Below are 115,343 nucleotides of genomic sequence, written 5' to 3'. Positions count from 1 at the left end.
GGCCACTGTTTGGATATCCATGCCGCGGAAAGGCTCGGCGGCGTTGGCAAACCACATCAGCTCTTCGATCTGCTCTTCGCGGCTCAGGGTTGAGTTTTGGAAGTGCTCGTCGACCAAGCGTTCAGCGATGGCTCGAGTATCCTGCTCCTGCGCTGACAGCGTACCCGATGCCAGCAGCAAGCTGGCAGCGAGGGTTGTCAGTTTGAACTTAGTCAGTGTGGATTTAGTCAGTTTGGATTTATTGTAGCGCTTTTGCATGTTGACCTCGTTTTGTTGTGTTCTTCCTTGATGGCTTGGCCGTCCTTGATACCGATTAAACGCTGGTGGCTGATCTCAAGGGCTATTCCCAAGGGCTATTCCCAAGAGCTGACCCCAAGGGCTAGCCCCAGCGCATTAAAACCAGCAGCCATATGGCTGATACTGCTAGTGCTATCCAAATGGACAGTGAGGTGAAGCCAATCACGCCCAGATGGATAAATGCGGCAGAGAGCAGGCCGATAAACAGCCGATCCCCGCGAGTGGTGGCAATGGGTAAGAACCCTTTGCGCTCGATAGTGGGCGACAAAATCTCCCATACCGTCATACCTGCCAGCATGGCCGCAATTGATGAAAAGAATATGGCGGTGGGCACTGTCCATACCATCCAAGACATAGTGGGATCTCCTCAGGTACGGCCCAGGGCGAAGCCCTTGGCGATATGGTTGCGAACGAAGTAGACCACCAGTATGCCGGGAATAATGGTGAGTACCCCCGCAGCGGCCAGGGTGCCCCAGTCAATCCCCGAGGCTGTGGACGTACGTGTCATGATCATGCCGATGGGTTGCGCATCAGTGGCGGTCAACGTTCGTGCCAGCAGTAGTTCCACCCAGGAGAACATAAACAGGAAGAACAGCGTGACGCCGATACCGGAACGGATCATGGGGATAAAAATCTTGACGAAAAAACGCGGAAAGCTGTAGCCGTCGATATAGGCGGTTTCATCGATTTCTTTAGGTACGCTGCTCATAAAGCCTTCCAGAATCCAGATAGCCAGGGGGATATTGAATAGGCAGTGAGCCAACGCGACGGCAATGTGGGTATCAAACAAGCCCACCGAATAGTAGAGCTGGAAGTAGGGCAGCAGGAATACCGCCGGTGGCGCCATTAGGTTGGTCAGCAGCCAGAAAAACAGATGCTTATCGCCAATAAAGGTGTAGCGGCTAAAGGCATAGGCCGCCGGTAACGCGACGCAAATGGTGATGAGCATATTCATCGCCACGTAGAGCATCGAGTTAACGTAGCCCATGTACCAGCTTGAGTTGGTGAAGATGCCGATATAGTTATCAAAGGTCAGGTTCTGGGGCCACAGGGTCATGGAGCCAAGAATTTCGCTATTGGTCTGGAGCGACATATTGATTAGCCAGTAAATGGGCAGAATCATCAGCGCCAGATACAGGCCAAGCAAGATGCGCGAGCGCCAGTGGGCACGGGCGGTGCGGTTACGCCGCTTGGCCGGTGACACCTTACTAAAAATCGTGTTGTACTTTTCACCGCGCTGGGTGTTTTCGAGTTGATAGCTCATGTTAAGCACCTCCATGCGGCGGTTTGTCTTTCTGCATATTCATAATGGTGGTGTAGAACACCCAGCTCACCAGCAGAATGACCAGGAAGTAGATCAGCGAGAACGCTGCAGAAGGGCCTAAATCCTGCTGGCCGACCGCCATGGTGGTCAGGGATTGGCTTAAGAAGGTGGTGGCGCTACCCGGCCCGCCACCCGTTAGTACAAAGGGCTCGGCATAGATCATAAAGGAGTGCATAAAGCGCAACAGTACGGCGATCACCAGTACGTTGGTCAGCTTAGGCAGCTGGATATAGCGGAACACCGCCCATTTCGAGGCCCGGTCGATACGCGCTGCCTGGTAGTAAGCTTCGGGAATTGAGCGCAGGCCGCTGTAGCACAGCATGGCCACCAGAGGGGTCCAGTGCCACACGTCCATTAAAATGATCGTTACCCAGGCATCGCCCGCATTACGGGTAATATTGTATTCGACACCTAGCTGGCGCAGGCCCCAGCCCATTAAGCCGATATCGCCGCGGGTAAAGATTTGCCAAATACTGCCCACCACGTTCCAAGGGATTAGCAGCGGCAGGGTAATCAGGATCAGCACCGCCGAGGCCTGCCAGCCACGTTTAGGCATAATCAGCGCGATGCCGATCCCCAGCGGAATCTGAATAGCGAGAATAATCAGTGAAAACGATATTTGGCGCAGAAACGCTGCCTGCAGGGCGTCGTCATTGAGCATGCTTTGAAACCACTCGGTGCCGGTAAAGAAGCGTGCGTTGGGGCCGAGCACGTCCTGCACCGAGTAGTTGACTACGGTCATTAGCGGAATGATGGCGGAGAATGCCACCAACACCAGCATGGGTAGCACCAGTAGCCAGGCTCTGTTATTGGGTACTTTGTTATTCATGGCCAGCCTCCACCAGGTATTCATCGATATACAGCGCCACATGAGCAGCGTCGAAGTGCGCAAACGCCGTTTCTCCTACCGGCGGATGGCCTTCGGGCAGACGGGCTTTAAAGGTTTGCTCGTTGAGCTTGAAGGTCAGCAGGGAGTAAGTGCCGAGATCCTGAACGCTGGTCACTAGAATGGGCACGTTATCAGCCGTCTGGCTTGAAGAAATCACCGTAAACTCGGGACGGATACCCAACTTGATATTGGCCGAGCGAGCATTGGCGACTGCGTGCTTCATCTGTCCACTAACCGGCAGTGGCTGCGAGCCGAACATGACTTGATCGTCCCTAAATTCGACGGCCATAAAGTTCATCCCGGGGCTACTAATAAAGTAACCCACAAAGGTATGCGCCGGGCGCTCGAACAGCTCTCGGGGCGTGCCGAATTGCACCACCTGACCTTCATACATCACGGCAATTTTATCGGCGAAGGTGGAAGCTTCTAGCTGATCGTGGGTCACGTAGATCATGGTGATGTTAAAGCGCTCGTGAATCTCTTTGAGCTTGCGGCGTAGCTTCCACTTAAGCTGTGGGTCGATAACGGTGAGCGGTTCATCAAACAAAATGGCCGTGACGTCATCGCGAACCAAACCGCGGCCCATAGAGACTTTCTGCTTCTCATCGGCGGTCAGGTTTTTGGCTTTGCGATCCAATAGCGGGGTTAGCTCAAGAATATCGGCGACTTCGAGCACCTTGGGTTTCACCCGGTACTCGGGGGTATTCATATTGCGCAGGGGAAAGGCGAGATTGTCGAATACCGTCATGGTGTCGTAGATCACCGGGAACTGAAACACCTGGGCAATATTGCGCTCTTCAGGGGGCAGCTCATTGACTCGCTGACCATCAAACAGCACGTCACCTTCTGAGGGCTCAAGCAGCCCAGAAATAATGTTCAGCAGGGTCGATTTACCGCATCCAGAAGGGCCCAACAGGGCATAGGCGCCCCCTTGATGCCATACGTGATCCATCTGTCTGATGGCGTAATCCGCCGCACCCTTGGGCGTTTTTTCGTAGGAGTGGGCCAGGCCCTTTAGAGTAATCTCAGCCATGGGCAGCTCCTCCCTGACGTGCGGGAATATGTACCGTATGGCCCTGCTTGTCGAAGGCGTAAAGTTGGTGCGTAGGGAAGTACACTTTCAGGGGTTGATTAACACTAAACTGGTGAATGCCCGCTAAGTGCAGAACGAGAGGAAAGCGTTCGTGATGAACATGCAGGAAGGTTTCTGAACCACTGATTTCTGCCACATCTACATGCACATCCAGCGCCAGGTCATCGGTCTGCTGGGGCTGCAGCGTAAGGTGCGACGCCCGCACGCCAAAGTCGTAATCCCCGGGTTTAAGGCGCTTGAGGCCATCATCGCAGGGAAAATGCAGCGATTGGTCGAAGGTGATTTCGTTTTCGGTAAGCTGACCGGGAACAATATTGATCGGCGGCTCGGAAAACATTTCAGCGCTAAAGCGGCCATTCGGTTCGCGATAGACCTGCTCAGTAGGGCCGTATTGAAGAAGCTTGCCCTCATGCAGCACCGCTGTGTTGCCGCCCAGCGCTAACGCTTCATTGGGTTCGGTGGTGGCATATACCGCAATGCAGTTGCGCGCTTTGAATAGGTCACGCAATTCATCGCGTAGCTCTTCACGCAGTTTGTAATCCAGGTTGACCAGCGGCTCATCAAACAGTATTAACTCAGCATCCTTCACCAGTGCCCGGCCCATGGCGGTACGTTGCTGCTGGCCGCCGGAAAGCTCCTGGGGGTAACGATTGAGCAGCTGCTCGATATGCAGCATTTCAGCGATTTCGCAGACCCGCTTATCGATTTCGCTTTTAGGCTGTTTGGCTAGTTTGAGTGGCGAAGCAATGTTGTCGTACACGGTGAGACTGGGGTAGTTGATAAACTGCTGGTACACCATGGATACATTGCGTTTACGTACTGAGACGTTAGTGACGTCCTTGCCATCCATCATCACTTTGCCGCGGGTAGGTGGCTCAAGCCCCGCCATTAAGCGCATCAAGGTGGTTTTTCCGGCCAGCGTTCGACCCAACAGTACGTTGAAGGAGCCCGGCTCAAGGGCTAGGTCTATTCCGCTGATATGCGGCACACCGTTAACGATGTGATCGATATTTTGCAAATGTAAGGACATGCCGATCTCGCTAGCGTCGTTGTTATTGGATTATCGAAGAGTCTAGATTGTTTTCGTTTACGAAAGGCTAGTTGATCGTTTGCGAACTTGCAACGCGTTTTTGGCCCATTGGACTACGCATTTAGGCGTAGAAAGTGAAAATTTAGATTGTGAACACAAAAAAGCCAACTCCTGGGCAAAAGAGTCGGCTTTCTTTACAGATAACGCCTTGAAAAATAAGTATTACTTAACGTTTTCTTGTTCCTGCTTAGGCGCTGGCGCTGGCGCTGGCGTCGCGTTGTGATTGATCAGTGTGGATTTGTTCTTGGCAAAGGCATCGTAGGCGAAATCGTCCACGGTGAGCATTTCTAGCACTTCAGCCTCGAAGGTGCGCATAAACTCGGCTTCCTCAGCACTGATCAAGCCTTTTTCCAAGCCAGCCTCAACGCGTGCTTCAGGGTGTAGTGCCGTCTGCGGTAACTCGCCTTTGGCATAGGCCTTGTTGACGGTGCGATAGATTTTCTCGGCGCGGTCATAATCCACCAGCAGGGCGTTGTAGCGCGCCAGCGGGTTGCGCTGTTCACCGTCGTCCTTGTCCCAAGTGTTTTCCAACAGCTTGGTGCGCAGGGCGCTGTGAGTAGAAACACGCTGGGCGATATCGCGGGCCAGGTCGTCGTGGGGTTTGTTCCAGCGGCGGCCAGTAGGCATCACGACAGCGTTGAGCGTTTTGCCCAGCGCACGGTTGGGTAGATTATCGAAAATCTCTACAAACGCTTGCTCGGCACGCTGGAGCAAGTAGCGACAGCTGTAGTGCAGCAGCGCTTCTTCGCCTTCTACCTTGCTGCCTGCTTGCCACTGCTTGAGCACCATCGAAGTGAGGTAGAGGTTAGATAGCACATCCCCCAGCCGCGCAGAGATCATTTCGCGTTTCTTGAGTGCTGAGCCCAGGCTAGCCATGGCGGCGTCGGCACACAGGCCAAAGCCAGCGGAAAGGCGGGCAATGTCCTGAGCATAGATGGCGGCAGGGCCATCAAAGGGCACGCTGGCTTTACCGATGCCAAAGCCCAGAGTAAAGGCCCGCGCGGCGTTGCCAAAGATTAACCCTGCGTGACCGAAGAAGGCTTTATCGAACGCCTTCATATCGTTGGCGTCTTTGGCGGCCAGTTCTTCAAGCACGTAAGGGTGGCAGCGGATCGCGCCTTGACCGAAGATCATCAGGTTGCGGGTCATGATGTTGGCACCTTCCACGGTGATCGCCACCGGGTTGGCGCTATAGCCGATACCGAGGTAGTTACGCGGGCCAAGGGTAACCGCCTTGCCGCCGTGTACGTCCATGGCATCGCTAAGCAGTACGCGCTGGAACTCGGTTAGCTGGCTTTTCAGGATGGCCGAGGGCACCGCCGGCTTTTCGCCGTGGTCGATCATGTTGGCAGTTTGATACACGGTGGCCTGGGAGATATACGCAAGCGCCGCCATGCGAGCGAGGGGCTCTTGCACACCTTCCATTTCGGCCACCGGCACATTGAACTGACGACGAACGCGGGTGAAGCCGCCGCTCCAGCCTAGGGCATAGCGTGCGGTGCCAGTAGCGCCTGATGGCAGCGTGATGCAGCGGCCGATCGAGAGGCACTCCACCAGCATCCGCCAGCCTTGGCCGATCATGTCTGGGCCACCGATGATGGTATCCAGCGGTACAAAGACATCTTTACCAATGATCGGGCCGTTCATAAACGGGCTGCCGATGGGGTGGTGACGGCGGCCGATTTCCATGCCGTCGGTATCGCGGGGAATTAACGCCAGGGTAATACCGCGATCTTCTTCGTCACCGAGCAGTTTTTCCGGGTCAAACAGACGAAAGGCAAGGCCGACCACGGTGGCAATGGGCGCCAGAGTGATCCAGCGTTTTTCGAAGTTAAGGCGCAGGCCAAGCACTTCTTCGCCATTAATAGTCTGTTTGCAGACCACGCCAGTATCAGGCAGTGAGGTAGCATCAGACCCTGCGCGGGGGCCAGTGAGGCCAAAGCAGGGGATTTCACGGCCATCGGATAGGCGCGGCAGGTAGTGATCTTTTTGCTCTTGGGTGCCGTATTTAAGCAGTAGCTCACCAGGGCCGAGGGAATTGGGCACACCTACGGTGACCATCAGGGTTTCATTGGCGGAAAGCTTCTGCAGCACCATGGACTGCGCTTTGGCTGAGAAGCCAAGTCCGCCGTACTCCTTCGGAATAATCATGCCGAAGAAGCCTTCTGCTTTCAGGAAGTCCCACAGCTGCTGGGGCAGGTCGGCGCGCTCTTGGGCGATATCCCAGGCATTGCACATGCCAGCGGCTTTGGCGCACTGATTGGCCAAGAAGGCTTTTTCATCGTCGCGCAGGCCGTCGTCTTTAAAGGCGAGCAGCTTTTCCCACTGGGGCTTGCCTGAAAATAGCTCGCCGTCCCAAGAAACGCTGCCTGCTTCCAGAGCCGTTCGCTCGGTGGCGGAAACCTTGGGAGCAACTTTTTTAAAGGTGGCGAACAGGCGCGGCGTGAGCCACTTGCGACGAAATGCGGGCAGGCCAGCCACTGCCACGGCAGCTGCGCCAATCAGCAGCAGGACACCAATCACTTCCGCGTCAAACAGCAGGCCAACAAGGCCCAATACGCCAAGCACCGCTAGTGCCGCGGGGGCACCTGCTTCGCGACGCATTACGACGAGCAAGCCAGCAATGGCGAGCACGATAAGGAGTAGGGTGAGCATAGAGTCTCTCTCTGTTGTTGGCCTTTACTGCTGGCCAGCTGTTGTTAGATAAAGCTGATTCGGGAGCGGCAATAAAACCGTTAATCGAACACTTGTTTGAATATTGGCAGATGGAAGCCGCCTCGTGCAAGTATTTAGCCATGTTTAACGCTGCAAATGCGCTGTGCTCATAAAAAAAACGCCATGGCGGCAAGCCATGGCGTTTGGAGTGGTAAACGGAGTAAATGTTCAGGCGCGTTTGGCCGGTGCTCCGTTAGCTACATAGTAGTCAACGCTGGCGCGGGGCAGTGGTTCGTGACCTTTGATGCGGTCGGCGATTTTCTCGGCCAGCATAATGGTGGGGGCATTCAGGTTGCCGGTGGGAATTACCGGGAAGAGTGAGGCATCGACCACACGCAGGCCTTCAATCCCATGGACGCGGCCCTGGCCATCGGTGACGGCCATATCGTCGTTGCCCATCCGGCAGCTGCCGCAGGGGTGGTAGGCGGTTTCGGCGTGCTGTTTGACGAAGGCGTCGAGTTCGGCATCCGACTGCACGTCGGGGCCTGGCGCTATCTCGCGACCGCGGTATTTATCGAACGCTGGCTGGGCGATGATATCGCGGGTGAGGCGAATGGCGTCGCGGAACTCCTGCCAGTCTTTCTCTTTGGCCATGTAGTTGAACAGGATGCTTGGCGCGGCGTGTGGGTCTTTCGAGGTTACGCGAATACGGCCGCGGCTTTCCGAGCGCATAGAGCCAACATGGGCCTGGAAGCCGTGGGCTTGTACCGCGCTTTTGCCATTGTAGCTGATGGCGATGGGCAGAAAGTGGTACTGCAGATTGGGCCACTCTTCTTCATCGCGGCTGCGGATAAAACCACAGGATTCAAACTGGTTGCTGGCGCCCACGCCGGTGCCGTTGAACAGCCACTCGGCGCCAATTTTGGGCTGGTTGTACCACTTCAGCGCCGGGTAGAGCGAAATCGGCTCTTTGCACTCGTACTGTATGTACATCTCCAGGTGATCCTGGAGGTTTTCACCTACACCGGGAAGGGCGTGAACCGTTTCGATACCGAACTCTTTGAGCAGTTCCGGATTACCGATGCCTGAGCGCTGAAGAATCTGTGGGGAAGCAATAGCGCCACCGCACAGCAGCACTTCACGACGGGCGTAGGCCTGCTGTTTTTCGCCTTTCTGTTCATAGCGAACACCCACTGCACGCTTGCCTTCAAACTCAATAACATCGGTGACGGCATGGGTTTCAATAGTGAGGTTGTGACGCTGTTTGGCGGTATCCAGGTAGCCCCGAGCCGTTGAGGCGCGGCGGCCTTTGGGCGTGACGAAGCGATCCATGGGGCCGAAGCCTTCTTGCTGGTAGCCGTTAACGTCTTCGGTTTCCGGGTAGCCAGCCTGTTTGCCCGCCTCAATAAAGATGCGATAAAGCGGGTTATTAGTGTCTTTAGGTGTGGTCACGCTGACCGGGCCGTCGCCACCGTGGTAGCTGTTGACTCCGATGTCGCGGGTTTCGCACTTTTTGAAGTAGGGCAGGCAGCTCAGGTAGTCCCAATCTTCAAGGCCGGGCTGCTTGGCCCAGTTGTCGTAATCGAGTGCATTGCCGCGGATATAGCACATGCCGTTAATCAACGAGGAGCCACCCAGGCCTTTGCCACGGCCACACTCCATACGGCGGCCGTCCATATGCGGTTCGGGGTCGGTTTCAAATGCCCAGTTGTAGCGCTTGCCCTGTAGCGGGAACGCTAAGGCGGCGGGCATTTGAGTCCGAAAATCAAGGCGATAGTCAGGGCCGCCCGCTTCTAACAGTAGCACGCTGACACTGCTGTCTTCGGTTAGGCGTGTTGCAAGCACATTGCCGGCCGAGCCTGCACCGATAATGATGTAATCAAATTCGCGTGGTTGGGACATAAAAACTCCTTAAAACACTGACTCAAACGGGCCCATTTCAATCTGTACGGATTTGGTTTGGGTATAGTGATTAAGCGTCTCGATGCCGTTTTCACGACCAATACCAGACTCTTTATAGCCACCTACCGGCATCTCAGACGGTGACTCGCCCCAGGTATTAATCCAGCAGATTCCCGCTTCCAACTGATGAATTACGCGGTGGGCACGGTTGAGGCTTTCGCTGAAGACACCGGCGGCCAAGCCATAGGTGGTGTCATTGGCGCGACGAATGACTTCTGCCTCGTCGTCAAAGGCGAGTACCGACATCACCGGGCCGAAGATCTCTTCGCGCACGATACGCATATCGTCGGTGCAGTCGGTGAATACAGTAGGAGCCGCCCAGGCGCCATTGGCAAAGCTGCCAGTGTTCCAGTCGTCACCTCCCACTAACAAGCGAGCGCCTTGCTCTTTGCCCAGGGCAATATAAGAGAGCACTTTTTCCTGGTGCTCAAAGCTGACCAACGGGCCAAAGTTAACGCTTGGATCCATGGGGTCGCCTGCTTTGATACGCTTAACGCGCTCTACCAGCTTGGCTTCAAAGGCCTCTTTAACGCTACGCTCAACAAACACCCGCGTGCCGTTGGTGCAGATTTGGCCGCTGGAGTAGAAGTTGGCCATCATGGCGGCATCGGCCGCGCGGTCCAGATCCGCATCTGCAAACACGATCAAAGGTGATTTGCCGCCCAGTTCCATGGTGACGTCTTTTAATGTGGAACTCGCAGCGGCAGCCATGACCTTTTTACCGGTGCCTGCTTCGCCGGTGAATGATACTTTGGCGATGCCGGGGTGCCCGGTTAGCATTGCGCCCACGCGACCATCGCCCTGCACCACGTTAAAGACGCCGTTGGGCAGGCCTGCCTCGGTGAAGATTTCCGCCAGTTTCATCACGGTGAGCGGAGTGACTTCGCTAGGTTTGAAAACAATCGCATTACCCGCAGCCAGCGCTGGGGCAGCTTTCCAGCAGGCAATTTGAATCGGGTAGTTCCAGGCACCAATCGCGCCGATCACACCCAGCGGTTCGCGGCGGGTATACACAAAGGAGCTATCGCGCAGGGGAATTTGGCTGCCCTCAATAGCGGGGGCTAAACCAGCGTAATACTCCAACGCATCCGCGCCGGTGACGATATCGACGCTAGCGGTCTCGCTGATTGGCTTGCCGGTGTTGCGGGTTTCCAGTTCGGCAAGTTCGTCGTTGCGTTCTCTTAATAGCGCAACGGCGCGCAGCATAATGCGCGAACGCTCCATGCCGGTCATCGCGGCCCACTCGCGCTGGCCACGTTGGGCGGCGGCAACGGCTGAATCAACATCGGCTTGGCTGGCTTGGCCGATAGTAGCCAACAGGCTGCCATCAAAAGGGTTAGTAACGGTAAACGTGTCGCTTGAAGTGGCGTCTACCTGGCGACCATCAATATAGAGTGGCTGTACGTCTTGAGCGGCCATGTAGGACTCCTTTAATAAGATAAAAAATTTACGGTAAATGTTGGATGTGAGTTATTGGCATCCATAGTGAGCAAAAAGCTGGTCGAGATAGGCGTGGGCAAGAAAACGCGCTTCTTCAGCATCAAGGCCTTCTGGTGTCAGTGCACCGCGCAGCCACAGCCCATCAATCATGGCGGCCAAACCTCGGGCGGCGTTACGGGCCTCTAAGCGGGGCATTACACGCCGGAACTGGTGGCATAAATTGCTATAAAGACGGCGGTCGTTGACGTTTTGCAACCGCTGCAGCATCGGTTTGTGCATGCTGCTGGCCCAGAACGCTAACCAAGTCTTGGCGGCGGGGCCGGTGACCTGCGTGCGATCAAAGTTGCCTTCAATAATGGCACCGATATGGGCGCGGGGAGAGTTGTCTTCTAATGCATGGCGGCGCACCGCAACAGCCGTGGTTAGGTCGGTCAGGATTTGCCGCATGGTCGCTTCCAACAGGCCATCTTTACCGCCAAAGTAGTGGCTGATAATGCCTGCTGAAACGCCTGCATGACGCGCAATGCGCATCACAGTGGTCTCGGCTAGGCCGACTTCATCAATGGCTGCCATGGTCGCGTTAATTAGCTGCTGGCGGCGTATCGGTTCCATTCCCACCTTTGGCACGACGTTCTCCTAAAGAGATTCTCCTAATTCGTTGAATGCCTGACAGGGGGCGATGCTTGAAACCCCGGCGTAGACATGATTACCTAACCATGATGGCATTTTTTTATTGAACGTTCAATCAATAAAAAGGCGCCGACAATATTTATTGTTTCAAGGGGACAACGATGATGAGCAGAATTTCTTCACGCTACGCGGGTGCTTTATTACTGGCGGCGGGTTTGCCAACGGCAGCTTACGCCAATGAATGCAGCAGCGTGCGTTTTGCCGAAGTGGGCTGGACAGATATTACCGCCACTACTGCGCTCGCCAGCGAAGTCCTTGAGGGGCTGGGGTATGAGCCGACAGTGGATACAGTTTCCGTACCGATTGCCTACGCAGGTATGCGCAACAATGATTTCGATGTATTCCTAGGTAATTGGATGCCCTCCATGGCCTCCATTAGCGATCCTTACATCGAGCGCGGTGAAGTCGAACGTCTGGCAACTAACCTGGAAGGGGCCAAATACACACTGGCGGTTCCTCAATACGTTTATGATGCGGGCGTGACGTCGGTTAACGATTTAGCAGAGCACGCAGACCAGTTTGACAGCAGCATGCACGGTATCGAAGCAGGGAACGACGGCAACGAGCTAATCGAGCAGATGATCGATGACGACGCCTATGGGTTGGGCGATTGGCAGGTGATCGATTCCAGTGAAGCGGGAATGCTAGCAGAACTGCGCGCCCGGGTGCCCAACGAGCAGTGGATGGTGTTCCTGGGCTGGGAGCCGCACCCCATGAACTCTAACTTCGACATGGCCTATCTTTCTGATGCCGATGATTACTTTGGTCCAGATTTAGGCGGTGCAACGGTGCACACCAATACTCGTGCAGGTTTTGTGGATGAGTGCCCCAATGTAGGAGCGTTATTACGCAATATGACGTTTACCTTGGAAATGGAAAACCAATTGATGAGCGCGATAATGGACGATGGCGTAGACCCTCGTGATGCCGCGCGTGACTACTTGAAAGCCAATGATGGCGTGCTGGATGAGTGGTTAGACGGTGTGACAACCCGCGACGGCGAGCCTGGAGCAGAGGCCGTGCGCGCCGCTATCCAGTAAGGCGATTTCGATACGCTTTATTGACGACCAGGGCAAGCCGGAATCCGGCTTGCCTTTCGCCATTAAGGTAGGCATAATCTGCACCCGTTGATGAGGAAAAGGCTACGTAGCTCAGCTGGTTAGAGCACATCACTCATAATGATGGGGTCCCCTGTTCAAATCAGGGCGTAGCCACCACATCGACCTCAGCACACTCACTATTGCTGTAAAGCAGTATGTTACATCACAGAGTGTGCCGTTATGGTGGCCCCTTAGGTCCTCCCGCAACGCTAAACTGCGAACCCCGCCAGGCCCGGAAGGGAGCAACGGTAGTGGTGGCTGCGTGTGCCGGGATGTGGCTTTTGGGGCCGCCTCCATTTCAGGCAACTTCTTCGGGCAACAACTTCTTCAGGCAACTTCCCCGCGTTACCCTTTGTACAATTACTACCTGCTCGTGACAGCGTTCGCTGACTTTCGTATAAACCTTAGTCTGTAGCAAAAGTGTCTCCTTTTGAATCAGATCCTCTTTCGCAGCATAACCACCCGTTTTTTTACAATTACACCCATGCTTATCTCGCAGCATAAAAAAATGCCGTTCAGGATTTTACACATTATCTCATCTGGACTGGTTTTTTCGACTGAAATAAACGTAGTGATTCGATGGGGTTTACTACGGATATCCATTAAAAATAGTATTCGTTGTATTGTTTTTTAAGTAAAACGACTAACGAAAAATACTGCTGATTATTTTTTATTTAATTTTTACATATTACGGCTAGTAAAATAGTCTGATTGGTTATTTAAAAAATAATTAGATTAACCGTTATGGCTATATAAGCACGCAGTTTATATACTGCTCACCGAGTGCGCTAATCTTTAATTACTTAAACTGGTTAGAAATAAAGCGCATGGTTGTTGTGGTATAAAATTTACCAATTACTTGTTTTATAAGGTAATACTTGTTAATTAACCCTGCGAGCCTTGATATCATGACTAAAATACTACGTTTCTTAGATATCTTTTTTGCCGCCACGGGCCTAATGATTGGTCTGCCATTATTATTGATACTAACCATAATTGGCTACTGGGATACGGGGTCACCTCTGTTTTTGCAAGAGCGGGTGGGATATCGTGGTCAGCCCTTTGTACTGGTCAAGTTTCGTACTATGAAGCTTGATACGGCCTGGGTTGCTTCGCATCTTGCAGATTCTTCCTCAATTACCAAATTCGGTCTTTTCTTACGCCGCACCAAGCTGGATGAGTTACCCCAGCTATGGAATGTATTGAAGGGGGATATGAGCCTTGTGGGGCCTCGTCCATGCTTATTCACACAACATGAGTTGATCAAAGAGCGTTCCGAGCGTGGGGTATACAATGTTCGACCGGGTATTACCGGACTGGCGCAAATTAACGACATTGATATGTCTACGCCTCAGTTACTAGCAGAAACGGATCAAAAAATGTTGTCGGCTATGGCGGTGCCAACGTATTTCCGTTACCTGGTGCTAACGGTGATGGGCAGAGGAAGCGGAGATCGGGTGAGGCAATAAAAGCATAAGCACTTCCGTGACCTACAAGGCAAACATTGCATGCAAGCTTTAGCAATCACCGTGCTACCGCTATTGGCCCCCTTTGGCTATTGGTTAGGGTTGGGGGTTGCCATCATATGTGCGATTGTTGCCAGGAATAAACGACACGGTCATGGCTTGTTAAAAAAATCAATGGGGCGTGGTGATAGCCTTCTTTTGGCATTGCTATTAGGCGTAGGCGTAGTCGAATTAGCGGTTGGCGTTTGGCATTCAAGCTTAAATAAAGCCATGCCGTTGGCGAGTGCCGCCTGGCTTGCGGCATTGGCCTTTGTGATAATTCGCTCTGTACCGCCAAGGCCTTCCGCGTGGTGGTTTGGTTTAGCGTTGAGTGGATTGGGTACAGGGGGGTGGGCAGCCTGGCAAAAATGGGTAGTTGGTTTAACCCGTGCCACAGGGCACCCGCCGTTACATTCGATCTTTTTCGGCAATCTTTCGCTGTTGGTGGCGTTTTTATGTTTGGCCGGGCTGGGCTGGGCCTGGCAACAGCGATCAGCACGTTTTTTTTGGGTAGCGCTTTTGCTGAGTGGCGCAATGGGAGGCGGGCTAGCCTCGGCACTATCTGGCACTCGGGGCGGATGGTTGGCATTGCCGCTAGTGATATGGGTATTTTATTGCGGTTATGCGCGTCGCTGGCGAGCGATATGGCGATGGCTGGCACTGATTGCTTTAATAGCGGTGATGATAGGGGCATATGCGACGCCCTATAGCGGTGTAGAAAAACGGGTGGATAAGGCGGTGGCCGAGGTGCATCGCTATACAGAAAGCACCGACTATGGCTCCGTCGGGGCTCGCCTGGAAATGTATCGCGGTGCAATCAGGCTAATTTATGAGCGTCCTTTTGTGGGTTACGGACATCAGGGTTATTTACCCGCCATGCAAAGACTTGAGGCGCAAGGCGTGCTAAGCCCTGAGTTAGGCAATTACTGGCATGCACATAACGACCTCCTGGACGCCTGGGTGCGAAGAGGTCTGCCAGGTTTGCTTATGGTCGTGAGTCTTTACCTCATTCCCCTGTGGCTTTTTTTTCCAGGTTTGCGCTCTGAAAGCTCCCTCCAGCGTTCTTATGCAGTAGCTGGCATGTTGCTGCCAATTGCTTTTATGAGTTTCGGTTTAAGCTATTCTTTCTTTGCATATCCGGCAGGCGTAGCAGTATATGCTAGCTGGCTGATTTTTCTTTGGATTCACGTTTCCGATCAAGTCCCGCAAAATGGTTGCCATGTATACACTAATGAAAAGCCTGACGGCGATACTGCTGATGCCAATGTCACTGATGGCAGTCACTTTTACAATTGGGTGGTCAATTCGAAAGCTGGGTCGGCATCGCCTTGGTGGCAGCATAATGACGTTGGCAATGCTCTTGCTACTGCTGGCGGCCTGGGCACCCGTGGCAGATAATTTGCTGAGGCCTTTTGAGTCGAAGTATGCCGCTTGGGAGCAATGGCCTGAGGTGCAGGACATAGAAGCAGTAGTAGTCCTCGGGGGTGGTTGGCAGCCTGATCGCCCTTGGTCAATAACCGGTAGATTCAGCGAAGGTTCGGGGTTGCGCCTTATGGAAGGTCTGCGCTTGTGGCATCAGCGCCCAGACCTGCTATTGGTAGTGTCAGGTGGAGGGAAAGACTCAAAAATGACGATGGCTCATGGCTATGCCGAAGCTGCAGAGGCATTGGGGGTGCCCTCAAAGAGTATTATTACGCTTGTGTCCCCCAACGATACGGCTGAAGAGGCCAAGGCGGTGCAGGCGCTGTTTGGCGAAGGTGCTCAAGTCTTGGTGGTGACATCAGCGTCGCATATGCCGCGCGCGATGCGTCATTTCGAGGCGGCAGGCCTAGCCCCAGTCGCTGCACCTACCCATTATTTGGCTGATCGAGCTGAGGGCTTAGGGCTAGCTTATTGGCTGCCCTCTGCGCGAGAGCTACGTAAGACCGAAAGGGCTATCTATGAAACCCTTGGGTTACTTGCCATTCAGTGGGAGCATTGAATATGTCGAATTTGAAAACGTGTTTCTCTGCTTACCTAGGAGATAAGTAAGACATGTTCGAGCGTATTTTAGTGGTGTGTACCGGTAATATTTGTCGAAGTCCCGTCGCTGAGGCATTGCTTAGACAGCGGCTACCCGAGCGTCATATCAGTTCCGCAGGCTTAGGCGCCTTGGAAGGCGAGCCTGTATCGCCGTTTGCACGTCAATTGGCCGAGGCCGATGGCTTGGATGTTGCTAATCACAAGGCACGTCAGTTAACCGTGACAATGATACAGGAAGCCGATCTCATTCTGGTGATGTCAGAGGGCCAGCGTCGAGCTGTTGGGCAGCAGGTACCCCAAGCCTTAGGCAAGACGCTACTGCTAGGTCGTTGGCTAGACAGTAGCAAAGGACGCAATATTCCCGATCCGTACCGTAAATCCATGGAAGTTTTTGAGCATATACATTCGTTACTCAAAGACGCTACCCTCACATGGGCTGAGAAACTCTAGAGACATCGTCTGCGCTTCTTTTTCCTTCCTATTTTATCTTTTGGGTCTTTCTTTGACATGGCTGATGGGCATGTCAAAGAGGAGTTTATTTGCCGTTAAAAATATTTTAAGATAATCTTTCTAATTTTTTTAAATATAAATTATTAGTGATTAGTGTTTTTATTTTTTGTTTATACGATTTTTTCATGAATTTTTGTTGTTCTCTAGAGTAGTGTTTTATGAGGATTTTATTAAGCTATCATTTGGATGTCACTGTTTTGTCACTGAATGGGAGTTCTATTAAAGGATAGTTATATAAAGGCTATGCTAAATGACTTTCCATGTTGTGTTAGTCAAGCTTAATAAAGGGTGAGGTTAGGCAATGAATTATAAATCCTATGGTGATTTAAGTGATGACATCGCTGCGTCCTTGTTCAAAGTTCACGGAAAGGGTTACGACCTGGTGGTGGGTATTCCCCGTAGCGGGATAATCCCGGCCAGCATGATTGCGTTGGGCTTACATATCGATGTAGTAGGGCTCCCAGAGTTCATTGCCAATCAACCGCTAAAAACCCGCTTGCGCAGAAAGGCTCAAAGTGAACTGGCCTCTGCGTGGGAAGCGAAAAAAGTACTGCTAGTTGATGATAGTGTCATAACCGGGAGGACGGTGCAGGAAGCACAGGATGCTATCCCCGGCAGTTGCCCGTGTTTAATTGATACTTTGGCGATCTATGCAGATCCCGCTGGTGAGCAATATGTCGACATTCATTTTTACACTCTCGAATCACCCCAGGCTTTCCAGTGGAATCTTTTCACTCCTGCCATGCTTTCCCGAGCGTGTGTCGATATCGATGGTGTGCTGTGCGTCGACCCTACCGCCCATCAGAACGATGATGGAGAGGAGTACATTGCATTCTTGGATAACGCTGAGCTTCTTTACCTGCCTGCAGGTCGAATTGGCTGCTTGGTAACCAACCGGCTCGAGAAGTACCGTAGCCATACAGAGATGTGGCTTAAGCAGCAGGGCATTGAGTATGAGCGCTTGGTCATGCTGGATTTGCCTTCGAAGGAGGAGCGCCAGCGCCAGGGCGTTCACTCTACGCATAAGGGCTTGTTCTACAAGAACTCCGATTACACACTCTTTATTGAAAGTAGTGCCAGCCAGGCTTCAAGTATTGCAAAAATAGCCGGAAAAGCCGTTTATTGCTGCGAAGGTAACCAAGTCTATACAGCGACCAGCAGCACTTCACCCAAAAAGGGACAACATCGCTACACTAAACGCCTTCTTCGCGCCGCCAAGAGAAGACTCCTATCTGGCCTTCCACGTCCCCTCAAGACGGCGCTGAAGGAGCGGTGGAAACCTAACAAGACGTGAACTAATTCAAAGACCGACTGGTGGCCGTCCCTTGAGGGCAGCCTTTTTCCTGTGTGTCCACTGTCACTAAGTCATCCCGTAAATCTGGGAATATTACAATTGTTCTGCGATTGTAACTTGCGATTGCTTCTTATGTTATTTTTTACAACTTCTTATTTTTTAAAAATAAAATTTTTATTGGTATTAAGAAATTAATGTTACTTACCCGCTAGGCATGATGTTGTTTCCTCCTTTCCATAACGCCAATCTCATTTCTGCACCTCTAAATAGCGTTAGCTATCTCACCCTCTGCAATGAAGTAAATCAACGTATCTGTTTTGTTTTTTTATGTAACCTTATATATGTCTGCCGTACTGGCATTCATGTCTTATGGCGGTTCGAAGTCAGAGCCACTAAGACGAGTTTCCAAATAAGGCTCAGGGAAATGCCGTTAACAATCCCCGGGCGGTAGCGTGGTAAGACACAAAACAAAGGGAACAAAAAATGACTAATTTCAAAGCAATAGCAGGTATAAAAACCAGAAAAAAACCAGTGCGGTGGGTTCACTATCTGACGTTTATCCTGCTTCTAGTGGCCTTAAGTGGCTGCGCCATGGCCCCTGGTGGACATATTGACGATAGCAAGCTCGAACAATCGCTGGACGGTCGAGTGGACGTACAACCCATTACGCCTGAGTTTGTAGATACATTGTATGTTCCGCAAGCACCTACCACGCAAGCAACATCTCAGGCATTGAATCAAGAAGTACAAAGTTATGAATATCGGGTAGGGCCTGGGGATATTTTAAGCGTGATTGTCTACGACCATCCCGAATTGACTATTCCGGCAGGTGCAGAGCGCTCCGCTGCGGAAACCGGTAATCGGATACGACCCAATGGCACGATGTTCTACCCCTACGTGGGGCGTGTGAGGGTCGAGGGTATGACGCTTGACGAGGTGCGCGAGTTAATCGCACGGCGACTGTCCGAAGTGATCAATGAGCCCCAAGTAGAGGTAGGTATTGCGGCGTTTAACTCTCAGAAAGTATATATCAGCGGCGCCGTGGAAACCCCCGGGACTCTGCCATTAACCATCGTGCCGATGACGGTACTTGATGCTATTAGTGCAGTAGGTGGCGCGCGTGATAATGCGGATTGGCGCAATGTCAAACTAAGCCGCAATGGTGGCGAAGAGGTGATATCGCTTTACGCCATGATGCGTCAAGGGGACATGACGCAGAATCGATTACTTCGCAATGGCGACCTACTGCACATTCCCACTATGGAAAATCAAAACGTTATCGTTCTAGGGCAAGTCAGCCGTCCCGGTGCCATTGCCCTGGGTAATGAACGCATTACGTTGACGGATGCATTGGGAAGAGCCGGTGGTGTCAATGAAAACCGTGCTGAGCCGTCGGGCATTTTCGTAGTGCGAGGAAATCCCCCTGGAAGCGAGAAGATCGCTACCGTCTATCAGTTGGATATTCAGGATGCCACGCGCTTGTTGCTGGGAACACGTTTTCCTCTTCAACCGCAGGACGTGGTTTACGTGACGTCAGCGCCGCTGGCTCGCTGGAACTCTGTGATCTCACTACTACTGCCATCAGTCAGTTTGCCGGGTGATGTTGCGACGTCTGCTATTGATGCTGGCGAGCTGTAAGTATCAATTTTGCACTATATCTTCAGAGTGATGAGGCATCACCATGACTAATTTCCCTTCACCACCTTCGTCGCCAGCACCCCAAGAGAGCGATGACCTCAATCTGCGTAAGTTGGTAGATACGCTTTCCGATCATCGCTGGTTTATTGTGTCTGTGACGGGATTTTTTCTGCTGGCTGGCTACTTTAATGCCAGTTCTCAGCCGAGAATATATCAGGCTGATGCCTTGGTTCAGATAGAGACGAGAGGGTCGAACTTGGCGTTTATGGAGTCATTGGGAGAGCCCCAACAAGGTAATCCCACCTCTGCTGAGCTCGAAATTCTGCAGTCACGTATGGTGCTGGGGGAAACCGCACAGCGTCTTGACCTTGCTATCCAGGTTGAGCCGCGCCGGTTGCCGTTGGTAGGAGACTTTCTGGTTCATCATGGGGTGAACCAAGCGTGGTTCGAGAGCCTTACGCCGACATTCATTATTGAGTGGTTGGCAGACTCTTCGGAAGATGCTTGGAATAATCCTTATGTATGGGCCGGGGAGTCGCTTCGAGTCGCCCGTTTTGATGTTCCGGATGAAAATGTTGGGAGTGAGCATGTGTTGCGGCTTCTCGAAGGGGGGGCGTTCGAGTTGCTTCTGGAAGAACAAACACTGCTGACTGGTAACGTCGGGGAAACGGTACAGAATGATGAATTGGGGTATCGCCTTTTTGTCAGTCAGGCAGAAGCGCACCCCGGAGCTGAATTCACGCTAGTGCGCACGTCTGAGCTTAATGCCATAGGGGAGCTCAAAAAACGCTTTGAAATCATCCCGCGTGGATTAGAGTCGGGTGTTTATGAACTGACGTTGAACGGTTCGGATCAAGAGCAGATACAACCAACGTTAGATACATTGACCAGCGTCTTTTTGACCCAGAATGTTCAGCGTCATTCGGAAGAAGCAGAAAACCAGATCGCTTTTCTTGATGAGCAAATCCCCCAGGTTAGCAATCAATTGTCAGATGCCGAAGGGATGTTGAATGACTACCGAGCACAACGCGACTCTGTGGATCTGACGTTCGAGACACAGAATCTGCTTACCCGGGTAGTTGATGTGGAAAACCAGCTTGGTCAACTAGCAATGCGAGAAGCGGATCTGGCTGAAAGGTATCGTCCCACGCATCCCAACTACCAAACGCTATTGAGACAACGTGGTCAGCTAGAAGCCGAACGTGACCGACTCAATGCCCTGGTGGGTGAATTACCTGAGACCCAGCAGGAAGTGCTGCGCCTTACCCGGGATACTCAGGTCAATCAGCAAGTGTATGTGCAGTTGCTCAACCAGCTTCAAGAAATGCGTTTGGTGAAGGCCGGCACGGTGGGCAACGTACGTATCCTGGATGCGGCCATGCTCAGTCCTGGCACCATCGCACCGCGTATTGCGCTAATAACCGCTGTTAGTGGCTTGATTGGCGCATTGTTGGCAGTACTATTACTGATTGTCCGTATGTTGCTCAGTCGAGCGATTAAGACTCCCGAACAGCTTGAAGAACTGGGTCTGCCTGTCTATGCCACGTTGCCGAATTCAGGTGAGCAGGCGGGGCTTACCGAGCGGATTCGACCGCGCCGTTCCAAAAAAGCCCAAGACGTTTTTCGCGGCTTGTTGGCTATCAAGAAACCCGCCGAAATCGCAGTGGAAGCATTACGTGGGCTGCGTACCAGTCTCTATTTTGCCATGCTTGAATCCGATAATAATCGGTTAATGATTACTGGTGCTAGCCCAGGAGTAGGTAAGAGCTTTATAGCCGCTAACTTAGCGGCGGTATGTGCCCAGGCCGGACAAAAAGTGTTGTTAATCGATGCCGACATGCGCCGTGGACATTTGCACCATGCTTTTCATGGCAAGGGCATAAAGGGGCTCTCAGAGTTATTGGCACGACGTATCAGCATGGAAGAAGCCATTCGCCATAGTGATCTAGATGGGCTTGATTATGTGGCAAGAGGAAGTATCCCGCCTAATCCATCCGAGCTTTTGATGCAGCAGAGTTTTCACGACTTTTTAGACACAGTGAGCAAACACTATGATCTGGTCATCGTGGATACGCCACCGATTCTGGCGGTAACTGATGCCTCGGTAATAGGCAAGTTAGTCGGCACCAGTTTAATGGTGGTGCGTTTTGACACTAACCCTCCTGGCGAAATCAAAGCCGCTAAGCGTCGTCTTGAGAGTGCTGGTGTGAGGCTCAAAGGAGGGATTCTAAATGGCGTGAAGAAACCGACCAGCAGCCGCCATGGATACTACGGCAGCTACCTTTACGCTTACCGGTGAACCAATATGCTTAATCAATTGCGCGAATTTTATTCATTGTTAACGCAACAACAGCGACGTCGATTACTAGGGCTCCAGGTATTAATCATCATTATGGCGCTAGCGCAAATCGCCAGTGTAATCGCCATAGGGCCTTTCATGGCGGTGGTTGGTGACATGAGTAAGCTCCAGGGTGATGGCTGGTTAGCCTGGGCGTATACCTATAGCGGGGCGCAAAGCCACAAGTCCTTTTTAAGTCTACTGGGCGGTTTGGTGCTTGGGGTTCTGCTAATGGCGGCACTTATTTCCATGTATACCACTTGGCGGCTGTCGCTCTATAGTGAGCAAGTGGGGGCTGAACTCTCTAGTCGCCTATATCGCTATTACCTGCATCAGCCTTGGTTATTTCATTCCAACCAAAACACCAGCAACCTGATCAGCAAGGTCTCGGTTGAAGTCCAGCGCGTGACCACTAAAGTGATCAATCCCGCGATGGAACTCAACGCTAAAACGGTCATGGTGACCTTGATGAGCCTGGCTATCTTTATTTACAACCCCGTTGTCGCGATATCCGGGTTGGTGATATTCCTCGCCACTTATTTGTTGCTTTATCAGACGGTGCGTCGCTTTCTTAGCATTAATGGCAAGCGTATATCTGAGGCTCAATCGAAACGCTTCAAACTGATGACCGAGGGATTCGGGGGAATTAAGGATCTCCTTTTATTGCATCGTCAAGCGAGTTTTACCTCGCGTTTTGAGAAGGCCAGCAATCGTATAGCGCGGGGCCAAGGCGTCACGCAAGGACTCAGTGAGGCCCCTCGGTACGCTATAGAGCTGGTGGCCTTCGGCTCGGTAATCCTGCTGGTTCTTTATCTGCTTAACCTTTACGAAGGCAACTTGGGTGCCATTCTGCCGGCACTTTCAATCTACGCCCTGGCCGGCTTCAAGATGTTACCGGGCTTCCAGAAAATCTATACCTCGATTACGAAAATACGCGGCAATCTAGCAGCTTATGATGCGATCCGAGCAGACTTAATGGCTAGCCGTGGTGAAACTAAAGAGTTAAAGACCGTCAGTGAATCTCAGCCTAATGCTCAGCCAACACCATGGGTGCCCCAGCGAGAGATAACAATACAGGAGGTTGCCTTCGACTACCCAGGAACACGGGCATTGGCTTTGGATGGGCTGACATTGACCATTCCGGCCAACAAAATGGTCGGTTTAGTCGGCGCTTCAGGCAGTGGAAAGAGCACCGCTGTGGACTTGTTGCTGGGTCTGATTGAGCCCCAGGCAGGCCAAATACTTATTGATGGTGTGGCGCTAACGCAGGAAAACATGCGGAATTGGCATGCGGGGGTGGGGTTCGTGCCGCAACAGATATTCCTTTCCGATGCCACCATTCTTGAAAACGTTGCCTTTGCCATTGAACGCGAAAATATTGATGTTGAGAGGGTTAAGGAAGCTTTGCATATGGCGCAACTCGATGAGCTGCTTGAGCGATTTCCCGAAGGCCTTGAAACCCGGATCGGGGAGCGAGGAGTTCAGATATCAGGGGGACAGCGCCAACGTCTGGGTATCGCACGTGCCCTTTATCAACAAGCCAGAGTATTGGTCTTTGATGAAGCCACCAGCGCTCTGGATGGGATTACCGAGCGGCGTGTAATGGAGGATATCCAGCGCTTTGCAGGCCAGATGACAGTGGTGCTTATTGCCCACCGCCTGGCAACGGTTAAAGAGTGCGACATCATTTATATGCTTGAAGACGGACGAGTGAGTGATGCTGGTACTTATGATGATTTAGCCAGCCGCAATCATACCTTTCAAATGATGGCTAACCTCTAGCCACAGAAGAAAAAAGGTATCGCCATGAACCTGATCGGTGCGTTGTTGCTGTTTGTGGGCCTTGCGTTAAGCAGCCTTTATTTGTTTCCCAGCGGTGGGCCACAGCTGGCTGATTTTGTGTTGATCGTTTTTGCTGGCGTGATGCTTTTGATGTCACTAGGAGATAAACACCTGAAAGTTTCTTCCTTCGCAATGTGTTGGGGGTTAATGGTGCTATGGGTGGTTATGGTATGTCTTTGTTGGACGTTAGTGATGGAAACGACAGACTTTTTTATGCCTGCCCTGTTCTTTTTGTTCAATTTTTTAATTGGTATGGGATTGCTGCGTTTTCTGAGTGTTTATGGTGAACGTGCCACTAGTCTGATTCGCAATAGCGTGTCTATTGCGCTATTGGTCGCCGGTGGCTTTGTGTTAGTGCAACTGGCCTTGGGGATTAACCGCACCACTGGAAGTTTTAATAACCCCAACCAGCTGGCCTATTTTTCGCTATGCGGCGTGGTGGTGTTGTTAATGCTTGATGATTTTCACCCGAAAATGAGGCCTTTGGCATTAGCCGGGCTGGCTAGCGGCGTACTAGGGATTTTATCTGCGTCTTCATTAGCCGCTATGGGGGGAGGCGTCATGGTATTGGTCGGTTGGGCAATGGCAAATGCGAAGCAAGTAAAATACTTTGCTCGTCTGTTGTTGGTGGTGCCACTGTTATTGGGAGGCATTGTAATAGCCAACATTAGTTCGGAGGGGCAAGTATTGCGCAACCTCGAGGCGCGAATGGATCGGGCGCCAAGCAAAGTGGATAGTGTTTATGAGGAGCGCAAGTTTGACCGGCTAACGAACTTTCCCGCCTACGCGATATTGGGGGCGGGAGAAGCTAAACGAGAGCGCTTTGCTCCTTACGACGGAGCCGAAATTCATTCTTCCTACATTAATATGTTGTTTGCCTATGGCTTACCGGGGCTAGCACTTTTTCTATCGATGATAGTCATCGTATTGCGGCGAGCACCTTTATATATTTGGGCTGGAGTAGCCGGGCCATTGATCTATTCCACTACCCATAACGGCCTACGCTCGACGCTATTCTGGATACTACTTGTCATCTGTTGGCATCTCTACCGACAAGGCTCGATAGCCGCTTCCCGTCGACGCTTCGTTTTTAACTCCCCCTCTGAAATGACGTGATTGCTAGCGCTGCGATCTGATAACCCGCGAGAATGGATAGAGATAACTATGGCCAGTTTAATGAAGTCGCTATCGATGACGCCGCGTTGCATAAAGCGCAGGGTGCTTGTGGCCATTGATGGTTTTATTGTCGCGGGTAGTCTGCAGCTTGCAACAGTGATTCATCTGGAAAGCCTACAATCGCTAAGCAGTGTTGGTTTGTGGATGACCATCGGCCTGCTGGTTCCCATAAGTCTCTTATTTTTCCGCTGGCTAGGGCTTTATCGCGTTGTCATTCGCTACATGAGCCATGCCACTGTATCGACTATCGTTATTGCTGTGTTGGCATCGACTTTGTCAGTTGCACCGACCAGTTACATGGCTGCCTCACCCATTGGAATATCGATAATTGTTATCTATGCGCTGTTCTTGTTATTGGGTATCGGTAGCCTACGTTTTGTGTTGCGCGAATTGTATCGCCATAGTCAGCTCCGTCAACGCAAGCCGGTGGTGATCTATGGGGCAGGGGCCGCGGGTTGCGAGCTGGTAGCCGCGCTGCGAAACGGAGAAGAGTACCAACCGGTGGCCTTCGTTGACGACTGGCGTGGGTTGGAAGGAGCCATGGTAGAGGGGCTGCGGGTACATCAGCCGGTCGCACTGGCGGCCCTAATTCAAGAACATCAGGCCGCTATGGTGCTGCTCGCCATTCCTAGTGCTCCACGTTGGCGGCGACGCGAGATATTGCATTGGCTTTCGGGACTTTCCGTACCTCTCAAGACAATTCCTGGAAGCGCCGATGTGATCGCTGGAAGGGCCAAAATCAGCGAACTACGCGATGTGGCGCTTGAAGACTTATTAGGTAGGGAGTCGGTGCCTGCTTTCCCCGAACTACTGGAGGCCAATATCCGTGATAAAGCGGTCATGGTGACAGGGGCGGGAGGCTCGATAGGTAGCGAGCTGTGTCGTCAGATACTTAATCAAAATCCTGCCCGGCTACTTTTGGTAGACAACTGTGAATTCGCGCTGTACGCCATTGAGCAAGAGCTGAAGCAATATATTGAAAGTACGGCGTCCCGGTGCGAGCTAACACCTTTGCTTATCTCAGTGCAGCATTCGGGCAGTCTTAAGGCCGTATTCGAATGCTTCGAGGTGCATACCGTCTACCATGCTGCCGCATATAAGCATGTGCCGATGGTGGAGTTCAATCTCGTCCAAGGGGTAAGCAATAACGTCTTAGGCACCTTGAATCTGGCCAAGGCGGCAATGTCGGCGGATGTGGAAACCTTTGTTGTGGTATCCACCGATAAAGCGGTTCGCCCCACCAATGCCATGGGGGCATCCAAGCGTTTAACTGAGCTTATCTGCCAAGCCTTTGCCCATGCCCAGTCCAATACACGATTCTGCATGGTGCGTTTTGGCAATGTTTTAGGCTCAAGCGGCTCTGTTGTCCCTGTGTTTCGTCAGCAGATTGAGCAGGGCGGCCCCATTAAGGTGACACACCCAGATATCACCCGCTATTTCATGACGATTCCCGAAGCTGCGCAGTTGGTTATCCAGGCCGGGGCCATGGGTGAGGGTGGGGAGGTTTTCGTGCTCGATATGGGCGAGCCAGTGCGTATTCATGATCTGGCCATGAATATGATTCGCCTTTCGGGGCTGGAAGTAAAAGACGCTGCACATCCCGATGGAGATATCGAAATCATCTATTCCGGCTTGCGGCCTGGTGAAAAGCTGTACGAGGAACTGTTGATAGGTCATGACGTCAGCAAGACGCGGCATGATCGTATCATGACGTCAAAAGAGCGATTTTGGGAATGGCCGAGGCTAGAAGCCTTTCTACAGCAACTGGAGCAGGCGTTTATCGCTACTGATCATCTGCGTATCCGTCAGCTGCTGCAGTCGGCACCCTTGGACTACACCCCGTTGGACGAAATAGCCGATCTGGTATGGAAAGCACGCCAGGCAATGCCTTTAGATACGCAACGTCAATCCATTGATACAACAAGCTCCGCTTTAAGGTCAGTCGCCCGGCTAGGCCCTATATTAAGCCCGATATCCAAGGAAGGCTGAGCGGCCGAGTAACCCCCCTGAAATTTATCTCTATCCAGCCATAACCTGCATTACGGTGCTTATGTGATAGGTGCTTATGCCATAGGGGCTGAGCTGTTCAATCCACGCCCTGATCACCATCTTTTCCTGCTTGAGTGATGCGAAAAGCATTATCGAGCATGTCACCAATGCTGATTCAAAAAGAAGTGATCTCTTTAGCACAAGGAGGCAAGTCATGACGAACAAACAATCTAATGACGAACAACAAGAGTGGCTATCTGGGATTACCGTTTTTCTGATCAGAGATTGTGAGTTGGCGTATTTGGATACCTTCCGCAATTTGCTTGATCACTATGGATTTAATGTGCTGTGTGGCGTGCCTATCGAAGGCGGGCAACAACAGGCGCTTGCTCAGTGGCTGATTGATGATGAACAGGAGCCAGGAAAATACTCCAGCAGTGGATCCCTGCCTGTTTTTCTCCTAGTGGTTCAGGATGTCCATCCAGTAACGGAGAAGCGGACTTCAAGTAACGTACCTGAACAGGCCAATAATCTACGGGTACTTATTGTCAAAGCAGCTTTCAAATCCACAGTTTATCGGGGGGAGGGCAAAGAGGAACCGCTAAGTCCAATACATTGTTCCTGCTATGCAAGCCAAGCGCTTGAGTATCTCAGCACGTTGATCCCTGAACTGATCGGTAAAATACGTGCAGCAGCCCTAAGCAACAATGCCGCCTTTCGCACACCTTACCCAGTTCTGGCTGACCTAAGTAAAGAGGTTTGCCGAGCCAAGGTAGAGCTGGTGGATTTTCATGGCACTGAGGCGATTTGCAAGACATTTCGACCTGGGCGCGAGCGTTATCTAGAGCGTGAAGTAAAGGCGCGCGAACTTGGCGCGCCCTTACCAGAAGTATCTCATTTGCTAGAAATTGGGCCGCATTATCTAGTGTTTGAGCGCTATGCCAATTGCATGGAACATATTTTATCGCCTCGTGCGCCTTTTTCTCGTCATGGTTTGCTGCCTATCTGGACCATTGAGCGCGTGAGAGCAGTGATTTTGCACTATCGCAGTCTTGGCTACGAATGTATCGACCTTAATCCGCAAGACCTTATCTATGATCCTTGCCAAGGGTTAAAGATTATTGATTTCGAATTTCTCCAGCCCGGTCCCAATGAAATAAAAACGTTGAAAGGCAACTATGCCTGGTATGCGGTGCCTTCGCTTTTTAGCGGCGACTTGCCGCTCTCAGCCCGTCAAAGCTCTTATCGACATCGTTGGTTTCCCTATACCGGGTTGCCGCGAACCTTATGCCTGAGTGAACTTCCGCGTCCATTACTTGCCATGGTGCGTTCAGTGGCCTTGGTGCCCTTGACGTTGGATGGCTTAAGGCGAGTGAGCTGGCGCCATATTCAGCGCTTTGTACGCAACTGAGATTAGCGCTGTTATTTGTCCCACTCCCGTCTAATGCCCTCTACTCCCACGTCATGGAGTCATCACATGAAGATCCTTGTTACCGGCCATGCCGGATTCATCGGCTTTCACACTGCTAAGCGGTTGTTGGAGCGCGGTGATAGTGTCGTCGGCTTTGATAGTGTCAATGATTATTATGATCCCGCTATTAAGGAGGCGCGTCTGAAAATTCTTGATCAGACGGCATCAGAAGCGAGGGGCGATTATCTTTCAATTCGCGCTAATCTAGCCAACCAACAAGCAGTGGCAGAGTGCTTTAATGAACATCACTTTGACCGAGTTATTCATCTAGCTGCCCAAGCAGGGGTGCGTTATTCGCTAGAAAATCCACTTAGTTATGTGGAAAGCAACTTAATTGGCTTTACTAATGTGTTGGAGGCATGTCGCCACTCCAATATTGCGCACCTGACTTACGCCAGTACCAGTAGTGTTTATGGCGCTAATACGCTAATGCCATTTTCTGAGCATGAAGGCGCTAATCACCCACTTCAATTTTATGCCGCCACTAAGAAAGCCAACGAAATGATGGCTCACAGCTATAGTCATTTGTTTGGATTGCCGACCACTGGTCTGAGGTTTTTCACCGTCTATGGCCCCTGGGGCCGACCCGATATGGCACTTTTTAAGTTCACCAAAAATATTTTGGCCAATGAGCCTATTCAGGTTTTTAATTATGGCTGTCATACGCGTGACTTCACCTATGTGGATGACATTGTGGAAGGTGTTGTTCGCGCCAGTGATGATATAGCCGCTCCTGCTTTTGAGTGGAATAGTAATAACCCGGATCCTGCTACTAGCAATGCACCTTTTCGTATCTTCAATATCGGCAATAATGATCCTGTTACGGTCAATGTCTATATCGAAGCCATTGAAAAAGCGCTAGGTAGAAAAGCCATTAAGGACCTGTTGCCTTTACAGCCTGGCGATGTCCCAGACACCTATGCTGATTCAGGTGAGTTAGAAAAAATGGTTGGCTATAAACCCACCACTCCAGTTGTTCAAGGTGTTTCAAACTTTGTCGAATGGTACCGCAATTACTACTCATTAAATGAACCAGACACCACTTTGAATGAAGCGCATAGCGCGTCTAGGTGAAAATTTTTCTAGTTCTTCCATTTATTCTACTCTCCAGTTAGGAAATCTAATGAACGTTACAGTTTTTGGAACGGGTTACGTTGGCCTAGTTCAAGGCACTATTCTGGCTGAAGTTGGCCATCACGTTGTTTGTGTTGATCTGGATGATAATAAGGTCGAAAAACTTAAACAGGGCAACATCCCTATTTATGAACCTGGTCTAGAGTCTTTGGTAAAAGAAAACCATGCTGCTGGGCGGCTTGAATTTACCACTGATGCGATAGCGGGAGTCAAACATGGCCAAGTACAGTTTATTGCTGTGGGAACTCCTCCGGACGAAGATGGTAGCGCTGATCTCAAGTATGTTCTGACGGTGGCTGCCACCATTGCCGAACATATGGAGCAGAGCCAAATTATCATCAACAAGTCTACCGTACCTGTCGGGAGTGCTGACAGAGTACGAGCTGAGGTAGAAAAAGTTTTGGTAAGACGCGGCCGTGATAATATTGCATTTGACGTGGTATCTAATCCTGAGTTTCTAAAAGAAGGTAGTGCGGTCGCTGACTGCCAAAAACCTGATCGTATAATTATTGGTACCGAGTGCGATGCCACTATTGAAGTAATGCGCGAGTTATACGCTCCCTTCAATCGTAATCACGACAAGATCATCGTGATGGATGTAAAAAGTGCCGAATTAACCAAATACGCAGCTAACTGCATGTTGGCTACCAAAATAAGCTTTATGAACGAAATGGCAAACCTGGCTGAGCGCCTGGGTGCTGATATTGAAGCTGTGCGCAAAGGAATAGGCTCAGATCCACGCATAGGTTACGATTTCATTTATCCCGGCGTGGGGTATGGTGGTTCTTGCTTTCCTAAAGATCTCCAGGCACTTATTCATGTTTCGAATACAATCGACTTTGACGCCAAATTACTTAAAGCGGTGGAGTCACGTAATAAAGAGCAAAAAAACACGTTATTTAATAAAGTAAGTCAGCACTTTAATGCAGAACTTAAGACAAAAACCTTCGCCATTTGGGGACTTTCATTTAAGCCCAATACTGATGATATGCGCGATGCCCCGAGCAGGGTGCTTATGGAAGCACTTTGGGCCGCCGGTGCCAAGGTGCAGGCGTATGACCCGGAAGCCATGGAAGAAGCCCAGCGAATCTATGGGAGCAATGATCACTTGGTTCTTTGTGGTACTAAAGAGGCTGCACTGAAGAAAGCTGACGCCTTGATTATTGTCACTGAGTGGCAAAACTTTCGGGCCCCTGATTTTGATCTTATTAAATCGCAACTGACTGAACCCACTATCTTTGATGGGCGTAATATTTATGAGCCGCGTCGTATGGAGTCGAAAGGGTTTACTTATTACTCAGTAGGCAGACCAAGTCCTTTACTATCTTCATCCATCACCATTAAAAGCGCGAAAGTCTGACTTAATTTTAATGCTATTCAGTATAAGCATATTGCTTTGATACCAGTCTAAAGGGCAAGGCTATTATGCTGTCTGGTATCTTGTTGAGGAGTTACTATGAACGCTAAGGCTGCTAAACCGAATCGTCGCTTTTTGCTCGTGTCGGGCTCAAGTTATTCCTTGATTAATTTTCGTGGGCCGCTAGTGCGCAGCCTGATTAAAGCAGGGTTAGAAGTTCACGCGGCATCTCCAGGGCTTAATGATGATCCTATAACATGTCGACAGCTTGAATCCTGGGGTGTGATTATTCATGACATCCCTATGCAACGAACAGGACTGAATCCTTGGCACGATTTTCTTACTCTGAAGTCGCTTTATCGCTTAATGAATGATATTCGTCCCGATGCTGTTCTGGGGTATACCATCAAGCCCGTGGTGTATGGGATGCTGGCGGCTTGGCTAGCGAAGGTTCCACGGCGCTACGCATTGATCACTGGCTTGGGGTATGCCTTTGCCGGAGAGGCCCGCGGTAAACGTGCGCTAGTTTTTCATTTGGTGCGCAGGCTCTATGCGGTAGCTTTGAATAAGGTAGATAGGGTGTTTTTTCAGAACCCTGATGATGAAACGTTATTTCGTGATTTGGAGATACTCCATACTCACGTTCCTTCACAGGTGCTCAATGGGTCAGGGGTAGATATGGCTCATTTTGCAGCAGCTCCTTTACCTGAAGGATCACCACGGTTTTTATTGGTTGCTCGTTTGTTGGCCGATAAGGGCGTGCGTCAGTACGCAGAAGCAGCTAGGAAAATCAAACAGCAGCATCCTGAAGTCGTGTTTCAACTAGCCGGTGATATCGATAGCAATCCCGATACAATTACGCAACAAGAATTGGCTACCTGGGTAGGGGAAGGTTTTCTTGAACATTTAGGTTGGCTGAGTGATGTGCGGCCGGCACTTACTGAGAGCAGCGTTTTTGTACTGCCTAGCTATTACCGGGAAGGCACACCGCGTTCAATCTTGGAAGCTATGTCTATGGGGCGAGCGGTGATCACCACCGATGCACCTGGCTGTCGAGAAACCGTAATTGATGGCGAAAACGGCTACTTGGTACCCGTAAAAGATGTTGACGCATTGGTTAACGCCATGCAGCACTTTATTGACCGACCCGCATTAATGCAAACCATGGGGCGACGCTCCTACGAAATTGCTAAAGATAAATACGATGTGCATAAAGTGAATGCCATTATGCTTGAAGCAATGGGTATAGGGAAACCTGAGCTTCAGAATATGGCGGAAAAACCATTTGATACTATTGCTGCTAAATAAAAATTAATTAATCGTTGTTTATATTATATCCTCAGAAAGCATTAACAGCCTCGATGCTCATATCCTAAGTGTATCTTTTTAGAGTATCTGTTCTCTGATGCAATAGGTTTTTATCAGTGGTCTCCATGTTCCTATATGTATCAGTTAAATGTGTGATAGATAGCTGTTGCTGAATATATTGAGCGAGTTATCGGAGAAAACTTAATGCAGATACAGTTCAAGTCATATGGTGATCTCGGTAGGGATATTACAAAGAATTTTGGAAAATTTTCCGGTGAGTGGGACTTAGTCGTTGGGGTTCCCAGAAGTGGTATGGTACCTGCTTATATGATTGCACTTGCTCTGAATGTGAACTGCACGGATATCTCATCTTGGGTGAACAACTATCCATTGAAAAGAGGGCTTACCCGTGGAGTAAGAAAAGAATTGAGCTCTCCTTGGGAGGCAAAAAAGGTTCTCATTGTGGATGACAGCATAATGAGTGGAAAGTCAATAAGAAGCGAAATTGAAGCGGTTCCTGAGTGGTTAGCTTCCCGTGCAACGACTCTGGCCGTTTATTCAGGGAAACCAATCAGGAGTGATGTAGATATTATTCTTGAATTCCTTCCTCATCCTAGGGCTTTCGAATGGAACATATTTCATCACAATGTCATGAATAGATCGTGTATTTGTCTCGAGGGTATGATTGCCGAAGGCGAGTCTGTCAGTGACAAGCCCACAGCTCGCTTTCGATATATACCATCAAGAGATATTAATACGATCGTATCTAGCCAGAAAGAATCAAGCCGCAATGAGGTAGAAATCTTACTAAAGAGCAACGGGATTACATATCGAAACCTCGTTTTGGCTAACAACGATACTGATGTTATGGCGATGGACTCACTTGTTAGGTTCAAAGTGAAGACGTTCATCACGTCAGCGACAGATTTATTCGTTGAAGAAAACTCTGATCAAGCAAAACTTATTTGTCGGGAAGCAAGGAAGCCTGTTTTCTGTTCTAGTGATAACTGTATATATAATCCAGGAGATGAACTTGGAACCCGATTTGTTAAGAATAAGATAAAGTTGTTGATGTGGAAGATTGTAAATAGCAAGGCATGGTAGAAAGTATATTTTAAGATGTATTTTTTCAAAAGGACATACAAGTTTATCAAAATAATGAATTGAGTCGCCAGAAGCTAATAATTAATTTTATTTGTATGCCTGGTGCTTATAAAAAATTTTATCTGACGCCATGGAGGTGAATGATGGATCAGATTAATATCTCTGTTATTATGACGGTTAAGAATGGTTCTAAATACTTGGAATCTTGTCTTTCTTCTGTTTTTTCTCAGACTTATCCGCCTAAAGAAATCGTTGTGGTCAATGATGGATCAGACGACGACACCTGGGAAGTGCTTAAGAGATTACGCCATACGGCTCCGATACAGGTTCAGTTAGTGAATACACAAGGTATTGGGCGTTCGCAGGCGCTTAATCTTGCTGTCTGCCATACGCGTTATCCTTGGCTGGCTAATATCGACGCTGACGACAAATGGCTACCCGAGAAATTGGCGCATCAGGTCGCTACTGTGGGTCTGTTTCCAGACGTAGAACTTGTCGTCACAACTAGCCAAATCGTCTATGGAGATGGAGACGGAGAGTCGTTAGTCGGGGGTGGATTTTCAGTAACACCAATGGGCTGCGACAGTTTTTATATTAATAATCCAATAAATCATAGCTCTATACTTTTCTCTCGACGATTTTTTGATCAGGTTGGCGGGTACGATGAAAAATTATTTAGGCAGGTCGATATTGATCTTTGGATACGCGCTCTTAGAAAAGGTTTTATGTTTTACCAAGTGAATTTGCCGCTAACAATTAAACGACTTCATGACGGTCAGAGCTTTGAAGTTGGAAATCGATTAGGTTATACATTTAATTCATTAAAAATTAGCTTAAAAAAATTATGGCAACTTAAAGCTCCGTTTTATTACTTCCCAATTGCTTTTTTAAAGTTTTTTTATAATAACATTCCAAGAGTAATCCGGCGCCGTTTGAAAAGAGTGAATCATTAGGTTGATAGTTATTGTGCAAGTATTCATGTTTTATGGTTAGCACTTCAAAAAAAGTATCTGTAATTATAATTAACATGATTGTTTTTATAAAACCTATCTTTTTTTATAGTAATATATTTGAATTTTCTTTATCGTCAATAACAACATTTACCATTCCAAGGTGGTAAGTAATGTCAGAAGCTGCCGTATTAAACGTATGAATACGTTAGCTAATAATTAAACGCCGCATTGATTTCTAAGGGCATGATTTGGCAGGGGACACTATGAGCAAGGTGATCGCAGTGATACTCACCTACAATCGACAGGATTTGCTGCAGCTATGCTTAGCTTCCATTTATTCACAAACACGCATTTGTGACCAGGTGATTGTAGTTGATAATGCTAGTAATGATAATACACAAAAAATACTAAGTGAATTGGACTATCCGAATCTAAAAATTTATTTACTCTCGCAGAATATAGGTGCTGCGGGTGGATTCAATGCTGGGTTTCGTCTTGCATATCAGGAGGGGGCTGATTTTATTTGGATGATGGATGATGATGTCATTCCAGAACCGTCTGCCTTGCAATGTTTGATTGAAGCTGATAATACACTCGATAAAAATGGAATTGATAGGGCGTATTTAATCTCTACTGCTTTTACTGAAAATGGTTACGTAACTAATTCACCCTCTATTAACAAAAAAATGAATCATATTGGTTATAAAGATTGGCCAAAGTTCGCTCAATATGGTGTTGTTTCCGTTGATAGGGCAACTTTTGTATCTATTCTAGTCCCTCGCAGTACCCTTGAGAGGTATGGTTTGCCAATTTCCTCAATGTTTATATGGGGTGAGGATACGGAATATACGTTAAGAATAACGAAAGATATCCCTGGGTTTGTAGTTGGTGCTAGCAAGGTTATGCATTTACGTCAGGAGAAAGGTGTTTTGAACATAATTTCTGAAAATAGTGAAGTCCGTCTAAAATATTATAAATACTTAATAAGAAATAGAATATTTGTCACTAAGAAATATCGCTCAATTCGTGTAGTAGTTAAAATTATGTGTTTAGATTTTTATATGATATTAAAATTATTGCGAAGATGGCAATTAAAAAAAGCTAAAATTGTAACAATCGGGTTGGTGGAAGGCTTTCTTTTTTCACCTGAAATTGAATACATTGATTCTCCGGTTAAGAGTCAATGTCTCCCTTTGAGAGTTCATAGATGTCAAAATTTATAATTTTTTAATTAAAGTATGTTAATGTCTTGCAGTGAGGTGAGTTTATGTGTAAGTTTTCTGTCATAGTACCTGTGCATAACAAGGCTTCAACGTTATTGGACTCCCTTACTTGCCTTTATAATCAGACTTTTAAGAATTTTGAAATTATTGTCGTTGATGATGCATCTACGGATGGATCTCTCCAGATTTTAATACAAGAGGAGCGCAAGGGTAAGCTGCGATTGTTCCAGCGAGATGAGCCTGGACCAGGTGGATACGCAGCGCGCAATTATGGAGCACAGCAGGCAACATCTCAGTGGTTGGTTTTTTTTGATGCAGACGATCTGCTTGTGTATGACCATCTATCGATATTTGCTAATGCTATTTCGGAAAATCCATCTATTAATTTTTTCGTAAATGCTTTCCGGAAAATGGAAGGAAATATAGTAGTTCCTCGAAGTGAATCCTTGCAAAATGGAGTTTTGAGTCGGCAGGCGTCCTTAGCGGCGTTCTCACGTTCTGATTTCATTCACATGAACGGGGCTTGCATACGTAAAAGTACATTCATGGCCCTTGGTGGATTTCCTGTTGGTCGCTATCGGCGTGCTGGGGATGTTTATTTTTGGTTAAAAGTAATATGTAGCCTCAAAATGGTTCACTATGATCCCACCGTTACGAGCATGTGGTTGCTTCATAATAGCGGTGTGGTAAGCGATAAAAGTAATATGACTCAAACTCATCCCTGCTTAGATTTAAAGAGTGAACTTAAAGTTGGCCTCTCTTGGATTGAAAAGCATTATTTAAATGCCTCCATAAACCGTAAGATATTGTCTTGGGCAGTCGAGAAAAAGATAGCTGGAAGATCGGTTGAGACAGATATACGTTCACTAATATTATTTGGTATGCGTCCCCGACAGTGGATGACTTTAGCAACGCTTATAATACCTCAGCCTTATTATGGTAGATTGCGGGAGCGGGTGTTAAGTGAATAAAAATTATTCTTATTTTAATTCCAACGTAAGTTTCTTAAATTAAAGTAACAAAGAGATTAAGTTGTCATGAATAATGAAAAACTTCTTGAATATTTTACAGCTATAATTTTACAACTATATCTAACCCACTAATGCACATAAGTTCAGTTTTATTAAATCGAAAATAAAAAAATATCAGTTTTTTAGAAATTTAGGAACGCCGTAGTTAATGCTTAGTGCTGAAGATGGTTGTCTGGCGACCACGAAATGTATTAGATTGATCAATAAAAAAATAAATAAATGATATTTATTTTAAATAGTTGATTAATTTTTTTTGCATCAGACTTATCAGATATTATCCATCGACAAAGTAATATTGTTAGCGATCTTTTTAATAATATCTTTGCTTGAAATTTTAGTTATTATTTAAGGTGTTAGAAGTCGCTGTGACTAGATATGTTGAATGTTTTACTATTTATCAAGGAGGATAGAAGTGAACAAAACTTTTGATGTTTATACTTCCGATAACAAATATCGTGAGGATATTCAAGGTGTTCGTGCCATAGGTGCGATGCTCGTACTTGTTTTTCATATCTGGTTTCAGAAGGTATCCGGAGGGGTCGATGTATTTTTCGTTGTATCTGGGTTCCTAATGACAGGCATGTTGATTCGCCAGTATGCAAAGGAAAGAAATATAAAGACTTTTCATTTTTGGGGAGGGATTATTAAGCGTGTAGCTCCATCTGCTTACGTTGTGCTATTAATTACTTTTATTCTCAGTTATTTTTTCGTACCACCTGTATATTGGGTGGCTACAATACATGAATTTATTTTCAGCGCAGGACATCTAGAAAACATTTTGCTGATAAGAAGAGAAGTTGACTACTTACAGGCTGGAGATCCGGCCAGTCCTTTTCAACAGTACTGGGCTCTCTCAATACAAGTGCAATTCTATGCTTTCTTTCCTTTCTTGATTGGGCCTTTGTTATATATCTCGAATAGAATTAAGTCATTGATCCCTTTAATGTTGGGTGTTTCTGCAGTTGTTGTTTTTTCTTTTTTATATTCTCTCATTTCCACGCATTATAATCCGAATACCGCCTATTTTAACCCTATAGGAAGATTGTGGGAGTTTTTAATAGGGGCACTTGTTGCTATATTTATACCTTACATAAAACTCAGTAAACAAATGGCATCGATGCTCTCCTTTCTAGGAGTATTATTGCTTTTTAGTGTCGGTATTTTCTTTCCTAGAGAATGGAATTTTCCGGGGTATGCTTCGCTATTTCCTGTTATCGCGGCTGTTTTTCTTATCATTTCAGGAAAAGATGCTAAACATAAAACATTTGTGAAAAGTATTTTGACAAATCGCTATCTTGTAATGATGGGAGCTATGTCGTTTACTATCTATCTGTGGCATTGGCCTATACTTGTTTTTTTTCAGCATTATTATGAAACCACAAACCTAGGCATTATAAAGGGAATGATGATTGTTATATTAGGAATTTTGTCAGCTTTTATAACGACCTGGTTGGTTGAAAAGCCTTTTAGGAAAATGCCAAAGTCTAGAGTATGGATTTCTTATATAGCCGGATTTTTGTTTTTTTTTCCTTCCGTCACAATCGGTATTGGAGCGAAATACTACATTGAAAATCGAGATGATGTAAATGTTGTCTTTAAGACATCTTCTTTCGATGGTTCGAAGATTTCTATACAAAATAATGCTTCAGATTTAAACTATCGCTATGTTACTTCGATATCTAATGATTTAGGCGAAGCCATGGATTCTGACAACGGTTGTGCTACGACAATTTCAGAGTCTGAGATTTCAGCCTGTGAGTTTGGAGATGCTTCATCTGGTAACGTTGTTGCATTAGTAGGTGGATCACATATTGGTCAATGGGAACCTTTTTTTTCAAAGTTAGCAGAAGAGTATGGTTATAAGGTGGTAAGTATAATAAAACATTCCTGTTCACTTGGTTATGAAATTGTGGAGGATAATGATACTTGTAAACTATGGAATGATAACATTATTGACTATTTGATTGAGCTTTCTCCCAATATAGTTATAACAAACTCGACAAGGTCTAATCGCCCTCGTGACAACAGGCTAGTAGTAGGCGACCCCGTTGAGTTTGTACCTGATGGTCATGTGGAAAAATGGAAGGAAATAACTGCCTTGGGTATTCCAGTATTGGGCATAAGGGATAATCCTTGGTTTGAAAGTGATCCTAGCTATTGCGTATGGAAAAATCGTGACGAGGCGAGTCTGTGTGCTCGGCCGATTGAAGAAGTACTGCTAAAAGACAACCCTGCAGATGAATATGCAGCTATAATTCCTCTGTTCACCTCTATAGATTTTACCCCATTAATATGTGTTGATGGATTATGTCCAGCATATTTTGATGAAAGGCTAATGTGGTCTGATACCCACCACCTTACACGAAATTATTTGGAATACATTACCCCAAGTCTGAAAGAATCACTTGAGCATCAGACGTCTATTTTTCAGACTTTAAATAACCACGGGGAGATAGATTAAATGTCTTTTTATAAACTTGAAATTGAGGTGGAATGTAAAAGTGCTCAAGAGAATGCAGGAGGGGTTATGAAGATTAGCAGCCCAAGAGCTTCCGTTATTGTGCCTACCTATTATGATTGGGCACGATTAAGGCTCTGTGTTATTGCCTTGCAAAATCAAACTTTTCCAAAGGATGATTTCGAAGTCATCATTGTAAATAATGCACCAGAAGATATACCTCCTATTGATTTTTATTTGCCGAATAATTTTACTATAATTACCGAGGGAAAGCCGGGGTCATATGCAGCAAGAAATGCTGCTTTAAAATTAGCTAAAGGTGAAATTATTGCTTTTACTGATTCTGATTGTATTCCTGATCCTTACTGGCTGGAAGCTGCTGTTAAACGTTTTGATAAAGGTGTTGAACGAATAGCTGGCAAGATAGAGCTTTTTTTTAAGTCTGACAACCTCACTCTTGTCGAAATTTATGAAAAAGCGTTTGCTTTCGATCAGGAGAAATATGCAAAGGCAGGAGGGGCAGCAACTGCCAATATGATTACACTAGCTAAAAATTTTAAAACAGTTGGTTTTTTTAACGATGCATTAATGTCTGGAGGTGACAATGAGTGGGGCTGGAGAGCGATGGATAAAGGTATATCTATTGAATATGCTCCAGAAGTTATTGTCAACCACCCAGCTCGAGCTGATATTAAGGCTATGCTTAAAAAACGTAAAAGAGTGCTAGGAGGTGAAGTAAGTAAAGAAAATGAAAATATTAAAAAAAGTTTTATTTTGACGCTTCTTAAAGGCTACTTCCCACCGCGGAGGCAATTGAATCTTTTTTTTAAAAAAGGACTGCCTTTTTCTAAAAAGCTTTTAGCTTATTTGTTATGTTATTATTTTAAAATCTATTCAACTACCTATAAGTTAGCCTTGCTAGTAGGTATTGCTAAGCCTGAGAGATCCTAATTTTCAACAAGTTTTTATAGAGTTCCACTACTGTAAATTTGCAATTCGTATTGATTTAGAATCAATAAACCCTCCTGAAATTTTGTGGAGGGTTTTTTTTTGGTGAAAATATTTCTTATATTTCATGTGTCGATTAGAACAAATTTTACCCGCTGTTATCAACGCTCCAGGTGAACCCATAATGCCGTTGAAGCCTGTGCTTGCACCAAGTCAGCTATCGCGGTAATAAACAGATAACTTTCAGTTACGGATGATACGATGAGAATGCTACTGCGTTGGCTGCTTTTTCTAGTGGCGCTTTTGACGCTACTACTGGCGGGGCCTGTTTGGATTTTGGCGAGTAATCAAGTAGTGACTGATGGTCATTGGTCATCACTGGATCGTTCATCCGCGGGTATAGCGCCTGACCCCATGGTGAGTTTTGAAGCCGTGGTTCAGGTCTATTCCGCCCGTGCTTATAACTGGCGTGGTGCGTTTGGCGAACATATCTGGATTGCGACCAAGGCGGAAAGTGCCGATAGCTACCGACTCCATCAAGTGCTGAGCTGGCGCCGTCCCACAGTGGTATCTTCAATCGATACGCCTGATCGAGCCTGGTTTGGCAATCCACCCACACTATTAGCGGACTACCGCGGCGATGCGGCTACGCAGTTAATACCGCAGATAGAGGCTGCCGTCGCTGAGTACCCTCAAGCTGAGCTGTATCGAGTGTGGCCTGGCCCGAACAGCAACAGCTTTATTGCTTGGGTAATACGTGAAGTGCCGGATTTTGAAGTGGCGCTCCCGGTAACGGCTATTGGCAAGGACTATATGTTCAATAGCGTGTTTGCGGCTGCGCCGAGTGGCACCGGTTATCAGCTCTCATTGGGCGGGGTGGTGGGCGTGATGCTGGCGCTGGAGGAGGGCATTGAACTCAACCTCCTCGGCTTAAGCTTTGGTGTCGACGTGATGCGACCTGCTCTGAAACTGCCAGGCGTCGGGCGGCTGGGGATGCCCGCTAAAGTAGTGGGAAGCTCATCATGACAGTAAAAGCCGTGGCGTTTATTTTTATGCTGTAGCGTCTTTAATTCAGGTAAATCATGTGCACTTTGTCTACCGTTGTGCAGCCGCGGTTTTAGTTGTTTTGCTGCTGCTCAGTAAAGCGCTGCATGATAGCAAGGGTTTCGTCGCTAACATGGTGTTCCATGCCTTCAGCGTCAATTCTCGCAGTGGCATCTTTCACCCCCAGGGCACGTAAAAAGTGCAGCACGATATCGTGGCGTGCGCGTGACGTTTCCGCCATTTTTTGGCCCGCTTCGGTTAGAAACAGCGAGCGATAAGGCTTACTAGTAACCAACTCCAGCTCATTTAAACGCCGAATCATTTTTGAAACCGTCGCCTGGCTGACCGCCATACGGTTGGCAATGTCCGCCGCGCGTGCTTCGCCGCGGTGTGCCAGCAGGTCGCCAATTAGCTCAACGTAGTCTTCAATCAGTTCGGTTTCGTGGGCATTACGCACCGTTGCATACTGCTGAGCATGCTGCTCCACGGGCGGTAGGGCATCACCAGGAATGCTTGGGGCGGTCAATGCAGCGTTCGGATTAGAATCAGTCATTGGCAAATTATATCGGAAGCAGTGTTAATAATCATTGGATAGTAATTGGAACAGTATTTGTAATGGTACTAGGTGTAGCACTCGAAATAGTAGCGTATTTTTTTTGCAATATTGTTAGCCAAGGCTAAACTGTTTGCACAATGCTTTTTTGTTGAGCTACAGTCTACTTATCGGTCATGCACAAAAAAGGAGAGACAATGAGTAAGCGCAATCTGGGTATAGCCTTAAGCCTACCGCTATGGCTGAGCGCCGCGCTAACCAGCGCAGAAGCGCAAGAGAGTGCGACGTCTCCCTTGAATGTGGCCGTCACGTTTTCTGTGCTTGGCGATATAGTTGCTCGCGTGGCAGGGGAGAATGCCAATATCTCGGTATTAACCCCGGTTGGCGCTGAAGTCCACGAATGGGAATTAACCCCCAGTAATTTCGCTGCGTTAGAAACGGCAGACATAGTATTTTACAACGGCTACCAGTTAGAGCAGTGGATGCCCCAGGTCGAAGCAACGGTAGTTGATGGAACCCCGCTGGTGGCGGTTGCTGAAACCTCTGAATACCCGACTCAGACAATCATTACCGGCGACATGGAAGGCGATGTAGATCCCCATCTATGGATGGATCCACGTGCAGTGTCAGCCTATGTCCAGGTCGTCGCTAATGAGCTAGAGCATTTACTTCCCCAGCGAGCTGAAGAGTTTCAGCAGCGTGCTGAAGCGCTGAAAGAAGCGCTGCATGCGCTGCATGTTGAGCTGCAAGAGCGCTTAGAAGCGATACCTGAAGGGCGCCGCGTGCTGCTCAGTAGCGAAGCCGCATTTTTATACTTCTCTGATGCCTACCATTTTGAACACGACGGTATCTGGGGTACCAACGCCGAAACCGAAGGTTCACCGCGTCAGCTTATGCGGGTGGTGGATATGATTAATGAACGCCAACCGGCGGCGCTGTTCTGGGAAAGCACGATTTCTGACCGCCACGTCACCAGCCTGGCACGGGATACCGGCGTTAAAGTCGCGGGGCCGCTATACGTGGACTCGCTTAGCGAGCCAGAGGGTGAAGCGGGTGATTATTTCACCATGATGCGCCACAACGTTGAGCTGTTGCGCCAAACGTTGGCAACTGAGTAAACGATTATGGCAACCACTTTTGGCGACGCCCCAGTGGCGATTAATATAAAAGGTCTTTACGCCGCCTATCAGCGTCAGCCGGTCTTGGAAGACATTAATTTGCAGTTCCCCGCGGGGAAATGGACGGCCATTGTGGGGCCGAATGGCGCAGGAAAATCCACCCTTTTCCATGTGCTTACCGGTAGCATGAAAGCGTTGCGCGGGAGTGTTCAGGCGTTTAATCAGCCGATTGAGATACACCGAAAAGCGGGACATATCGCCTACATGGCCCAGCGCGAAGCCATTGAGTGGGATTTCCCTGTTTCCGTATGGGAGACCGTTATGGGGGGGCGCTACGGGCATATGCGCAGTGATCCACTGTGGCGACGTTTGTTGCCTTCGCGCTGGTACCATCCCCGCCATGGTGAGGCTGTGTGTGAAGCGCTGCGGGCAGTTGATATGTTGGCATTGGCGGAGCGTCCTATTGGCGCGCTCTCAGGAGGGCAGAAAAAACGTGTATTACTAGCCCGTGCTCTCGCCCAGCAGGCCAATATTTTGCTCCTTGATGAGCCGTTGGCAGGCGTGGATCCGCCCAGCGAGCGATTGATTTTAAGCGTACTTGCTCGGGAGCGTCAGGCAGGGCGTACGGTTATTATGGTGACTCACGATATGCCCGGTGCTCGCCGGCATGTTGATCATGTGGTGCTGATTAACCGCTTTATCCGTGGGGTAGGGACGCCTGACGACATGCTCAATGATGCCAAATTGGCTGAGCTGGCGGTGAGCTCGATTGAGCAGTCGGCGAACAATGTACGCGTCGCTGAAGCATCTTCTACCTTTATGGCGGCTCAGGGGTAAGTAACGTGACAGAACTAATGACGACACTGAGCCTGTTTGGCGACACCTTGGTGAGTGGGCTCATCGCTGCGTTGATGGTCATTGTCAATCTGCTGCCTAGCGCTGTTTCAGATGCATTCCAGTACGCCTTTATGCAGCGTGCCTTATTAACCTCGGTGCTGGTGGGTGCTATTTGCGGCATTTTATCCTGCTATGTGGTGCTTAAACGCTGGTCGCTGCTGGGGGATGCTATCTCTCATGCGGTGCTGCCCGGGGTGGCGATTGCCTACCTGTTGGGCTGGCCGTTCTTTATTGGCGCTTTTATTACCGGTGCGCTGACTTCGGTGGGTATTGGCGCTATTGAGCGACATACGCGGATTAAGTCTGATGCGGCCATGGGCCTGATGTTTACCGGCGCTTTTGCGCTGGGTATTGTGATCATCAGCAAGATCGCCTCCAGTACCCACCTCATGCATATCCTGTTTGGCAACGTGCTGGGTGTTCAGCAATCGGCGCTCTTGCTAACGTTAGTGTCCAGTGTGATTGCCCTGTTAGTCGTGTGGCTCGCCTATCGCCCGCTGCTGCTATACGCCTTTGACCCCCAGCAGGCTCAAGCATTGGGGTTTAATACCAGCATTATTCACTACGGTTTGATCTTGCTGTTAACACTCACCATCGTCGCGAGCTTGGAAACGGTGGGTATCATTTTAGTAGTTGCAATGCTGATTACCCCTGGTGCAACGGCGCACATGCTGACCGACCGCTTTAAAACCATGATGCTGATTTCAGTGGGCGTTGGGGTAAGCTCGGCGGTCATAGGGCTATGGCTTTCGGTAGTAATGGATGTTGCCTCTGGTGGCACCATTGTATTGGTTGCTACCAGTTGGTTCTTTCTTGCCCTACTATTCTCACCTAAACACGGTTTGATACTTCGCCAGTGGCGTCGCTGGCGTATGAGTTAGCGCTAACACAGCCGACTGCCCAATAGCAGCAGCGACGGGTCTAAACTGTGCCAACCCCACCAAGCTAATGCCAAGCTGGCAAGCAGGGCGACTGCTAAGAGCAGAATAGACAACGTTTTGGCAGCATTCATGGCATTACCTTGGTTGGCGTTGCACGCTCAAGTGGTTTTTCACTTATAAACCAATGTAGCGCAGCTGCCACAACAGAGAGCACGATAGCCATTTGCCAGACCGTATTGTAGTTGCCAGTAAGGTCATAAAAATAGCCGCCCAGCCAGACGCCCATAAAAGAGCCAAGCTGGTGAAATAGAAATACGATGCCACCCAGCATGGAGAGGTGACGAACACCAAACACGGAAGCCACGATGCCGTTGGTTAGTGGCACGGTGGAGAGCCATAGCAACCCGATGACGATACCGAATAGGTAAGCGCTGATAGGGCTTAACGGCAAATAAACAAACGCGGTAATCACCACGCCACGAATCAAATAGAGCCAAGTGAGCAGCTTGGGTTTTGACCAGATGCCGCCCATCCAGCCCGCAGTATAAGTGCCAACAATATTAAACAGTCCCACTAACGCTAAAACCGTCGTGCCAACCTGCACCGCTAGGCCGTTATCGAATAAGTAGCCGGGTAGGTGCACGGCAATGAAAACCACCTGAAAGCCGCAGACAAAAAAGCCTAAACAGAGCAACCAGAACCCTTTTTGGCCTGCCGCTTCGTTGAGTGCATCTTTCAAGCTTAAATCGGAGGCCGTTTTGGCGGAGGGCTTATCGCGGAGCATAGCCCCCAGAGGAATGATGATGGTTGCGATAGCCGCCATCGCCATAAGCGCTGCCGCCCAGCCTAGCCACTCGAGCAGGCCAAGGGTGCCGGGCAGCATGGCGAACTGACCAAACGAGCCTGCCGCGCTGACAATACCCATAGCCATACTACGCTTTTCAGGCGCCACTGCGCGGCCCACTGCGCCTAAAATGACCGAGAATGTAGTGCCAGAGAGGCCAAGGCCAATCAATAGCCCGGCACTGACTGTCATGCCTAGCTCTGAAGTAGAGAGGCTCATAAACAGCAGTCCCAAGGCATACAGTGAACCGCCAGCAACAATAATTCTGGCTGCACCGAAGCGATCCGCCAGTGCCCCGGTAAAGGGTTGCGATAAGCCCCAAACCAGGTTTTGTAAGGCGAGTGCAAAGGCAAATACGCCACGTCCCCAGCCCAGCTCGCTGCTGAGTGGCTCCATAAAGAGCCCGAAGCCATGGCGTAAGCCCATGGCCGTCGAGATGACTAAGCTTCCTAATATAATCAACAGCAGTGAGTGGTTGCGAACGAATGCCATGGTGTTCTCTTTATTGGCAGGCTAACAGTTAGTTAGTCACTATCGCATGCGTTGTGAGCTTTTAGAAGCTACCAAAAAGTGTTCCTAGGATAATGACGCTAACCAGCGCGATGACGGGTAGAGCGATGGTCACCATGGCAACGTTGCCGTAGGACTGACGATGGTTTAGACCGCAAATAGCCAGCAGCGTGATAACGGCACCCGAATGGGGCAGCGTATCCATGCCGCCTGCAGCAAGCGTCGCCACCCGGTGCATTAGCTCAGGGCTAATGCCAGCTTGTTGCGCCATGGCTAAGTATTCGCTGCCCAAGGTTTCTAGCGCAATTGATAGCCCGCCGGAAGAGGAGCCGGTGATCCCCGCCAGCACGCTCATCGCCATGGCTTCTGAAATCAATGGGTTGCCAGGTGAAGCCGTAAGCACCGCATCGCGAATGATGGCAAAGCCTGCCAAACTTGCGATGACCGCGCCGTAACCTACCTCGGAAGCAGTGTTAAAAATTGGTAGTAGCGAACCCAAGCAACCTTTATTCACGCTCTCCTTAAGATCCAGCCAGTGCTTCCAGCGGGTAATGATTAGCCATGCAGAAGCGCTCAGCAGGGCAATTAAAATAGCCCAAAGCCCGCTCTGACCCGAAGGGGATACATTTTCAAACTCGTCGCTGATAAAGCTTAAATCAAGGGCAGGAAACACACCGTAGGTAAACAGCGCATTCAAACCAATTACCATAATGATGGGTATCAGTGCCAGCCACAGGGGGAGGCTGGTAGTTGCTTGTTCTTCATTGGCAACTGCTTCGCGCTCAGTATGCTGGCCGTATCCTTCCCCATTGGATGCCGCTTTTTTTACCCGTGACTGAAGATAGAAAGTTCCCAGCCCAAGCATAATCAGCCCGGCGATAATACCCAGGCCAGGCGCTGCAAAGCTGTTAGTTTCATAATAAGGAATGGGAATGGCATTCTGTATTGAAGGTGTCCCCGGCAGAGCTGTCATAGTGAAGGTGAAAGAGCCAAGCGCAATAGACGCTGGAATCAGCCGTTTGGGCACATTAGCGCTGCGAAACAGCTCGCGGCTGATCGGGTAAATGGCAAAGGCGACCACAAACAGCGATACGCCGCCATAGGTGAGCACCGCGCAGGCCATGACGACAGTGAGCACAACATGGTGAGTGCCCAGCTTTTTGACAATTCCGTTCGCAATCGATTGAGCGGCACCAGAATCGGCCATTAGCTGACCAAAGAGAGCCCCTAATAAAAACAGTGGAAAGAACTGAATAACATAGTTGCCCAGCGCGCCCATGAAGGTGTCGGTGTAGATCGGCAATAAAAACGCAGCATCGCCAGAGAGCAGCACCGCTAAACATGCCATGAGAGGCGCCAGCAGCAGCACTGAAATGCCTCGGTACGCGAGGAACATTAATAAAAGCAGTGAAATGACAATCGCAAGTATGCTCATGCGAGCTCCTAAGCAAACGGTAAAGTAGCCGACGCTGAAATTAAGCAGATGATCGATGGTAGGTAGTGTGGTGCAATGCAGCAATGGTGTCGCGACTAAAGTCGTAATGCGTGAAGCATTAACCGTGGCCTTAGGTTTACCTATTTAATCTGCTAAAATCCGCCCCCTTCGCCGTTAATGACCTCTCAATAGCTCTAGGAATTTTCATGAATGCAGTAATTCTTGCGGTGCTGGTGATGGTGGCACTGTCGCTTGCACGTGTCTCGGTGGTATTTGCTCTTGTGGTGGGTGCTTTAGTTGGTGGTCTAGTGGGCGGATTGTCATTAGAACAAACTCTGGATGCCTTTAATCAAGGCGTTGGTGGTGGGGCGCAAGTGGCGCTGGCGTATGCCACCTTGGGCGCCTTCGCGGTGGCGATCTCCCGCTCCGGGATGCCGGATATGCTGGCGAATCGTTTGATTACGCTGCTGGGGAAAGAAGAGGCCACCGCCGTGCAACAGGCGAGGGTCAAAATGTTGCTGCTCACGGCGGTATTGCTGGTAGCGATTTCTTCACAGAATGCAATCCCGGTGCATATCGCCTTTATTCCCGTGTTAATTCCGCCACTGTTAACCGTAATGAACCGCTTAAAGTTGGATCGCCGTGCGGTAGCGTGTGCACTCACCTTTGGTTTAACGGCGCCTTATATGCTGCTGCCAGTAGGGTTTGGGGCGATCTTTCTAAATGATATTCTCTTGGCCAACTTAAATACCGCCGGGGAGCCGTTAGGATTGGAAATTACCCGGGGTATGGTGCCTATGGCAATGGCGATACCCGTAGGCGGCATGGCGCTGGGGTTAATCGTTGCGCTGTTTTGGAGCTATCGCCGCCCGCGAGAATACCAGGCCCAAGATATGGCTAACGCCAACGTGACTGAAGGGCATACGCCTGCTCAGCCGCATATGCTGGGGTTGGTAATGTCAGGAATGGCCATCGTCGCGGCACTTGGTCTTCAACTTTATAGCGGTTCGATGATATTGGGTGGCTTGGTTGGGATTGGCCTGCTTTCAATGGGCGGGATCTTTAAATGGCGTGAAGCGGACGATCTGTTTACCAGTGGTATGCGGATGATGGCGCTGATCGGTTTTATCATGATTTCTGCTGCGGGTTTCGCGGAAGTCATGAAAACCACCGGTGAAATTGACGCTTTGGTGTCAGGGGCCTTTGCGCTATTTGGCGATAACCGTGGCTTAGCAGCGTTGGTAATGCTGCTGGTAGGGCTATTTATTACCCTGGGGATTGGCTCATCGTTCTCAACGATTCCGATTATTGCCGCCATCTTTGTGCCCTTGGCGGTACAGTTTGGCTTCTCGCCCATGGCCACTGTTGTATTGGTGGGCACGGCGGCGGCATTGGGCGATGCGGGTTCACCAGCGTCTGATTCAACCTTGGGGCCCACTTCAGGCCTTAACGTTGACCGTCAGCATGATCACATGTGGGATAGCGTCGTGCCGACATTTTTGCACTACAACATTCCGTTAGTGGGCTTTGGCTGGTTAGCGGCGATGATGCTCTAAAAGCGTTGTTGGTAAACAAGACACTGTTAAAACTAAAAAGGGACAACCACGGGTGTTGTCCCTTATAGTTTTAGTAAATTAGTTTTAGTGAATTAGCTTTAGTGAATTATTTTTGAGGAATATGACTTTCAAACGCGCTTAATAGCCCTCGCAGAAGCGAAAGCTCTTTGCGGCTGGGCTGAGCGCGGGCAAAGAGGGCTTGAAGCTGCTCTTCGGTGCGGGCGTGGGGCTGGGTTAAAAAGCCGCTTTCCTGCATCAAGCGGCCCAGATGCGCTTGAAAGTGTAAGAACTGTTCGCGGCTGGGCGGCGTTGCCTCCAGTGGGCGCTGATAAGTAAAGCCGCTCTCCTCACCTTTACGCCAGGCGCGGTGTACTTCGTAAGCCAGTATCTGTACCGCCTGGGATAAATTCAGAATGCCGTAATCAGGATTGGCAGGAATGCTGGCCTGGTGCGTGCAGCAGCGGATCTCATCATTTGTCAGTCCCGAGCGTTCGCGCCCAAATACCAGCGCGACCGGTGCAGTCACAGCGTTTTGAATAACGTCCGCCGCCATCTCATCGGGTTCGTCAAAATGCGGTAAGGGCAGGCTGCGTAAGCGGGCACTAGCCCCCACGACTTGAACGCAGTCGCTGACAGCCTCTTCCAACGACGTAACCACCCGTGCGTTTTCGAGCACATCGGTAGCTCCAGCAGCAAGCCGGGTAGCCTCTTCATCCGGGAACATGCGTGGATTAACCAATACCAGCTCGGTTAAGCCCATGGTTTTCATGGCGCGCGCGGCTGCGCCAATGTTGCCAGGGTGGAAGGTCTGTACGAGTACGATACGAATATGCTGCAGCATGCGCTGATTTCGCCCTATAGCCTTAATAAAAATCGCGCTGATAGTACCATGTAAGCGCTAAGCAGTGGGTGGGGCATAGTGCGTGGAGTCGTTAGTAGCGACCTATAAAAACGCAAGAACCCCACACAAGGCAGGGTTCTTGGTGACAGCTAAATGCTAACCGTCAATAGAGCAGAGGGCTCAGGGGTGCATTACATCATGCCGCCCATGCCACCCATTCCGCCCACGCCACCCATGTCTGGGCCAGCTTCTTTCTCTTCCGGGTCTTCTGCGATCATGCACTCGGTGGTGATCATCAGACCAGCAACAGAACCAGCAGACTGCAGCGCAGTGCGGGTTACTTTTGCCGGATCCAGAACGCCCATTTCGAACAGATCGCCGTACTCGCCGGTCTGTGCGTTGTAGCCGAAGTTGCCGGTTTCATCTTTCACACGGTTGATAACAACGGCGGGCTCTTCACCAGCGTTAGCAACGATTTGACGCAGCGGTGACTGCATAGCGCGTAGCGCCATGTTGATACCGTGGTTCTGGTCTTCGTTGTCGCCCGTCAGGCCTTGTACTTTCGCCATAACACGAACCAGTGCGGTACCGCCACCAGGTACGACGCCTTCTTCAACGGCTGCACGAGTAGAGTGCAGGGCGTCTTCAACGCGGGCTTTCTTCTCTTTCATTTCCACTTCGGTGGCAGCACCGACGCGGATAACGGCAACACCGCCTGCCAGTTTGGCAACGCGCTCTTGCAGCTTCTCTTTGTCGTAGTCAGAAGAGGTGTCTTCGATTTGCGCGCGGATCTGGTTAACGCGTGCTTCGATATCACCTTCTGCACCAGCACCGTCGATGATGGTGGTGTTCTCTTTCGACATAGTCATACGCTTAGCGGTACCCAGGTGGTCTAGGTTTGCCTGCTCAAGCGTTAGGCCGACTTCTTCAGAGATGACCGTGCCGTTGGTCAGGATAGCGATATCCTGCAGCATGGATTTACGACGGTCACCGAAACCAGGCGCTTTAGCAGCGGCTACTTTAACGATACCGCGCATGTTGTTAACAACCAGCGTTGCCAGTGCTTCGCCTTCGATGTCTTCAGCGATGATGGCCAGCGGCTTGCCTTGCTTAGCAACGGCTTCTAATACCGGCAGCAGTTCACGGATGTTGGAGATCTTTTTATCCACTAACAGGATATAAGGATCTTCCAGTTCAACCGTCATGGTGTCCTGGTTGGTAACGAAGTAAGGAGACAGGTAGCCGCGATCAAACTGCATACCTTCAACAACTTCCAGCTCGTCTTCAAAGCCACGGCCTTCATCAACGGTGATGACGCCTTCTTTGCCAACTTTTTCCATCGCTTCAGCGATGATTTCACCGATGCGCTTGTCACCGTTAGCAGAGATTGTACCTACCTGAGCAATCGACTTAGTGTCGGTGCACGGTACAGACATTGCTTTGATTTCTTTAACGGCAGCAGCCACGGCTTGGTCGATGCCGCGCTTAAGATCCATCGGGTTCATACCCGCTGTTACGCCTTTCAGGCCTTCTGCGATAATCGCCTGGGCAAGAACAGTAGCGGTGGTTGTGCCGTCACCTGCAGCATCAGAAGTCTGTGAAGCGACTTCTTTAACCATCTGGGCGCCCATGTTTTCGAACTTGTCTTTCAGTTCGACCTCTTTGGCGACAGAAACACCGTCTTTAGTCACGGTGGGGGAGCCGAAGGATTTTTCCAATACTACGTTACGGCCTTTCGGGCCGAGGGTAACTTTTACCGCGTTGGCGAGAACGTCAACACCGCGCGCCATGCGCTTACGGGCATCATCTGAAAACTTAACTTGTTTAGCTGACATATCTGCTACTTCCTAAATTGAATGCAAAAACGTGAAAGTAAATAGTCGAAGCGCTGGTTAAAGAAGTACCAGCGGCAACGATGCTTAGCCTTCAACAACGGCAAGAATATCGGCTTCGCTCATGATCAAGACTTCTTCGCCGTCGATTTTTTGCTTTTCGACGCCATAGCCATCTTTAAAGATCACGTTATCGCCAACCTTAACGTCTAGCGGGCGGACATCGCCATTTTCCAGAATGCGACCATTACCGACGGCGAGGATTTCGCCACGCGTCGGTTTTTCTGCTGCATTGCCCGGAAGCACGATGCCGCCTGCGGTTTTTTGCTCTTCTTCAACGCGACGGACGATGACACGATCGTGCAAAGGACGGATATTCATTCACGTTCTCCTGAGTATGGTTGAAGCCCTGACAAGGGCGGTTAGCTAAAAAGTGTTCTCGAGGGAGTAACCCGCGAGAAGCGAAGACCTCACAGTCTTCATTGTTAATGGCAGCTACCGTTTGGATTGCCACCGAATTTGTGTGCTGGATGAAAAATGGGGGCTACGGATGACCTTTCAAGGGGGGAGGGTAATAAAAAATTGCTTTTTCGCTGATTTTCTTTCGAAGGAAACCTTAACGACGGCGCGGGGGCTCATCTCTACTTATAAAATCCCCCTCAATTGGGCCATCCTGTTTTGACGATTGACCGTTTTGATATTCATCAGGCCGAGCTGATGAAGCACTTGGGCCTTGTTGTTGCCCGACAACTTTTTTAAGCCCCAGCCAGGTCAGGGCCTTGAGCATCAACTGGCGTGCGTTGGGAATTAAGCACGCCAAACCTAGCGCATCAGACAAAAAGCCTGGCGCCATTAATAAGGCACCGCCGAAAATAAGCGCAGCGCCGGTTAATAGCTCGCTGGAAGGGATTTCGCCAGCCTGCATGCGCTGGCGTGCTCGCGCAAAGGTGGAGACGCCCTGTTTGCGAATCAGGTGAAGCCCGACAAAACCGGTGCCAAGCACCAAAAGTAGCGTCGTGAGCAAGCCAATATGGCTACCAATAGAAAACAGAACCACAAAATCAAGTAGCGTAAACAGTGATATAAAAATAACAATAGGCATGGCTAACTCCCAAAAACGCCAGAAAGCGGCTCGATAACCGTCGTCATTACGTAATATGGTGGCATAAATATAAATAGCAAGCAGTACGCATTGTGCATTCCAGCGGGGGATGTAACTCGATTTATGCCAATAAATCTTCTATGCTGCAGTGCACAATGAAGCTGATTTCATCTGCTGTAAGGAGTCACAAATGGTACTTAACGATAAGGTAATTGCAGTCACGGGTGGGGCACGCGGGTTGGGCTACGCCATGGCGCTGCGTTTAGGCAAGCAGGGCGCACGTATGGCGCTCTTGGATATGAGCGCTGAAGCACTTGATCAAGCGGTATCTCAGCTTTCCGCTGAAGGTATCGATGCCCAGGCGTTTATTGTCAACATCGCCGAGGAGACCTCCGTGACTCAGACGTTTGCGGATATCGCGCAACGTATGGGCCCGATCAGCGGCTGTGTTAATAATGCAGGTATCACCCAGGATGCGCTGCTGGTAAAGGCCAAAGAGGGGAAAGTGGAAAAACGCATGTCCTTGGATGCTTGGCAAAACGTTATTAATGTCAATTTAACCGGTGTTTTCCTATGTGGCCGCGAGGCCGCTACCCAGATGATTGAAGCTGGGCATGAGGGCGTGATCGTCAATATCTCCAGTATTTCTCGGGCGGGCAATATGGGGCAAAGTAACTACGCTGCCTCCAAAGCGGGTGTGCATGCGCTGACGGTTACCTGGAGCCAGGAGTTAGCCCGCTATGGTATCCGTACCGGCACGGTAGCGCCGGGGTTTGTAGCAACCGAAATGACCGCTGCGATGCGCCCTGATATGTTGGAGCGTATTTCTTCAAGCGTACCGTTAAAGCGTTTGGGTGAGCCCGATAATATTGCCCAGAGTGTTGCCTTCATTATGGAGAACGACTACTTCACCGGACGCATCATTGAGTGCGATGGTGGGTTGCGGCTATAGGATTGTCGTTGGGGCCACGCGGTGTTTGCTGAATAAGTAGGCGGCCCAGTACGGCCGCCCACAAGGATGACTTTATTGACTTAAAAATAGTCGCGGCTAATTTTGCGCTGAAAGTACATCTCCAAGCGCAGTGTCATTGCCCAGCGAGGGTCGTAGCTAACGTCGCGCTGGAAATGTAGCTCTGGAATCACATCGGCGAATAGAATGCCTTTATGAATATCGCGGCGATAGCGTGTCTGCAGGTAGTAATTGGTCATTCGGGGATTGGAGGCGCTTTCACCGATGGCTATGGCTGAGTAGCGCAGTGCGCTGCGCCGGTTGATGCGGTGATTGATTTCGGCAACTTCACTGTACTCCAGTTTATCTTCTTCCTCTCGCCACTGGACGGTAGTGATAAAGCGCAAGTGACGACGTTCGCTCAGCGGGCGGCCGATATCCCAGCGTGTGCGAGCTGAGTAGCCGTCATTGTTGAACCATGAAACACGGTTATTCGACTCAAGTTGCCACGGCCCTTCGCCCAGTTGCCACAGACGCTCGCTGGTAAAGCGCACATAGGGGTCAAGGGGGAGGCGCAGGCGAACACCGGCACCCACCCGATTGCTCCAGCTTTCGCGTTTGTCGCGGCTTTCTAGCCAATCCAGGCCGAGCGTAGAGCTACGACGGTCACGCTGGTCATTGGCAAGGCGTCCGGAGCCTTGCTCTTCTAGAGTGCCTTGTGACTCTTCGGGATCACTCTCGATGACCAGTCGCAGACGATCCTCTGAGGTAGGTAAATCAATACGGTAACGAAGGGTGGTATCGCCACGAGTGCCGTCGCCCTCCATCCAATCAATTTCTTGGCCGAAACGAAGATAGGACTCGTTGTTGACCTGCATATGATCGTCAGTGCCAAAGAATCCATCAATGCGGCGCGATGTGTTGTCTACCCAGTTGCCTACGCTCTCACGAAACGGCTCAATGCGCTCTTCCGCCCACTCGGGTAAGTCACTATCTTCCTCTTCGGCATACACATTTATCGATACCGTAGTGAGTATGCCAAGCCAACAGAGGGTTACTAGTTTATGCATCGTCGATAGTCTCGTTATTGGGGAGCGTCGCCGCTTAGCGATAGTGAGGTTTCAGCGTGCTTTGTGGGTTTCAATCTCTTTCGCCCACTCCAGTACACGCTTACGTTGACCACGGCTATTGAGTCGATCGGTATCGACGCTAGCAGGAATCAATTGATGATTGGGTGGTGCGTGCAAGTCAAGGTTGAAGGTTCGTGCTGCCCCGGTCGGCATATCTTCGGACCCGTAAATGGCGATAACGCGAATTTCAAGTTGAATATTTTGCTCTTGCAGCAGGCTATCCTCAATTTCCCAATAGTCTCTGACCTGATTGACAATATCGCCAAAGGATTGAATGTTGAGGTAATCCCCAGAAGCTAGTGGGCCTTGATGGGTGCGATAGTCGGCTTCTTGCTGTTTGCCACCATGCTGCTGATACTCCACTACATCCAGGGAGAAGCTGCGCTTTAGGGTATGCAGTACCGCTACCAGATGCTGAACGTAGATCGCTTCACTGCTCATATTGCTGATTAAGCAGACAGAGTTCATGCCAATACCTCTGCCACGATTAATGATCACGCGAGGTCGGCGTTGCCGCACATAGCCGTTATAAAGCAGTTGGGCATAAAATACCCATACAAAGAGCGTGCAAATACTTGCTACCGCAGAGATTGCTTGAGCGTTATTGTTGAGCCATTCCATTATTTGAGATCCTTCTCATCTATATGGACGATCATCCCCGAATATAGCGTTGGGTGATAGCCATTGAGAGAAATTTTGTAGCATTATTTAATGTAGAGATTAGCGGAAAAGCACGAGCAAGTCAGTCAAATTGGCTGCTGCTAGAAATAATTGTAGGTAAATGCCAGACATGCAAATGCATGGCGTTAAGCCATTCAAGTTTTCGAAGGAAGATTATGAGTAATGCGAAAAATGCTGGTCAAAAAAGTTATTCATAAAGCGCTAAATTTAAGCTGTATGAAAACCATTTGAGAAAAGAGAGGGGTAAAGCTAAAGGCTTGAAAAATAACAAGTAATTGGTGCGGATGGGGAGACTCGAACTCCCACACCTTACGGCACTAGAACCTAAATCTAGCGTGTCTACCAATTCCACCACATCCGCTAAGACGAGGCGTATATTATCAACTTTGTGCTGGAAGTCAATCAATAATTTGATCTTTATGTATATAATCTTAAGGAGATAGCATGGCGTTGAAGCAGTGGCTACAGCGCGGAGGACACTGGATCAAGCAGGCCATGCCTGGCTATTGCGCATTTTGCCTGGCACCGGCATTAGCGGGGCGAGGGTGGTGCGCGACCTGTTTGGACGAGCTGCCATGGAACTTACATGCCTGTCGCCAATGTGGTGACCCTGTTTCCCATGGCGAGAGCTTGTGTGGATACTGCTTAATTGACCCGCCGGCATTTTCGACCACCCAGGCGGGGCTGCTGTATCAAGGAGCGATTAAACAGCTGGTGCATGATTTTAAATTTCATGCTTCGCCACGGGCAGGCATGCTACTGGCTGAATTGATGCTGCTGACCCCGCCGGATAAACTCGGCGATGCTTTTTTACCGGTGCCCATGACGCCTATGCACGCTCGTTTCCGGGGGTTTAATCAGTCGCACTGGTTAGCCGAACGGCTTAACCGGCAGCTCGGAACTCCAATGGTGTCTGCCAGACGGATAAAAAACGCTCCATCTCAGCGCACCTTGAACCGCCGCCAACGGGCTGCCAACCTGACGGGCGCTTTTGTATTTGAAGCACCGCCTCCGGCGCATTTGTTAATAATTGATGATGTGGTGACCACTGGCTCCACAGGCCATGCATTGGCGCGTGCAGCGCTGGATGCAGGCGCCAAGCGTGTCGATATTTGGGCGGCCGCGCGTACACCGTTAGGCAAGGATTGATAGAATAGCACTTTCGCTGATTCAAACGCCTTTTTGCCAACCCAGGAGTGACCGATGTCACACCCGTTTAGCTCTCTTTCGCCTGATTTAGTGATGTCTGCCGTAGAGTCGCTGGATATTTGGCCTGCAGGCGAGCCTTTTGCGTTAAATAGCTATGAAAACCGCGTGCTGATGTTTCGTGATGATGACGGCAAAAGCTGGATCGTTAAGTTTTATCGCCCTGACCGCTGGTCGGATAGTGTGATTCAGGAAGAGCACGATTTTCTGCAGGAACTGGTAGATCAGCAGGTGCCAGTAGTCGCGCCTTGGCGAAACGAGGCGGGGGCGTCGTTGCACTATTTCAAGGATTTTCGATTTACGCTGTTTCCTCACTGCTCCGGCCAGGCACCGGAGTTGGATAACCCTTCGCATCTGTTTGCGATGGGGGAGTTGCTGGGGCGGTTGCATGACGTATCGGCTAAAAAAACCTTTCAGCACCGCCCGCGATTAGAGATGGCCAGCGGTATTCTCGATGCTCAGCAGCGGGTGCTGGCCAGTCATTGGATGAATAGCCATCAGCGCCGGGCCTATGACCGGGTGATTGAAAAGGTGCATCAGCAGCTTATAAAACATGACGTGCCCACCGGTAGCCTTATTCGCTGCCATGGCGATTGTCACTTGGGTAATGTGCTGGGGCGTGACGAGCAGTTCACCCTGGTCGATTTTGACGACTGCACCATGGCCCCTGCCATGCAAGATATCTGGATGCTACTACCCACCGATGACCCGCAGGGATGGCGATCCCAGTTAAGTGAAATTATCGAAGGGTATGAAGAGACGCGTTCATTTCCTAATGAGCAAATGGCGCTTATTGAGCCGCTAAGAAGTTATCGGCTGATAAGGCATTCGGCGTGGCTGGTGTCACGTTGGGATGACCCGGCTTTTCCTCGAGCGTTTCCCTGGTTGGCGGATAGCGGCTATTGGGATCAGCATATCCGCCAATTAGAGCAGCAATGCCTTCAGCTAGAGAACCCGCGCTGGTTGGCATAGCCGCTTATGGTATAGCAACAGAATACAATCAATGCACTACTCAACTTCAGGGTCAGCGGCTTCACGCGGTATGGGGTTGGCGACGCCTTCCCCATTGGCTTGCTGGCGCTGCTGATTAAGCTCTTCAGAGGGGTTGTCCAGTTCTTCAATTTCAACGGGTTGATCCAGCGTAAGCAGGAACGTCTGGCCAGGAGCAAGCGTGCATGGGCTGCCTTCGCAAGCGATACCGTATTGGCCATCTTCGCCATAAGCGCTGGCACTAAATTCGCCTGTGAAAATATCGCTGTTAGCGTCGTGGGTTTCAATACAGGTCGCCTCTTGGGTGGTCACGCGAATGCGCTCGTCGACCAAGTGCGCATTGCCTACGATAACGCAGTATTCAGGTAAAGAGTGCGAGGCGCTGGCTGCTTGAGTGGGGTGTAACAAAATATCGCTGAGGCGCGCTTGGTTTGACTCAAACACAAGCTCTTCAACAACCTCGACGCCGACGGTTGCTTCATTGGGCAGCGATAGTGTGGCTTCGGAGGCTACAGCCAATAGCGGCGTAATAAAAAAGGGGGCCGCAAGGGCTGTTAACCAAAAAGGTGTTGGTTTAAATGACATGGCGAGCTCTCAATGTTGGCGTCTGCGATACAGGCAGTAAAATAAAACCGATTAATCATATCACAGGCCCCTCGGTTACAAAGTTAACGACGCGGCGCTCTGCCGCAGGTAAACGAGCCATAGGCAGCCCAGATGCGGTAAAATAAACGTTTTGCTTAATACTCGTTGTGTGGACTTCAGTAAAAGTATACCTTTTGTACAATGTGTGTAGAGGGAGACTGTTGTCTAGCATCGCTCCTACAACCATCTTGCTTTTCATGCGCCCAAGGGAATAGACCTTGATGACCGTTTGGACGCGATTGTGCATGGTTTTCAAGATAGTTGTTGAGATAGATTTTGAGATGGTTTTTGAGAAAGTTTTTGAAATGATTTTTAGAATGGTTTTTGAAACAGATTTTGATGAGGCTAAACATGTCCGATGATATCGCCGAGCACTACCGCCAGATAATCTCAGCACTTGGCGAAGACCCTAAACGCGAAGGGCTAAGAGATACGCCGAAACGTGCGGCCAAGGCCATGCAGTTTCTCAATGCGGGCTACACTCAGTCATTGGAGGAAATTATTAATGGTGCGGTGTTTGAATCGCAAACGGATGAGATGGTGTTGGTGAAAGACATTGAGCTCTACTCAATGTGTGAACATCATCTTTTGCCGTTTATCGGCAAATGCCATATCGCCTATTTGCCTAATGGCAAAGTGTTAGGGCTGTCTAAGTTTGCGCGAATTGTCGACATGTTTGCCCGTCGTATGCAGATTCAAGAGAACCTAACTCGCCAGATTGCCGAGGCAGTGCAGGACGTTACCCAGGCAAAGGGCGTTGCTGTGGTCATTGAAGCGCGACACCTCTGTATGATGATGCGAGGCGTGGAGAAGCAAAATTCCAGCATGACCTCGTCGGTAATGCTAGGTGGATTCCGCAAGAATCAAGCGACTCGGCAAGAGTTTTTAATGCTCATTAGCTAAATTTATCGATGGTCAGTGGTCGGTAAAGCACGCCGCAAATTTGGTTTAAAGGGGTGTTTCGTCTTAGCATGAAGATGTTAATGAGCCTACGAGGCCATCATTTTTGGTCAGGAGCCTGTCATGGAAGCGCTTAAAGAAACACAGCTGTATTGCCCCTTTGCCTATATTGACGGTAGTTGGGTTGCGGCAGATAGCGGCGAGCAAATTACGGTATTAAACCCGGCCACCGGTGAATCGATTGGCGAGATTCCTCGCCTAGGTAAAGCTGAGACCGAGCGGGCCATTGATGCCGCAGATGCTGCGCTACCGGCCTGGCGAGCGCTGACTGCCCAAGAACGCGCTGATTTGCTGTTAAAGTGGCACGACCTGATGCTGGAGCACCAGCAGGATCTGGCCATGTTGATGACCTATGAGCAGGGCAAGCCACTTAAGGAAGCCGCGGGTGAAATCGCTTACGCGGCCAGCTTTTTACGCTGGTTTGCCGAGGAAGCGCGACGCGTCTACGGCGAAACGATTCCTGCCGCTAAAGCCAATCAACGTATCGTTGTTACCAAACAGCCGGTGGGGGTAGTTGGCGCGATAACGCCGTGGAATTTTCCCGCTGCGATGATTACCCGCAAAGCCGGGGCAGCATTGGCCGCTGGCTGCACAATAGTGGTTAAGCCCGCTAGTCAGACTCCTTTCTCTGCGACGGCTTTAGCGCTGTTGGCTGAACGGGCAGGCATCCCGCGCGGTGTCTTTAACGTAGTACCCGGAAGCGCTAGCGATATTGCCCAGGCGATGACTCAGTCGCCTAAGGTGCGCAAGATCACCTTTACCGGTTCGACCGAAGTAGGTCGCAAACTGATGGCCCAAGCGGCGGAACATATCCAGAAAATCTCGCTAGAGCTAGGCGGCAATGCGCCCTTTATTGTGTTTGAGGATGCTGATTTAGACGCCGCCGTGGAAGGCGCCATGGCCGCTAAATTCCGCAATGCAGGGCAAACCTGTGTCTGTACTAACCGCTTCCTCGTTCAGTCGAGTGTGATTAACGCCTTTTGTGAAAAGCTTGCAGTCGCTATGAACAGCGAACTGCATGTGGGGGATGGCACCAAACCCAACATTAATATTGGCCCATTAATTGATGAAAACGCGGTTAAAAAAGTCAGCGAGCATGTACATGACGCTATTGATAATGGCGCTGAGCTACTGCTGGGCGGTCATCCGCATCCGCTAGGCGGCAATTTCTTCACGCCGACATTGATCAGTTTTGCGACTGACAAGATGAAAGTGGCCCACGAAGAGACCTTCGGGCCACTGGCCGCTGTATTTCCGTTTGACGATGAAGAGACTGCGATTGAGATGGCCAATGACACCCAGTATGGCTTGGCCTCCTATTTCTACTCCCGTGATCTTGCCCGCGTATGGCGCGTAGCCGAGGCGCTAGATTACGGTATGGTGGGCATTAATACTGGCGCCATTTCCAACGCTGCCGCGCCTTTTGGGGGTGTAAAAGCGTCGGGTCTAGGCCGCGAGGGTGGTCATCAGGGCTTGGAAGAGTATTTGGAAACCAAGTATCTATGTATTGATCTTGGTTAAGTCCCATAGCATTGCTTATTGAACATAGCATTGCTTATTCATAGCAGTGAAAAAAAGAACGTAAAAAGCCCCACCGGCAAAGTGCAGGTGGGGCTTTGGCGTTTTTGTGGGTATTAAAAAATGCGTTTTAGTGGCGGAAATGGCGCATACCGGTAAATACCATGGCTATGCCTGCTTCATTAGCGGCGTCGATCACTTCCTGATCACGCATGGAGCCACCAGGCTGAATGACCGCGGTAATACCTGCCGCCGCGGCTGCATCGATGCCATCGCGGAACGGGAAGAAGGCATCAGACGCCATCACTGAGCCGGGCACCGAAAGTCCTTCGTCAGCCGCTTTAATGCCAGCGATTTTGGCCGAGTATACACGGCTCATTTGGCCAGCGCCGACGCCCACGGTTTGGCCCTCTTTGGCGTAGACAATGGCGTTAGATTTAACAAATTTAGCCACGCGCCAGGCAAAAACTAAATCACGCAATTCTTGCTCGCTGGGCGCGCGCTGGCTGACCACGGTCAAGTCGTCGCGGGTGACCATGCCGTCATCGCGCTGTTGTACCAGCAAGCCGCCGTTAACGCGCTTAAAATCAAGCGCTGGCTGCTGCTCACCGGGCCAGTGTGCGCTGACGTCCAGCAAGCGTACGTTTTGCTTATTTGCCACAATGGCAGCAGCTTCGTCGCTGACGCCGGGGGCAATAATTACCTCGACAAACTGACGGTCAATAATCGCCTGGGCTGTTTCGGCATCCAGCGGCGTATTGAAAGCGATAATACCGCCAAACGCGCTGGTGGGGTCGGTGTCAAACGCTTTGTCATAGGCCGCAAGCGCCGTGGCGCCGATGGCGACGCCGCAGGGGTTGGCGTGCTTAACGATAACGCAGGCCGTCTCGTTAAAGGCCTTGACGCACTCAAAGGCGGCGTCGGTATCGGCCACATTGTTATAAGAAAGCGGTTTGCCCTGGAGCATTTTCGCAGTGGCAACGCTGGGTTCGCTTGCCTGAGGGTCTACGTAGAAGGCCGCTTGCTGATGGGGGTTTTCGCCGTAACGCATATCCTGCTTTTTGGCTAGCTGCAGGTTAAAGGTGCGTGGGAAAGACTCATCGGCAGTGGTTACTTTGCGGCCTAGGTAGTCAGCAATGGCGCCATCGTAGCCAGCAGTATGCTCAAAAGCTTTCACTGCTAAATCGAAACGCGTGGCGCGACTGACGTGGCCATCTTGGGCGGCCAACTCGCCTAGCACGCGGGCATAATCACTGCTATTGACCACAATGGTGGTGTAAGCGTGGTTTTTGGCGCAGGCGCGAACCATGGTTGGGCCGCCGATATCGATATTCTCGATGGCATCTTCAAGCGTGCAGTCAGGCTTGGCAACGGTGGCGGCAAAGGGGTAGAGATTGACCACTACCATATCGATCGGCGTGATATCGTTCTCGGCCATGACCGCATCATCCTGACCGCGGCGGGCCAAAATGCCACCGTGAATTTTCGGGTGCAGCGTTTTAACCCGGCCATCCATAATCTCGGGGAAGCCGGTGTGCTCAGACACTTCTTTCACGGCAATCGCATTTTCTTGTAGCAGGTGGAAGGTACCACCCGTGGAGAGCAGTTCAACTCCGTGCTCAGTCAGGCCGCGGGCGAATTCCACGATACCGGTTTTATCAGAAACGCTCAGCAGGGCGCGGCGAACGGGAGTAGCGTTACGGTCAGTCTGGGGAGGATTATCAGCCATTAGAGTGCTCGTGTGCAGAGTCGAGAATTAAAAAACAGTTAAAAACAACAGCGCCCCTGGGGTTATGGGGCGTCACCTTCGATAAGTCCGTATAGCTTGAGTTTTTTGCGCAGAGTGCCTCGGTTTAGCCCCAGCACATCGGCAGCCCGGGTCTGGTTGCCATCGGTGTGCTCTAGGACGCAGGCAAGTAAAGGCGCCTCTACTTCAGCCATCACCATGGCGTAAAGATCGCTAGCCTGACTGCCGTCCAAATGCTCAAAGTAGCGGCGCATGGCCGTCTCAACGGCCTCGCGAAGTGGCTGTGGCGGTGCGTTAGCCTCAGGATCCGCGAGCGTGCCCGCTAAATGAGCGTTGCTCGAGTAAAAAGCATCGCTGGAATAGGCGTCGCTGGAGTAGCTGTCGCTAGAGAGAAGATCGCGTTCGGTCATGCAGCATAGCTTCCTTTGGCTAGCAAACGCGTGGCGGCGCCGGGGGCCATCGCGTCGTTGATCCAATCAAATTGCGTTTCAGGTGATGCTAACGCATTGAACTGCTGCTTAAGCACGCGCTGCTGGTGCGGCGTAAAGCGTTGGTCATCACTGAGATACCAGCCGACATGTTTGCGCGCGATACGCACACCCATGTTGGTGCCATAAAACTCATGCAACGCTTCTAGGTGCCCGTGAAGCACTTGGTGGCGCTCCGTAAGACTTGGCAGTGCCATCCGCTCTCCATGTTGGAGGAAGTGGTTAATCTGTTGAAAGATCCACGGGTTACCCTGAGCACCTCGGCCGACCATTACCGCATCAGCGCCAGTATACGCGAGTACCTCGGCGGCTTTTTCGGGACTTGTTATGTCGCCGTTGGCAATCACTGGAATCGATAGGCGAGACTTGATCTCAGCAATCGTGTCGTACTCTGCCTGTCCAGTATAGCGCTGTTGACGATGTCGGCCATGTACAGCGAGCGATTGAATACCCGCTGATTCGGAGAGACGGGCAATACGCAGGGCATTATTTGATTCGGCGCACCAGCCAGTGCGGATTTTCAGCGTTACGGGTATATCAACTGCCGCCACCACCGCCTCAAGAATCTCTGCCACCAAGGCCTCATCGCGAAGCAGCGCCGAACCGGCTGCTTTGTTACACACTTTTTTGGCCGGGCAGCCCATATTGATATCAATAATCTGCGCGCCCAGCTCGGCATTCAAGCGTGCCGCCTGAGCGAGCATTTCAGCGTCGCCACCGGCGATTTGCACCACTCGCGGGTCGGGCTCGCCGCGGTGATCCATGCGCAGCTGAGATTTACGAGTATGCCATAAGCTAGGGTCTGCAGTGACCATTTCACCCACTACCCAGCCAGCCCCTAGTCGTCGACATAGCTGGCGAAAAGGCCGGTCTGTGACGCCGGCCATTGGCGCAAGCATTACCCGGTTTGGTAATGCAAAGGCCCCAATGGTGGGTAATGTATCGATTGAGGTCATGGCGTCGGGCTTTGTCGGTTGTGAGCTGTGAGTGCTGGTCTGTAACTACGGGTCTGGCGGCGAGTAGGCGTTTCAAGGGTGCGTATGATACGCCTACTCGGTGATGGGGTGAAGGCCATTTGCCGCTTTAACGTGGACGCATGCCGCTAAGTCGCACCCATCCTTCGCGTATGACTGGCTCATCCATAACGATGCCTTGCACTGCATAGGCGTCGTACACATCATCAGCCTGATTGGCCAAAATCCCCGATAGTGCAATGCGCCCGCCGGGCGCCACATGCCCAGCAATCATGGGCGCTAGTTCAACCAACGGGCCCGCTAAGATATTGGCAGTCACGATAGGGTAGTCGCCACAATCGCTTAACTGTTCAGGGTAGTAGAGAGAGAAATCCGACTCCGCAATAGCGTTACGCTCAGCATTGTCGCGGCTGGCTTGCAGTGCCTGGGGATCAATATCGGTGGCATCGGCGTGACGAGCCCCCAGCTTAAGTGCGGCAATGGCGAGAATGCCTGACCCGCAGCCCACATCTAAAACGGTTTGTTGGGCTAAGTGGCCTGCCACCGCCAGCTCATCCAACCACTCCAAGCACAGCGCCGTGGTCGGGTGCGTGCCGGTGCCAAAAGCAAGGCCAGGGTCGAGTATTAAATTAACGGCGTCGGCCTCGGGTGGTTCGTGCCAGCTGGGTACAATCCATAGGCGTTGCCCCATGCGTAGCGGCGTGAAGTCATCCATCCACTCACGCTCCCAATCCCGATCAGCTAGCAGCTCATATTCGATGGTTGGGCAGGGCTCGCCAGGCATCTGTTCAGACCATGCGGCCTCAATGCGCTCCAGCATGCTCTCGACGCCCTCAAGATCATCGTACAGACCGGTCAGTACGGTATCTTCCCACAACGGTGTGGTCCCGCGCTCAGGCTCAAATACCGGGTCGTCGTGAGCATCCTGAAGTCCTATGGCCGTCGCGCCCTCATCAAGCAATAGCTCTTCAAGGAGCTCTGCCTGTTCAGGTGCGACGTGGGCTTTGAGTTGCAGCCAGGGCATGGAGGTTCTCCGCAAGGCGAATTAAAGACACATTGATAAAAGCACATTCACTGAAGGCACATTCAGTCAAAATACCTTGAGTAAAAACAAGGACGGGGTGGACATGGCCACCCCGCTGGGCATCACACAGTGCGCTGGAAAGCGCTTGGCTGCTGTATTAGCTGCTGAGTTTCTTTTCCAGGTAGTGAATGTTGACCCCACCTTGACGGAAGTAGCTGTCGCGCACCAGATCTTTTTGCAGGTCGATATTGGTTTTAATACCTTCCACCAAAAGCTCGTCGAGGGCATTGCGCATTCGCGTCAGGGCTATTTCACGGTCAGCGCCCCAGGTGATCAGCTTGCCGATCAGTGAGTCATAATGCGGCGGCACGGTGTAGCCGGTATAGAGGTGAGAATCCATGCGCACGCCCAGGCCACCGGGGGCGTGGAACAGCGTTACCTTGCCGGGCGAAGGCATAAAGGTGCGAGAGTCTTCGGCGTTAATCCGGCACTCAAAAGCGTGGCCATTGAGCTTTACATCTTCCTGTCGAATTGACAGCGGCAGACCCGAGGCAATACGTAGCTGCTCTTTAACAATATCCACGCCAGTAACCATTTCGGTGACCGGGTGTTCAACCTGAACGCGGGTGTTCATCTCGATGAAGAAGTATTCACCGTCTTCGTAGAGGAACTCAAAGGTGCCTGCGCCACGGTAGTTGATTTTGATACATGCTTGACGGCACGCTTCAAGCACCTGGGCGCGGGCGTCTGGATCAAGACCTGGCGCCGGGGCTTCTTCGAGCACTTTCTGGTGACGCCGTTGCAGTGAGCAGTCGCGGTCATAAAGATGAATCGCGTTACCCTGGCCGTCAGCTAGCACCTGAACCTCGACGTGGCGCGGCTTCTCAAGGAATTTTTCCATGTAAACCGTGCCATCACCGAAGGCAGCGTGGGCTTCAGTTCGGGTAACGGTAATCGCCGACAACAAATGACCTTCAGTGTGCACCACGCGCATGCCGCGACCACCGCCACCGGAGGCAGCTTTAATGATGACCGGGTAACCAATACGGCGTGCGGTGGCTAGATTAGTCGCGTCATCGTCACCTAGGGGGCCGTCTGAGCCGGGAACCGTGGGAACGCCAGCTTCTTTCATCGACTGGATGGCGCTGACTTTGTCGCCCATTAGGCGAATCGTCTCGGCGCGAGGGCCAATAAAGGTAAAACCCGAGCGCTCAACCTGTTCGGCAAAATTGGCGTTTTCAGACAAAAAGCCATAACCAGGGTGAATAGCGGTCGAGTCAGTAACTTCAGCCGCGCTGATCAGGGCCGGAATATTTAAATAAGACTGCGCTGACGAAGCCGGGCCAATACACACGGCTTCATCCGCCAGGCGAACGTGCATAAGTTCACGATCAGCTTTGGAGTGTACCGCTACGGTTTTGATGCCCAGTTCTTTACAGGCTCGTAGGATACGAAGGGCAATCTCGCCGCGGTTGGCGATAAGTACCTTGTCCAGCATGGGAGAGTCCACCCGTGTTGAAAATGAAAGATTAAGCGATAACGATCATGGGTTGATCGAATTCCACTGGCTCGCCATCTTCCACCAGGATGGCTTCCACCACACCGTCGCGGTCAGCTTCAATCTGGTTCATCATTTTCATGGCTTCAATGATGCATATGGTATCGCCCTGCTTGACGCTATCGCCAACTTCTACAAACGATTTGGCGCCCGGTGCCGGGCTACGGTAGAAGGTGCCAACCATGGGCGAATTGACAGCTTCACCACGGTAGCTAGCGCCCTGAGGCTCTGCTTCGGCAGCAGGCGATGCCGCCGGAGCACCCGCCGCGGGAGCTGGTGGGTAGCCAGGATGTTGGGCATATTGCGGCATGGGCTGAGGCTGCCACGAGGCACCATTAGGGTGGCGGCTGATACGTACTGATTCTTCGCCTTCCTGAATTTCAATCTCGCTAATATTGGATTCTTCGAGCAGCTCAATCAGTTTCTTAACTTTGCGGATATCCATGGCATAGCCCCATCAATGTCATAACAGAAGATTATGAGAAATAGTCACAAGCTACCCCGGCCAGTGGGCGAGGGTGCTGTGCGGCACTTGTGTAAGCGCAGTAAACCAAAAGTAAAAATGAAGAGAACGCTGCATGTTAGCGAACGTTACCCCGTTCTCACCGTTAAAAAAGCAAGTTTTTAGCTAATATGGGAGCGGAGTTTGCCGAAAAAGTGCCAGGATGTCCAGCAACAGCCTAAGTCAACGTCCATACCTGCTTGTCGTTAAAAATTAAACAACTGTTTGAAGAAGTTCGCTGCAAAAAGCCGTTTTAGCGCCTCACGTGCTGCTATGACAGGTGTTGATATCAGCGGTTCACTAGCCATTGGCTGACTGTTTCGAGATGCTCGTGCAGTTGGTCGGCAGCCACTTCACCTTGGATGCGTGCAGGGCGGATCTCTTCACCCTGGCTAAAAAACAGCAGGCTGGGAGGGCCGAAGAGATCGAATTGCTCGAGTAACTCACGGCTCTGGGCGTCAGAGTGGGTGACATCGGCGGCGATCAAGGTGTAATTGCTTAGCGCGGCGGACACCTGTGGGTCGGGATAAACATCCCGCTCTAGCAATTTGCAGGAAATGCACCAGTCGGCAGTAAAGTGAACAAACACCGGCTGGTGAGCGCCATCAGCTTGAGCAATAGCCGCTTCAAGCTCGGTTAAGCTGGTTACCTCAGTAAAGTCGAGTGTTGCTGCTTGCGGCTTGCCGGAAAGGCTGGACGTTGCTGCAAGAGGGCGTAGGGGGTTGCTGCCACCTTGAGCGGCGCCAATTACCAGCGCTATCCCCCAGGCCAACAGCATCAGCCCCAACGTTTGGCGTGCCCGGGGCCACCCCTGTGGCTGATTGAAATTTAACGCCCCCAAGGCCAGCGCTGTACCAATCGCCAGCGCTGCCCATAGCAACAGCGCAATGGGTGCAGCCACTAAACGCGCAATCATCCAAATCGCGACGCCTAGCAGCAAAAGACCAAAGGCGATCTTCACCCCATTCATCCAGGCGCCCGAGCGGGGCAGCAGCGTGGTGCCAAAGGTGCCGACCAGAAGCAGCGGTACGCCCATCCCCATTCCCAACGCAAACAGCACCGCGCCGCCCATCGCCGCATCGCCAGTCGACGAGATAAACACCAGCGCACCTGCTAAGGGCGCTGTTACGCAGGGTGACACCACCAGCACCGAGAGGGCGCCTGCTAAGGCTAGCCCTGCTGGACCACTGCGTTGCGCGCGGGCCTGCCAAGCGTCGATACGGTTTGCTAAACGGGGCGACAGGTTAAGGTTAAAAGCCCCGAACATGGCCAGTGCAAAGAGCGTGAACAGCACGGCAAAGGTGATTAATACCGGGGCTGACTGTAGACGCGCCTGAAGATTAAGCCCGGCACCAAATAATCCCATTAACACCCCGACTAGCGCGTAGGTCAGTGCCATGCCGAGCACATAGCTTAGGGAGAGTGCAAACGCGCGGGGGCGGGTAGGGTTTTGGCCCACCACGATCGATGACAAAATCGGAATCATCGGCAGTACGCAGGGGGTAAAGGTAAGCCCTAGGCCGGCAATAAAAAACAGTCCCAGCGCTAGCGGCAAGCTAGCATTGCTGATCAAAGCACTAAAGCGGCTGTCTTCGCTTTGCGGCCCAGAGAAATCACTCTGCGAGGGAGTGGTTTGATTAGCAGTGCTATCACCTGCTTGCCAGTTTGCAAATTGAATGGGCGGCTCAGTTTCACTGGCTTGCAGTTGCGTGCGCTCTGGAGGGTAGCATAAGCCCGCATCTGCACAGCCTTGAAACGTAAGCTCTACGTTTAAGGGGCCTGAGTAGGTAGCATCCAGGGGGGCTTCAAATACTAACGAATCGCGAAATACATACACATCTCCCATGAACTCATCGTTGGTAAAGAGGCCCTGGGGGATGACGGAGTCGCCAAAGCTAACGCCCTCAGTTTGGCTGACAAGTGCAAGCTGGTGGCGATACAGATAGTACTCATCAGCGATATCGATGCCGATATAGAGCGTATCGCCATCATGCCAAGCGGTAGGCTGAAAGGCTTCCATCACCGGCAAAAATTCGTCTTGATTGCTCGACGATGAAAACCATTGAGCGTGCGCACTTAGCGGCAACAAGCCGAGAAAAAAAACCAATAACGACAATAGGCTCAGGCGTTTAACAGATAACACGGTGCGTCCTTAATCAATGGCAGCGCAATGAAAGGCAAACAGCATACCGCAACCCTTAACCCTTGGCGTATACGCTGCGGTGACGTGACGCGGACAGTTAATTCTTCTAACGCAATAAGGCCGCCCGAAGGCGGCCTTATGGCTACTAACGGCGCATCATAATAAACGCCGCAACGTCACTATTACGCCTTCTGATAGGCGGCAACAGACTTCTCAATCGCCTTGCGGGCAGCGTCAGCGCCTTCCCATGACTCTACTTTTACCCATTTGCCTTTTTCGAGATCTTTGTAGTTCTCGAAAAAGTGGGCAATTTGCTGGCGCAGTAGTTCAGGTAGATCAGTCACTTCATGGACATCGTCGTAGAGAGAGCTCAGCTTGGCGTGGGGCACGCAGATCAATTTGGCATCTTCACCCGCTTCGTCGGTCATGTTCAGAATGCCCACCGGGCGTGCGCGAACAATGCTGCCAGGCTGAACCGGGTGCGGGGTAACCACCAAGGCATCCAGGGCATCGCCATCGTCGGCCAGCGTATGTGGGATAAAGCCGTAGTTAGCGGGGTAGAACATGGGAGTGGCCATAAAGCGGTCAACGAGAAGTGCGCCCATGTCCTTGTCAATTTCATACTTAATGGGATCGTGGTTTGCTGGAATTTCGATCACCACGTAAACGTCGTTGGGGAGATCCTTTCCAGCGGGGATATTATCGAAGTTCATCGTTGATTCCTTGGTAGTTCAGTGACTAAAGTCGTGCTGTGGCTAAAGTCGTGCAGTGGTTAGGCAATCGTTTCAAAGTCGTTTATGGCGAAGAATTATACGAACATGGCTGCCCGATTACCAATGCGACATAGGTTGGCCGTAAGCGATCACCCCTGAGCCCTTAAATCGGATGAAAACGATAGAGACGTTTGGTGGGCATCGTTTCTGCTCTGCTGCGTGTATCATAGGCAGCGTTTATTGACAGTATTGGTTGATAGTATTGGTTGACAGTGATGTCCCTCGATCGAGTCGGCAGCCTAGGAGGATGACTTGTCGCACGCCCAGTTGCTCATCAGTTTTGGTCAAGCGTTTGTCGCGCCCGATAGGCGCCTGCACCGCAGTTCAATGTCGGTTCGCTTTCCTGAAGCGCCGCTGCTGCGCGCCAAAGGCGGCTGTGCGGTGATTAGCGACTCCATTTCGCGCAATACCATGGCCAAACAGGCGGGGGATATTAGCGTACGGGGCTTCCTGGCCGACTATTTTTCCACCCCCGACCACTGGGATGTTAAAACCTCGGCCACTCGCGTACTGCGCGCGCTCAACAGCTGGTGCTACAGTCAAAGCCAGCATGTCAAAGAGGGCAGTTTTGTTTCATCCATGTCGGCGATGGTGTTTCGTGGTCGCGAAGCCCACCTGTTTCATATGGGCGATACGTTGGTGTTTCGTTTGCGCGGTGCGGAGTTTGAACAATTAAGCCGTGACCATGTGACTGATTTAGGCGGCTATCGCTACCCCTCACGGGCGCTTGGCATGGATGGCAGTGTCGATATCGACTATACCCATATTGCACTTAAGCAAGGCGATCTTTTTCTGTTTACCACCCAGGGTGTGCGCGGCACACTGCTGCCATCGGACTATGTGCGCTTGATTCGTCAGGACGCCAGTGACCTGGATGCCGCCTGCGAGCGGTTAGCTGATGAAGCCAAGCAGCGCGCCCAGGAGCGCGGCTATGGTGGTGATCAGTTCTGTTTCCAACTGGTACGTATCGACGAATTACCCGAAGAGATCACCGAGCACCCGGGGCAGCTATACGGCGATCTGCCTATTCCGCCTGAGCTGACGCCGGGTGAGCGTTTAGACGGCTTGGAGATTCTCGCCGTGCTATCGAGAACGGCCCAGTCGCGGGTTTATCGTGTTCGCGATGTGCATAGCGAGCGGGAAATGGTCATGAAAGCGCCCAGCCCTGAACTTTCGCTACGCAATGCATATCTTGAGCATTTCCTGCTTCAACAGTGGGTAGTGGAGCGTGTTAACTCGCCGTTTGTGGTTAAAGTGATGGAGCCATCCCGGCCACGCCGCTACCTGTATTATTTGATGCAACATATTGAAGGCGAAACGCTGCGGCAATGGGCGGAGCGCCATCCTCAAGCGAGCCTGACCCAGCGCTTGGATATTGCCAATCAGCTAGGGAAAGCGGTGCAGGCGCTGCATCATCGGGACATTATTCATCAGCAGATCAATCCCGATAACATCTTGATTGACCCCCACGGAAAGCTAGTGCTCACCGATTTTAGTGCTTGCCATATGCGCGATGGAGAAGGGCATCGCCACTCCGGTGAATTGCTCCGCCAAATTGGCTTTAACGAGCACACCGCCCCTGAATATGCTTTGGGCGACAGTATTGGCCGGCGCAGCGATCAGTTCTCGCTAGCCTCGACAACGTATTGGCTGTTAACCGGCGCTTTGCCCTATACGTTGACACCCAATCGTTTGCGTAGTCATACCGACCTTGAGGAGTTGACTTACCGCGGGGCGCGTACCACTAACCCGGAAATCTCTCCAGAATTAGACGATGCGCTTCGTCGCGCCTTGGATCCTCAAAGGGCGCTGCGGTTTAGACGCATGTCCGAGTTTTTGCATGCGTTGAGGGTGCCGCTTGTGCGACTACCTAATCGGGAAGAGAGTAGTCAGGAGCCGCGGCGTTTTTGGCAGGGGGTGGCGGGAATACTGTTATTGCTGCTAGTGCTTTCCTGGTTGCTGCGCTAAACCTAACCAGCGCACTACATATAAAACGGGCGATGAATCACTTCATCGCCCGTTTTTGTTGCCGCTATCTTAGTTGCTCTGCGTTAGCTGCTTACAGCGTGAAAATAGGCAGCTTGCGCTCGGCTTTGGCCAGTTTCAGCTTAGCCACTTTAGGCAGGCCGTTCTCAAACGGTGGGAAATCCTCGCCCTGGATCAGCGGTGAGAGATAGTCCCGGCAGGTTTGGGTAATGGCAAAGCCGCTTTCGCTAATAAAGTCCCGGGGCATAAATTTCTCTTGATTGGCCACCTGGGCGAGCGGGGCGGAGATGACATCCCACTGATAGGGTGACTGAGAAATACGGCGAATGGCGGGCATCATGGCGTTTTTACCTGCCAGCGCCAAGGTGACCGCTTCGCGGCCCACCGCATAGGCTTGTTCAACGTCGGTTTTAGACGCCAGGTGACGTGCTGCCCGCTGAAGGTAATCAGCCACCGCCCAGTGATACTTGTAGCCTAAATCCTGCTTGATCATACCGGCAAGTGTCGGGGCTACGCCGCCAAGCTGACGGTGGCCAAACGCATCGGTATTGCCCGCGTCGGCCAGAAAGGTACCATCTTCATAGCGCGCGCCTTCAGAAACCACGATAACGCAGTAGCCATACTGCTTAACGCTCTCTTCAACCCGCGCCATGGCCGCTTTACGGTTGAAGGGGATCTCCGGGAAGATAATCATATGCGGCGGTTCGCCTTCGGCTTCGCCAGCTAAACCACCGGCGGCGGCGATCCAGCCCGCGTGGCGGCCCATGACTTCGAGCACAAATACCTTGGTGGAGGTCGCGCACATGGAGGCGATATCCAGCGAAGCTTCCAGGGTCGAGGTGGCAATATACTTGGCCACACTGCCAAAGCCTGGGCTGTTATCGGTAATCGGCAGGTCGTTGTCCACGGTTTTGGGCACGTGGATAGCGGTCAGCGGATAGCCCAGCTTCTCGGAAAGCTGCGAGACCTTTAAGCAGGTGTCGGCGCTGTCACCGCCACCGTTGTAAAAGAAGTAGCGAATATCGTGGGCCTTGAATACCTCAATCAAGCGCTCGTACTGGGCGCGGTGGGTATCAATGTCTTTCAGCTTATAGCGGCAGGAACCGAAAGCGCCGCCCGGCGTATGGCGTAGCGCCGCAATCGCTTCATCGCTCTCCTGGGTAACGTCGATCAGGTCTTCCGTTAAGGCACCAATAATGCCGTTATGACCGGCATAAACCTTGCCAATCTGATCGGGTGCTTGACGGCAGGCTTCGATAACGCCACAGGCGCTGGCGTTGATCACGGCGGTGACGCCACCGGATTGGGCGTAAAAGGCATTATGCTGAGCCATGGAAACGTCTCATCTCCTGAAAACGGTTGGGTAAATCGGCAACAATTCATCACTGCTCTTTATCACTGCTACGTACGCGCGGGGGGCAGGCGGCAGTGGGTTACAAAATGGCGCTACTGCAATGTCGCAAAGTTTAGCGTAAAGCCCTGTTGACTGCATTAGCTGCGGCGGTCTGTTAATCCCCGCCGTCCATCTCCTGTTCACGCTGTGCGAGCTGCCAGCCACCCAGGTCTTTATAGCGATTGACCATGGCGCAAAATAACTCTGCAGTGCGCTCGGTGTCATAGCGAGCGGAGTGGGCAGCCTTGTTGTCAAACTCAATGCCCGCGGCACGACAGGCCCGGGCAAGCACTGTTTGGCCATAGATCAGACCTGCAAGTGTGGCGGTATCAAAGCTTGAGAACGGGTGGAAGGGGTTGCGCTTAATGCCGCAGCGATTGACCGCCGCGTTCAAGAAGCCCTGATCGAACGCCGCATTATGGCCGACTAAAATAGCGCGCGTGCAGTCGTGGGCTTTGATCGATTTTCTGATCGGGCGGAAAATTTCTCCCAGCGCTTCAGACTCGCTCAGCGCAACCTGGCGACGCAGGGGGTCGTCCAGGTTGATACCGGTAAAATCGAGCGCGGACTGCTCTACATTCGCGCCCTCAAAGGGCTGAATGTGGTAGGCATAGGTGGCATCAGGAAGCAGGTTGCCCTCCGGATCCATGGTCAGCGTGACGGCGGCTATCTCAAGTACAGCGTCGCCTTGGGCATTAAATCCCCCGGTTTCTAAATCAACGACCACGGGCAGGTAACTACGAAAACGTTGGGCCATTAATTCGCGGGCAATTGCCTCGCTCATGCAGCTCTCCTTATCTTCAAGCGAGTAATAGTTGAAGCAATAATAATAAAGCGAGTATCCAGTCAACATCAGCGGCAAACCACCGCTTTGAGTGGTGTGATTCTAGCAGCTTTAGCCCCCAGGCGTCGTTGACGGTATTCGCTGGGCATTGAGAACGCTATACTCAAGGTCTGTTTCAAAGGGCTATCTCAAAGGTCTAGCCCCGAGAGCGATCGCATTAGCCGAGCGCTAATGGCAGATGTGGTTTTTACTCATGAATTTCTTATGGTCAACGAGGAGCAAAGAATGTCCGATGTCAAAAAGGTTGTGCTGGCTTATTCAGGCGGCCTGGACACATCCGTAATCGTTAAGTGGTTGCAAGAGACCTACAACTGCGAGGTAGTGACTTTTACTGCCGACATCGGTCAGGGCGAAGAAGTCGAACCGGCGCGAACTAAAGCACAAGCGCTTGGCGTAAAAGAGATTTACATCGAAGACCTGCGCGAAGAGTTTGTGCGCGACTACGTCTACCCGATGTTCCGCGCCAACACTATCTATGAAGGCGAATATTTGCTGGGCACTTCTATCGCTCGCCCGCTAATTGCCAAGCGCTTGATCGAAATTGCCAATGAAACCGGTGCCGACGCTATTTCCCACGGTGCCACGGGTAAAGGCAACGATCAGGTACGCTTTGAACTTGGTGGCTATGCCCTGAAGCCCGGTGTAAAAGTGATCGCTCCTTGGCGCGAGTGGGACTTAACTTCTCGTGAAAAGCTAATGGCTTACTGCGAAGAGCATAAGATCCCGGTCGACTTTGCCAATAAAAAGAAAAAATCGCCTTACTCAATGGATGCCAACCTGCTGCACATCTCCTACGAGGGCGGCATTTTGGAAGATCCCTGGGCCGAAGCCGAAGACGATATGTGGCGCTGGAGCGTTTCTCCTGAAGCCGCCCCCGATACCCCCACTTACGTTGAACTGACGTACGAAAAGGGCGATATCGTGGCCATCGACGGTGAGCCGTTGAAAGCGCATGAAGTGCTCGAAAAACTCAACAAACTAGGTGGTGACAACGGCATTGGCCGGTTGGATATTGTTGAAAACCGCTATGTAGGCATGAAATCCCGTGGCTGTTATGAAACGCCAGGGGGCACCATTATGTTGCGCGCCCACCGTGCCATTGAGTCGCTAACCCTAGACCGCGAAGAAGCCCACCTGAAAGATCAACTGATGCCAAAATACGCGGAAGTGATCTACAACGGATATTGGTGGAGCCCAGAGCGTCGCATGCTGCAGGCTGCGATTGACGAGACCCAGAAGAATGTATCGGGTGTCGTGCGTATGAAGCTCTATAAAGGCAACGCTATCGTGGTGGGGCGTAAGTCTGATGATTCGCTATTTGATGAATCCATCGCTACCTTCGAAGATGATGCAGGCGCTTACGACCAGAAAGATGCTGAAGGCTTTATCAAGCTGAACGCGCTGCGGTTGCGCATTGCCGCGGGTAAAGGGCGTAAACAGAGCTAATTAAAAGAGCACCGCAAACCTTGCTAGGGCGGCAGGCTGTTACTGCCGCTCTACAAGAGAAGGAGCCGCTGTGTATAAAAAGGAGTCATCATGCTAAAAAAAATACTTTCCGGTCTCTTTGGTAGTGATCGTCAGGCTGAGCCAGGCGCTACCACCAAAGCAGCTGAACCAGTGGAATACAAGGGCTACGAGATTGTCTCTCAGCCAGATGATAAGAGCGGTCAGTACCGCGTCAGCGGCTGGATTCGTAAGGCGGATGCCAGCGGTGAAACCCTTGAACACCGCTTTGAGCGTTCCGATATGCTACCAGGGCGAGATGCCTGCGATACCATGATGGTCACCAAAGCGCAGCGCTATATTGATGAAGTGGGTGATGCGATGTTCACGCCAGACCCACGCCGGGCAGGCGATAGCGAGCAGTAATGCCGTCAAATCATTCAGTCGAAGGAGAGGCGTATGCGTTTAGTACACCAAGCCTCACCCTGGCGCTCTCTATTCTATGAGAATGGAACGCTTAATACCTCGGCGCTCAACGCGCCGTTAGATCATCTCTTCGCTAAGCTCTTCGCAAATCACTCCTCGCCTTACACCTCTTTAGCTGAATCCTACGCGTGGCAACTGCCGCTAGTGGAAACACTGGTGCATTATGACCTGCCCGCCTGGCGGATAAGCCAAATTATCAGTGACCACAATGCCCATCTCTATCGGCAAGCTATAGGACTATCCCTGGACGAAATGCAGGCGCAAGGGTGGGGCGTACCGCCAGTCAACTACTGCGTACTGCTGCTAGGTTCCGCGGCGCGCTTTGAGAGCCTGCTAGGCCCCGACCAGGATAATGCGCTGGTTATTGACGACTACCCGGATCACCGCCATGTGGAGATCGACGGCTATTTTCAAGCGCTCGGCGAACGGTTTACTCAACGCCTGGATGAAGCAGGGATCCCACTCTGCCATGGCCATGTCATGGCGCGCTGGCCGATGTGGCGCAAACGGCTTAGCGAATGGCAAGCACAGCTTGAGATATGGAGCGCCGACCGGCAGGTAAAGCGCGTGCAGCAGACCAATATCTTGCTCGATTTTGCCCCAGTAGCGGGCAATCCAGTGTTTGCCGAGCGATTGGGTTATAGCATTGCTGCCACACTTCCCAAAGCGTCACTGTTTATGAATGAAATGGCGGCGCTGTTAGATGAACTGCCGGTGGCGCTGGATCGGTTTGGACGCCTTGCCTCAAGCCCAGGCCTGGAGGCCCCCCACGATCACGCCATTAACCTTAAGCATCAAGGCTTACTGCCATTAATCAGCGCTACGCGCTTGCTTTGTCTGCGCTATGGGCTAGCCAACATAGCGACTCGCGAACGATTGATCGCGCTCAGTCATAGGGCAGATGTACTAACCTCGGCTGAATCAGAGCTGCTGGTGGCGGCTTTTGAGCGTCTGCAGCAGCGCCTATTGGATCAGCAGCGGTATAACAAAACCCGTGGTCAAGCTGTGGATGGCTGGGTTGATCTGAGACGCCTACGCGAAGATGAACGCCTGCTGTTGAAGTTTGATTTACAGCAGATCAAACGTTTGAATTCTACTGCTCAGAGTGGGTTGTAAAACAAATCATTTTACATCGGTATACACAAGTGAGCGTGCTTTAGAGGCCGCTTGGAGCATGATGTCGGATGGGAAATCAACAGGAGAAAATTGACTTTCAGCTGCCTCCACATCATTGAGCAACTTACCTAATGAACCAGCGCGTTGATTGATGGCATCTTCAATAAGTCGCCCAAGCCTGATTTCATTCTTCATTAGCTCTGCACTAATACCGAGAATGGTAGGCATTAGCGAGAATAAACCGGCAATAAAGCTTTCTTGCTCATCAAGTCGGCGTTGGTCGGCCATCATTTCACAGGCAAATGCGCGAGTTAAGCCTTTGATAAGGTTTAGTTTGCTAACAGGGCTATTGTTGGCGAGCATCACAATGGTGACCAGAGTGCGTAGCTCCCTAAGCCCTATAATATGTAAACAATCAATCAGCTTAGTCGTGGGGCGACGTGAACCCTTCTCCGCGGAATTTGCGCGCTTGAATATTGCGCTTAGCAAGTAAGGATCCCTAGCCACTAACGTACTGATTTCAGAGAGGCGTACGTTGTCGCTATACAGTGCGGAGAGTAACTGCATTTGGTTGGCGCGTGACGTTGAGAGACGAGCCGTTTGCGTTGGTTGAGTTTTAGGGCGTTCATAAAAATAGCCCTGGAAAAGAGTAAAACCAAGCGCTTTACACTGGTTAAACTCTTCTTGCGTTTCCACTCGTTCTGCCAGAAGCGTAACCCCTTCTTTATGAAGCTTTTTTATAAGTTTTTTAGGTATGCTATTGGAAATATCAAACTTGACGATGTCACAGAAGGGCAGGAAAGCATGGTTATGTTCATCTAAAACGAAATCATCTAGCGCTAATGTATAGCCTTGGCTTTTAATGTAGTGCAAGGCATCAATCACTTCTTTCGTGGGCGGGGTATCCTCAAGAACCTCAATGACTATTTGCTGGCTAGGCAGCCCAGTCAGGTCTGGATTAGTGAGCCATTCCGCGGAAGCATTAATAAATAGCTGACGTGAACCGCAAAGTTTATCCAGGCCAATTTCATAAACAGCAATTGCACATGCTCTAGCGGTGGCTTGGACATTATCAATAACATTGGCAGTCTGGTTTGTTCCATTAGCACGATAAAGAAGTTCATCGGCGACATGGCGTAGCTGAGCATCAACTATTGGCTGAATCGCAATAGTATACTCATTGGTGTTGGCTTGTTGAGGAGGGGGACACTCATTATTCATCGGCTCATCCACGGCATGCTGCTTTAGGCGAAAGTAGAATTCTGAAATAAAGAATAACTTAGTTTAAGTGAGCAAAGCTAGCCGTTGTAACCAATATGTGATCAACGCTTCACGTCATCCGGCGCGGCGGGGAGTTCCAGTGTTAAGCAGGCGCCACCTAAGGTTTTGGCATCCTCGACCCACAGCCTTCCCCCCAGGTGGGCGATAATGCCCCGACTAATCGGCAATCCTAAGCCGCTGCCTCTCGGTCGACCTCGCGGAATATCATCGTCCTGTTGAATTTGGTGAAACTTTTCAAACACCCTTTCACGCTCATCTTCACTAATACCCGCACCGTTATCCTCTACGCTTAGCCGGAAATGACGGCGATGGCGGTAAAGCGTGAGGCGTACTTTTGGCTGCTCTCGGTCGGCAAACTTGCCTGCGTTATCAAGCAGATTAATAATCACCTGTTCTAAGCGGTCATGGTCGCCGACTACCATGGCAGGGTCAGCTGCTAAGCTAACGTCTAACGCAATGCCGCGCTCTTCATGGAGGTGCGCAATCGCGTCAATGCTATGCCGAGTTAGGGCAGCAAGGTCGAGGGGCACGGGGTTAAGCGTTAAACGACCACTCTCCAGGCGGGCAAGATCGAGAATCTCCTCAATTAAGCGCGAAAGCCGCTGGCTTTCGTGAACAATGACACCCAGGAAATGCTGGCGCTTCTCATTAGGTAACTGTCCGCTATCGCGCAAAATTTCCGCAAAGGCGCGGATGGAGGTGAGCGGCGTGCGTAGTTCGTGGCTGACCATGGCGACAAACTCATCTTTCAAGCGATCCAGCTCACGTAGCCGCTCATTGGCGCTACGCAACTCTTCCCCGATTTTCACCAGCTCCTGGGACTTCTGCTCCAAACGGCGGTTGTACTCCAGGGTTTGTGACGTCGTGTCCAAAATGCTCAGAATCGACTCAATATCCAGTGCTTCGCCGCGCACCACCGAGTTAATCAATACTCGCGCAGAGGAACTGCCCAGCGCCCCTGCCAACGCCTGTTCGGCACGGTTGATCAGCTCGGCAGTGGCGGGTTGATCAGCTGCATAAGCACTTTTGGTTCCGCTATGGCTGAATACACGACGAGTGGTCTGGGTACCCAAATAGCGAACAAGCAGCTCTTTGAGTGCCCCCTGAGTCGTTTGCCCGCGCCATAGTGACGTCGAGAGCGAAGAGGTTTGCAGGTTAGGGTGCATCGCTTCAGTGAACAGCGCTGCCTGGGTTTGCTCAAGGGGTGTCGGGCGTGTAAACAGCGAGACACCTACCAATAACCCCACATTGGCCAACATGCTCCAGAGCAGCGAATGGGTGTATATATCCCAATTTTCGAGCCCGAATAAGCCGTAGGGCATTAGCCAGGCAATTCCCCAGGGGCCTTCAGTGAGCAGAGAAGCATCCAACCAGCCAGACTGGGCAAACCCAGGTAGCAGTAGCGTGTAGCACCAGATTAAGAACCCGGCGATTAAGCCAACGGTGGCGCCTTGGCGCGTCGCGCCGCGCCAATATAGGCCAATCAACAGCGCTGGTGCGAACTGGGCCGCTCCGGCAAACGAGACCAGCCCAATCGTCACTAAACTGTAGGAGTCACCAATCAGCGCATGGTAGAGATAGCCGAGTAGCAGAATCAGCACGATAGCGATGCGACGAATACCTAACAGCCAACCGGCAAGCTCGCCTTTGGTACTTAGGTGCAGCCGCCGTGAGCGCAGTAGCAGGGGCATTACCAGCTGATTGCTGACCATGGTGGAGAGCGCGATGGTTTCTACAATCACCATACCTGTCGCCGCCGACAGGCCGCCAATAAACACCAGTAGCGGCAGGCCTTCTAAACCGGCTGAAAGCGGTAGTGTTAGCACAAAGCTGTCCGGGTCGCCTGCGCTGACGCCTAGTAGCAGCCCAGCCAAGGCAATGGGAATAACGAACAGATTAATCAGCAGCATATAGAGGGGAAATAGCCAGCTTGCGCGAGCCAAGTGCTGCTCGTCGACATTCTCGACCACCAATACCTGAAATTGCCGGGGTAGGGTTAAAAAGGCCAGAAAGGCCAGCACCAACATTCCTACCCAGCCCGTGACGCCACCGGGAACGCTGTCCAAACGCATGCTATCGATAAGGGCTGGCGTGGCTGCTACCTGGGCAAACAGTGCGGCCGGGCCTTCAAACATCACAAATACGACAAAAATGCCAACAGCCATAAAGGCGACTAGTTTGACGATGGATTCCACCGCGATGGCCGCTACCATGCCTTCATGGCGCTCGCTGGCATCCAGGTGGCGTGTGCCAAACAGAATAATAAACACCGCCAATACCAAGGCGACCCAGAGGGATTTATCCATCCAGAAGTGTTCATCCACCAAGGTAGTGTCGGCTGCGCGGGGATAATTGATCAGTACCGCGTGGCTGACGGTAATCGCTTTTAACTGCAGGGCGATATAGGGAGTGATACTAATCAGCGCCATCAGTGCAACAAGGGCGCCTAAGCTAGTGCTTTTGCCATAGCGGGCGCTGATAAAGTCGGCAATCGAGGTGATCCGCTGACGCGCGGCGATGCGCACCATCTTGCGGATGACAAAGGGAGCCAACAGCATCGCCAGCGTTGGCCCCAGGTAGATCAGTAAAAAGCTGGGGCCATATTCGGCGGCGCGGCCAACGCTGCCGTAGAACGTCCAGGCTGTGCAGTAAACGGCAATAGAAAGGGCATATACCGTAGGCGAGCCAATGATCGAGCGACCCTGTTCCGCCCGGCGGTCGCCCCAGGCGGCAACCACAAACAGCAGCGCCAGGTAGCCAAAGGCGGTGCCGAGGATCATCGCCTCGCTACGCATGGTTAGCGGCCTGCTCGCTGTTCCATCAGCCAGGCGGTTAAGCCAATCACCACTGCCCAGGCGATAAATAGATACAACGGTAGCCAGCCCACGCTAAAAGCAGGCAAACGATCGACGACAATAATCAGCGGCGGACAGAACAGCAGCAGGGCGATGGCCACTAACGCCATCAGGCGCTCTGTTTGGCGTGATTTAACACCGAACGGTTTCATCAGGCACTGGCATCCTGTCGGTCGAAGGCGTTGGCTTGCAGCGCTAACAATTGCTCAAGCGTATCGACGCCGCGGGCTTCTAAGCGTGGCAGCAGGGCTAGCCATAGCTCGGCGGTCACGCGGGCATCGCCTAATGCAGTGTGGCGGGTGCCCGGTGGAAAAGCCAGATCATAGCGCTGGGCCAGGCTGTCCAGGTCATGACCATCCAGCGCTTCGTCCAGTGCCCGGGAAATCAGCAGGGTGTCAATCACGGGGATATCAAAGACAACCCCTTTGTGGCTGATGGCGAGTAGATCAAAGGCGGCGTTATGGGCCAGCAGTACCGCTTCGCCGACATAGTCACGAAAGCGGGTAAGCACAATATCCAGCGGCGGTGCGCCGACCACATCGGCATCGGTCAAGCCGTGAATCGCGGTGCTAGCGGGAGGGATAGGCCGCTGGGGGTCGACTTTTTGATCGAAGGCTTCGCTGGCCAATAAACGCGCGTTGACCACGCGGCAGGCGCCAAGGCTGATCACTGTATCGCCCCGGCGCAGCTCAAGCCCGGTGGTTTCCGTATCAAAGGCGACGATTTCCAGGCTGCGCAGCGTTCGGCTGGCCAGCGCTTCATCCGGCGGGGGCAGGTCGGCGATGCCAAAGTCATGGAATTCAGGGCGTGGCGGGGCGGTTTCCCGTGGGGCGCCGACACGCTCCATGGCGGGCAGGGGGAGCCGCAAGCGTGAATAAATGCCATTATCGTCGGCCAGGCACCAGATGTCGCTGGCGTGTTGGCGCAGCACATCAGCGACGCTGGGGGTCAACGGCAGTGAGTTGAGCGGCTGCTGGCGCCACTCCGCCAGTTCATGCTCGGGAATCGCCTTACCTCGCCAAATAAGGTCGAGATAGACGCGTTTGTTACCCAGGCATATCTCACCTTCAAAGCCACTGTCAGGCAGCTGGACATTGAGGTGTTTCACCAAAGAGTCAAACAGTGCGATCAAAGCGGGGGCGTCGCCTTTAAACCAGGCGGGCATGCCCACCGGAGTAATTAAGCGGTGCGCCGGGTCAAGGCGCTCATCAAGCGCCTGCCAGAAGTCGTTTGACCACATCGGCGTTAAGCGCTCGCCCTGGTGCTGCATATCGTCGAGCAGTTGGCCGATTTTCGCCACGTTGTCGCCGAGCGTAGCGCCCTCTTCTTGAATAACCCGCTCAAAACGCTGGCGTAAAGACGACGTGCTAGCATCGTTTTGGTTACGCAGTTGAATCAGGGCATCGGCGGCGCTGGTCAGGCTGGCGGTATGCTGACGCAGCGGTGTGAGCATATCGGCCAGTTCCGCCCTAACGCCCATTTCGCTCGACCAAGAGGCAGTGGCGTCGCTAAATGTCAGCAGTGTTTCGCCATCGCTACCCGGCACGCGACGTAAAATCACCTTGAGCCAGCGGTCGTCGCAGGGGGCGAGTAATTCGCGCGGTGAGCCGTCGTTAGGCAGTTGGCCGAGCATTTGTTGTAGGCTCGCCACCGGAAGCAGCGCTTCAAGGCGTTTACCCAGCCCTAGCCCGGTGTTACCCGCAAAAAAGTCCTCGGCCGCCTGATTGAACAGCATGAGACGGCGGTGGTGATCGCACAGTAGCAGCGGTGTTTCGAGTACTTGCAGCAAGGTTTCCAACTCTTGGCGAATGCGTGCTGCGCTTCGCGCACCGTCAGCGTGAGCAGTGGTAAGGCGACTGCGATCTGATCGCCAGCTTTCGCGTACCCGGCGTAGGTCGGGGCCCAGCCCTTTGAGCCAGCCTTCGGGTGGGTGTTCGTCTCGGGCATCGGGGTTGGCGACTAAGCGCGCCAACTGCACCTGCAAATGGCGCAGTGGGGTAAACAGCATGCGCTCAAGCAGCAAACCGACTAAAAAAATCGTTGCGCCACCGGAAAAGCTGCCTAGCCACAGGGCAATGCGCGTTACGCCAGTGGGGGCAAGCTGGGCATCCAGCCAGGCGGCAAAAATGGCCCCGCCCAGCAGGCTGATGCCGCTAAGTAGCAGCCACAGACCCATCAGACGCTGACGTTTGGGTAGCCCGGCCCGGGTCATGGCTGCTCCTCGATCAGTAGCGCTTTGACTTTTTCCACCAGCGACTGGGTTGAGAAGGGCTTGGTGATGTAATCATCGGCGCCCAGTGCCATGCCTTTCTCCCGCTCAACATCTCGCCCGTGAGCAGTCAGCATGATAATCGGCAGTTGGGCGGTGGCCGCCTCGCCACGCAACCGCTCTAAGACGTCAAAGCCGCTAATCCCCGGTAGGCTAATATCGAGTAGCAGCAGATCGGGGTGGCTGTCATTCACTCTTGCCAGGGCCTGTTCACCATCTTCGGCAGTGACGACCTCAAACCCTGCTTGCTCCATCAGGAACTCTAGCGATAAAACAATGTTGGGTTCGTCATCGACAACGAGCACTTTAGCCATGGAGCTCTCCTGCTTTTAGTTGTTTTAACCTTGCCTGGAGTCTAGATAGATCTAACGGGTCAGCCAAGACGACCTTGGCCGAATGCAGGTAAGACAGGAGCTTCTGCAAAAGAGTTTTCAAAAAGAGCTTTCAAGCGCGCTTTGTTACACTGCCTGCCACGTGGCCATAGCTAGGGTGTTATGGCTTCCACTGATTTGGTTGCTGGGGCTTGTTAATGCGCGTTCTTCTGTTATCTGCCTATGAAGCGGTGAGTCATCGTTACTGGGCACAAAGTTTGATGGCGCAGCTAGATGAGGTGTCATGGACGCTGTTGAGTCTGCCTCCACGCCATTTCGCCTGGCGTATCCGCGGTAACCCGCTGAGCTGGATGCTAAAAGAGCATGACACCCTTAGCCAGCATTTCGATGTGGTCTTGGCCACTTCGATGGTTGATTTGGCAACGTTGGTGGGGCTTTTCCCCCACTTGGGGCAAGCTAGAAAAATCGTCTATTTCCATGAAAACCAGTTTTCCTATCCGGAATCGAGCGATCAAATGCCGCAAGTAGAGGCCAAGATGGTCAATCTTTATGCGGCGTTGGCGGCGGATAGCGTGGTGTTTAACAGCGCCTATAATCGCGACTCTTTTATCGATGGCGCACGGGCTTTCCTGAAAAAAATGCCGGAAAATCTTCCCGCAGTTAAGCCTCTTGAAGCGCTGCGTGCGCGCGCCCAGGTGTTGCCGGTTCCCATCCCTGTTAGCAATAAAACGTCTCGCGATGCAACGATGCCTCATCGTATCGTTTGGAATCATCGCTGGGAATACGACAAAAATCCTGACGACTTTTTTGCGGTGCTGTTTGCCTTAAGCGACGCCGGGGTCTCGTTTGAGCTAGCGGTAATGGGTCAGCGTTTTCGTCAAGCCCCGGCTATTTTTGCCGAGGCCGAGCAGCGCTTAGCCAAGCACATTGTGGCTTGGGGGCCACAGCCGGAAGAGGCGTATCGCGAACTGCTAGATAGTGCCGGTATTGTGGTATCGACGACATGGCATGAGTTTCAGGGCTTGGCGATTATGGAGGCGGCCCAGCGCGGGGCGCTGCCGCTGGTGCCTGATCGGCTCTGTTTCCCCGCTCTCTACCCGCCAGACTATCGTTACGACGGCACGCGGGAGGGGCTTTATGAGCGGCTTAATACTTGGCTAACCGACCCGGCGGCTCGTCCTGAACGCCTTGATGCCACCGCGTGGGAGTGGCCTGCTTGGCGTGAGGCATACCGCCAGCTTTTATCAGACGAGCGGGTCTAGTCGGCGGGTAGGCCAGTGAACCACGGCGGTATGGCGACGCATCTTTTGCGCAAGTGTTGGGTGTTCTCTATGAATCACCTGCTCGGCAAACTCGGATAGGAAATGTGATTTCAGTTCTGCCCGGGCACGGTCGACGCCGCTATGCTGGTAGGGTGTTGACGCCAACAGCATAAACCCATCGTCTGGAATGCGTCCGGCGCGCATATTGGCGTCAATGATAGTGGCCGCGGTGCCAATGGGTACCGCTAAATCAGGTCCGTAAGGCCCTATGATCAAGGCAGTATTGGGTAGGTGCAAAAAATCAAAGCCCCGGCCAATGCAGATCACCCACTCCCGGTGCTCAATATCCAGCTCTCGCTCGACACCCTGGAGTTCGCTAACGTGGGCAAGATTGCCTTCCAGCAGCGGCAGCAGATCTCGTTGCATATCATGAGGCATATCCGGGCAAATAGCGTTCAGTTGACTGCTCAACCCCTCAGGAGCACTCTCCACCCAGTCGCTTACATCCAGGGTCGCACCCTCTTTCCCGTGAATAATTAGCGCATCACTGTCGGTTTCAAATCCACACACCAGTGGGTAAACCTGCTGGTGATCGTGGCCGAACAGCTTGCCCGCCTGTTTGGCAATCGCATAAGCGTGGGCTTTAGCGGCCTGTGTATCGCAATTAAAACCGGCGCAGCCACGGGCCTGGTTGCCTCGCGAAAAGTGATAGGTGATCAGCATCAGTGTGGCGCGCCCCGCCTGAGCCGCATCGACTACCGTGTCGGTCAGTAGCTCACCCAAGTAGGGCCAGCCCAAATCAAAAATGCCGCCGAGATTACGAAATGGGGTAATAATCCCTAACGGCGTACGTGTAGCATGGGGAATATGAATCCGCCCATCCATGCACTTCATCACCACGATGGAGGTGGGGTGCTGGGCCATATAGCGTTGCCGTGCCAGCCATGCCCCGGGGCTACAGAATTGCTCGGCATGTTGCTTTGAGAGATCCAGCAGCGCGTCGATACGCCTTGAGATGGGCTGGTCGTGGAGTAGCGTGGCGGGGGTAGGCATGTAGCACTCCGTCTAAGCGAGTTCAGTTTTATCTTTATAGTCGCACAGATCCTCGATAATGCAGCTACCGCAGCGGGGTTTACGGGCAATACAGGTGTAACGGCCGTGCAGAATCAGCCAGTGGTGAGCATCGTGAAGGAAGGCTTTGGGTACGTGGCGCAGCAGTTTTTGCTCAACCTCTAAGACATCTTTGCCTTTGGCGATGCCGGTGCGGTTGGATACCCGGAAAATATGCGTATCCACCGCCATAGTGGGTTGGCCAAAGGCGGTATTAAGTATCACGTTGGCAGTTTTACGACCTACCCCCGGCAAGGCCTCTAACGCTTGGCGGGTGTCGGGCACCTCACCGCCGTGCTGATTGACCAGCATGTGGCAGGTCTTCATCAGGTTTTCGGCTTTGGTGTTGTAGAGGCCGATGGTTTTGATATGCGCTTTAAGCTCATCGATACCTAAATCAATAATCGCCTGGGGCGTGTTGGCTACTGGGTAGAGTCGCGCCGTGGCTTTATTAACGCCCACGTCGGTGGCTTGAGCAGACAGCAGCACGGCGGCCAACAGCTCAAACGGCGTGTTCCAATTAAGCTCGGTGGTTGGGTGCGGGTTCTCTGCCTGGAGGCGAGTGAAGATTTCATGACGCTTTTGGGCATTCATGGCGGTTCTCTTGGTTTGATTGTCCCCGTTATTTACTTAACGGCTATTTATATTGGCTATTTAATCGTTCCGGTGACCCGCACGCGGCGATCGGTGCGCGGTTTAGCAACTGCTGGTCGGGCACGGGCCGCGCTGCGTTGGTCGATGACATTTTTCAGGGCGATTAACATACCCGCCACAAAAAACGCCCCCGGCGGCAGCACGAAAAACAGGAACTGGTAGTCGTCGGCAATGGTGAGTTGCCAATGGGCCGCACCGGGCCCAAACAGTAGTGCCATATCACTAAATAGTGTGCCCTGGCCGAGTAGTTCGCGTAGCGCGCCAAGCACGACCAGTACCGCACCAAAACCAAGCCCCATCATAAAGCCGTCTATGGCCGCTGGAAGCACCGGCTGGCGAGAGGCAAAGGCATCGGCACGGCCCAGGATGGCGCAGTTGGTGACGATCAGTGGAATAAAAATTCCCAATACCTGGTAGAGCGGGTAGGCGTAGGCGGCCATCAGCAGCTCGGCGCAGGTAACAAAGGCGGCAATCACCATCACAAACGCGGGCAGGCGCACGGCACTGGGCACCTGGTGACGAATCAGCGAAATCGCCGTGCTGGCGCCCACCATAACCAGCAGCGTGGCCAGCGCCAGCCCCAGCGCGTTGACGACGCTGCCGCTGACTGCCAGCAGTGGGCATAGCCCCAGCAATTGAACCAGTGCGGGGTTGTTTGACCAAAGGCCGCTGCGGGCGAGTTCGCGCCACTGACTCATAAGGCGGGCTCCTCAAATGACATTGGTAGTGGTGTATCGGCGGCGTATTGAAGCGCTTTATGCACCGCGTTCACCACGGCCCTGGGGGTAATCGTCGCACCGGTAAAGGCATCAAACTGACCGCCGTCTTTAGCCACTGCCCAGCCGCCCTGCGGTAAGCTATCTAATCCCAGACCGTTAAAGTTAGTGATCCAGTCGCTGCGGCTGCGCTCAATATCATCGCCCAGGCCGGGGGTTTCGTGGTGCTGGGTAACGCGCACGCCGGTAATACGCTGCTGCTCATCAATGCCTACCAGTAGGCGGATTTCGCCGTTATAGCCCTGCCGCGTGATGACCGGCAAAATCACTGCGCTGCTCTTGTTACTGTTCTCGTTACTGCTCTTGTTAATAGTCTCGCTATCACTCACCCACCAGCCTTGGCTATCGTTCGGAAGACCCAGCGCTTCTGAATTGGGAAGCGTAAAGGTGCTTTCCAGCACTTGGGTAACGGGCGTATTCGCCAGCGACTGGGGCAGCACTTCTTGAAGCTGGCGGTGCTGGTAAGCCAACTGATGCGTCTCTATGCGTTCGGCGGTCAGCGCGCGGGTAAGCGCGACACTGCCCGCGGTGACCAGCGCAAAGGCTCCCAGCGCAAAGGCGCCGCGCTGCATGGCCTGGAAGAGAGTCATAGTCGCTCTCCTGGCTTTCCTGATGTGGCTTTTGGCTGACCGGTGGGGCGCGGTACGCTATACAGGTCGAGTAGCGGCACGCACAGGTTCATTAACAGCACCGCAAAGGCCACCGCATCGGGGTAGCCGCCAAAGGTGCGGATAGTGATCAACAGCGCGCCAATGCCCACGCCATAGAGTAGCTTACCGCGTCGACTGGTGGCGGCGGAAACCGGATCGGTGGCAATAAAAAAAGCCCCAAATAGTGTTGCCCCGGTAAGCAGGTGAAATAGCGGCGAGGCAAAGTGGCTGGGGTCGCTGAGGTAAAACAGCGTGGCAAGTACCACCAAACTTCCCACCATCGCCACCGGTATATGCCAGCTAATAATCCGCTTCGCCAGCAACAATACGCCACCCGCTAACCACGCAAGGCCCACCCATCGCCAGGCATTCAGAGTGCCTTCCGACAGAGGGCTGGTCGCCCAGAACTCGCTGGCAAGCACCGCGTCACCTTTGTGTTTAAAGGCATCAAGCGGCGTGGCACCGCTCAAACTATCCAACTGGGCGGTCGGCAGCGTTCCTGCGATTTGCGCCCATAGGCCATCCGGTATGAGTTCTTGGGGCGGTGCCCATAGCGTCATATAGGTAGGAAAAGACACCAGCAGCAGCGTATAGCCCACCATGGCGGGGTTAAACGGGTTATGACCCAAGCCGCCGTATAGCTGCTTGGCGACCACGATGGCCGCGACCATACCCACGCCGATAAGCCACCAGGGGCTGGCAGGGGGCAGTGACGCGCCCAGTAAAACACCGGTAAGTAGGGCGCTTGAGTCATTCAACGTTACGCAAATGGGCCGCCTGCGTAGGCGCAGCACGGCGGCTTCAAGGGCGACTCCAAATGCCGCGGCCAGTAGCACATTGCTGATGACACCGAGGCCAAAGAAGTAGCTCATGGTGGCGATACCAGGCAGCGTCGCAATGATCACCCAGCGCATTAGGCTCGCTGTTGGCGGCACGTTAGTTGCCTTCGCGGCATCGTTAACGCCAGCGGCGTGCATCATGCTCATGGTGACTCCTCACTAGACTGCTCTTCACGCGCCTGGGCAAGTTGTAACTCGGCTGCCTTTAAGTTCTCTTGGGCGGTGGCAAGCTGCATTTCTAAATCATCCAGGGATTGTTTGGGATCTTCCTGGGCCACCCGCGCCAGGGTCTTTTCCGCTTTCTTGACCGATGCTTTGGCGGCGGCATGGGCGATCCGCAGGCCGCGTAAATCGACCTTGTCGCTGCTGGTGCTGGGTGTGACCGTGTTAGAGGGGCGACGTTGTTGCGCCTGCCGGGCTTGCTTGCGTGCCTGTTTCTCAGCCTCTTCCCGAGCGAGCCGCGCTTGGCGGAACTCAAAGCGGTGTTTGGCGTGTTCGGCTTTTGTAGCTTCAATCCGCTGCAGGCGTATCCGGCTTTTGGCTTCGCGGTAATCCACAACCAGCGGGATATGGCTGGGGCACACATAGCTGCAGGCGCCGCACTCAATGCAGTCAAACAGGTGATAGCGCTCCAGCTTGGTATCATCTTGAGCGCGGGCGTACCAATGCAGTTGCTGTGGCAACAGCGCCACAGGGCAAACGTTTTCGCACTCTCCGCAGCGTATGCAGGGCGCTTCTGCCGGGGGAGGCGGTAGCTCATCAAGGGTGGCGGCGATCAAGCAGTTAGTCAGTTTGGTAACCGGCGTATCCAGCGTTAGCAGCGACTTGCCCATCATGGGGCCGCCCTGAATCACTTGGTTTAGCGCCGAGTGATTCACTCCCGCTTCCTCAAGCAGTTCCATAACCGAAGTGCCCAGGCGTACCCAGCGGTTGCCGGGCTGGGCAATCGCTTCCCCAGTGAGCGTGACGATTCTTGAAACCAGCGGCTGGCCATCGCGCACCGCATGTCGTATCGCCAGCAGGGTGCCGGGGTTATGGCACAGTACCCCCACATCCGCGGGTAGCCCGCCACTGGGTACATTGAGATCCAGCAGTTTTTTAATTAGCTGGCGCTCGCCGCCGCTGGGGTAGCGGGTGGGGATGACTGTTAGCTCGACCGGCACTGGTTGACTATCAGCCAGGGCTTGCTGCAGCGCTTCAATGGCCTCGGGTTTGTTGTCTTCAATGCCAATAACGATATGCTGCGCGTCGCACAGTTTGGCGATGATCTGCGCGCCTTCGATTACCTCGCCAGGGTAGTGGCGTAACGTAAGGTCATCGGCGGTGATATAGGGTTCGCACTCGGCGGCGTTGATCACCAAGGTGTCTATCGCATGCCGTTCGACCACCCGCGCTTTGATATGGCTGGGAAACCCCGCTCCGCCTAAGCCGACAATGCCACTTTCGTTTAAACGCTCAAGCAACTCTTGGCGCCCGGCACTGCGCCAGTCGAGGCTAGGCAGCCGGAACCACTCATCTAGCCCATCGCCCTCAATGGTGATTTGGGCTGTGGTGACCTCGGTGACTGTGCCGCTGATGCTGGCGTGCAGGTTGCTGGAGATCATGCCTTCACGATTGGCAATCACACTGCCGACTTTTACGCTATCTCCCCGTGCCACACAGGGCGTGGCGGGTTGCCCGCTGTGCTGTTGTAGTGGCAGCGTCACCCAGCTGGGCAGCGGCGCTTCAATCAGCGTTGCCTGGCTAGAGCGCTGTTTCCGTTCAGGAGGATAAATGCCACCAGGAAAGTCATAGGCGCTCGGCATGAAGTCCCCCTGGGGCAGGTTGGCGGTCGCTGACAATTAATTCCGGTGAAGGCGTTACGATCGGCTGCCACTGGGTGAGCGGTGCTGAGCGAGGCAGCATATCAATACAGTCGACGGGGCAAGGGTCAAGACAAAGATCGCAGCCGGTGCATTCGTCTTCAATCACGGTGTGCATCAATTTAGCCGCGCCGATAATCGCATCCACCGGGCAGGCCTGGATGCATTTGGTGCAGCCAATGCACTCCTCTTCGCGAATAAACGCTACCTTGGCTTCGCTCTGGGCGTCGCCGTCAAGTGGCTCAGCTTCGCGACCGAGAAGATCGGCAAGGGCGTGAATGGTCGCTTCGCCGCCCGGTGGGCATTTGTTCAGCGCATCGCCCTGATTGATTGCTTCAGCGTAAGGGCGGCAGCCAGGGTAGCCGCACTGGCCGCACTGGGTTTGTGGCAGTAGCGCATCAATCTGCTCAACTAATGGATTATCTTCGCGTTTGAAGCGCTCGCTAACCACGCCTAACAGCGCTCCGAAAATAATCCCCAGTCCGGTAAGCACTCCCACCGTACTGAGAATGCCCCACCACGAAAAGGTGTCACTCATGGCGGTTACCCCTGTACTAGCCCAGAAAAACCCAGAAACGCCAATGACATTAGACTGGCGGTGACCATGGCAATGGCAGCACCCTGGAAGGGTTTGGGGATATCCGCTCCCGCTAGCCGTTCCCGCATTGCCGCGAATAGCACCAAGATAAGCGAGAAGCCCAGCGCCGCCCCTAACCCGTAGAGGGTGGTATGAAAAAAGCTTAATTCACGATTTAGCGACAGTAGCGCGACGCCCAACACTGCGCAGTTGGTGGTGATCAGCGGTAGAAATATTCCCAGCACTTGATGCAGCAGCGGACTTAGTTGGCGCACCATGATTTCGGTAAACTGCACCACGGCGGCGATCACCACAATAAAGCTGATGGTGCGCAGGTAGGTAATATCCAGCGGCAAAAGCAGGCCGTGATACACCACAAAGCTCGCTGCAGATGCCAGGGTCAGCACAAAGGTGGTGGCCAGGGACATGCCCATGGCCGACTCCAGTTTATTGGAGACGCCCATAAAGGGGCACAGGCCCAGAAACTGCACCAGCACGAAGTTATTGACCAGCGCAGTGCTGATCAAAATGATAAATAGCTCACTCATGGCGTCGTATTGTGCGAAGAAAATGGGCTATTGGCTAGCAACGGCTTATAAATCTTGGCGCAGTGCCGGCCTGCTGCTTTAGCTGCATAAAGTGCTTGATCAGCGGCCGACATTAATCCGCTGGGCGTCAAGGCGCCTTCTATATTCAACTGGCTAATGCCAATGCTAACGGTGACATATGAAGCCACGGGTGACGTTTGGTGGGGATGTCTTAATTGGTCTATGGCATAACTAAGTGCTTGGCTTTTATCCATCGCCTGGGCGGCGCAAGTAGCAGGCAGCATGGCACTGAATTCTTCACCGCCTGTGCGCGCTATAAAAAAGCCATGGACGGTGGCGACGTCATGCATCGTTTGCGCTATCCGTTGCAAACACACATCCCCTTCAGGGTGCCCATAATGATCGTTAAACAGTTTGAAATGATCAATATCAATCATCATGACAGAGAGGGGCTGCCCAGTAGATAGGGCCATACTGACCACCTCTTTTAGGCGCTGATCGAATAAACGGCGGTTGGGTAAGTTGGTCAAAGGGTCGTGGGTAGAAAGCACGATTAGCTCGGCATTGAGTTGCTGTTGGCGCTTAAGCTGCTTTTGAAAGGCGCGCGCGAGTATTCCGATTTCATCACCACGTTGCAATAATCTTTGTGACCCTCCCTCAAAGTCATCACTGGTTTGCTGGGTGAAACGGGTTAAAACTTTAAGCGGCTTAAGGATTATTCGCTCTAAAAGCAGCAGTACTAGGCCGATCACCAACAGCATTAAGCAGGCGGTCCACAGCAGTACGTAACGGAAGGTCTCTAAACTGGCCAAATAACTGGTGCGATTAAGCTGAGTACCTAACGCTAACTGCTCATTGAGTGGGTAGGTAGCTAAATAGCGCAAAGCCACAATGGTATTACCACTGATGGTAATAGCAATATCGTTATCCTCACTGCTATCAACCATCGAAAGCGTCGTGGGTAGCCCTGTATAATCTTCTATTAAAGCAAGCCACGCATCATCCATGGGTCGCACTTTAAACAGCCAGCCCTGAGGCGGGCCGCTTTCGTCGGTACGAAAAATAGGATTGGAGGCCACCATTAGCGGTGGTGACCCTGCATACAGGTCGCTTTTTCCTTGTTTTGGATCTTCTTTAATAGACACCTGCATAGTCCGAATCAACCCTGCCATCCAACGGCATTCGCGCTCTGCGCTATAGCAGGTGTGGTATTGACCGGTAGCGGGATTAATGCCCGCTAAAAAATGCACATCTCCCTCCGCGTTGAAAAAAGCCATTAACTGGTAGCGCATCTCTTCAAACATTTGCTGACTAAAATTGGTATCGGTATAGCCAGGATAGCTACCTTGGACAAATTCGTACGTATCGTCCCAAATTGCCCAGTCGCGTACTTGGGCCAATAAGTTTTGCTGGCTGATCTGCAGAGTGCGTTCAATTTTTTTCAGCTCTTGTGTGACTACCGCACGCTCTTCTTTATGCAACGCCGGAAATATTACCCACTTGCTCAATACAACTAATGAAATAAGCGCGAGGAGTAAAACGCCACCCAAGGCAGCTAGAAAACGAAAGCGCAGAGATCGGGAGTAGCGTTGAACCATAAGGTGTGCCTGAGCAAAGCGAGCGAAATGACGACAAAAATAAAAAACAAAAGGGGCAAAGGTAGTTAGCCTCTGCCCCTCATTAGCGACATAGGTTGATTACGTTACCCGTTGGCCCGGTTCTGCACCCGTGTCTGGGGAAAGCAAATAGATGCCATCTTCATTGGCAGAGGCTAACACCATGCCTTCCGATACGCCAAAGCGCATTTTGCGAGGAGCCAGGTTGGCGACCATCACCGTTAAGCGGCCTTCCAGGGCTTCCGGTGCATAGGCGGAGCGAATGCCGGAGAACACATTGCGGGTTTCACCGCCCAGGTCGAGGGTCAACTGTAATAGTTTGTCGGCGCCTTCTACGTACTCGGCTTTGGCGATGCGTGCAATGCGCAGATCAACTTTGGCGAAGGCGGCAAAATCGATTTCTTCGGCGATAGGATCTTCCGCTAGTGGGCCTTTCGGTGCCTCTTTGAGTTTTTGCTCTTCCACGAGATCTTCCTTCGACGCTTCAATCATGGCATCGATCTTGTCGCGTTCAACACGGGTCATCAGCGGCTTAAATTTGTTGATCGAGTGCTCGGTGAGTACGCTTTGACGAGTGTGCCAGTCCAGCGACTCAACGTTAAGAAACTCCCGCGCTTGCTCAGCCATCGCAGGTACCACGGGGGCTAGATAGACCATCAGTTGGCGGAACAGGTTAATACCGACCGAGCATATGTCTAAGACTTCAGCATCACGGCCATCCTGCTTGGCCAGTGCCCAGGGCTCTTTGTCAGCAATATAGGTGTTGGCTTCGTCTGCCAGCTCCATAATTTTGCGCATTGCCCGGCTAAATTCGCGGGCTTCAAAGTCGTCGGCGATATCGTCACCGGCGGCAATAAAACGCGCCACCATCTGAGGCTCCGAGCAGTGGCTTGACAGAGTTCCACCGCCTAGCTTTTTAACAAACCCGGCGCAGCGGCTGGCAATATTGACCACTTTGCCGACCAAGTCAGCGTTTACCCGCGCGGCAAAGTCTTCCAAATTCAGATCCAGGTCATCGACCTTGGAAGTGAGCTTAGCGGCAAAATAGTAGCGCAAGTATTCTGGGTTAAGGTGATCGGCGTAGGTGGCGGCTTTAATAAAGGTGCCGCGGGATTTCGACATCTTGGCGCCGTCTACCGTCAGGAAGCCATGGCAGTTGACCGCGGTGGGTGTACGCAGGTCAGCGCCATGCAGCATGGCGGGCCAGAACAGTGCATGGAAGTAGACGATGTCCTTGCCGATAAAGTGATATACCTCGGCATCGGAGTCTTTGTTCCAGTAGCTGTCGAAGTCGATGCCTTCCCGGTCGCATAGATTCTTGAAACTGGCCAGATAGCCAATCGGCGCATCTAGCCAGACATAGAAGTACTTGCCGGGAGCGTCGGGAATTTCGAAGCCGAAATAAGGCGCATCGCGGGAAATATCCCACTCGTTAAAGCCGGACTCAAACCACTCCATCAGTTTATTACGGATTTGCGGCTGAACATGGCCGTCGTCAATCCAGCCCTGCAAGAAGTCGGCAAAGTCGGGCAGCTTAAAGAAGTAATGGGTCGAGGTGCGCACTTCGGGGGTGGCGCCGGAAATTGCTGAGACCGGGTTGATCAAGTCGGCGGGGGTATAGGTGGCGCCGCACTTTTCACAGTTGTCGCCATACTGGTCATCGGCGCCGCACTTGGGGCAGGTACCTTTTATAAAGCGATCTGCCAGAAATAGACCTTTTTGCGGGTCGAACATCTGCTCAATATCGCGGGTGGCGATATGGCCTTTGTCGCGCAGGCGCTTATAAATCATTTCGCTGAAGTGGCGGTTTTCAGCGGAGTGGGTGGAGTGGTAATTGTCGAACCCAACGCCGAAACGCGAAAAATCTGTTTGGTGGTCGTTGGAAACCCGCTCAATGAGCGCCTCAGAGGTAATACCTTCCTGCTCGGCACGCAGCATAATTGCGGTGCCATGGGCGTCATCGGCACATACGTAGTAGCACTGCTGGCCACGGCTTTTCTGGAAACGCACCCAGATATCAGTCTGGATATACTCAAGCAAGTGACCGAGGTGAATAGCTCCGTTGGCATAAGGGAGCGCGCTAGTCACCAAAATGTTGCGCGTGGCGGTAGTAGACATGGTGAAGATTAATTCCGAGTGAATAGGGGTGCCGGGCAGGCAGTAGCAAAAAAAACACGGCGAAGCTTCAAAAGACTTCGCCGCTGACGCGGTTGGCGATACTGACTAGTAGAGTGCTTGCTCTTCTTGAACGACTTCGCGTAGTAGTTCTAAAAAAAGTTTATCAGCCTCAGAGTGCTCGGCCGGGTCTTCCGGGATATGCACACTGGTGGTATCGGAAATTTCGTTGGCAATTCGCGCCATCGCTGCTGGGCTATTACCTTCGGTTAACTGCTGTCTGGCAACCGCCAGCGATTGCTCAAGGATTTTAGGGTCTTGCAGCAGTTTGCGAATAAAATCACGTAGCTCATTGATGACACGTGTTTTCTGAATTTCTGAACCGGACATGGGAACCTCCTCAGGGTCGCAATTGACGACAGCGCCAAGCGAAACCAATCAATGCGTTGACCATAGCATTTTTTCCGCTAACGGGCATGAGTTGCACGGCGTTAAAACGTTAAATTAAAGCGCGGGTTCACAGCGTCAATCGACCGGCCTTGTGCTTAACGGGGTTTGCGTACTGAGCAAGCCAATAGGGGCGTAACGGTTCCGGGACTGCGGCAAGCCGGGCATTAAAGCGCTCTCTGTCTTGGCGTGTGATCGACTTGCGCGCTACCAGTTCAGGTGATTCGCCCAGCGCTTCTAAGGCTAAATAGTGGCTGGGGAACAGGCGATAGCCGCCAATCACCTGGCGATCAATCTCAGCCGCGACTTCGTCGGGGGTCGCCATATCAGACCCTACCGGCGTGCCAAAATGCAGCCGCACACGGCCTTTAGAGCCGGTAATGCCCGCCACAATCGAACGAATATCCTCAAACTCACTTTTGGCATAGCTGCCTAGGGTGTCGATATCGTGTAGTTCCTGGGCTTTTTGTACATCGCAGGGGTCATATTCGTAGCTAATCGATACCGGTACCAGTTTCAGTTCCGCGATGGCCTCGCCAAACACCATGTCACGCTCGGCGTTACGCCTGGCCATGGTCAGCATCTTAATAATGGCAGGCTCTGTGCGGTCAATACCATTCTTGGCACGCCCTTCGCGCTGGGCCATCCAGATAGAGTGCTGGTCTTCGGTAATGGTGTGGCGAATGTAGGCCGATAGCTGTTGGTACGCGGCGAGCATCGCGCGCTTACCCCGAGCGCTGCGGGGCACAATAAAGCTTTTATTAAGCCGCATTAGGTCGGTGACGTAAGGCTTTTTGAGCAGATTGTCACCGATAGCGATACGTACAGTGTCACGGTTTGCCTGATACAGCGCATAGTTGACAAAGGCAGGATCCAGCGAGATATCGCGGTGATTGCCAATAAAGAGATAGGCGCCGTCGGGGTCGAGTTTGTCCAGGCCAGTGACTTCAAAGGCGTCTGTGGTGGTGCGAATCATGCGCTCCATATAATGGGCAATGCGCATTTGAAACTCGTAAACCGACGAGACACCTTTAACTTCACGGCGCACGGCACGGCTGGCAAACACACGCGCTAGCGAGGGCGCCCAGCGTGCCATACGCGGAAGCCGAAAGCGGGTCAGCGCATCCAGCAGCTCGTTGTCCCTTGAGAGCCTGGCCAGTACATCGGCCACTTCATGATCCATAAAGGGCCGAATATCGGCCCACGGGTCTGTCTCGATAGCGGCGGTGGTAGCGTTATTGTGATCAGTCATGCGAACCGTTGGATGATAAACCATGTGTGATTAGGACATGTGTGATTAGGACATGTGTGATTAGAAATAGGTATCGATTAATGGCATCGAGGCGAGCATATATAGAACCACTTACTGGGCAGCGGGTTCCCGTTGCGTCTCGCCGCCGAGCCACTCTATCAAGCGCGGAATATCCGTTGATAGCGCCTGGGCCATTAAAATAAAGTCTGTTTCCAAGCGAGCAAGCGCATCATCGCCGTCGTCAGCATGGTCGGCTTCTTCAATCAAGGCATCGCCAAAGCGTAACGATTTCAGCGCCAAATCATCGTGTAACAAAAAGCTTAAGCGACCTTCCAGGCTAATAGCGAGTTTACTGGCTTGGCGGCCGCTCTCTAGCAGTTGCTGAATTTCATCGCTGTCTAAATCGACCTGGCGAGCACGCAGCACGCCATCATCACCTTTGGCTTTAAGCTCAACCTGATCACCCAGCTGCAGATCGGCAGGCCGGCTAGCCGTGTCGCCGAGCCAGGTGGTCATGGCGCGGATAGGTAGCGTTTGTGAGCTCAGTGGGGTGACTTTTAAGCTTCCCAGGGTTTCGCGCAGCAAATCCAGGATGTCTTCGGCGCGGGTGCGCGAACTGGCGTTGATGCCGATCATCTGGCCGCGAGTATCCCACCACAGATCAATTTTCTGGCTGCGCACGAAAGCACGGGGTAATAAATTCTCGGTGACCTGCTCTTTTAGTGCGGTTTTTTCTTTGCGGGTGACTTTGCGGCCTTCGCTGGCCTCAATGTCGGCCACCTGCTCATCGACTTCTTCTTTGACCACAGAAGCCGGTAGCAGACGCTCCTGGCGCAGAGCAGAAAGCAGTCGGTGCCCTTGGATTTCATGAACGAGCTGACCGCCGCCGAGACGTCCTGCGGGTGCCGTCCAGCCCAAGCGCCGTGCATCGGCGTTGCCGAGTGGTTTAGCGGAGTGCTCGTCTAAAGCGCTGGCGAGCGCATCGCTGGATAATTCGGGCGCGTCGTGCAGGCGGTATAAATGCAAGTGCTTAAACCACATGGAGCCAATCCTGTTCAAAAGGTGGCACATTATGGCGAAAGCGGGGCCTTCCTGCCAGCGGCTGCCACTAATCGTCTCTGTTGCACGCGTTTGAAACTTATGTTTGATTGGGTTGTTAGCTAATTTACAGAGAGGGAGTTGTTATGACTGCATCACTTTCACGAGTGCAATTACGTGTTCGCGGTTTTCACTTAGATGGTTACGGCCATGTTAATAACGCCCGCTACCTTGAATTTATGGAGGAAGGGCGCTGGGATTTCTTTGATCAGCACCCTGCGATGATCAAACAGCTCCATCAAGCTGGGCGGGCGTTTGTGGTCGTCAATTTGAATATTGACTATTTGGCGGCGGCGGGTCACGGCGACGACCTGGAGATTATGACCGGGATCGTCGATATAGGTCAGCGCAGTGGTGTGTGTCACCACCGTATTGTTCGTAAAAACGGTGGGCGTAGAGATGGCACCGTTATCGCGCGTGCGGATTTAACCTTCGTATTGCTTGATATGCGCGCCAATAAGGCCGCCGCAATCGAGGGGGAAGTGCGTGAGGCGTTAGCCGGGTTAACCGTGACGAAAGAGGCATTTAGCCCCTGAATGGCTTTGCTGAGCTCCCTGGCTGCCCTTGCTGCTTTTGCGGTGGTATGATGGTTGAGTATTTGCGCGCCGTTCTATGCTAATTTCAGGGCGGTGTTTTTAAGCGCTTTCAACTCTCGCAGTGCCAATGCAGTGCAAAGGATCTGACTTTCATGGGTGACATCGCCAGAGAAATCTTGCCCGTCAATATTGAAGACGAGCTCAAACAGTCGTACCTCGACTATGCGATGAGCGTCATTATCGGCCGCGCGCTTCCAGATGTGCGGGATGGCCTTAAGCCGGTTCACCGGCGTGTGCTGTTTGCCATGCATGAACTGGGTAATGATTGGAATAAACCGTACAAGAAGTCGGCGCGTGTCGTCGGCGATGTCATCGGTAAATACCATCCGCACGGTGATAGCGCGGTATACGACACCATCGTACGTATGGCACAGCACTTTTCGATGCGCCATGTGCTGGTCGACGGCCAGGGTAACTTCGGTTCTATTGATGGGGATAACGCGGCGGCCATGCGTTACACCGAGGTGCGCATGTCGCGCCTCGCCCACGAGCTGCTCGCTGACCTGGAAAAAGATACCGTCGATTGGGTGGATAACTACGACGGCACCGAGCGTATTCCCGCCGTATTGCCTACCAAAGTGCCCAACCTGCTGATTAACGGCTCGTCGGGTATCGCGGTGGGTATGGCGACCAATATTCCTCCCCACAATATGCGTGAGGTGATTGACGGCTGCTTGGCGTTGATCGACGACTACACGCTGACCGTGGATGATTTGATGGAGTACATCCCCGGCCCAGACTTCCCAACCGGCGCGATTATTAATGGTCGCGCGGGTATTTTGTCGGCGTATCGCACCGGCCGTGGGCGTATTTATGTGCGCGCATGCCACACCATCGAGCACCACGACAAAACCGGTCGCGATCACATTATCATCACCGAGTTGCCGTATCAGGTGAACAAAGCGCGGTTGATTGAGAAAATTGCCGAGCTGGTGAAAGAGAAGAAGATTGAAGGCATCGCCGAACTGCGTGACGAGTCGGATAAAGATGGTCTGCGCGTGGTGATTGAGATCAAGCGCGGTGAGTCCGGCGAAGTCGTGGTCAACAACCTGTTTGCCCAGACGCAGCTGCAAAACGTCTTCGGTATTAATATGGTGGCGCTGGAAAACGGTCAGCCACGCACCCTTAATCTTAAAGAGATGCTGGAAGCCTTTATTCGCCACAGGCGCGAAGTGGTGACCCGGCGTACGCTGTATGAGCTGAAAAAAGCCCGCGAGCGTGGCCATCTGTTGGAAGGCTTGGCCGTTGCTATCTCCAATATCGACCAAGTGATTGAGCTGATCAAAGCCTCGCCCAATGCGGCAGAAGCACGTGAAAAGCTGCTCGCCAAAACCTGGCAGCCCGGCCAAGTGACCGCCATGTTAGAGCGGGCCGGTGCAACATCTTGCAAACCAGAAGAGTTGGAAGAGGGCTTTGGTTTAAATGCCGCGGCTACTTCTTATCGGCTTTCGCCTGCCCAGGCTCAAGCGATTCTTGAGCTACGCCTTCACCGCTTGACAGGCCTAGAAACCGAGAAGCTACTCGATGAATACTTAAATATTCTTGAGAAAATTGCTGAGCTCACCGAGATTCTGGCTTCAGCCGATCGTTTGATGGAAGTGATTCGTGAAGAGCTGCACGCGGTGCGTGATCAGTTTGGCGATGAGCGTCGTACGGAAATTCAGGCCAGCCACCTGGATCTTTCGATGGAAGATTTGATCGCTGAGGAAGATATGGTGGTCACCGTGTCTCGTTCTGGCTATGCCAAGACGCAGCCGCTGTCAGACTATCAAGCCCAGCGCCGTGGTGGCCGCGGTAAGTCAGCTACCGCAATGAAAGACGAAGATGTGATTGAACACCTGTTGGTGGCTTCTACCCACGACACCGTGCTGCTGTTCTCTAACCGCGGCAAAGTGTACTGGTTAAAAGTCTACGAAATGCCCAACGCCAGCCGCGGTTCTCGCGGTAAGCCCTTGGTTAATATGCTGCCCTTGGAAGAAGGTGAAGCGGTTAACGCCATCTTGCCGGTGCGCGACTACAACCCCGATAACTACATCTTCTTTGCTACGGCCAAAGGCACCGTCAAGCGCACTAGCCTTGAGCAGTTCTCGCGCCCGCGTAGTGTTGGCTTGATTGCGATTGACCTGGAAGAGGGAGACCGCTTGGTCGGCGCTGCGATTACCACGGGCAACGATCACGCCATGCTGTTGTCGTCCAACGGTAAGGCGATCCGCTTTGAAGAGAGCAATGCCCGCGCGATGGGCCGAACCGCCCGCGGCGTGCGTGGTATGCGTTTGGCTGGCGATGCGGAAGTGATTAGCCTGATTATTCCCAAGAGTCAGCAAATCGACGCCGAAGCAGATGCCGAAGTGGAAATACAGGACGGCGCCCAAGAGGGTATTGCGGCCGGAACCGTTGATGGCCAGATCTACATTATGACTGCCAGTGAAAATGGTTACGGCAAGCGCACGCGTCTGGAAGAATTCCCGCTGCGTGGCCGTGGTGGCCAGGGTGTTATCGCCATGCAAACCAGCGAGCGTAACGGTTCGCTGGTGGCAGCGATGCAGGTGTATGACAGCGACGAGATGATGCTGATCACTGACCGAGGAACGCTGGTGCGTACCCGCGTTGAGGAGGTCTCGACCACCTCGCGTAATACCCAGGGCGTGATGCTGATTCGTCTTGGCAAAGAAGAGAAGCTGGTCAAGACGGTTCGCGTTGACGAGCCCGAGGAGAGCGATGAGCTCACCGGTATTGAAGGAACCGGTCTTGAAGAAGGTAGCCCTGAAGAGGGCAGTCTTGAGGACGCCCAGTCAAGTGAATCATCCGATGACGGACAGGAAGCGGGGACTGATGACACGTCACTATAATTTCTGCGCGGGGCCAGCGGCCCTGCCAGTCGCCGTGCTGGAGCGCGCCCGTGAAGAGTTGTTGGACTACCATGGGCGCGGGCTTTCCGTGATGGAAATGAGCCACCGCAGCGATGAATTTATCGCCATTGCCGAGCGCGCTGAAGCTGATTTCCGTCAGCTTCTAGGCGTGCCGGATAACTATAAGGTGCTGTTTTTGCAGGGCGGCGCCAGTATGCAATTTGCCATGCTGCCGATGAACCTGCTGGGGCGGGGCGGTAGCGGCAACTTTATCCAAACCGGCATCTGGGGCAAGAAGGCGTTCAACGAAGCCAGGCACCTGGGTTTCGATTGCCATGTGGTGGCCAGCAGTGAACCCAACGGTCATGCGGCGGTGCCGGCGCTTGATGCGCTGCAGGTAAGCGCAGATGCAGCCTATTTGCACTACACCTCCAACGAGACGATTGGTGGTTTGGAGTTTGACTATACGCCCCACGTAAAACGGGCTGATGGCGCTAATGTGCCGTTGGTGTGCGATATGTCGTCGAATATCCTCTCCGGGCCCATCGACGTTAGCGAGTTTGGGGTGATTTATGCCGGGGCACAGAAAAATATTGGTCCCGCCGGTTTAACGCTGGTGGTCGTGCGTGACGACCTGCTAGGCAAAGCCCAGGCCAATATTCCTTCGCTGTTTGATTATCGACAGCTGGCAGATGCGGGTTCGATGGTCAATACGCCGCCTACTTACGCCTGGTATTTGGCCGGTCTGGTCTTCCAGTGGCTGAAAGACGATATCGGTGGGCTGGTGGCGATGGATGCTATTAATCAGCGTAAAGCCGATAAACTCTATGCAGCGATTGATGACAGCGAGTTGTATAGCAACCCGATTGCCAAACATAACCGGTCGCGGATGAACGTGCCTTTTGTCTTAGCCGATGCGGCCCTGGATAAGGCGTTCTTACAACAAGCCGATGCGGCGGGCCTGCTTAACTTAAAAGGCCATCGCAGCGTGGGCGGTATGCGTGCCAGCTTATACAACGCGGTGCCTGAGTCTGCGGTAGATGCCTTGATTGCATTTATGGCTGATTTTGAGAAAACAAGAGGCTAACCATTATGTCCGACACGTCGATCAACCTGGACGAACTGCGCCAGCGTATCGATCAGCTTGATAGCGATATTCTGAACCTGATTAGCGAGCGCGCTAGCTGCGCCCAGCAGGTGGCGCATGTGAAACTGGCTGAAGATAAAGACGCGGTATTTTATCGGCCAGAGCGAGAAGCCCAAGTGCTTCGGCGCATTATGGCGTTAAATAAAGGCCCGCTTGATTCAGAAGAGATGGCGCGCCTGTTCCGCGAAATCATGTCGGCGTGTTTGGCGCTTGAGCAGCCGGTTAAAGTTGCCTATTTGGGCCCTGAGGGCACCTTTACCCAGCAGGCGGCGCTCAAGCATTTTGGTGAAAGCGCGGTTAGCCTGCCCATGGCAGCCATTGACGAGGTGTTTCGTGAAGTCGAGGCGGGCGCCGTGCACTATGGCGTCGTGCCGGTGGAGAACTCCACTGAAGGGGTGGTCAATCACACCCTGGATACCTTTATGGACTCCTCCATTAAAATCTGTGGAGAGGTAGTGCTGCGTATCCACCATCACTTGCTGGTCAGTGAAAACACCCGCCGCGACAAAGTCTCGCGTATCTATTCGCACCCGCAGTCTTTTGCCCAGTGCCGTAAATGGTTGGATGCGCATTTTCCTCATGCTGAGCGCGTGCCGGTTTCATCTAACGCTGAAGCGGCGAAACTGGTCAAAACCGAGTGGCATAGCGCCGCGATTGCGGGTGATATGGCGGCCAAACTCTATGGTTTGGAGCATATCGCTGAAAAAATTGAAGACAGCCCAGATAACTCCACGCGGTTTTTGATTATTGGTAATCAGGATGTGCCCATGGCCGGGGAAGATAAAACCTCGATCGTGGTTGCTATGCGTAACCAGCCGGGTACCTTGCACGCATTGCTTGAGCCGTTTCATCGTCACCAGATCGATTTAACCCGCCTTGAAACACGCCCTTCCCGCACTGGGGTGTGGAACTACGTGTTTTTTATTGATTTTAAAGGCCATCGCGATGAACCAAAGGTTGCGGCAGTGCTTGAAGAGGTGCAACTGCGGGCGGCAGATCTACGCGTGCTGGGTTCCTACCCCATAGGCGTGCTGTGACGGTAATGGTCGGCAATACATCAGGTTGTCATGAATCGCGTCTATTGATTGTTGGCTTGGGTTTAATTGGTGGTTCGCTCGCAGCAGCGCTGCGCAATGCAGGCTTTCAGGGGCACATTGTCGCCTGCGACCCTGATGAGGGTGAGATCGCTCGCGGTATTGAAATGGGGTTGATCGATTCAGGCGGCGCCTACCTTGCCGAGCAAATCAATGATGCCACCATGGTGGTGCTGGCGGTGCCGGTGCTGGCTATGGAGAGCGTGATGGCAGGCTTGGCCGACGTGCTGCATAGGGCGTCAGCTGACGTGGTCATTACCGATGTCGGTAGCACCAAAGCGACTATCCGTGCCTGCGCGCAGCGAGTATTTGGCCAAGTGCCCATTAATATGGTGCTGGGGCACCCCATTGCCGGTTCGGAAAAAAGCGGTGTGGCAGCGGCGAATCCGAATCTCTATGTAGACCATAAGGTGATTCTGACACCTGAGCTGAACGTCGATAGTGATGCTTTGCAGCGGGTGCGCAGCCTTTGGAGTGCTTGCGGCGCCGATGTGCTAGAAATGGACGTTGAACGCCATGACCAAGTGCTGGCGCGCACCAGCCATTTACCTCACTTACTGGCTTTTTCGCTGGTGGACACTCTGGCGCGTCAAGATGAGCGGCTCGATATCTTTCGCTACGCCGCTGGCGGCTTTCGCGACTTCACCCGTATTGCGGGTAGCGACCCGGTGATGTGGCGGGATATTTTTATTGCCAATAAGCAGGCCGTTTTAGCCTCCCTGGATGATTTTGAAGCGGGGCTTTCGCGCTTGCGTCATGCGGTAGAAACCGGTGACAGCGATGCGCTGATTGCCACCTTTGATCGGGCCAGCCATGCCCGGCACTATTTCGATTCCTTATTGAACAAAACTAGTTATCAGGCGGAATATTATATGCAACCACAAGGTAAGGTCACCTACCGTGTGCAGCCGGGCGGTCAAGCACAGGGGCGTTTGCGCGTTCCAGGCGATAAATCCATGTCTCACCGCTCTATTATGCTGGGTGCGTTGGCGGAAGGCGTTACTGAAGTAAAAGGCTTTCTGGAAGGCGAAGACAGTCTGGCAACCCTGCAGGCATTTCGTGAAATGGGCGTGGCGATTGAGGGGCCGCATCAAGGTAAGGTCACTATTCACGGTGTGGGTATGCATGGCTTAAAAGCCCCCTCTGGACCGCTCTACGTGGGTAACTCGGGCACTGCTATGCGGCTGTTTTCTGGCCTGCTCGCAGGTCAGGCGTTTGACAGTGAGCTGACGGGCGATGAGTCACTGACCAAGCGCCCTATGGGCCGCGTGGCTGACCCGCTGCGACTGATGGGAGCAACGATTGAAACCGCTGAAGGCGGACGTCCGCCGCTTAAAATTCACGGCGGTGCCGCCCTTAAAGGCGTCGAGTATGATATGCCCATGGCCAGTGCCCAGGTGAAATCCTGCCTGCTGCTGGCGGGGCTCTACGCCGAAGGTGAAACGCGTGTGCGCGAGCCTGCTCCTACCCGTGACCATACCGAGCGCATGCTGAATGGCTTTGGCTATGCGGTTTCACGGGAAGGCGATACCTGCTGGCTTCAGGGAGGCGGTAAGCTAACCGCGGGGCCGATTGATGTGCCCTCGGATATTTCCTCGGCGACCTTCTTCCTGGTGGCTGCCGCGATTACCCCGGGCTCAGATATCACCCTTGAGCACGTGGGCATTAACCCAACCCGGATTGGCGTGATTAATATTCTAACCCTGATGGGCGCTGATTTGAGGCTAGAGAACCAGCGGGAAGTTGGCGGGGAGCCGGTGGCAGATATCCGCATTCGTTACGTACCGCTCAAAGGGATTGATATTCCTGTTGATCAAGTGCCTCTCGCCATCGATGAATTTCCCGCGCTGTTTATCGCCGCCGCTAATGCCGAAGGCATAACACGGCTGCGAGGTGCAGAAGAGCTGCGCGTCAAAGAGTCTGATCGCCTTCAAGCGATGGCTGATGGTTTGGCTATTTTAGGTGTGCAGCACACCACAGTAGAAGATGGCATCGATATTGTTGGTAATGGCGATGCACAAAAAGCGAGCTATGGCGGCGGTCGAGTCGATAGTTTAGGTGATCACCGTATTGCCATGGCGTTCGCTATTGCTTCGCTACGCGCTAGTGAGGAGATTTTGATTGATGATTGCGCTAACGTAGCAACTTCTTTCCCTGATTTCGTTGAGTTAGCCACGCGAATTGGTATGGGCGTTAGCGTGGAGGGCGCGCATGACTGATCACGCAGCTATACCGGTGCTCACTATTGATGGCCCAGGTGGTGCGGGTAAAGGCACGATCAGTGGCTTGGTGGCAGAGCGGTTAGGCTGGCATTTGTTGGATAGCGGGGCGCTTTATCGTCTAACGGCTCAAGCTGCAGTTAAGCACAACATCGCGGTTGATGATGAGTTGGGCTTGGCCCGCTTAGCCAAGCAGTTAGATGTGGCGTTTCCGGTAGAGGGTGGTCTGCCTCGCACGCTGCTTGAAGGTGACGATGTTGGCCAAACAATTCGCACTGAGCAAGCCGGCGAACGTGCTTCCCAAGTGGCAGCACTGCCTGCGGTTCGCCAAGCCCTGCTACAGCGACAGCGCGATTTCTGCCAAGCCCCCGGGCTGGTCGCTGATGGGCGTGATATGGGTACTGTAGTGTTTCCCGACGCCCCGCTGAAGATTTTTTTAACTGCCAGTGCCGACGAACGTGCGCGTCGACGCTATCTGCAGTTGCAGGAAGCCGGGGTGGATGCTAGTCTTTCGAGTCTTTTAAAGGAGATTCAGGCACGCGATGCACGCGACACGCAACGCAGTGTGGCTCCTCTCAAGCCGGCAGATGATGCCATTACGCTTGATACCACGCGCCTGAGCATACCGGAAGTGGTTGATCGACTGACCGAACTGCTCGCCCAAAGAGGGCTTGTAAGCGGCGTGTGATTCTCCCTTGCGGCGTTTTTGGATAGGTGTCACGACGTGGCAGGGCACTAAACTCACATCGGTGAGCCCGGTCAGGTCTAACCAGCGTTAACACCTCCAAAGGCTGAGTGACATTAGGCCCGCACTTGCTGGTGGTGCGGAGAAGGCATTTATGCCTCAACAACGTAATTACGTAGGAACACCATGAGCGAAAGCTTTGCTGAGCTGTTTGAACAGTCTCTTAACGACATCAACATGGAGCCAGGCGCTATCGTCGCGGCCCAGGTTGTCGACATTGACGGTGACTGGGTTACTGTCAACGCTGGTCTGAAATCTGAAGGTCAGATCCCTGCGTCACAATTCCGCGATGAACACGGTAATCTAAACATCGCTATCGGTGATGACGTGCACGTTGCGCTTGAAGCCGTTGAAGATGGTTTCGGTGAGACGCGTCTGTCCCGTGAAAAAGCCAAGCGTGCAGAAGCTTGGAAGATTCTGGAAGCAGCCTTCGAGAAAGACGAAATCATTAAGGGCGTCATTAACGGTAAGGTTAAAGGCGGCTTCACGGTCGAAGTTGACTCTATCCGCGCCTTCCTGCCGGGCTCGTTGGTTGATGTTCGTCCAGTTCGTGATACTGCGCACCTGGAAAACAAAGAGCTGGACTTCAAAGTCATCAAGCTCGATCCAAAACGCAACAACGTTGTGGTATCACGTCGTGCGGTTCTGGAAGCAGAGAACAGTGCCGAGCGCGAAGCGCTGCTGGCGACTCTGCAAGAAGGCCAGCAGATCAAGGGTATCGTTAAGAACCTGACAGACTACGGCGCTTTCGTAGACCTGGGCGGCGTTGACGGCCTGCTGCACATTACTGATATGGCGTGGAAGCGTATTAAGCATCCGTCCGAAATCGTTGCCGTTGGCGACGAGATCAACGTCAAGGTTCTGAAGTTTGACCGTGAACGCAATCGCGTTTCACTGGGTCTCAAGCAGTTGGGCGAAGATCCGTGGGTCAACATTAAAGAGCGTTACCCGGAAGGCATGAAAGTGCACGCGGTCGTCACTAACCTGACTGACTACGGCTGCTTTGCCGAACTGGAAGAGGGTGTTGAAGGTCTGGTTCACGTTTCTGAAATGGACTGGACTAACAAGAACATCCATCCGTCTAAAGTCGTGCAAGTGGGCGATGATGTTGACGTCATGGTGTTGGATATCGACGAAGAGCGTCGTCGTATTTCTCTGGGTATCAAGCAGTGCACTGCTAACCCGTGGGAAACCTTCAACACTGACTACAACAAGGGTGATCGCGTTTCAGGTACTATCAAGTCAATCACTGACTTCGGTATCTTTATCGGCCTTGAAGGTGGTATTGACGGTCTGGTTCACTTGTCTGACATTTCTTGGACTGATACTGGCGAAGAAGCCGTACGCAGCTTTAAGAAAGGCGACGAAGCTGAAGCTGTTATCCTGTCTATCGACCCTGAGCGTGAGCGCATCTCGCTGGGTATCAAGCAGATGGATTCCGACCCTGTTGCTGAGTACTTGTCAGTCAACGATAAGGGTAGCATTGTAACGGGTCGCGTCATTGAAGTTGATGCTAAAGAAGCTCAAGTTGAATTGGCGACTGACGTGATTGCTGTGCTGAAAGCCTCTGAAATCAGTGCTGACCGCGTAGAAGACGCGCGCAATGTGCTGAACGAAGGCGACAGCGTCGAAGCGCGCATTGTCAGCGTTGATCGCAAGAGCCGTCAGATTAATCTGTCGGTAAAAGCGAAAGACCAGGACGATACGCGTCAGAACCTGAAGAAAATGCGTGAACAAGAGCCGGAAACAGCAGGTGGTCCGACCACCATCGGTGACTTGATCAAGCAGCAGATGGGCCAAGACTAATTACCGATTAGTGTTTGGTTCGTAAAAGCGCCGCCCATAAGGGCGGCGCTTTTGTTTGTAGTGATTGGGCGCCTGTAATGGCTCAGAGGAAAGGTTTGCATAGTCGTCATGCGCTATTAGTTAAACTCTTTAAACAGCAATTGAGTTTTAAAAACGATTAGTAATTGGGTGAAATTCAACTAGACTGTTGTCAGTTACTCTTTTTACAGGAATAATGTCCATGCATTCTGAACTAGTGGGTGTCAAGGTTGTCAATTTGCACCTAAGTTAGATCCCATTCAGTTGAACCCCGTTCAGTTGGATACGATATTAAAGGAACCCCGATGTCATTACTTAACGAATATATCCAAAAAGAACAGCAGCTAAAACAGCTTCAAGAAGATTTGCAGCGCTTAGAAGGCGATCAACGTCTCAAAAGCGAGTTGGAATTTAAGGCCAAACTTGAAGCGCTAATGACTGAGTTCGGCAAGCGTCCGGGCGATGTTATTGCCTTATTAGACCCTGCTGCTGACCCGCGTAGTTCTAAAACCACTGCGAGTGGCAATGCGCGTCGTAAGCGCCGTCTTAAAATTTATAAAAACCCCAAAACAGGGGAAGTGATCGAAACTCGCGGCGGCAACCATAAAGGCCTGCGTAGCTGGAAAGACCAGTATGGCGATGAAACTGTCGAGTCTTGGTTGGAGCGCATGGAAGACTAAGCTATCTAGCAACCGGCATTTCTGTACGGAAATGCCGGTTTTTTATTGCTATATGCTGCAGCTGTATTTCAGTGTCGTTCTCACCGCTACCCACTTATTAATGGGATACGAAGTTCTAAATGGTTTGTTTTCCATAATACTTGAGGAGGGTGGCCGCTAACATGGCAAGCATACTGCCTATTTAGTAGATACATGATGGTATGCGTCAAAGCTCCATAAAGATCCGCTAAACTTTCAAAGCATGTGCTCGCGTAGTAATGGGTAGGGATGTCGACCCGCCGGTAGAGAACAGGTAAGGCAATATCTTTGGCATTGTCCGTATCCGCAAGGTATAGACCAATGTCAGTGCGGTAAGAATGAAAAGATTCATTATTAATCGCATTAACTCTATCTGCGAGTATGTCGGGTAGCGCGATGATGGTTGTTGATAGCCGCAGCCGTGCCTGTAGGCACGCTAGCTGAGGATTATGGAAACTGGCATCCCCTAGCCCCTTGATATGTTCGGGAGCTTTGTAGAGACGCATTAGGATCATTTGGCGGCCATTGCTTTTTTCGATGCGCGTGTTAAAACCATAATTGGGCGTCGGGCTATGGAGAGTCGCTTTCAGTGATCGCCGAAAGTTGCGCGGACTCAACCGATATTGACGTTGAAATGCCCGTGAAAAAGATGAGTGGTTCTGGTACCCGCAACGTATCGCAATTTGCGCTATATTGAGAGGAGTAAGCGCAAGCAGTGCCGCCGCGCGTTCCAGCCGCCTTTTTTCACGGTAAGCGCTAGGTGAGATATGAAAGCTTTGGCGAAATTGGCGCCGAACTTGAGAAGACGAATACCCTATGTGATTAGCAAGGTCTTCGATACCGAGTGGCTTATCGAGTGTATCCTGCAGCCAGATCTCAGCTCGTGTCATCGCGTTGAACATTATCTGGCCTCTCATGCGTGAATCGTACAGGTCTTGCTTATCTCGCCTGTAGTGCACTCTCCCAGTGCGTTAGTGTTGGTAACCTAGCTGAAAGAAAAATTTCAGCCTACAGATGAGAATTGGATCTCTATTCAGGCTACTTGTAGGTAATGTTGATGCGAAGCATCGATTAATGAGTTGTCGCTGACTTTGCTGTGTTTGATAAATGCGTTTGTTACCCTCATATACTTATTGATGATGCCTTTATGCTGGCAACTGGGTAGCAAAGGCAAGTTTGCTCGTTATTTTTACGCGTTTGTGCACAGTTTTTGCCAAAAAAAGCTACGTTGGCAGTCATATCGACCATTTCAAGCAAGGTGTAAATGAAACATCGATGAAATATCAAAAGGTTCAAAAGCCGGTAGATGAGCGCGAGAAGCTGCGTAAGTTTCGTGAATTAGACGATGCTTTTGCGCAGGCTCTACGCCAATTAGATGATCCAGAAAGCGATTTTGATATACCGACAGGCCCGCCGGTACGCTCGCTTGCGGCATTGGAACAAGAAGATGTAGAAATCCACCAGAAGGAACAGCAACAAGAGCAGGAGCGTATTTTTAAACAGCGCTTTGAAGCTTTGTTAAGCGAGTACGATGTGGATCATAACGACCTAGCCGAGCTGATAGAAGCTCTGCTTGGCTATGGGATATGGCAGCAGGATGCAGTGCCTGGCAGTTAGCATTCCTAAAATACTGCAGAGGTCTTTGAAGGTGCTTTTATGCTAACGGTAGCGATAAACCCGCAAACTTGGCAAAAACACATCTTGCTCTAATTTTTCATCGCGTCTCCTTGCCCGTGTGCGGGTAGTCGGAGGCTGTGGCGTAGGCAAGTTAATGTGGGGTAGCCGTTGGTCATTGTCAGGCACAAAAATAGGCATAGCGGCATTTAGTGCCCGCCGTGTGTGCCCATCGTCGAGTGGTTCGGTAAAAAACAGGTTTGCCCGCATCAGCGGGGCCTGGGTTTGTACCTGGGCAAGTACTTCACTGCTTGGGATGCCGGCGAGCTTGCGTAGCTGAATACGAATATGCGGCGCATCGGTATCAAGTTGCAAAAGCTTATGTTCAGCTTCTTTTACGGACAGTCGTTTAATAGAGCGACCACTACTGTACCAAGCAAAGCGAATCCGCGAGACTGCCGCGGGTGCAATAGGTAACTGCCGCCAGCTCTGTTTAAGGTGCAATCGGGCAAGTCCGTTGCGGCGTAGAACCTCATCAATATGGGGATGACGTTGAGGTAGGCGGCTTTTTGCATCGCTAAGCGCCTGGGGGAATGCCTGTTTGATATGCTGCAGTAGGTCGCTAAAGCTGGCTTTGGCTTGATTAACTGCGCCTATAGCGGCTTGCAGTTCGTTATTGGCGGCGACTACGGCAATATAATTACGCGTCTCACGGCCATCCTGATCTTGCTCATGCCACATGTCGAATAAGGCTTTACGCAACCAGTTGTTAGACGGCGTCGTTTGGTGAAAGACCCATGTAGCCGGCAGCTGCTGTTCGTATAGCGAAACAGCGGCTTCGATGGTGTCAAGTAGATGATCAAACCGCTGCTCCAATTGAAGCAGCAGTTGATAGGCCGATGGCGATGATGGGTTTACGTGTGTATCGGCCATGGTCTCAGTGCCTTTAGGTAAGTGGTGCATCCTTGTCGGCTTGCGCCAGCAGCGTTTCTATATCGGCTTCATCCATTGCAGATTCGCCCGATATGCGGTGCGACTCATCTGCCCAGGCGCCCAAATCTAACAGTTGGCAACGCTTACTGCAGAACGGTCGATAAGTGCTTTCTGGCAGCCAGGGCACGCGCTTTGAGCACTGCGGGCAATTAACTTCTAGTGGGGAATCGTTTGCAGGGCGAGCCATAAAAAACTCCAATTGCGTTAACAGGCGCGATATCTCAGTCGTTAAGCGGTAGACGGTAGCGTTCATCAAGCCGTGCCACTTGTTCCATCATGCTGGCGTGGTCACCGCTGTTATCTATTACGTCATTTGCTTTGGCTAACCGTTGCTCGCGGGAAAGTTGGGCGGCGAGAATAGCACGCACCTGGCTTTCACTCACCCCATCACGCTGTTGGGTTCTCGATAATTGTAACGCTTGTGGCACGTCGACCACCACCGTGCGGTCCACTAGCGCATTTTGACCCGACTCAAACAGTAACGGTGACACAAGCAGCACATAGGGTGCGCCCTGGGTTTTGAGTCGCTCTAGATGCTGCAATAGTCGCTGCCTTATTCGGGGATGCGTCACCGACTCTAACCACTGCCGCTGTGCTGGATCGTTAAAAATAATCTCGCGTAGAGCGGCACGGTTAAGCGTGCCATCCTGGTGCATGACCTGATCACCGAAGCGATGCTGGATGGCTAACAGGGCCGGTTCTTCAGGCAAGACTATTTCTCTGGCAACATCGTCGGCATCGACCCAGGCGGCGCCGAGTGTTTCAAAGGCGCGAGCAACGGTCGATTTACCCGACCCAATGCCACCCGTTAATCCGATAATCATTTTCTGCCTCGCTTAGCCCGCTTTTACATAGCTGAGTTTATATACCTCAGCTTTACATCGCTTATTTTTACATAAGCAGGCTGAGATATAGCGTCATTATTTCATCACCGACTAATAACGCCACCCAGCCAGCGAGTGCGAGAAAAGGCCCAAAGGGAAACGGTGTGCCGCGCAGGCGAGGTGAGTAGGCCTGGGCAATCAACCCAACAAAGGCCCCAAGCCCTGCGGAAAGTAGCAAAATCAGCGGTAAAAAACTCCATCCCAGCCAGGCGCCCAGCGCTGCCAGCAGCTTAAAGTCGCCGTAACCCATTCCTTCCTTGCCAGTGGCTAGCTTGAAGAGCCAATAAAAACTCCACAGTGAAAGATAGCCCGCCATTGCGCCGATAACGGCATTCTGCAGCATGAGTGGCTGGAAGAGGAGCTGAAACACTAATCCCGCCCAAAGCAAAGGAAGGGTGATCACATCGGGTAGTAGCTGGGTACGGAAGTCAATGACAGAGAGCACTAACAGCATTAGGCAAGCGCCGTAAATGAAAAGCGCCTCTGACGTTAGCCCATGGAGTGAGAATGCCGCTATGGCCAATAAGCCGCCGGCTAATTCGACCAGTGGGTATTGAACGCTGATAGGTGTTTGGCACGCAGCACAGCGCCCGCGCCGCTTTAACCAGCCAATTAGTGGCAAGTTGTCATGCCATGCAATAGGCGTTTCGCAGCGTGGGCACATAGAGCCAGGCGTAGCTAAATTAAAGCGCGGTGAGTATTCGGCGCTAAGTTCAAGTGCTTCGCGGGCTTCGTTACGCCAGCCACGCATTAGCATCACCGGAAGTCGTGTAATCACCACATTCAAAAAGCTGCCTAGACAGAGCCCAATTAATAGCACAATCAACCACACAATAATGGGAGGGTGGTGCATGTCGCTCCTTAGATTTCATTAAATTAGCGCTGTTTACACGTTTGAATCTTAGAGGGCAGAGCCTAAGTCGAAGATGGGCAAGTACATGGAGACCACCACCCCGCCTACCAGAACGCCCAATACCACAATAATAATTGGCTCCATCAGCGAGGTGAGCGCATCAACTTTATTATCGACTTCTTCTTCGTAGTAATCAGCAACACGATTAAGCATGTCATCAAGCGCCCCCGCCTCTTCACCGATACTGACCATTTGAATCGCCAAGGGGGGAAAGCGGTTGGTCATCCGCATGGCGAAGTGTAGTTGTTGCCCGGTGGCTACGTCCCGGCGCGTTTGTACTACCGCGCGTTCGTACACTTTATTGGCTGTAGCACCCGCGGCGGTGTCTAAGCCTTCAACGAGCGGGACGCCGGAGGCAAAGGTGGTCGCTAATGTGCGCGAAAAACGGGCGATCGCCGATTTATGCATAACATCACCAATGAACGGTAACCGAAGCAGCAGTGCGTGCATACGGTAGGCGACATTAGGCGAGTGTTGAATACTTATCTTGAGTAGCAACACGGTGGCAACTAGTGCGCCGACTGCCGCTAGCCAATAACGCTGTGCAAGCTCGGATACATTAACGGTCATCTGGGTCAATGCAGGTAGTTCAGCACCAAAGCTATCGAACATACTTTCAAACTCAGGCACCACTTTTATCAACAGCAACATGGTCACGGAAATGCCAATCGTCATTACGGCGGTGGGATACCAGAGCGCCTTTTTAACCCGCGCCTTCAGCGACTCAACTTTCTCTTTATAGGTCGCAATACGATCGAGCATTTGATCCAATGTACCTGACTGCTCGCCAGCACTAACTAGGTTAACAAACAGCCGGTCAAAGTGTTTGGGGTGACGGTGCAATGCATCAGAGAAGCTGGAGCCCGACGATATATCGCTCATCATCTGTTGAACCAGGGCAACCATGGCAGGTTTTTTGAGGCTCTCTGCCACCACTTGCAGCCCCTGTAATAAAGGAATGCCAGCGCGAATCATGGTGGCCATTTGGCGTGCAAAGACCATGACGTCGTTGGCATTAATACGGCCGCTGCCGCCCAGGTTGCCTTTTTTACTGATCCGGCGAATAACAATGTTTTGCTTAGTGAGTTCAGCGGCTACTTCGGCTTTACTGCGGCCAATCATCTCACCGCTTAGCGGTCTATCCTGTGGGCCTTTACCGATCCATTTCCAGCGCGCTAGCTTGATGGCGGGCGTTTGGCGTCGGCGTACCGTTT

Annotated in this window: 100 protein-coding genes, 2 tRNA genes and 1 other RNA gene (2 of these 103 cut by a window edge); 47 read left to right on the top strand and 56 right to left on the bottom strand. The window is 51.9% G+C overall.

What is annotated here, in order from left to right:
- The 10 genes from A6R74_RS03425 to betI all read right to left on the bottom strand — a co-directional run.
- Positions 1-258, bottom strand: the 5' end (the start) of a protein-coding gene (locus A6R74_RS03425) for an ABC transporter substrate-binding protein (RefSeq protein WP_064233050.1). The gene continues 1,521 nt to the left of window position 1, outside the view; the window shows 258 of its 1,779 coding nt (coding positions 1-258); its start codon is at positions 256-258; the stop codon falls past the left edge of the window.
- 121 nt (positions 259-379) lie between these two features.
- Positions 380-652 (bottom strand): DUF2160 domain-containing protein, encoded by a 273-nt coding sequence (locus A6R74_RS03420; protein WP_064233049.1) that lies wholly within the window; start codon positions 650-652, stop codon positions 380-382.
- A gap of 12 nt (positions 653-664) precedes the next feature.
- Complete coding sequence (locus A6R74_RS03415) at positions 665-1,561, bottom strand: carbohydrate ABC transporter permease (RefSeq protein WP_008956663.1); 897 nt, start codon at positions 1,559-1,561, stop codon at positions 665-667.
- 1 nt (position 1,562) lies between these two features.
- The gene (locus A6R74_RS03410) at positions 1,563-2,450 is read right to left on the bottom strand and encodes a carbohydrate ABC transporter permease (RefSeq protein ID WP_064233048.1); all 888 of its coding nucleotides are present in this window, start codon (positions 2,448-2,450) and stop codon (positions 1,563-1,565) included.
- On the bottom strand, positions 2,443-3,543 hold the full coding sequence (locus A6R74_RS03405; RefSeq protein ID WP_064233047.1) for an ABC transporter ATP-binding protein: 1,101 nt from the start codon (positions 3,541-3,543) through the stop codon (positions 2,443-2,445). Before A6R74_RS03405 ends, A6R74_RS03410 begins: the two co-directional genes overlap by 8 nt.
- Complete coding sequence (locus A6R74_RS03400) at positions 3,536-4,633, bottom strand: ABC transporter ATP-binding protein (RefSeq protein WP_064233046.1); 1,098 nt, start codon at positions 4,631-4,633, stop codon at positions 3,536-3,538. The genes A6R74_RS03405 and A6R74_RS03400 overlap by 8 nt, the downstream gene beginning before the upstream one ends.
- Positions 4,634-4,855: 222 nt before the next feature.
- A complete protein-coding gene (locus A6R74_RS03395) occupies positions 4,856-7,348 on the bottom strand; it encodes an acyl-CoA dehydrogenase (RefSeq protein ID WP_064233045.1) in 2,493 nt (830 codons plus the stop codon).
- 228 nt (positions 7,349-7,576) lie between these two features.
- Positions 7,577-9,250 (bottom strand): choline dehydrogenase, encoded by a 1,674-nt coding sequence (gene betA, locus A6R74_RS03390; RefSeq protein WP_064233044.1) that lies wholly within the window; start codon positions 9,248-9,250, stop codon positions 7,577-7,579.
- Positions 9,251-9,259: 9 nt separating this feature from the next.
- Positions 9,260-10,729 carry a betaine-aldehyde dehydrogenase gene (betB, locus tag A6R74_RS03385; RefSeq protein WP_064233043.1) on the bottom strand — a complete coding sequence of 490 codons (1,470 nt, stop codon included), beginning with the start codon at positions 10,727-10,729 and terminating at the stop codon, positions 9,260-9,262.
- A 51-nt stretch (positions 10,730-10,780) separates the two neighbouring features.
- A complete protein-coding gene (betI, locus tag A6R74_RS03380; RefSeq protein ID WP_205634132.1) occupies positions 10,781-11,377 on the bottom strand; it encodes a transcriptional regulator BetI in 597 nt (198 codons plus the stop codon).
- Between the two features lie 164 nt (positions 11,378-11,541).
- Here betI and A6R74_RS03375 point away from each other — a divergent pair, with 164 nt between their 5' ends.
- The 24 genes from A6R74_RS03375 (at position 11,542) to A6R74_RS03255 (ending at position 40,867) form a co-directional block, all read left to right on the top strand.
- Positions 11,542-12,480: a choline ABC transporter substrate-binding protein gene (locus A6R74_RS03375; protein ID WP_082906577.1), complete on the top strand. Its 939-nt coding sequence runs from the start codon at positions 11,542-11,544 to the stop codon at positions 12,478-12,480.
- 100 nt (positions 12,481-12,580) lie between these two features.
- A tRNA-Met gene (locus A6R74_RS03370) sits at positions 12,581-12,657 on the top strand.
- A 73-nt stretch (positions 12,658-12,730) separates the two neighbouring features.
- Positions 12,731-12,827: signal recognition particle sRNA small type (gene ffs, locus A6R74_RS03365), an RNA gene on the top strand.
- Positions 12,828-13,448: 621 nt separating this feature from the next.
- Positions 13,449-14,009, top strand: coding sequence for a sugar transferase (locus tag A6R74_RS03355; RefSeq protein WP_064233184.1), 561 nt, complete (start codon positions 13,449-13,451; stop codon positions 14,007-14,009).
- 72 nt (positions 14,010-14,081) lie between these two features.
- The gene (locus A6R74_RS23000) at positions 14,082-15,443 is read left to right on the top strand and encodes an O-antigen ligase family protein (protein WP_240488151.1); all 1,362 of its coding nucleotides are present in this window, start codon (positions 14,082-14,084) and stop codon (positions 15,441-15,443) included.
- A complete protein-coding gene (locus A6R74_RS03345; protein WP_240488150.1) occupies positions 15,388-16,026 on the top strand; it encodes an ElyC/SanA/YdcF family protein in 639 nt (212 codons plus the stop codon). The genes A6R74_RS23000 and A6R74_RS03345 overlap by 56 nt, the downstream gene beginning before the upstream one ends.
- Positions 16,027-16,079: 53 nt before the next feature.
- The gene (locus tag A6R74_RS03340) at positions 16,080-16,517 is read left to right on the top strand and encodes a low molecular weight protein-tyrosine-phosphatase (RefSeq protein WP_064233039.1); all 438 of its coding nucleotides are present in this window, start codon (positions 16,080-16,082) and stop codon (positions 16,515-16,517) included.
- A gap of 361 nt (positions 16,518-16,878) precedes the next feature.
- Positions 16,879-17,871, top strand: coding sequence for a phosphoribosyltransferase (locus tag A6R74_RS03335; protein ID WP_082906574.1), 993 nt, complete (start codon positions 16,879-16,881; stop codon positions 17,869-17,871).
- Between the two features lie 483 nt (positions 17,872-18,354).
- Positions 18,355-19,509, top strand: coding sequence for a polysaccharide export protein (locus A6R74_RS03330; protein ID WP_064233038.1), 1,155 nt, complete (start codon positions 18,355-18,357; stop codon positions 19,507-19,509).
- A gap of 43 nt (positions 19,510-19,552) precedes the next feature.
- Positions 19,553-21,808: a polysaccharide biosynthesis tyrosine autokinase gene (locus tag A6R74_RS03325; protein WP_064233037.1), complete on the top strand. Its 2,256-nt coding sequence runs from the start codon at positions 19,553-19,555 to the stop codon at positions 21,806-21,808.
- 6 nt (positions 21,809-21,814) lie between these two features.
- A complete protein-coding gene (locus A6R74_RS03320) occupies positions 21,815-23,629 on the top strand; it encodes an ABC transporter ATP-binding protein (protein WP_064233036.1) in 1,815 nt (604 codons plus the stop codon).
- A gap of 24 nt (positions 23,630-23,653) precedes the next feature.
- Positions 23,654-24,805 (top strand): hypothetical protein, encoded by a 1,152-nt coding sequence (locus A6R74_RS03315; RefSeq protein ID WP_064233035.1) that lies wholly within the window; start codon positions 23,654-23,656, stop codon positions 24,803-24,805.
- A gap of 48 nt (positions 24,806-24,853) precedes the next feature.
- Complete coding sequence (locus A6R74_RS03310; RefSeq protein ID WP_064233034.1) at positions 24,854-26,854, top strand: polysaccharide biosynthesis protein; 2,001 nt, start codon at positions 24,854-24,856, stop codon at positions 26,852-26,854.
- Positions 26,855-26,984: 130 nt separating this feature from the next.
- Positions 26,985-28,265 carry a hypothetical protein gene (locus tag A6R74_RS03305; protein ID WP_125410280.1) on the top strand — a complete coding sequence of 427 codons (1,281 nt, stop codon included), beginning with the start codon at positions 26,985-26,987 and terminating at the stop codon, positions 28,263-28,265.
- A 66-nt stretch (positions 28,266-28,331) separates the two neighbouring features.
- A complete protein-coding gene (locus A6R74_RS03300; RefSeq protein WP_064233032.1) occupies positions 28,332-29,399 on the top strand; it encodes an NAD-dependent epimerase in 1,068 nt (355 codons plus the stop codon).
- A gap of 49 nt (positions 29,400-29,448) precedes the next feature.
- Positions 29,449-30,819, top strand: coding sequence for a UDP-glucose dehydrogenase family protein (locus A6R74_RS03295; RefSeq protein WP_064233031.1), 1,371 nt, complete (start codon positions 29,449-29,451; stop codon positions 30,817-30,819).
- A 96-nt stretch (positions 30,820-30,915) separates the two neighbouring features.
- Positions 30,916-32,124 carry a glycosyltransferase family 4 protein gene (locus A6R74_RS03290; protein ID WP_064233030.1) on the top strand — a complete coding sequence of 403 codons (1,209 nt, stop codon included), beginning with the start codon at positions 30,916-30,918 and terminating at the stop codon, positions 32,122-32,124.
- A gap of 204 nt (positions 32,125-32,328) precedes the next feature.
- Positions 32,329-33,228 (top strand): phosphoribosyltransferase family protein, encoded by a 900-nt coding sequence (locus tag A6R74_RS03285; protein WP_064233029.1) that lies wholly within the window; start codon positions 32,329-32,331, stop codon positions 33,226-33,228.
- A 143-nt stretch (positions 33,229-33,371) separates the two neighbouring features.
- Complete coding sequence (locus tag A6R74_RS03280) at positions 33,372-34,181, top strand: glycosyltransferase family 2 protein (protein WP_064233028.1); 810 nt, start codon at positions 33,372-33,374, stop codon at positions 34,179-34,181.
- A gap of 263 nt (positions 34,182-34,444) precedes the next feature.
- Positions 34,445-35,404, top strand: coding sequence for a glycosyltransferase family 2 protein (locus A6R74_RS03275; protein ID WP_064233027.1), 960 nt, complete (start codon positions 34,445-34,447; stop codon positions 35,402-35,404).
- Positions 35,405-35,448: 44 nt separating this feature from the next.
- A complete protein-coding gene (locus A6R74_RS03270) occupies positions 35,449-36,375 on the top strand; it encodes a glycosyltransferase family A protein (RefSeq protein WP_064233026.1) in 927 nt (308 codons plus the stop codon).
- A 472-nt stretch (positions 36,376-36,847) separates the two neighbouring features.
- Positions 36,848-38,896: an acyltransferase family protein gene (locus A6R74_RS03265; RefSeq protein WP_064233025.1), complete on the top strand. Its 2,049-nt coding sequence runs from the start codon at positions 36,848-36,850 to the stop codon at positions 38,894-38,896.
- Positions 38,897-39,844 carry a glycosyltransferase family 2 protein gene (locus A6R74_RS03260; RefSeq protein WP_082906571.1) on the top strand — a complete coding sequence of 316 codons (948 nt, stop codon included), beginning with the start codon at positions 38,897-38,899 and terminating at the stop codon, positions 39,842-39,844.
- Between the two features lie 258 nt (positions 39,845-40,102).
- Positions 40,103-40,867, top strand: coding sequence for a DUF3750 domain-containing protein (locus A6R74_RS03255; protein WP_064233024.1), 765 nt, complete (start codon positions 40,103-40,105; stop codon positions 40,865-40,867).
- Positions 40,868-40,958: 91 nt separating this feature from the next.
- Here the strand turns inward: A6R74_RS03255 and mntR are convergent, their stop codons facing one another.
- The gene (gene mntR, locus A6R74_RS03250) at positions 40,959-41,438 is read right to left on the bottom strand and encodes a manganese-binding transcriptional regulator MntR (protein ID WP_064233023.1); all 480 of its coding nucleotides are present in this window, start codon (positions 41,436-41,438) and stop codon (positions 40,959-40,961) included.
- A gap of 197 nt (positions 41,439-41,635) precedes the next feature.
- Here mntR and A6R74_RS03245 point away from each other — a divergent pair, with 197 nt between their 5' ends.
- Genes A6R74_RS03245 through A6R74_RS03235 form a run of 3 tightly spaced genes read left to right on the top strand, consistent with a single transcriptional unit; the run spans position 41,636 to position 44,334 of the window.
- Positions 41,636-42,556, top strand: a complete 921-nt coding sequence (locus A6R74_RS03245; protein WP_064233022.1) for a metal ABC transporter substrate-binding protein — start codon at positions 41,636-41,638, stop codon at positions 42,554-42,556.
- Positions 42,557-42,562: 6 nt separating this feature from the next.
- Entirely contained in the window at positions 42,563-43,393 is an 831-nt protein-coding gene (locus A6R74_RS03240) for a metal ABC transporter ATP-binding protein (protein WP_064233021.1), read from the top strand.
- A 17-nt stretch (positions 43,394-43,410) separates the two neighbouring features.
- Positions 43,411-44,334, top strand: coding sequence for a metal ABC transporter permease (locus tag A6R74_RS03235; protein ID WP_064233020.1), 924 nt, complete (start codon positions 43,411-43,413; stop codon positions 44,332-44,334).
- 2 nt (positions 44,335-44,336) lie between these two features.
- Here the strand turns inward: A6R74_RS03235 and A6R74_RS23200 are convergent, their stop codons facing one another.
- The 3 genes from A6R74_RS23200 to A6R74_RS03225 form a co-directional block, all read right to left on the bottom strand.
- Complete coding sequence (locus tag A6R74_RS23200) at positions 44,337-44,465, bottom strand: hypothetical protein (RefSeq protein ID WP_276204768.1); 129 nt, start codon at positions 44,463-44,465, stop codon at positions 44,337-44,339.
- On the bottom strand, positions 44,462-45,670 hold the full coding sequence (locus A6R74_RS03230; RefSeq protein ID WP_064233019.1) for an MFS transporter: 1,209 nt from the start codon (positions 45,668-45,670) through the stop codon (positions 44,462-44,464). The genes A6R74_RS23200 and A6R74_RS03230 overlap by 4 nt, the downstream gene beginning before the upstream one ends.
- A gap of 61 nt (positions 45,671-45,731) precedes the next feature.
- Positions 45,732-47,123 (bottom strand): GntP family permease, encoded by a 1,392-nt coding sequence (locus tag A6R74_RS03225; protein WP_064233018.1) that lies wholly within the window; start codon positions 47,121-47,123, stop codon positions 45,732-45,734.
- A 206-nt stretch (positions 47,124-47,329) separates the two neighbouring features.
- On the opposite strand from A6R74_RS03225, the gene A6R74_RS03220 reads away from it, so the two are divergent.
- The gene (locus tag A6R74_RS03220) at positions 47,330-48,679 is read left to right on the top strand and encodes a Na+/H+ antiporter family protein (RefSeq protein WP_064233017.1); all 1,350 of its coding nucleotides are present in this window, start codon (positions 47,330-47,332) and stop codon (positions 48,677-48,679) included.
- A 106-nt stretch (positions 48,680-48,785) separates the two neighbouring features.
- On the opposite strand, the gene A6R74_RS03215 is transcribed toward A6R74_RS03220, so the two are convergent.
- The 4 genes from A6R74_RS03215 to A6R74_RS03200 all read right to left on the bottom strand — a co-directional run bounded on the left by A6R74_RS03215 (position 48,786) and on the right by A6R74_RS03200 (position 52,454).
- Positions 48,786-49,520, bottom strand: a complete 735-nt coding sequence (locus A6R74_RS03215; RefSeq protein ID WP_064233016.1) for an RNA methyltransferase — start codon at positions 49,518-49,520, stop codon at positions 48,786-48,788.
- Positions 49,521-49,711: 191 nt separating this feature from the next.
- Positions 49,712-51,355 (bottom strand): chaperonin GroEL, encoded by a 1,644-nt coding sequence (groL, locus tag A6R74_RS03210; RefSeq protein ID WP_064233015.1) that lies wholly within the window; start codon positions 51,353-51,355, stop codon positions 49,712-49,714.
- Between the two features lie 84 nt (positions 51,356-51,439).
- Entirely contained in the window at positions 51,440-51,733 is a 294-nt protein-coding gene (locus A6R74_RS03205; RefSeq protein WP_027959273.1) for a co-chaperone GroES, read from the bottom strand.
- Between the two features lie 235 nt (positions 51,734-51,968).
- Complete coding sequence (locus A6R74_RS03200) at positions 51,969-52,454, bottom strand: FxsA family protein (RefSeq protein ID WP_064233014.1); 486 nt, start codon at positions 52,452-52,454, stop codon at positions 51,969-51,971.
- A 190-nt stretch (positions 52,455-52,644) separates the two neighbouring features.
- Here A6R74_RS03200 and A6R74_RS03195 point away from each other — a divergent pair, with 190 nt between their 5' ends.
- Positions 52,645-53,406: an SDR family oxidoreductase gene (locus A6R74_RS03195; RefSeq protein WP_064233013.1), complete on the top strand. Its 762-nt coding sequence runs from the start codon at positions 52,645-52,647 to the stop codon at positions 53,404-53,406.
- An 80-nt stretch (positions 53,407-53,486) separates the two neighbouring features.
- On the opposite strand, the gene A6R74_RS03190 is transcribed toward A6R74_RS03195, so the two are convergent.
- From A6R74_RS03190 to A6R74_RS03180, 3 genes are all read right to left on the bottom strand, one after another.
- Positions 53,487-54,473, bottom strand: a complete 987-nt coding sequence (locus A6R74_RS03190) for a hypothetical protein (protein ID WP_064233012.1) — start codon at positions 54,471-54,473, stop codon at positions 53,487-53,489.
- 51 nt (positions 54,474-54,524) lie between these two features.
- Entirely contained in the window at positions 54,525-55,154 is a 630-nt protein-coding gene (locus A6R74_RS03185) for a hypothetical protein (RefSeq protein WP_064233011.1), read from the bottom strand.
- Between the two features lie 336 nt (positions 55,155-55,490).
- Positions 55,491-55,575, bottom strand: a tRNA-Leu gene (locus tag A6R74_RS03180).
- An 83-nt stretch (positions 55,576-55,658) separates the two neighbouring features.
- Here A6R74_RS03180 and A6R74_RS03175 point away from each other — a divergent pair.
- Together A6R74_RS03175 and A6R74_RS03170 are read left to right on the top strand one after the other, a co-directional pair.
- Positions 55,659-56,363, top strand: a complete 705-nt coding sequence (locus tag A6R74_RS03175) for a ComF family protein (protein WP_064233010.1) — start codon at positions 55,659-55,661, stop codon at positions 56,361-56,363.
- Between the two features lie 54 nt (positions 56,364-56,417).
- A complete protein-coding gene (locus tag A6R74_RS03170; RefSeq protein ID WP_064233009.1) occupies positions 56,418-57,392 on the top strand; it encodes a serine/threonine protein kinase in 975 nt (324 codons plus the stop codon).
- A 36-nt stretch (positions 57,393-57,428) separates the two neighbouring features.
- Here A6R74_RS03170 and A6R74_RS03165 read toward each other — a convergent pair whose 3' ends face one another.
- The gene (locus tag A6R74_RS03165) at positions 57,429-57,995 is read right to left on the bottom strand and encodes a hypothetical protein (RefSeq protein ID WP_064233008.1); all 567 of its coding nucleotides are present in this window, start codon (positions 57,993-57,995) and stop codon (positions 57,429-57,431) included.
- Between the two features lie 411 nt (positions 57,996-58,406).
- On the opposite strand from A6R74_RS03165, the gene folE reads away from it, so the two are divergent.
- Both folE and A6R74_RS03155 read left to right on the top strand, forming a co-directional pair.
- On the top strand, positions 58,407-58,958 hold the full coding sequence (gene folE / locus A6R74_RS03160) for a GTP cyclohydrolase I FolE (RefSeq protein ID WP_064233007.1): 552 nt from the start codon (positions 58,407-58,409) through the stop codon (positions 58,956-58,958).
- 120 nt (positions 58,959-59,078) lie between these two features.
- Complete coding sequence (locus tag A6R74_RS03155) at positions 59,079-60,536, top strand: NAD-dependent succinate-semialdehyde dehydrogenase (protein ID WP_064233006.1); 1,458 nt, start codon at positions 59,079-59,081, stop codon at positions 60,534-60,536.
- Between the two features lie 127 nt (positions 60,537-60,663).
- Here the strand turns inward: A6R74_RS03155 and purH are convergent, their stop codons facing one another.
- The 8 genes from purH to ppa all read right to left on the bottom strand — a co-directional run bounded on the left by purH (position 60,664) and on the right by ppa (position 69,682).
- A complete protein-coding gene (gene purH / locus A6R74_RS03150; RefSeq protein ID WP_064233005.1) occupies positions 60,664-62,262 on the bottom strand; it encodes a bifunctional phosphoribosylaminoimidazolecarboxamide formyltransferase/IMP cyclohydrolase in 1,599 nt (532 codons plus the stop codon).
- A gap of 62 nt (positions 62,263-62,324) precedes the next feature.
- Entirely contained in the window at positions 62,325-62,690 is a 366-nt protein-coding gene (gene fis, locus A6R74_RS03145; protein WP_064233004.1) for a DNA-binding transcriptional regulator Fis, read from the bottom strand.
- Positions 62,687-63,724, bottom strand: a complete 1,038-nt coding sequence (gene dusB / locus A6R74_RS03140) for a tRNA dihydrouridine synthase DusB (RefSeq protein ID WP_064233003.1) — start codon at positions 63,722-63,724, stop codon at positions 62,687-62,689. Before dusB ends, fis begins: the two co-directional genes overlap by 4 nt.
- Before the next feature lie 127 nt (positions 63,725-63,851).
- The gene (gene prmA / locus A6R74_RS03135; protein WP_064233002.1) at positions 63,852-64,766 is read right to left on the bottom strand and encodes a 50S ribosomal protein L11 methyltransferase; all 915 of its coding nucleotides are present in this window, start codon (positions 64,764-64,766) and stop codon (positions 63,852-63,854) included.
- A 157-nt stretch (positions 64,767-64,923) separates the two neighbouring features.
- A complete protein-coding gene (accC, locus tag A6R74_RS03130; RefSeq protein WP_064233001.1) occupies positions 64,924-66,264 on the bottom strand; it encodes an acetyl-CoA carboxylase biotin carboxylase subunit in 1,341 nt (446 codons plus the stop codon).
- Between the two features lie 31 nt (positions 66,265-66,295).
- Positions 66,296-66,769 (bottom strand): acetyl-CoA carboxylase biotin carboxyl carrier protein, encoded by a 474-nt coding sequence (gene accB / locus A6R74_RS03125; RefSeq protein WP_064233000.1) that lies wholly within the window; start codon positions 66,767-66,769, stop codon positions 66,296-66,298.
- Positions 66,770-67,115: 346 nt separating this feature from the next.
- Entirely contained in the window at positions 67,116-68,969 is a 1,854-nt protein-coding gene (dsbD, locus tag A6R74_RS03120; protein WP_064232999.1) for a protein-disulfide reductase DsbD, read from the bottom strand.
- 182 nt (positions 68,970-69,151) lie between these two features.
- On the bottom strand, positions 69,152-69,682 hold the full coding sequence (ppa, locus tag A6R74_RS03115; RefSeq protein WP_064232998.1) for an inorganic diphosphatase: 531 nt from the start codon (positions 69,680-69,682) through the stop codon (positions 69,152-69,154).
- Between the two features lie 312 nt (positions 69,683-69,994).
- Between ppa and A6R74_RS03110 the strand changes: the two genes are divergently transcribed.
- Positions 69,995-71,710: a bifunctional protein-serine/threonine kinase/phosphatase gene (locus A6R74_RS03110; RefSeq protein ID WP_064232997.1), complete on the top strand. Its 1,716-nt coding sequence runs from the start codon at positions 69,995-69,997 to the stop codon at positions 71,708-71,710.
- 91 nt (positions 71,711-71,801) lie between these two features.
- Here A6R74_RS03110 and A6R74_RS03105 read toward each other — a convergent pair whose 3' ends face one another.
- A complete protein-coding gene (locus A6R74_RS03105; protein WP_064232996.1) occupies positions 71,802-73,061 on the bottom strand; it encodes a 6-phosphofructokinase in 1,260 nt (419 codons plus the stop codon).
- 175 nt (positions 73,062-73,236) lie between these two features.
- Positions 73,237-73,905 carry a ribonuclease T gene (gene rnt, locus A6R74_RS03100; protein ID WP_064232995.1) on the bottom strand — a complete coding sequence of 223 codons (669 nt, stop codon included), beginning with the start codon at positions 73,903-73,905 and terminating at the stop codon, positions 73,237-73,239.
- A 285-nt stretch (positions 73,906-74,190) separates the two neighbouring features.
- Between rnt and A6R74_RS03095 the strand changes: the two genes are divergently transcribed.
- The 3 genes from A6R74_RS03095 (at position 74,191) to A6R74_RS03085 (ending at position 77,010) form a co-directional block, all read left to right on the top strand.
- Positions 74,191-75,411: an argininosuccinate synthase gene (locus tag A6R74_RS03095; RefSeq protein WP_064232994.1), complete on the top strand. Its 1,221-nt coding sequence runs from the start codon at positions 74,191-74,193 to the stop codon at positions 75,409-75,411.
- 90 nt (positions 75,412-75,501) lie between these two features.
- Complete coding sequence (locus A6R74_RS03090; RefSeq protein ID WP_064232993.1) at positions 75,502-75,834, top strand: HlyU family transcriptional regulator; 333 nt, start codon at positions 75,502-75,504, stop codon at positions 75,832-75,834.
- A 33-nt stretch (positions 75,835-75,867) separates the two neighbouring features.
- A complete protein-coding gene (locus tag A6R74_RS03085; RefSeq protein ID WP_064232992.1) occupies positions 75,868-77,010 on the top strand; it encodes a DUF294 nucleotidyltransferase-like domain-containing protein in 1,143 nt (380 codons plus the stop codon).
- 6 nt (positions 77,011-77,016) lie between these two features.
- Here A6R74_RS03085 and A6R74_RS03080 read toward each other — a convergent pair whose 3' ends face one another.
- The 5 genes from A6R74_RS03080 to A6R74_RS03060 all read right to left on the bottom strand — a co-directional run bounded on the left by A6R74_RS03080 (position 77,017) and on the right by A6R74_RS03060 (position 83,729).
- Positions 77,017-78,243: an EAL and HDOD domain-containing protein gene (locus tag A6R74_RS03080; RefSeq protein WP_240488148.1), complete on the bottom strand. Its 1,227-nt coding sequence runs from the start codon at positions 78,241-78,243 to the stop codon at positions 77,017-77,019.
- An 89-nt stretch (positions 78,244-78,332) separates the two neighbouring features.
- On the bottom strand, positions 78,333-81,086 hold the full coding sequence (locus A6R74_RS03075; protein WP_064232990.1) for a sensor histidine kinase: 2,754 nt from the start codon (positions 81,084-81,086) through the stop codon (positions 78,333-78,335).
- Between the two features lie 2 nt (positions 81,087-81,088).
- A complete protein-coding gene (locus A6R74_RS03070) occupies positions 81,089-81,298 on the bottom strand; it encodes a hypothetical protein (RefSeq protein ID WP_064232989.1) in 210 nt (69 codons plus the stop codon).
- On the bottom strand, positions 81,298-83,358 hold the full coding sequence (locus tag A6R74_RS03065; protein ID WP_064232988.1) for a 3'-5' exonuclease: 2,061 nt from the start codon (positions 83,356-83,358) through the stop codon (positions 81,298-81,300). Before A6R74_RS03065 ends, A6R74_RS03070 begins: the two co-directional genes overlap by 1 nt.
- Complete coding sequence (locus A6R74_RS03060) at positions 83,355-83,729, bottom strand: response regulator transcription factor (protein ID WP_064232987.1); 375 nt, start codon at positions 83,727-83,729, stop codon at positions 83,355-83,357. The genes A6R74_RS03065 and A6R74_RS03060 overlap by 4 nt, the downstream gene beginning before the upstream one ends.
- 215 nt (positions 83,730-83,944) lie before the next feature.
- Between A6R74_RS03060 and A6R74_RS03055 the strand changes: the two genes are divergently transcribed.
- Positions 83,945-85,009, top strand: coding sequence for a tRNA-queuosine alpha-mannosyltransferase domain-containing protein (locus tag A6R74_RS03055; RefSeq protein WP_064232986.1), 1,065 nt, complete (start codon positions 83,945-83,947; stop codon positions 85,007-85,009).
- Here the strand turns inward: A6R74_RS03055 and A6R74_RS03050 are convergent.
- From A6R74_RS03050 to A6R74_RS02990, 13 genes are all read right to left on the bottom strand, one after another.
- Positions 84,992-86,062, bottom strand: a complete 1,071-nt coding sequence (locus tag A6R74_RS03050; protein ID WP_064232985.1) for a carboxysome shell carbonic anhydrase domain-containg protein — start codon at positions 86,060-86,062, stop codon at positions 84,992-84,994. The two genes, A6R74_RS03055 and A6R74_RS03050, sit on opposite strands and share 18 nt — an antisense overlap.
- Before the next feature lie 12 nt (positions 86,063-86,074).
- The gene (gene nth, locus A6R74_RS03045; protein WP_064232984.1) at positions 86,075-86,713 is read right to left on the bottom strand and encodes an endonuclease III; all 639 of its coding nucleotides are present in this window, start codon (positions 86,711-86,713) and stop codon (positions 86,075-86,077) included.
- Between the two features lie 56 nt (positions 86,714-86,769).
- Positions 86,770-87,471, bottom strand: coding sequence for an electron transport complex subunit E (locus A6R74_RS03040; protein WP_064232983.1), 702 nt, complete (start codon positions 87,469-87,471; stop codon positions 86,770-86,772).
- A complete protein-coding gene (gene rsxG / locus A6R74_RS03035) occupies positions 87,468-88,139 on the bottom strand; it encodes an electron transport complex subunit RsxG (protein ID WP_064232982.1) in 672 nt (223 codons plus the stop codon). Before rsxG ends, A6R74_RS03040 begins: the two co-directional genes overlap by 4 nt.
- Positions 88,136-89,185 carry an RnfABCDGE type electron transport complex subunit D gene (locus A6R74_RS03030; protein WP_064232981.1) on the bottom strand — a complete coding sequence of 350 codons (1,050 nt, stop codon included), beginning with the start codon at positions 89,183-89,185 and terminating at the stop codon, positions 88,136-88,138. The genes rsxG and A6R74_RS03030 overlap by 4 nt, the downstream gene beginning before the upstream one ends.
- A complete protein-coding gene (gene rsxC, locus A6R74_RS03025) occupies positions 89,182-90,843 on the bottom strand; it encodes an electron transport complex subunit RsxC (RefSeq protein WP_064232980.1) in 1,662 nt (553 codons plus the stop codon). Before rsxC ends, A6R74_RS03030 begins: the two co-directional genes overlap by 4 nt.
- Entirely contained in the window at positions 90,827-91,438 is a 612-nt protein-coding gene (rsxB, locus tag A6R74_RS03020; RefSeq protein ID WP_064232979.1) for an electron transport complex subunit RsxB, read from the bottom strand. The genes rsxC and rsxB overlap by 17 nt, the downstream gene beginning before the upstream one ends.
- Before the next feature lie 5 nt (positions 91,439-91,443).
- Entirely contained in the window at positions 91,444-92,025 is a 582-nt protein-coding gene (gene rsxA / locus A6R74_RS03015; protein ID WP_064232978.1) for an electron transport complex subunit RsxA, read from the bottom strand.
- Positions 92,022-93,623: a sensor domain-containing diguanylate cyclase gene (locus tag A6R74_RS03010; RefSeq protein WP_064232977.1), complete on the bottom strand. Its 1,602-nt coding sequence runs from the start codon at positions 93,621-93,623 to the stop codon at positions 92,022-92,024. The genes rsxA and A6R74_RS03010 overlap by 4 nt, the downstream gene beginning before the upstream one ends.
- A gap of 99 nt (positions 93,624-93,722) precedes the next feature.
- Positions 93,723-95,759, bottom strand: a complete 2,037-nt coding sequence (gene metG, locus A6R74_RS03005; RefSeq protein ID WP_064232976.1) for a methionine--tRNA ligase — start codon at positions 95,757-95,759, stop codon at positions 93,723-93,725.
- Between the two features lie 105 nt (positions 95,760-95,864).
- The gene (locus A6R74_RS03000; RefSeq protein WP_064232975.1) at positions 95,865-96,146 is read right to left on the bottom strand and encodes a hypothetical protein; all 282 of its coding nucleotides are present in this window, start codon (positions 96,144-96,146) and stop codon (positions 95,865-95,867) included.
- 127 nt (positions 96,147-96,273) lie between these two features.
- Positions 96,274-97,455, bottom strand: coding sequence for a 1-acyl-sn-glycerol-3-phosphate acyltransferase (locus A6R74_RS02995; protein WP_064232974.1), 1,182 nt, complete (start codon positions 97,453-97,455; stop codon positions 96,274-96,276).
- Between the two features lie 111 nt (positions 97,456-97,566).
- On the bottom strand, positions 97,567-98,496 hold the full coding sequence (locus tag A6R74_RS02990; RefSeq protein ID WP_064232973.1) for a recombination-associated protein RdgC: 930 nt from the start codon (positions 98,494-98,496) through the stop codon (positions 97,567-97,569).
- A gap of 143 nt (positions 98,497-98,639) precedes the next feature.
- Here A6R74_RS02990 and A6R74_RS02985 point away from each other — a divergent pair, with 143 nt between their 5' ends.
- The 8 genes from A6R74_RS02985 to A6R74_RS02950 all read left to right on the top strand — a co-directional run bounded on the left by A6R74_RS02985 (position 98,640) and on the right by A6R74_RS02950 (position 109,707).
- Complete coding sequence (locus A6R74_RS02985; protein WP_064232972.1) at positions 98,640-99,089, top strand: acyl-CoA thioesterase; 450 nt, start codon at positions 98,640-98,642, stop codon at positions 99,087-99,089.
- Between the two features lie 152 nt (positions 99,090-99,241).
- Positions 99,242-101,998 carry a DNA gyrase subunit A gene (gyrA, locus tag A6R74_RS02980; protein WP_064232971.1) on the top strand — a complete coding sequence of 919 codons (2,757 nt, stop codon included), beginning with the start codon at positions 99,242-99,244 and terminating at the stop codon, positions 101,996-101,998.
- A complete protein-coding gene (serC, locus tag A6R74_RS02975; RefSeq protein WP_064232970.1) occupies positions 101,982-103,085 on the top strand; it encodes a 3-phosphoserine/phosphohydroxythreonine transaminase in 1,104 nt (367 codons plus the stop codon). The genes gyrA and serC overlap by 17 nt, the downstream gene beginning before the upstream one ends.
- 5 nt (positions 103,086-103,090) lie before the next feature.
- A complete protein-coding gene (gene pheA, locus A6R74_RS02970; protein WP_035579064.1) occupies positions 103,091-104,182 on the top strand; it encodes a prephenate dehydratase in 1,092 nt (363 codons plus the stop codon).
- A gap of 5 nt (positions 104,183-104,187) precedes the next feature.
- Positions 104,188-106,458 (top strand): bifunctional prephenate dehydrogenase/3-phosphoshikimate 1-carboxyvinyltransferase, encoded by a 2,271-nt coding sequence (locus A6R74_RS02965; protein WP_064232969.1) that lies wholly within the window; start codon positions 104,188-104,190, stop codon positions 106,456-106,458.
- Positions 106,451-107,146: a (d)CMP kinase gene (gene cmk / locus A6R74_RS02960; protein ID WP_064232968.1), complete on the top strand. Its 696-nt coding sequence runs from the start codon at positions 106,451-106,453 to the stop codon at positions 107,144-107,146. The genes A6R74_RS02965 and cmk overlap by 8 nt, the downstream gene beginning before the upstream one ends.
- 183 nt (positions 107,147-107,329) lie before the next feature.
- Positions 107,330-109,009, top strand: coding sequence for a 30S ribosomal protein S1 (gene rpsA / locus A6R74_RS02955; RefSeq protein ID WP_008957327.1), 1,680 nt, complete (start codon positions 107,330-107,332; stop codon positions 109,007-109,009).
- Positions 109,010-109,332: 323 nt separating this feature from the next.
- Entirely contained in the window at positions 109,333-109,707 is a 375-nt protein-coding gene (locus A6R74_RS02950; RefSeq protein WP_064232967.1) for a histone-like nucleoid-structuring protein, MvaT/MvaU family, read from the top strand.
- An 86-nt stretch (positions 109,708-109,793) separates the two neighbouring features.
- Here A6R74_RS02950 and A6R74_RS02945 read toward each other — a convergent pair whose 3' ends face one another.
- Positions 109,794-110,627: a helix-turn-helix transcriptional regulator gene (locus A6R74_RS02945; RefSeq protein ID WP_064233181.1), complete on the bottom strand. Its 834-nt coding sequence runs from the start codon at positions 110,625-110,627 to the stop codon at positions 109,794-109,796.
- Positions 110,628-111,000: 373 nt separating this feature from the next.
- Between A6R74_RS02945 and A6R74_RS02940 the strand changes: the two genes are divergently transcribed.
- Positions 111,001-111,342, top strand: a complete 342-nt coding sequence (locus A6R74_RS02940) for a hypothetical protein (RefSeq protein ID WP_064232966.1) — start codon at positions 111,001-111,003, stop codon at positions 111,340-111,342.
- A 42-nt stretch (positions 111,343-111,384) separates the two neighbouring features.
- On the opposite strand, the gene A6R74_RS02935 is transcribed toward A6R74_RS02940, so the two are convergent.
- The 5 genes from A6R74_RS02935 to A6R74_RS02915 all read right to left on the bottom strand — a co-directional run.
- A complete protein-coding gene (locus A6R74_RS02935) occupies positions 111,385-112,272 on the bottom strand; it encodes a hypothetical protein (RefSeq protein ID WP_064232965.1) in 888 nt (295 codons plus the stop codon).
- 13 nt (positions 112,273-112,285) lie between these two features.
- Positions 112,286-112,519: a DNA gyrase inhibitor YacG gene (gene yacG, locus A6R74_RS02930; RefSeq protein WP_064232964.1), complete on the bottom strand. Its 234-nt coding sequence runs from the start codon at positions 112,517-112,519 to the stop codon at positions 112,286-112,288.
- Positions 112,520-112,553: 34 nt separating this feature from the next.
- Entirely contained in the window at positions 112,554-113,156 is a 603-nt protein-coding gene (coaE, locus tag A6R74_RS02925; protein ID WP_064232963.1) for a dephospho-CoA kinase, read from the bottom strand.
- A 67-nt stretch (positions 113,157-113,223) separates the two neighbouring features.
- On the bottom strand, positions 113,224-114,069 hold the full coding sequence (locus A6R74_RS02920) for a prepilin peptidase (RefSeq protein WP_064232962.1): 846 nt from the start codon (positions 114,067-114,069) through the stop codon (positions 113,224-113,226).
- Positions 114,070-114,117: 48 nt separating this feature from the next.
- Positions 114,118-115,343, bottom strand: partial view of a type II secretion system F family protein gene (locus tag A6R74_RS02915; protein WP_064232961.1) — the 3' portion only. Its footprint extends 7 nt past the window's final position; 1,226 of the gene's 1,233 nt are visible here — the last part of the coding sequence; its start codon lies beyond the right edge, outside the window — the gene reads right to left on this strand; the stop codon is at positions 114,118-114,120.

It is taken from the genome of Halomonas sp. ALS9, assembly GCF_001651035.1.
Lineage (GTDB): Bacteria > Pseudomonadota > Gammaproteobacteria > Pseudomonadales > Halomonadaceae > Vreelandella.
The sequence above is the reverse complement of the archived record's forward strand: the minus strand, read 5'-3'. Positions and strand labels throughout refer to the sequence as shown.

Bases quoted from the DNA above. Each gene is read 5' to 3' on its own strand.
- A6R74_RS03420 (WP_064233049.1), bottom strand. From the start codon at position 652: ATGTCTTGGATGGTATGGACAGTGCCCACCGCCATATTCTTTTCATCA.
- A6R74_RS03415 (WP_008956663.1), bottom strand. From the start codon at position 1,561: ATGAGCTATCAACTCGAAAACACCCAGCGCGGTGAAAAGTACAACACG.
- A6R74_RS03410 (WP_064233048.1), bottom strand. From the start codon at position 2,450: ATGAATAACAAAGTACCCAATAACAGAGCCTGGCTACTGGTGCTACCC.
- A6R74_RS03405 (WP_064233047.1), bottom strand. From the start codon at position 3,543: ATGGCTGAGATTACTCTAAAGGGCCTGGCCCACTCCTACGAAAAAACG.
- A6R74_RS03400 (WP_064233046.1), bottom strand. From the start codon at position 4,633: ATGTCCTTACATTTGCAAAATATCGATCACATCGTTAACGGTGTGCCG.
- A6R74_RS03395 (WP_064233045.1), bottom strand. From the start codon at position 7,348: ATGCTCACCCTACTCCTTATCGTGCTCGCCATTGCTGGCTTGCTCGTC.
- betA (WP_064233044.1), bottom strand. From the start codon at position 9,250: ATGTCCCAACCACGCGAATTTGATTACATCATTATCGGTGCAGGCTCG.
- betB (WP_064233043.1), bottom strand. From the start codon at position 10,729: ATGGCCGCTCAAGACGTACAGCCACTCTATATTGATGGTCGCCAGGTA.
- A6R74_RS03375 (WP_082906577.1), top strand. From the start codon at position 11,542: ATGATGAGCAGAATTTCTTCACGCTACGCGGGTGCTTTATTACTGGCG.
- A6R74_RS03355 (WP_064233184.1), top strand. From the start codon at position 13,449: ATGACTAAAATACTACGTTTCTTAGATATCTTTTTTGCCGCCACGGGC.
- A6R74_RS03345 (WP_240488150.1), top strand. From the start codon at position 15,388: ATGACGTTGGCAATGCTCTTGCTACTGCTGGCGGCCTGGGCACCCGTG.
- A6R74_RS03340 (WP_064233039.1), top strand. From the start codon at position 16,080: ATGTTCGAGCGTATTTTAGTGGTGTGTACCGGTAATATTTGTCGAAGT.
- A6R74_RS03335 (WP_082906574.1), top strand. From the start codon at position 16,879: ATGAATTATAAATCCTATGGTGATTTAAGTGATGACATCGCTGCGTCC.
- A6R74_RS03330 (WP_064233038.1), top strand. From the start codon at position 18,355: ATGACTAATTTCAAAGCAATAGCAGGTATAAAAACCAGAAAAAAACCA.
- A6R74_RS03325 (WP_064233037.1), top strand. From the start codon at position 19,553: ATGACTAATTTCCCTTCACCACCTTCGTCGCCAGCACCCCAAGAGAGC.
- A6R74_RS03320 (WP_064233036.1), top strand. From the start codon at position 21,815: ATGCTTAATCAATTGCGCGAATTTTATTCATTGTTAACGCAACAACAG.
- A6R74_RS03315 (WP_064233035.1), top strand. From the start codon at position 23,654: ATGAACCTGATCGGTGCGTTGTTGCTGTTTGTGGGCCTTGCGTTAAGC.
- A6R74_RS03310 (WP_064233034.1), top strand. From the start codon at position 24,854: ATGGCCAGTTTAATGAAGTCGCTATCGATGACGCCGCGTTGCATAAAG.
- A6R74_RS03300 (WP_064233032.1), top strand. From the start codon at position 28,332: ATGAAGATCCTTGTTACCGGCCATGCCGGATTCATCGGCTTTCACACT.
- A6R74_RS03295 (WP_064233031.1), top strand. From the start codon at position 29,449: ATGAACGTTACAGTTTTTGGAACGGGTTACGTTGGCCTAGTTCAAGGC.
- A6R74_RS03290 (WP_064233030.1), top strand. From the start codon at position 30,916: ATGAACGCTAAGGCTGCTAAACCGAATCGTCGCTTTTTGCTCGTGTCG.
- A6R74_RS03285 (WP_064233029.1), top strand. From the start codon at position 32,329: ATGCAGATACAGTTCAAGTCATATGGTGATCTCGGTAGGGATATTACA.
- A6R74_RS03280 (WP_064233028.1), top strand. From the start codon at position 33,372: ATGGATCAGATTAATATCTCTGTTATTATGACGGTTAAGAATGGTTCT.
- A6R74_RS03275 (WP_064233027.1), top strand. From the start codon at position 34,445: ATGAGCAAGGTGATCGCAGTGATACTCACCTACAATCGACAGGATTTG.
- A6R74_RS03270 (WP_064233026.1), top strand. From the start codon at position 35,449: ATGTGTAAGTTTTCTGTCATAGTACCTGTGCATAACAAGGCTTCAACG.
- A6R74_RS03260 (WP_082906571.1), top strand. From the start codon at position 38,897: ATGTCTTTTTATAAACTTGAAATTGAGGTGGAATGTAAAAGTGCTCAA.
- A6R74_RS03255 (WP_064233024.1), top strand. From the start codon at position 40,103: ATGAGAATGCTACTGCGTTGGCTGCTTTTTCTAGTGGCGCTTTTGACG.
- mntR (WP_064233023.1), bottom strand. From the start codon at position 41,438: ATGACTGATTCTAATCCGAACGCTGCATTGACCGCCCCAAGCATTCCT.
- A6R74_RS03245 (WP_064233022.1), top strand. From the start codon at position 41,636: ATGAGTAAGCGCAATCTGGGTATAGCCTTAAGCCTACCGCTATGGCTG.
- A6R74_RS03240 (WP_064233021.1), top strand. From the start codon at position 42,563: ATGGCAACCACTTTTGGCGACGCCCCAGTGGCGATTAATATAAAAGGT.
- A6R74_RS03235 (WP_064233020.1), top strand. From the start codon at position 43,411: ATGACGACACTGAGCCTGTTTGGCGACACCTTGGTGAGTGGGCTCATC.
- A6R74_RS23200 (WP_276204768.1), bottom strand. From the start codon at position 44,465: ATGAATGCTGCCAAAACGTTGTCTATTCTGCTCTTAGCAGTCGCCCTG.
- A6R74_RS03230 (WP_064233019.1), bottom strand. From the start codon at position 45,670: ATGGCATTCGTTCGCAACCACTCACTGCTGTTGATTATATTAGGAAGC.
- A6R74_RS03225 (WP_064233018.1), bottom strand. From the start codon at position 47,123: ATGAGCATACTTGCGATTGTCATTTCACTGCTTTTATTAATGTTCCTC.
- A6R74_RS03220 (WP_064233017.1), top strand. From the start codon at position 47,330: ATGAATGCAGTAATTCTTGCGGTGCTGGTGATGGTGGCACTGTCGCTT.
- A6R74_RS03215 (WP_064233016.1), bottom strand. From the start codon at position 49,520: ATGCTGCAGCATATTCGTATCGTACTCGTACAGACCTTCCACCCTGGC.
- groL (WP_064233015.1), bottom strand. From the start codon at position 51,355: ATGTCAGCTAAACAAGTTAAGTTTTCAGATGATGCCCGTAAGCGCATG.
- A6R74_RS03205 (WP_027959273.1), bottom strand. From the start codon at position 51,733: ATGAATATCCGTCCTTTGCACGATCGTGTCATCGTCCGTCGCGTTGAA.
- A6R74_RS03200 (WP_064233014.1), bottom strand. From the start codon at position 52,454: ATGCCTATTGTTATTTTTATATCACTGTTTACGCTACTTGATTTTGTG.
- A6R74_RS03195 (WP_064233013.1), top strand. From the start codon at position 52,645: ATGGTACTTAACGATAAGGTAATTGCAGTCACGGGTGGGGCACGCGGG.
- A6R74_RS03190 (WP_064233012.1), bottom strand. From the start codon at position 54,473: ATGCATAAACTAGTAACCCTCTGTTGGCTTGGCATACTCACTACGGTA.
- A6R74_RS03185 (WP_064233011.1), bottom strand. From the start codon at position 55,154: ATGGAATGGCTCAACAATAACGCTCAAGCAATCTCTGCGGTAGCAAGT.
- A6R74_RS03175 (WP_064233010.1), top strand. From the start codon at position 55,659: ATGGCGTTGAAGCAGTGGCTACAGCGCGGAGGACACTGGATCAAGCAG.
- A6R74_RS03170 (WP_064233009.1), top strand. From the start codon at position 56,418: ATGTCACACCCGTTTAGCTCTCTTTCGCCTGATTTAGTGATGTCTGCC.
- A6R74_RS03165 (WP_064233008.1), bottom strand. From the start codon at position 57,995: ATGTCATTTAAACCAACACCTTTTTGGTTAACAGCCCTTGCGGCCCCC.
- folE (WP_064233007.1), top strand. From the start codon at position 58,407: ATGTCCGATGATATCGCCGAGCACTACCGCCAGATAATCTCAGCACTT.
- A6R74_RS03155 (WP_064233006.1), top strand. From the start codon at position 59,079: ATGGAAGCGCTTAAAGAAACACAGCTGTATTGCCCCTTTGCCTATATT.
- purH (WP_064233005.1), bottom strand. From the start codon at position 62,262: ATGGCTGATAATCCTCCCCAGACTGACCGTAACGCTACTCCCGTTCGC.
- fis (WP_064233004.1), bottom strand. From the start codon at position 62,690: ATGACCGAACGCGATCTTCTCTCTAGCGACAGCTACTCCAGCGACGCC.
- dusB (WP_064233003.1), bottom strand. From the start codon at position 63,724: ATGACCTCAATCGATACATTACCCACCATTGGGGCCTTTGCATTACCA.
- prmA (WP_064233002.1), bottom strand. From the start codon at position 64,766: ATGCCCTGGCTGCAACTCAAAGCCCACGTCGCACCTGAACAGGCAGAG.
- accC (WP_064233001.1), bottom strand. From the start codon at position 66,264: ATGCTGGACAAGGTACTTATCGCCAACCGCGGCGAGATTGCCCTTCGT.
- accB (WP_064233000.1), bottom strand. From the start codon at position 66,769: ATGGATATCCGCAAAGTTAAGAAACTGATTGAGCTGCTCGAAGAATCC.
- ppa (WP_064232998.1), bottom strand. From the start codon at position 69,682: ATGAACTTCGATAATATCCCCGCTGGAAAGGATCTCCCCAACGACGTT.
- A6R74_RS03105 (WP_064232996.1), bottom strand. From the start codon at position 73,061: ATGGCTCAGCATAATGCCTTTTACGCCCAATCCGGTGGCGTCACCGCC.
- rnt (WP_064232995.1), bottom strand. From the start codon at position 73,905: ATGAGCGAGGCAATTGCCCGCGAATTAATGGCCCAACGTTTTCGTAGT.
- A6R74_RS03095 (WP_064232994.1), top strand. From the start codon at position 74,191: ATGTCCGATGTCAAAAAGGTTGTGCTGGCTTATTCAGGCGGCCTGGAC.
- A6R74_RS03090 (WP_064232993.1), top strand. From the start codon at position 75,502: ATGCTAAAAAAAATACTTTCCGGTCTCTTTGGTAGTGATCGTCAGGCT.
- A6R74_RS03085 (WP_064232992.1), top strand. From the start codon at position 75,868: ATGCGTTTAGTACACCAAGCCTCACCCTGGCGCTCTCTATTCTATGAG.
- A6R74_RS03075 (WP_064232990.1), bottom strand. From the start codon at position 81,086: ATGCGTAGCGAGGCGATGATCCTCGGCACCGCCTTTGGCTACCTGGCG.
- A6R74_RS03070 (WP_064232989.1), bottom strand. From the start codon at position 81,298: ATGAAACCGTTCGGTGTTAAATCACGCCAAACAGAGCGCCTGATGGCG.
- A6R74_RS03065 (WP_064232988.1), bottom strand. From the start codon at position 83,358: ATGACCCGGGCCGGGCTACCCAAACGTCAGCGTCTGATGGGTCTGTGG.
- A6R74_RS03060 (WP_064232987.1), bottom strand. From the start codon at position 83,729: ATGGCTAAAGTGCTCGTTGTCGATGACGAACCCAACATTGTTTTATCG.
- A6R74_RS03055 (WP_064232986.1), top strand. From the start codon at position 83,945: ATGCGCGTTCTTCTGTTATCTGCCTATGAAGCGGTGAGTCATCGTTAC.
- A6R74_RS03050 (WP_064232985.1), bottom strand. From the start codon at position 86,062: ATGCCTACCCCCGCCACGCTACTCCACGACCAGCCCATCTCAAGGCGT.
- nth (WP_064232984.1), bottom strand. From the start codon at position 86,713: ATGAATGCCCAAAAGCGTCATGAAATCTTCACTCGCCTCCAGGCAGAG.
- A6R74_RS03040 (WP_064232983.1), bottom strand. From the start codon at position 87,471: ATGAGTCAGTGGCGCGAACTCGCCCGCAGCGGCCTTTGGTCAAACAAC.
- rsxG (WP_064232982.1), bottom strand. From the start codon at position 88,139: ATGACTCTCTTCCAGGCCATGCAGCGCGGCGCCTTTGCGCTGGGAGCC.
- A6R74_RS03030 (WP_064232981.1), bottom strand. From the start codon at position 89,185: ATGAGCATGATGCACGCCGCTGGCGTTAACGATGCCGCGAAGGCAACT.
- rsxC (WP_064232980.1), bottom strand. From the start codon at position 90,843: ATGCCGAGCGCCTATGACTTTCCTGGTGGCATTTATCCTCCTGAACGG.
- rsxB (WP_064232979.1), bottom strand. From the start codon at position 91,438: ATGAGTGACACCTTTTCGTGGTGGGGCATTCTCAGTACGGTGGGAGTG.
- rsxA (WP_064232978.1), bottom strand. From the start codon at position 92,025: ATGAGTGAGCTATTTATCATTTTGATCAGCACTGCGCTGGTCAATAAC.
- A6R74_RS03010 (WP_064232977.1), bottom strand. From the start codon at position 93,623: ATGGTTCAACGCTACTCCCGATCTCTGCGCTTTCGTTTTCTAGCTGCC.
- metG (WP_064232976.1), bottom strand. From the start codon at position 95,759: ATGTCTACTACCGCCACGCGCAACATTTTGGTGACTAGCGCGCTCCCT.
- A6R74_RS03000 (WP_064232975.1), bottom strand. From the start codon at position 96,146: ATGTCCGGTTCAGAAATTCAGAAAACACGTGTCATCAATGAGCTACGT.
- A6R74_RS02995 (WP_064232974.1), bottom strand. From the start codon at position 97,455: ATGACTGATCACAATAACGCTACCACCGCCGCTATCGAGACAGACCCG.
- A6R74_RS02990 (WP_064232973.1), bottom strand. From the start codon at position 98,496: ATGTGGTTTAAGCACTTGCATTTATACCGCCTGCACGACGCGCCCGAA.
- A6R74_RS02985 (WP_064232972.1), top strand. From the start codon at position 98,640: ATGACTGCATCACTTTCACGAGTGCAATTACGTGTTCGCGGTTTTCAC.
- gyrA (WP_064232971.1), top strand. From the start codon at position 99,242: ATGGGTGACATCGCCAGAGAAATCTTGCCCGTCAATATTGAAGACGAG.
- serC (WP_064232970.1), top strand. From the start codon at position 101,982: ATGACACGTCACTATAATTTCTGCGCGGGGCCAGCGGCCCTGCCAGTC.
- pheA (WP_035579064.1), top strand. From the start codon at position 103,091: ATGTCCGACACGTCGATCAACCTGGACGAACTGCGCCAGCGTATCGAT.
- A6R74_RS02965 (WP_064232969.1), top strand. From the start codon at position 104,188: ATGGTCGGCAATACATCAGGTTGTCATGAATCGCGTCTATTGATTGTT.
- cmk (WP_064232968.1), top strand. From the start codon at position 106,451: ATGACTGATCACGCAGCTATACCGGTGCTCACTATTGATGGCCCAGGT.
- rpsA (WP_008957327.1), top strand. From the start codon at position 107,330: ATGAGCGAAAGCTTTGCTGAGCTGTTTGAACAGTCTCTTAACGACATC.
- A6R74_RS02950 (WP_064232967.1), top strand. From the start codon at position 109,333: ATGTCATTACTTAACGAATATATCCAAAAAGAACAGCAGCTAAAACAG.
- A6R74_RS02945 (WP_064233181.1), bottom strand. From the start codon at position 110,627: ATGTTCAACGCGATGACACGAGCTGAGATCTGGCTGCAGGATACACTC.
- A6R74_RS02940 (WP_064232966.1), top strand. From the start codon at position 111,001: ATGAAATATCAAAAGGTTCAAAAGCCGGTAGATGAGCGCGAGAAGCTG.
- A6R74_RS02935 (WP_064232965.1), bottom strand. From the start codon at position 112,272: ATGGCCGATACACACGTAAACCCATCATCGCCATCGGCCTATCAACTG.
- yacG (WP_064232964.1), bottom strand. From the start codon at position 112,519: ATGGCTCGCCCTGCAAACGATTCCCCACTAGAAGTTAATTGCCCGCAG.
- coaE (WP_064232963.1), bottom strand. From the start codon at position 113,156: ATGATTATCGGATTAACGGGTGGCATTGGGTCGGGTAAATCGACCGTT.
- A6R74_RS02920 (WP_064232962.1), bottom strand. From the start codon at position 114,069: ATGCACCACCCTCCCATTATTGTGTGGTTGATTGTGCTATTAATTGGG.